The sequence below is a fragment of the Sodalis sp. RH16 genome, assembly GCF_047324245.1.
Lineage (GTDB): Bacteria > Pseudomonadota > Gammaproteobacteria > Enterobacterales > Enterobacteriaceae > Acerihabitans > Acerihabitans ligni.
In genome coordinates this window covers 1779702-1895044 of the sequence record NZ_CP178737.1, presented here as the reverse complement: position 1 = coordinate 1895044, position 115343 = coordinate 1779702, and the positions used below count along the sequence as shown (strand labels likewise).

General features: G+C 54.8%; 100 protein-coding genes and 1 tRNA gene (1 of these 101 only partly in view). 46 read left to right on the top strand and 55 right to left on the bottom strand.

What is annotated here, in order from left to right:
- The 3 genes in view from ACL2XJ_RS08620 to ACL2XJ_RS08610 are tightly spaced (at most 14 nt apart) and all read left to right on the top strand, a layout consistent with a single transcriptional unit that may run on beyond the window.
- Positions 1–600: the final stretch of a cellulose synthase subunit BcsC-related outer membrane protein gene (locus ACL2XJ_RS08620; protein ID WP_413726237.1), read on the top strand. It extends 3339 nt beyond the left edge of the window; 600 of the gene's 3939 nt are visible here — the last part of the coding sequence; its start codon lies beyond the left edge, outside the window; its stop codon occupies positions 598–600.
- Positions 601–611: 11 nt separating this feature from the next.
- Positions 612–1082 (top strand): cellulose biosynthesis protein BcsD, encoded by a 471-nt coding sequence (bcsD, locus tag ACL2XJ_RS08615; RefSeq protein WP_413726236.1) that lies wholly within the window; start codon positions 612–614, stop codon positions 1080–1082.
- A 14-nt stretch (positions 1083–1096) separates the two neighbouring features.
- Positions 1097–2098, top strand: a complete 1002-nt coding sequence (locus tag ACL2XJ_RS08610) for a glycosyl hydrolase family 8 (RefSeq protein WP_132923982.1) — start codon at positions 1097–1099, stop codon at positions 2096–2098.
- 64 nt (positions 2099–2162) lie between these two features.
- Here the strand turns inward: ACL2XJ_RS08610 and dppF are convergent, their stop codons facing one another.
- The 5 genes from dppF to dppA form a co-directional block, all read right to left on the bottom strand.
- Positions 2163–3173 carry a dipeptide ABC transporter ATP-binding subunit DppF gene (gene dppF / locus ACL2XJ_RS08605; protein ID WP_132923983.1) on the bottom strand — a complete coding sequence of 337 codons (1011 nt, stop codon included), beginning with the start codon at positions 3171–3173 and terminating at the stop codon, positions 2163–2165.
- The gene (dppD, locus tag ACL2XJ_RS08600; protein ID WP_413726235.1) at positions 3170–4150 is read right to left on the bottom strand and encodes a dipeptide ABC transporter ATP-binding protein; all 981 of its coding nucleotides are present in this window, start codon (positions 4148–4150) and stop codon (positions 3170–3172) included. The genes dppF and dppD overlap by 4 nt, the downstream gene beginning before the upstream one ends.
- 10 nt (positions 4151–4160) lie before the next feature.
- Entirely contained in the window at positions 4161–5063 is a 903-nt protein-coding gene (dppC, locus tag ACL2XJ_RS08595; RefSeq protein ID WP_132923985.1) for a dipeptide ABC transporter permease DppC, read from the bottom strand.
- Between the two features lie 11 nt (positions 5064–5074).
- Positions 5075–6094 (bottom strand): dipeptide ABC transporter permease DppB, encoded by a 1020-nt coding sequence (gene dppB, locus ACL2XJ_RS08590; RefSeq protein WP_132923986.1) that lies wholly within the window; start codon positions 6092–6094, stop codon positions 5075–5077.
- Positions 6095–6290: 196 nt separating this feature from the next.
- Entirely contained in the window at positions 6291–7898 is a 1608-nt protein-coding gene (gene dppA / locus ACL2XJ_RS08585; RefSeq protein ID WP_132927921.1) for a dipeptide ABC transporter periplasmic-binding protein DppA, read from the bottom strand.
- Positions 7899–8736: 838 nt separating this feature from the next.
- Between dppA and ACL2XJ_RS08580 the strand changes: the two genes are divergently transcribed.
- Entirely contained in the window at positions 8737–9447 is a 711-nt protein-coding gene (locus tag ACL2XJ_RS08580; protein ID WP_413726234.1) for a glutamine amidotransferase, read from the top strand.
- Between the two features lie 289 nt (positions 9448–9736).
- Here the strand turns inward: ACL2XJ_RS08580 and ACL2XJ_RS08575 are convergent, their stop codons facing one another.
- From ACL2XJ_RS08575 to ACL2XJ_RS08530, 10 genes are all read right to left on the bottom strand, one after another.
- Positions 9737–10909, bottom strand: coding sequence for a sigma 54-interacting transcriptional regulator (locus ACL2XJ_RS08575; RefSeq protein WP_413726233.1), 1173 nt, complete (start codon positions 10907–10909; stop codon positions 9737–9739).
- A gap of 1 nt (position 10910) precedes the next feature.
- Positions 10911–12530, bottom strand: coding sequence for a sigma 54-interacting transcriptional regulator (locus ACL2XJ_RS08570; RefSeq protein WP_413726232.1), 1620 nt, complete (start codon positions 12528–12530; stop codon positions 10911–10913).
- A 363-nt stretch (positions 12531–12893) separates the two neighbouring features.
- A complete protein-coding gene (gene anfO / locus ACL2XJ_RS08565; RefSeq protein WP_413726231.1) occupies positions 12894–13511 on the bottom strand; it encodes a Fe-only nitrogenase accessory protein AnfO in 618 nt (205 codons plus the stop codon).
- Positions 13512–13523: 12 nt separating this feature from the next.
- Positions 13524–14030, bottom strand: coding sequence for a pyridoxamine 5'-phosphate oxidase family protein (locus ACL2XJ_RS08560; protein ID WP_243701486.1), 507 nt, complete (start codon positions 14028–14030; stop codon positions 13524–13526).
- 15 nt (positions 14031–14045) lie between these two features.
- Positions 14046–14462 (bottom strand): hypothetical protein, encoded by a 417-nt coding sequence (locus ACL2XJ_RS08555; RefSeq protein WP_203524516.1) that lies wholly within the window; start codon positions 14460–14462, stop codon positions 14046–14048.
- A gap of 108 nt (positions 14463–14570) precedes the next feature.
- Entirely contained in the window at positions 14571–15959 is a 1389-nt protein-coding gene (anfK, locus tag ACL2XJ_RS08550) for a Fe-only nitrogenase subunit beta (protein ID WP_413726230.1), read from the bottom strand.
- A 15-nt stretch (positions 15960–15974) separates the two neighbouring features.
- Positions 15975–16325 (bottom strand): Fe-only nitrogenase subunit delta, encoded by a 351-nt coding sequence (gene anfG, locus ACL2XJ_RS08545; protein WP_413726229.1) that lies wholly within the window; start codon positions 16323–16325, stop codon positions 15975–15977.
- A gap of 10 nt (positions 16326–16335) precedes the next feature.
- Positions 16336–17901 carry a nitrogenase iron-iron protein, alpha chain gene (gene anfD, locus ACL2XJ_RS08540; RefSeq protein WP_132923994.1) on the bottom strand — a complete coding sequence of 522 codons (1566 nt, stop codon included), beginning with the start codon at positions 17899–17901 and terminating at the stop codon, positions 16336–16338.
- Between the two features lie 81 nt (positions 17902–17982).
- The gene (gene nifH, locus ACL2XJ_RS08535) at positions 17983–18810 is read right to left on the bottom strand and encodes a nitrogenase iron protein (protein WP_132927923.1); all 828 of its coding nucleotides are present in this window, start codon (positions 18808–18810) and stop codon (positions 17983–17985) included.
- 404 nt (positions 18811–19214) lie between these two features.
- Positions 19215–19643, bottom strand: a complete 429-nt coding sequence (locus ACL2XJ_RS08530; protein ID WP_132923995.1) for a TOBE domain-containing protein — start codon at positions 19641–19643, stop codon at positions 19215–19217.
- A 305-nt stretch (positions 19644–19948) separates the two neighbouring features.
- On the opposite strand from ACL2XJ_RS08530, the gene ACL2XJ_RS08525 reads away from it, so the two are divergent.
- From ACL2XJ_RS08525 to malZ, 12 genes are all read left to right on the top strand, one after another.
- Positions 19949–20884 (top strand): extracellular solute-binding protein, encoded by a 936-nt coding sequence (locus ACL2XJ_RS08525; protein ID WP_413726228.1) that lies wholly within the window; start codon positions 19949–19951, stop codon positions 20882–20884.
- A 20-nt stretch (positions 20885–20904) separates the two neighbouring features.
- Complete coding sequence (locus ACL2XJ_RS08520; protein WP_203524519.1) at positions 20905–21657, top strand: ABC transporter permease subunit; 753 nt, start codon at positions 20905–20907, stop codon at positions 21655–21657.
- 267 nt (positions 21658–21924) lie between these two features.
- Positions 21925–23148: an aminotransferase class I/II-fold pyridoxal phosphate-dependent enzyme gene (locus ACL2XJ_RS08515; RefSeq protein WP_413726227.1), complete on the top strand. Its 1224-nt coding sequence runs from the start codon at positions 21925–21927 to the stop codon at positions 23146–23148.
- A complete protein-coding gene (locus tag ACL2XJ_RS08510) occupies positions 23088–23606 on the top strand; it encodes a GNAT family N-acetyltransferase (protein WP_413726226.1) in 519 nt (172 codons plus the stop codon). Before ACL2XJ_RS08515 ends, ACL2XJ_RS08510 begins: the two co-directional genes overlap by 61 nt.
- A 12-nt stretch (positions 23607–23618) precedes the next feature.
- A complete protein-coding gene (locus tag ACL2XJ_RS08505; RefSeq protein ID WP_413726225.1) occupies positions 23619–24206 on the top strand; it encodes a hypothetical protein in 588 nt (195 codons plus the stop codon).
- Between the two features lie 102 nt (positions 24207–24308).
- Positions 24309–26042: an amino acid adenylation domain-containing protein gene (locus ACL2XJ_RS08500; RefSeq protein WP_413726224.1), complete on the top strand. Its 1734-nt coding sequence runs from the start codon at positions 24309–24311 to the stop codon at positions 26040–26042.
- A gap of 377 nt (positions 26043–26419) precedes the next feature.
- A complete protein-coding gene (locus ACL2XJ_RS08495; protein WP_132924002.1) occupies positions 26420–26986 on the top strand; it encodes a spore coat U domain-containing protein in 567 nt (188 codons plus the stop codon).
- A 27-nt stretch (positions 26987–27013) separates the two neighbouring features.
- The gene (locus tag ACL2XJ_RS08490) at positions 27014–27538 is read left to right on the top strand and encodes a spore coat U domain-containing protein (RefSeq protein ID WP_413726223.1); all 525 of its coding nucleotides are present in this window, start codon (positions 27014–27016) and stop codon (positions 27536–27538) included.
- Positions 27539–27558: 20 nt separating this feature from the next.
- The gene (locus tag ACL2XJ_RS08485) at positions 27559–28287 is read left to right on the top strand and encodes a molecular chaperone (RefSeq protein WP_413726222.1); all 729 of its coding nucleotides are present in this window, start codon (positions 27559–27561) and stop codon (positions 28285–28287) included.
- A gap of 4 nt (positions 28288–28291) precedes the next feature.
- On the top strand, positions 28292–30697 hold the full coding sequence (locus ACL2XJ_RS08480; protein WP_413726221.1) for a fimbria/pilus outer membrane usher protein: 2406 nt from the start codon (positions 28292–28294) through the stop codon (positions 30695–30697).
- A complete protein-coding gene (locus ACL2XJ_RS08475; protein WP_413726220.1) occupies positions 30697–31680 on the top strand; it encodes a spore coat protein U domain-containing protein in 984 nt (327 codons plus the stop codon). Before ACL2XJ_RS08480 ends, ACL2XJ_RS08475 begins: the two co-directional genes overlap by 1 nt.
- 310 nt (positions 31681–31990) lie before the next feature.
- Positions 31991–34027, top strand: coding sequence for a maltodextrin glucosidase (gene malZ, locus ACL2XJ_RS08470; RefSeq protein WP_413726219.1), 2037 nt, complete (start codon positions 31991–31993; stop codon positions 34025–34027).
- 101 nt (positions 34028–34128) lie between these two features.
- On the opposite strand, the gene kdpD is transcribed toward malZ, so the two are convergent.
- The 5 genes from kdpD to ACL2XJ_RS08445 form a co-directional block, all read right to left on the bottom strand.
- Positions 34129–36819: a two-component system sensor histidine kinase KdpD gene (gene kdpD, locus ACL2XJ_RS08465; protein ID WP_413726218.1), complete on the bottom strand. Its 2691-nt coding sequence runs from the start codon at positions 36817–36819 to the stop codon at positions 34129–34131.
- A 103-nt stretch (positions 36820–36922) separates the two neighbouring features.
- Complete coding sequence (gene kdpC, locus ACL2XJ_RS08460) at positions 36923–37498, bottom strand: potassium-transporting ATPase subunit KdpC (protein ID WP_203524552.1); 576 nt, start codon at positions 37496–37498, stop codon at positions 36923–36925.
- 16 nt (positions 37499–37514) lie between these two features.
- Entirely contained in the window at positions 37515–39563 is a 2049-nt protein-coding gene (gene kdpB / locus ACL2XJ_RS08455; RefSeq protein WP_132924007.1) for a potassium-transporting ATPase subunit KdpB, read from the bottom strand.
- An 18-nt stretch (positions 39564–39581) separates the two neighbouring features.
- The gene (gene kdpA / locus ACL2XJ_RS08450; protein ID WP_413726217.1) at positions 39582–41267 is read right to left on the bottom strand and encodes a potassium-transporting ATPase subunit KdpA; all 1686 of its coding nucleotides are present in this window, start codon (positions 41265–41267) and stop codon (positions 39582–39584) included.
- On the bottom strand, positions 41267–41356 hold the full coding sequence (locus ACL2XJ_RS08445; protein WP_132924009.1) for a potassium-transporting ATPase subunit F: 90 nt from the start codon (positions 41354–41356) through the stop codon (positions 41267–41269). Before ACL2XJ_RS08445 ends, kdpA begins: the two co-directional genes overlap by 1 nt.
- Positions 41357–41757: 401 nt before the next feature.
- Here ACL2XJ_RS08445 and ACL2XJ_RS08440 point away from each other — a divergent pair, with 401 nt between their 5' ends.
- The gene (locus ACL2XJ_RS08440) at positions 41758–41985 is read left to right on the top strand and encodes a hypothetical protein (RefSeq protein ID WP_413726216.1); all 228 of its coding nucleotides are present in this window, start codon (positions 41758–41760) and stop codon (positions 41983–41985) included.
- Between the two features lie 57 nt (positions 41986–42042).
- On the opposite strand, the gene ACL2XJ_RS08435 is transcribed toward ACL2XJ_RS08440, so the two are convergent.
- Positions 42043–43701, bottom strand: a complete 1659-nt coding sequence (locus tag ACL2XJ_RS08435; protein ID WP_413726215.1) for a cyclic peptide export ABC transporter — start codon at positions 43699–43701, stop codon at positions 42043–42045.
- A gap of 552 nt (positions 43702–44253) precedes the next feature.
- On the opposite strand from ACL2XJ_RS08435, the gene ACL2XJ_RS08430 reads away from it, so the two are divergent.
- Entirely contained in the window at positions 44254–44736 is a 483-nt protein-coding gene (locus ACL2XJ_RS08430; RefSeq protein ID WP_413726869.1) for an Hcp family type VI secretion system effector, read from the top strand.
- A 131-nt stretch (positions 44737–44867) separates the two neighbouring features.
- On the opposite strand, the gene ACL2XJ_RS08425 is transcribed toward ACL2XJ_RS08430, so the two are convergent.
- From ACL2XJ_RS08425 to ACL2XJ_RS08415, 3 genes are all read right to left on the bottom strand, one after another.
- Positions 44868–45011 (bottom strand): hypothetical protein, encoded by a 144-nt coding sequence (locus tag ACL2XJ_RS08425; protein ID WP_243701489.1) that lies wholly within the window; start codon positions 45009–45011, stop codon positions 44868–44870.
- Positions 45012–45105: 94 nt separating this feature from the next.
- On the bottom strand, positions 45106–45633 hold the full coding sequence (locus ACL2XJ_RS08420) for a DUF2778 domain-containing protein (RefSeq protein WP_413726214.1): 528 nt from the start codon (positions 45631–45633) through the stop codon (positions 45106–45108).
- A gap of 239 nt (positions 45634–45872) precedes the next feature.
- Positions 45873–48056 carry a TonB-dependent siderophore receptor gene (locus ACL2XJ_RS08415; protein ID WP_413726213.1) on the bottom strand — a complete coding sequence of 728 codons (2184 nt, stop codon included), beginning with the start codon at positions 48054–48056 and terminating at the stop codon, positions 45873–45875.
- A 197-nt stretch (positions 48057–48253) separates the two neighbouring features.
- Between ACL2XJ_RS08415 and ACL2XJ_RS08410 the strand changes: the two genes are divergently transcribed.
- Positions 48254–48997, top strand: coding sequence for an AraC family transcriptional regulator (locus ACL2XJ_RS08410; RefSeq protein ID WP_413726212.1), 744 nt, complete (start codon positions 48254–48256; stop codon positions 48995–48997).
- A 39-nt stretch (positions 48998–49036) separates the two neighbouring features.
- Here the strand turns inward: ACL2XJ_RS08410 and ACL2XJ_RS08405 are convergent, their stop codons facing one another.
- The 4 genes from ACL2XJ_RS08405 to ACL2XJ_RS08390 are packed head-to-tail and all read right to left on the bottom strand — an operon-like array spanning position 49037 to position 54843.
- A complete protein-coding gene (locus ACL2XJ_RS08405; protein WP_413726211.1) occupies positions 49037–49822 on the bottom strand; it encodes an energy transducer TonB in 786 nt (261 codons plus the stop codon).
- 11 nt (positions 49823–49833) lie between these two features.
- A complete protein-coding gene (gene fhuB, locus ACL2XJ_RS08400) occupies positions 49834–51810 on the bottom strand; it encodes a Fe(3+)-hydroxamate ABC transporter permease FhuB (RefSeq protein ID WP_413726210.1) in 1977 nt (658 codons plus the stop codon).
- Positions 51803–52732, bottom strand: a complete 930-nt coding sequence (locus tag ACL2XJ_RS08395) for an ABC transporter substrate-binding protein (protein ID WP_413726209.1) — start codon at positions 52730–52732, stop codon at positions 51803–51805. Before ACL2XJ_RS08395 ends, fhuB begins: the two co-directional genes overlap by 8 nt.
- 8 nt (positions 52733–52740) lie before the next feature.
- Positions 52741–54843: a TonB-dependent siderophore receptor gene (locus ACL2XJ_RS08390; RefSeq protein WP_413726208.1), complete on the bottom strand. Its 2103-nt coding sequence runs from the start codon at positions 54841–54843 to the stop codon at positions 52741–52743.
- Positions 54844–55101: 258 nt separating this feature from the next.
- On the opposite strand from ACL2XJ_RS08390, the gene ACL2XJ_RS08385 reads away from it, so the two are divergent.
- The 3 genes from ACL2XJ_RS08385 (at position 55102) to ACL2XJ_RS08375 (ending at position 59002) form a co-directional block, all read left to right on the top strand.
- Positions 55102–55881, top strand: coding sequence for an AraC family transcriptional regulator (locus tag ACL2XJ_RS08385; protein ID WP_413726207.1), 780 nt, complete (start codon positions 55102–55104; stop codon positions 55879–55881).
- 632 nt (positions 55882–56513) lie between these two features.
- Positions 56514–58223, top strand: a complete 1710-nt coding sequence (treF, locus tag ACL2XJ_RS08380) for an alpha,alpha-trehalase TreF (protein WP_413726206.1) — start codon at positions 56514–56516, stop codon at positions 58221–58223.
- A complete protein-coding gene (locus ACL2XJ_RS08375) occupies positions 58220–59002 on the top strand; it encodes an SDR family NAD(P)-dependent oxidoreductase (protein ID WP_413726205.1) in 783 nt (260 codons plus the stop codon). Before treF ends, ACL2XJ_RS08375 begins: the two co-directional genes overlap by 4 nt.
- Positions 59003–59111: 109 nt before the next feature.
- Here ACL2XJ_RS08375 and ACL2XJ_RS08370 read toward each other — a convergent pair whose 3' ends face one another.
- Both ACL2XJ_RS08370 and ACL2XJ_RS08365 read right to left on the bottom strand, forming a co-directional pair.
- Entirely contained in the window at positions 59112–59258 is a 147-nt protein-coding gene (locus ACL2XJ_RS08370) for a hypothetical protein (RefSeq protein ID WP_165934190.1), read from the bottom strand.
- 243 nt (positions 59259–59501) lie between these two features.
- Positions 59502–60068 carry a helix-turn-helix domain-containing protein gene (locus ACL2XJ_RS08365; protein ID WP_413726204.1) on the bottom strand — a complete coding sequence of 189 codons (567 nt, stop codon included), beginning with the start codon at positions 60066–60068 and terminating at the stop codon, positions 59502–59504.
- Between the two features lie 125 nt (positions 60069–60193).
- On the opposite strand from ACL2XJ_RS08365, the gene ACL2XJ_RS08360 reads away from it, so the two are divergent.
- Complete coding sequence (locus ACL2XJ_RS08360; protein ID WP_413726203.1) at positions 60194–61378, top strand: benzoate/H(+) symporter BenE family transporter; 1185 nt, start codon at positions 60194–60196, stop codon at positions 61376–61378.
- 133 nt (positions 61379–61511) lie between these two features.
- Here the strand turns inward: ACL2XJ_RS08360 and ACL2XJ_RS08355 are convergent.
- From ACL2XJ_RS08355 to ACL2XJ_RS08340, 4 genes are all read right to left on the bottom strand, one after another.
- Positions 61512–61588 (bottom strand) — tRNA-Pro (locus tag ACL2XJ_RS08355).
- Between the two features lie 136 nt (positions 61589–61724).
- Entirely contained in the window at positions 61725–63410 is a 1686-nt protein-coding gene (eptB, locus tag ACL2XJ_RS08350) for a kdo(2)-lipid A phosphoethanolamine 7''-transferase (protein ID WP_413726202.1), read from the bottom strand.
- A gap of 288 nt (positions 63411–63698) precedes the next feature.
- Positions 63699–64127 carry an organic hydroperoxide resistance protein gene (locus ACL2XJ_RS08345; RefSeq protein WP_132924025.1) on the bottom strand — a complete coding sequence of 143 codons (429 nt, stop codon included), beginning with the start codon at positions 64125–64127 and terminating at the stop codon, positions 63699–63701.
- Positions 64128–64284: 157 nt separating this feature from the next.
- Positions 64285–64710, bottom strand: coding sequence for a MarR family winged helix-turn-helix transcriptional regulator (locus tag ACL2XJ_RS08340; RefSeq protein ID WP_243701599.1), 426 nt, complete (start codon positions 64708–64710; stop codon positions 64285–64287).
- 248 nt (positions 64711–64958) lie between these two features.
- On the opposite strand from ACL2XJ_RS08340, the gene ACL2XJ_RS08335 reads away from it, so the two are divergent.
- A complete protein-coding gene (locus ACL2XJ_RS08335; protein ID WP_132924027.1) occupies positions 64959–66158 on the top strand; it encodes a multidrug efflux MFS transporter in 1200 nt (399 codons plus the stop codon).
- A gap of 439 nt (positions 66159–66597) precedes the next feature.
- Here ACL2XJ_RS08335 and ACL2XJ_RS08330 read toward each other — a convergent pair whose 3' ends face one another.
- Complete coding sequence (locus tag ACL2XJ_RS08330) at positions 66598–67200, bottom strand: nitroreductase family protein (protein WP_413726201.1); 603 nt, start codon at positions 67198–67200, stop codon at positions 66598–66600.
- Positions 67201–67354: 154 nt separating this feature from the next.
- Here ACL2XJ_RS08330 and ACL2XJ_RS08325 point away from each other — a divergent pair, with 154 nt between their 5' ends.
- Both ACL2XJ_RS08325 and ACL2XJ_RS08320 read left to right on the top strand, forming a co-directional pair.
- Positions 67355–67873: a cupin gene (locus tag ACL2XJ_RS08325; protein WP_203524294.1), complete on the top strand. Its 519-nt coding sequence runs from the start codon at positions 67355–67357 to the stop codon at positions 67871–67873.
- A 162-nt stretch (positions 67874–68035) separates the two neighbouring features.
- Positions 68036–68431, top strand: a complete 396-nt coding sequence (locus ACL2XJ_RS08320) for a VOC family protein (RefSeq protein WP_413726200.1) — start codon at positions 68036–68038, stop codon at positions 68429–68431.
- A gap of 535 nt (positions 68432–68966) precedes the next feature.
- On the opposite strand, the gene ACL2XJ_RS08315 is transcribed toward ACL2XJ_RS08320, so the two are convergent.
- Complete coding sequence (locus ACL2XJ_RS08315; RefSeq protein ID WP_413726199.1) at positions 68967–69818, bottom strand: hypothetical protein; 852 nt, start codon at positions 69816–69818, stop codon at positions 68967–68969.
- 1199 nt (positions 69819–71017) lie between these two features.
- On the opposite strand from ACL2XJ_RS08315, the gene ACL2XJ_RS08310 reads away from it, so the two are divergent.
- The 3 genes from ACL2XJ_RS08310 (at position 71018) to ACL2XJ_RS08300 (ending at position 73133) form a co-directional block, all read left to right on the top strand.
- On the top strand, positions 71018–71374 hold the full coding sequence (locus ACL2XJ_RS08310; RefSeq protein ID WP_203524291.1) for a VOC family protein: 357 nt from the start codon (positions 71018–71020) through the stop codon (positions 71372–71374).
- 269 nt (positions 71375–71643) lie between these two features.
- The gene (locus ACL2XJ_RS08305; RefSeq protein WP_413726198.1) at positions 71644–72195 is read left to right on the top strand and encodes an isochorismatase family protein; all 552 of its coding nucleotides are present in this window, start codon (positions 71644–71646) and stop codon (positions 72193–72195) included.
- A gap of 23 nt (positions 72196–72218) precedes the next feature.
- Positions 72219–73133, top strand: coding sequence for a GlxA family transcriptional regulator (locus ACL2XJ_RS08300; RefSeq protein ID WP_132924035.1), 915 nt, complete (start codon positions 72219–72221; stop codon positions 73131–73133).
- A 10-nt stretch (positions 73134–73143) separates the two neighbouring features.
- On the opposite strand, the gene ACL2XJ_RS08295 is transcribed toward ACL2XJ_RS08300, so the two are convergent.
- Positions 73144–74154 (bottom strand): acyltransferase, encoded by a 1011-nt coding sequence (locus ACL2XJ_RS08295; protein ID WP_413726197.1) that lies wholly within the window; start codon positions 74152–74154, stop codon positions 73144–73146.
- Between the two features lie 257 nt (positions 74155–74411).
- On the opposite strand from ACL2XJ_RS08295, the gene ACL2XJ_RS08290 reads away from it, so the two are divergent.
- Positions 74412–75656, top strand: a complete 1245-nt coding sequence (locus ACL2XJ_RS08290; RefSeq protein WP_132924036.1) for an MFS transporter — start codon at positions 74412–74414, stop codon at positions 75654–75656.
- A gap of 38 nt (positions 75657–75694) precedes the next feature.
- Here ACL2XJ_RS08290 and ACL2XJ_RS08285 read toward each other — a convergent pair whose 3' ends face one another.
- The 4 genes from ACL2XJ_RS08285 to ACL2XJ_RS08270 form a co-directional block, all read right to left on the bottom strand.
- Entirely contained in the window at positions 75695–77233 is a 1539-nt protein-coding gene (locus ACL2XJ_RS08285; RefSeq protein ID WP_132924037.1) for an aldehyde dehydrogenase family protein, read from the bottom strand.
- A gap of 190 nt (positions 77234–77423) precedes the next feature.
- Positions 77424–78062, bottom strand: a complete 639-nt coding sequence (locus ACL2XJ_RS08280) for a glutathione S-transferase (RefSeq protein ID WP_413726196.1) — start codon at positions 78060–78062, stop codon at positions 77424–77426.
- A 94-nt stretch (positions 78063–78156) separates the two neighbouring features.
- Entirely contained in the window at positions 78157–78765 is a 609-nt protein-coding gene (locus tag ACL2XJ_RS08275) for a hypothetical protein (protein ID WP_413726195.1), read from the bottom strand.
- A gap of 280 nt (positions 78766–79045) precedes the next feature.
- Positions 79046–79897, bottom strand: coding sequence for an SDR family oxidoreductase (locus ACL2XJ_RS08270; RefSeq protein WP_413726194.1), 852 nt, complete (start codon positions 79895–79897; stop codon positions 79046–79048).
- 189 nt (positions 79898–80086) lie between these two features.
- Between ACL2XJ_RS08270 and ACL2XJ_RS08265 the strand changes: the two genes are divergently transcribed.
- The 3 genes from ACL2XJ_RS08265 (at position 80087) to sodA (ending at position 82682) form a co-directional block, all read left to right on the top strand.
- Entirely contained in the window at positions 80087–81016 is a 930-nt protein-coding gene (locus ACL2XJ_RS08265; RefSeq protein ID WP_203524285.1) for a LysR family transcriptional regulator, read from the top strand.
- A 125-nt stretch (positions 81017–81141) separates the two neighbouring features.
- Positions 81142–81936, top strand: a complete 795-nt coding sequence (gene fdhD / locus ACL2XJ_RS08260) for a formate dehydrogenase accessory sulfurtransferase FdhD (RefSeq protein ID WP_413726868.1) — start codon at positions 81142–81144, stop codon at positions 81934–81936.
- 125 nt (positions 81937–82061) lie between these two features.
- On the top strand, positions 82062–82682 hold the full coding sequence (gene sodA, locus ACL2XJ_RS08255) for a superoxide dismutase [Mn] (RefSeq protein ID WP_132924043.1): 621 nt from the start codon (positions 82062–82064) through the stop codon (positions 82680–82682).
- 50 nt (positions 82683–82732) lie between these two features.
- Here sodA and ACL2XJ_RS08250 read toward each other — a convergent pair whose 3' ends face one another.
- The 6 genes from ACL2XJ_RS08250 to glyQ form a co-directional block, all read right to left on the bottom strand.
- Positions 82733–83281, bottom strand: a complete 549-nt coding sequence (locus tag ACL2XJ_RS08250; RefSeq protein WP_132924044.1) for an MltR family transcriptional regulator — start codon at positions 83279–83281, stop codon at positions 82733–82735.
- Positions 83282–83339: 58 nt separating this feature from the next.
- On the bottom strand, positions 83340–84488 hold the full coding sequence (locus ACL2XJ_RS08245) for a mannitol-1-phosphate 5-dehydrogenase (protein WP_413726193.1): 1149 nt from the start codon (positions 84486–84488) through the stop codon (positions 83340–83342).
- A 74-nt stretch (positions 84489–84562) separates the two neighbouring features.
- On the bottom strand, positions 84563–86497 hold the full coding sequence (locus tag ACL2XJ_RS08240; protein ID WP_413726192.1) for a PTS mannitol transporter subunit IICBA: 1935 nt from the start codon (positions 86495–86497) through the stop codon (positions 84563–84565).
- Positions 86498–87034: 537 nt separating this feature from the next.
- Complete coding sequence (locus ACL2XJ_RS08235) at positions 87035–87751, bottom strand: DUF3053 domain-containing protein (RefSeq protein ID WP_203524312.1); 717 nt, start codon at positions 87749–87751, stop codon at positions 87035–87037.
- Positions 87752–88322: 571 nt separating this feature from the next.
- Entirely contained in the window at positions 88323–90392 is a 2070-nt protein-coding gene (gene glyS / locus ACL2XJ_RS08230; RefSeq protein WP_413726191.1) for a glycine--tRNA ligase subunit beta, read from the bottom strand.
- 9 nt (positions 90393–90401) lie between these two features.
- On the bottom strand, positions 90402–91316 hold the full coding sequence (gene glyQ / locus ACL2XJ_RS08225; protein WP_132924048.1) for a glycine--tRNA ligase subunit alpha: 915 nt from the start codon (positions 91314–91316) through the stop codon (positions 90402–90404).
- A 258-nt stretch (positions 91317–91574) separates the two neighbouring features.
- Here glyQ and ACL2XJ_RS08220 point away from each other — a divergent pair, with 258 nt between their 5' ends.
- The 7 genes from ACL2XJ_RS08220 (at position 91575) to ACL2XJ_RS08190 (ending at position 99264) form a co-directional block, all read left to right on the top strand.
- Positions 91575–92006 (top strand): N-acetyltransferase, encoded by a 432-nt coding sequence (locus tag ACL2XJ_RS08220; protein ID WP_203524279.1) that lies wholly within the window; start codon positions 91575–91577, stop codon positions 92004–92006.
- 150 nt (positions 92007–92156) lie between these two features.
- On the top strand, positions 92157–93191 hold the full coding sequence (locus ACL2XJ_RS08215; RefSeq protein WP_413726190.1) for a LacI family DNA-binding transcriptional regulator: 1035 nt from the start codon (positions 92157–92159) through the stop codon (positions 93189–93191).
- Between the two features lie 123 nt (positions 93192–93314).
- Positions 93315–94058: a sugar phosphate isomerase/epimerase family protein gene (locus tag ACL2XJ_RS08210; protein WP_413726189.1), complete on the top strand. Its 744-nt coding sequence runs from the start codon at positions 93315–93317 to the stop codon at positions 94056–94058.
- 150 nt (positions 94059–94208) lie between these two features.
- Positions 94209–95474, top strand: a complete 1266-nt coding sequence (locus tag ACL2XJ_RS08205) for an MFS transporter (protein WP_413726867.1) — start codon at positions 94209–94211, stop codon at positions 95472–95474.
- A gap of 94 nt (positions 95475–95568) precedes the next feature.
- The gene (gene ghrB, locus ACL2XJ_RS08200; protein WP_203524275.1) at positions 95569–96543 is read left to right on the top strand and encodes a glyoxylate/hydroxypyruvate reductase GhrB; all 975 of its coding nucleotides are present in this window, start codon (positions 95569–95571) and stop codon (positions 96541–96543) included.
- 367 nt (positions 96544–96910) lie between these two features.
- Positions 96911–97912 carry an AI-2E family transporter gene (locus ACL2XJ_RS08195; RefSeq protein WP_132927929.1) on the top strand — a complete coding sequence of 334 codons (1002 nt, stop codon included), beginning with the start codon at positions 96911–96913 and terminating at the stop codon, positions 97910–97912.
- Between the two features lie 92 nt (positions 97913–98004).
- Complete coding sequence (locus ACL2XJ_RS08190) at positions 98005–99264, top strand: valine--pyruvate transaminase (RefSeq protein WP_132924054.1); 1260 nt, start codon at positions 98005–98007, stop codon at positions 99262–99264.
- Between the two features lie 157 nt (positions 99265–99421).
- Here ACL2XJ_RS08190 and ibpB read toward each other — a convergent pair whose 3' ends face one another.
- Complete coding sequence (ibpB, locus tag ACL2XJ_RS08185) at positions 99422–99874, bottom strand: small heat shock chaperone IbpB (protein ID WP_203524311.1); 453 nt, start codon at positions 99872–99874, stop codon at positions 99422–99424.
- Between the two features lie 134 nt (positions 99875–100008).
- Complete coding sequence (gene ibpA, locus ACL2XJ_RS08180; RefSeq protein WP_413726188.1) at positions 100009–100422, bottom strand: small heat shock chaperone IbpA; 414 nt, start codon at positions 100420–100422, stop codon at positions 100009–100011.
- Positions 100423–100708: 286 nt separating this feature from the next.
- On the opposite strand from ibpA, the gene ACL2XJ_RS08175 reads away from it, so the two are divergent.
- The gene (locus ACL2XJ_RS08175) at positions 100709–101038 is read left to right on the top strand and encodes a YceK/YidQ family lipoprotein (RefSeq protein WP_132924056.1); all 330 of its coding nucleotides are present in this window, start codon (positions 100709–100711) and stop codon (positions 101036–101038) included.
- Positions 101039–101111: 73 nt separating this feature from the next.
- Here ACL2XJ_RS08175 and ACL2XJ_RS08170 read toward each other — a convergent pair whose 3' ends face one another.
- Positions 101112–102701, bottom strand: a complete 1590-nt coding sequence (locus ACL2XJ_RS08170) for an FGGY-family carbohydrate kinase (RefSeq protein ID WP_413726187.1) — start codon at positions 102699–102701, stop codon at positions 101112–101114.
- A 277-nt stretch (positions 102702–102978) separates the two neighbouring features.
- On the opposite strand from ACL2XJ_RS08170, the gene ACL2XJ_RS08165 reads away from it, so the two are divergent.
- Positions 102979–103821: a transposase gene (locus tag ACL2XJ_RS08165; protein ID WP_413726186.1), complete on the top strand. Its 843-nt coding sequence runs from the start codon at positions 102979–102981 to the stop codon at positions 103819–103821.
- 558 nt (positions 103822–104379) lie between these two features.
- Here the strand turns inward: ACL2XJ_RS08165 and yidA are convergent.
- From yidA to dnaA, 5 genes are all read right to left on the bottom strand, one after another.
- Positions 104380–105198, bottom strand: coding sequence for a sugar-phosphatase (gene yidA / locus ACL2XJ_RS08160; protein ID WP_413726185.1), 819 nt, complete (start codon positions 105196–105198; stop codon positions 104380–104382).
- A gap of 874 nt (positions 105199–106072) precedes the next feature.
- The gene (gene gyrB, locus ACL2XJ_RS08155) at positions 106073–108487 is read right to left on the bottom strand and encodes a DNA topoisomerase (ATP-hydrolyzing) subunit B (protein ID WP_132924060.1); all 2415 of its coding nucleotides are present in this window, start codon (positions 108485–108487) and stop codon (positions 106073–106075) included.
- 18 nt (positions 108488–108505) lie between these two features.
- Positions 108506–109600, bottom strand: a complete 1095-nt coding sequence (recF, locus tag ACL2XJ_RS08150; RefSeq protein WP_413726184.1) for a DNA replication/repair protein RecF — start codon at positions 109598–109600, stop codon at positions 108506–108508.
- 25 nt (positions 109601–109625) lie between these two features.
- The gene (gene dnaN / locus ACL2XJ_RS08145) at positions 109626–110726 is read right to left on the bottom strand and encodes a DNA polymerase III subunit beta (protein WP_132924062.1); all 1101 of its coding nucleotides are present in this window, start codon (positions 110724–110726) and stop codon (positions 109626–109628) included.
- 2 nt (positions 110727–110728) lie between these two features.
- A complete protein-coding gene (gene dnaA / locus ACL2XJ_RS08140) occupies positions 110729–112120 on the bottom strand; it encodes a chromosomal replication initiator protein DnaA (RefSeq protein WP_132924063.1) in 1392 nt (463 codons plus the stop codon).
- A gap of 631 nt (positions 112121–112751) precedes the next feature.
- On the opposite strand from dnaA, the gene rpmH reads away from it, so the two are divergent.
- From rpmH to yidC, 4 genes are read left to right on the top strand one after another with little or no spacing between them, the layout of a single operon-like run.
- The gene (gene rpmH / locus ACL2XJ_RS08135) at positions 112752–112895 is read left to right on the top strand and encodes a 50S ribosomal protein L34 (protein WP_132924064.1); all 144 of its coding nucleotides are present in this window, start codon (positions 112752–112754) and stop codon (positions 112893–112895) included.
- A gap of 17 nt (positions 112896–112912) precedes the next feature.
- Positions 112913–113272, top strand: coding sequence for a ribonuclease P protein component (gene rnpA, locus ACL2XJ_RS08130; protein ID WP_132924065.1), 360 nt, complete (start codon positions 112913–112915; stop codon positions 113270–113272).
- On the top strand, positions 113236–113493 hold the full coding sequence (gene yidD, locus ACL2XJ_RS08125; protein WP_132924066.1) for a membrane protein insertion efficiency factor YidD: 258 nt from the start codon (positions 113236–113238) through the stop codon (positions 113491–113493). The genes rnpA and yidD overlap by 37 nt, the downstream gene beginning before the upstream one ends.
- A gap of 2 nt (positions 113494–113495) precedes the next feature.
- Positions 113496–115142 (top strand): membrane protein insertase YidC, encoded by a 1647-nt coding sequence (gene yidC, locus ACL2XJ_RS08120; protein WP_132924067.1) that lies wholly within the window; start codon positions 113496–113498, stop codon positions 115140–115142.
- The last annotated feature ends 201 nt before the right edge of the window (positions 115143–115343 follow it).

The window sequence follows — 115343 nt, the reverse complement described above, 5'->3', positions numbered from 1 at the left end:
GGCGGTTATATCCAGTACTCCTATGATGACGGCGACGCCGGATTATATGCCGGGGTGGGCGGCTACAGCTACGTGGGGGAAAACGTTCCCCGCAATACCGGTATCACCTCCTCAGAGGGCGTCTATATGCGCCCTTATCGCGACGACAACAGCGAGCTGCGAACCGGCGTCAATATTACCTTTATGGATTATGATAAAAACCTGAGCTATTACAGCTTCGGCCAGGGGGGGTATTTCAGCCCGCAAAACTATATCAGCGTGTCGCTGCCGGTGAATTACAACCAAACCTACGACGACTGGAATCTGAACCTGGGGGGCTCGGTGGGCTATCAATCCTACACCCAGGATAAGACCGCTTATTTCCCCGGCAATTCCACCCTGCAATCCGAATTGGAAGCCCTGGTGGCGGCGGGTTACGGCACCGCGGCCTATTACGACGCCCAAAGCAAAAACGGCGTAAGTTATAATGTGCATGCCAACGGCAGCTATAAAATCAATCCTCATGTAACGGTGGGCGGACAGGTGGGTTACGATACATTCGGCGATTATTCCGAAAGCACAGCCTTGTTATATTTCAAATATTTATTGGGTGGTAATTAAGAATGCAGGATATGCTTAACGCTTCTCCCGAGCTGGGCTATTATCGCCGGCGGCAATATCAGTCCGGCTGGCAGGATATACTGGATATTATGATCTCCGGCATCGCCGAGAACGCCGGCGATGAAGACCGGCGGCAGTTTCTCAACCTGATGGGCAGCCGTCTTGCCCAGCGTTTTCCCATGGCGCAGGCGCAAACCGTCGGCGATCTCGAGGACGAGCTTAACCGCCTGTGGGCCGGTTTTCACTGGGGTTATGTGCGTCTGCAGCCGGCGGAGGCCTCGCTGACGCTTAAGCATTATGCCTTCCCGGCGGCGGCGGCCGGAGCGGATGAGTTGCAATGGATTGCCGGGCTGGCGGCAATACTGGAAGGCGCCTACGCCGCATGGCTGGTGGCGCAAGGGGGTCAATCACATGTTGCGCTGCGTTGGCAGCAAGACAGCGCCGAAGGCGTGATGACGTTCAGTTACCGTAACGGCTTATAAGGGACGGTCGTTTTATGAAATTCGCTCGCCATTTCGCACTGCTGATAGGTTTGGTTTTTGCCTTGATCTCCGGCTCCACCCAGGGGGAAACCATGGGCTGGCATAATTATAAAAGCCGCTTTCTGCTGCCGGAAGGCCGGATCATCGATACCGGCAACCACAATATCAGCCACAGCGAAGGACAGGGTTTCGGCATGCTGCTGGCGGTGTTCAATAACGATCGCGCCACTTTTGATCAGTTGCTGAAATGGAGCGATGCCCACCTGTATCGCAAAGATATCGGCCTCTATTCCTGGCGCTACGACCCCGCCAGCACCCCGCCGGTGGCGGATCTCAATACCGCATCCGACGGCGATACCCTTATCGCCTGGGCACTGCTGCTGGCGGGCCAAAAATGGCAGCAGCCGGCCTATATCGCCGCCTCCGGCAAGCTTCAGGAGGCGCTGATCAAACACAACGTGATCCGGTACGCCGGCTATACCGTCTTGCTGCCCGGTGTGACGGGGTTCAATCAAACCAGCGCGATAACGCTCAATCCCTCCTATTTCATCTTCCCGGCCTGGCAGGCGTTTTATCAGCAGGGCCACCTGAAAACCTGGAATGATTTATCCACCGACGGCCTGAAGCTGCTGGCGCAGATGCGTTTTGGCGACCCGCAGCTGCCCACCGACTGGGTCACCCTAAGATCGGATAAAACCCTGTCTCCGGCGGATAACAAGCCCGCCCGCTTCAGCTTCGATGCCGTTCGCATTCCCCTCTACATCAATTGGGCGCAGCCCAGGAGCCTGGCCCTGGGGCCCTATGTCGGCTATTGGCGGCAGTTCGACCGTCTGAGCACCCCGGCCTGGGTGGATGTGCTCACCGGCGAAAAGCCCAATTACATGCTGACGCCGGGCATGCTGGCCATCCGGGACGCTATTATGGGAAATCAGGCCCAGGTCACCGACAACATCCTGTCGCAAGAGGATTATTACTCCGCCAGCCTGCACCAGCTGACGTACTGGTCCCTTAAGTAACCTAGGGGGCAAAAAAAAGCGGACAGAGATTGGCCTCTGCCCGCTTTATTATTTATTGCCGAAATCAGCGAATGCCCTGCGCCTCGTCCTGATCGACGGCGAAACAGGCCACCAGCTGTTCACCGTATTTTTTCAGCTGCGGCTGCAACTCGGTACAGGTACCGAAGCGGCGGCGGCAGCGGGCGCTGAAGGCGCAGCCCGGCGGCGGGCTCAGCGGGCTTGGCAGTTCACCGGTCAGCTTGATGCGTTCGCGGCGCAAATCGGGGTTCAGTCGCGGCGTGGCGGACAGCAGCGCCTGGGTATAGGGATGGCGCGGATTGTCGAATATCGCCGCCTTGCTGCCCTTCTCCACGCAGCGTCCCAGGTACATCACCATCACTTCATCGGCGATATGCTCCACCACCGACAGATCGTGGGAGATGAATACATAGGACAGCCCCATTTCCTGTTGCAGGTCCATCATCAGGTTCAAGACCTGGGCGCGAACCGACACATCCAGGGCGGAAACCGGCTCATCGGCAATCACCACATCCGGGTCCAGCATCAAACCGCGGGCAATGGCGATACGCTGGCGCTGGCCGCCGGAAAACATATGCGGATAGCGCTCGTAGTACTCCGTGCGCAACCCCACCTTTGCCATCATCGCCAACGCTTTTTCACGGCGCTGCTCCCGGTTCAGGGAGGTATTGATAATCAAAGGCTCCTCCAGTATCTGCCCCACTTTCTTACGGGGATTCAGCGAGCCGTAAGGGTTTTGGAACACAATCTGGATTTTCTGCCGGCGCAAGTGCTCCGCGGTCTGGTCCGGTTTCAGCAAATCCTGGCCCAGATAATGGAGTTCGCCGCCGGTGGGCATTTCAATCATGGTCAGCAGCCGGCCCAGGGTGGATTTGCCGCAGCCGGATTCGCCCACCACCGCCAGTGTCTTACCCCGCTCCAGGGTAAACGAGACGCCATCCAGGGCCTTAACCAGGGTTTCCTTGGCGAAAATGCCCTTTTTCACCGGATAGTATTTCTTTAAATCAACCGCATGCAGCAGCGCCGTTGACGCGGGATCGTAAATAGGTTCGCTCATCGGGTGGGTCTCCCCTCGTCATCCAGCGGATAGTGGCATTTCGACTGCCGATCCGGCAGCGTCATCAGCTCCGGTTCCACCTGACGGCATTTCTCGTCGGCATAGGGGCAGCGGGGATTAAGCAAGCATCCCAGCGGGCGGTCGTATTTACCCGGCACCATGCCCGGCAACGAGGCCAGCCGCGATTTATCGGCGGCAAACTCCGGCAGGGCGCGCAGCAGCGCCTGGGTATAGGGATGGCGCGGCGCGCGGAAGATTTCCGTCGCCTTGCCGGTTTCCACCACCTGCCCGGCATACATCACGATAATATAATGAGCCGATTCCGCCACCAGGGCCAGATCGTGGGTAATAAGCACCAGGGCCATATTTTCCCGCTGCTGCAAATCCAGCAGCAGTTCGATAATCTGCGCCTGGATAGTCACATCCAGCGCGGTGGTGGGCTCGTCGGCAATCAATAACTTCGGCCGGCAGGCAATGGCCATGGCTATCATCACCCGCTGGCTCATGCCGCCGGACAGCTGATGGGGATAGACATCCAGACGGGAAGCCGGGGCGGGAATCCCCACCAGGGTCAGCAGATCAATAGCCCGCTGGCGCCGGGTTCTGCGGTTGCCTCCCTGGTGCACCTTGATGGCTTCCATAATCTGGTAACCCACGGTGTAGCAAGGATTCAGGCTGGTCATCGGATCCTGGAAAATCATCGCAATATCGGCGCCGATCAGCTGGCGGCGCTCGTTATTGGAGATCTTTTGCAAATCCCGCCCGTTGAATACCAGGTTTTCCGCCATCACCCGGCCGGGAAAATCTATCAGGCCCATAATGGCCAGCGAACTTACCGACTTACCGGAGCCGGATTCGCCCACGATACCCACCACCTGGCCTTGCTCCACCTGGTAGCTGATACGATCGACGGCGCGAAACGGTGTCCCTTCATCACCGAAATGCACCGACAGTTTATCTATGGTTAATAACGCCATTGCTTCCTCGTTACTGCTTGAGTTTGGGGTCGAGCGCATCACGCAGCCCGTCGCCCATCAAATTAAAGGCTAAAACGGTGAGCAGGATAATGACCCCGGGGAAGGTCACTACCCACCAGGCAGTTTGCGCAAACTGCAACACGTCGGCGAGCATGGTGCCCCACTCCGGTGTCGGCGGCTGCGCGCCCATGCCCAGAAAGCCCAGCGCCGCCATATCAAGGATGGCGTTGGAGAAACCCAGCGACGCCTGCACGATTAACGGCGCCAGGCAGTTGGGAAGAATATTGATAAACATCTGCCGCATGGCGCCGGCGCCGGCAACGCCGGAGGCGGTCACGTAGTCGCGGTTCACTTCCCCCAGCACCGCCGCGCGCGTTAAACGGATATAGTGTGGCAATGCCACGAACGTCAGCGCCAGGGAGGCATTCACAATGGAGGGGCCGAATATCGCCACCAGCACCAGAGCCAGCAGCAGGCTGGGCAGCGCCAGCATGATATCCACGACACGCATGATGATAACGTCCACCAGTCCCCCGATATAACCGGACAACAGGCCGAATATCACCCCGAAAATCAGTGACAGCACCACCACCAGGCAGCCCACCAGCAGCGACAGCCGGGCGCCGTACATCAACCGGGTCATGATATCGCGGCCGACGTCATCGGTACCCAGGATGAACTGCCAGCTGCCGCCCTCCATCCAGACCGGCGGCCGCAGCAGGGCTTCGCGGAACTGCTCGGCCGGGCCGTGTGGCGCTATTACCCCGGCGCCGATGGCAATCACGAACATCAGTACGATGTAACCCAGCCCGATTACCGCGCCTTTATTGCGGTGAAAATAGTGCCAGAACTCCTGCAACGGGGTCATGGGCTTAGGTGCGCCGGCTACCACCGGCTCAGAAATTTCAGTCATTTTCCATTCCCCTATTTCTTGTGGCGAATACGCGGGTTAACCACGCCGTACAGCACGTCCACCAGCAGGTTCACCACAATAATCAGGATCGCTACCAATAACACACCGCCCTGCACCACCGGATAATCCCGGCGCTGCAAGGCTTCAATCAACCACCGCCCCAATCCCGGCCAGGAAAAAATGGTCTCGGTGAGAATTGCCCCCGCCAGCAGGGTACCCACCTGCAAACCGATGACCGTGACCACCGGCAGCAGGGCATTGCGCAGCGCATGGACGATAATGACCCGCATACGGCTTAGGCCCTTGGCCCGGGCGGTACGGATATAATCTTCGCTCAGCACTTCCAGCATCGCCGAGCGGGTCATGCGCACGATCACCGCCAGTGGAATGGTGCCGAGCACGATGGCCGGCAGAATCATATGCTTAAGGGCGTCGATAAAATCACCGGGCTGCCCCCAGATCAGGGTATCAATCAGCATAAATCCGGTGAGGGGCAGCGAATCGTCCAGGAACACCGTATCCCCGACCCGCCCGGAGACCGGCGTGAGATTCCAGTGCACCGACACCAGCATGATAAGCATCATGCCCCACCAGAAGATGGGCATCGAATAGCCGGCCAGGGAGATACTGACCGCGGTATGATCAAACAGCGAGCCGCGTTTTACCGCAGCCAGCACGCCGGCCGGAATACCCAGCGCCACGGCGAAAATCATTGCGCAAACACCCAGTTCGAGGGTTGCCTTGAAACGCGGCACAAACTCTTGCCAGACGGGTATGCGGCTTTTAAGGGATATACCCAGATCGCCGTGCAGAATGCCGACGACATAACGGATATATTGCTCATAGAGCGGTTTGTCCAGGCCCAATTGCGCCATCGCCTGGGCGTGCTGCGCCGGCGACATGCCCCGTTCGCCTGCCATGATCAACACCGGATCGCCCGGGATCAGATGGACAAACGCAAACGTCAGCAAGGTAATACCAATAAACGTCGGGATCACAAGTCCCAAACGTCGGAGTATGAACTGCAACATATTCCGAACTCTCTGTTTCTGTATATAGTTTACCCGGTCGCTTGCGGCGACCGGGTTATCAAAGCTCACATCTTCAGGATTCCCCCCCGTGGCCTCGCTGGCGCGATACCTTCCCCTGTGCGGCACAGGGGATGTTCCCGCCCCCTCGCATGAACGGAGGGGGCTCCCTATAGGGTTAAGGAGGGTTTATTGACCTTTACTCTAAAGATACGTTCTCGAAATGATGTTTACCTAACGGATCAACCACGTACCCTTTGACTTCTTTACGCACCGGTTCGTACACCGTTGAGTGGGCAATGATTAACGCAGGGGCCTGATCGTGCATCACCACCTGAGCCTGCTTGTACAGCTCGATACGTTTTGCCTGATCGGAAGTGCTGCGGGCCGGCTGGATCACGTCCTCAAACGGTTTGTAACACCATCTTGAATAGTTGGAGCCGTCTTTAGCCGCATCGCAGCTGAACAGGGTGGCGAAGAAGTTGTCCGGATCCCCATTGTCGCCGGTCCAGCCCATCATAACGGTCTGATGCTCGCCGGCTTTGGCGCGTTTAAGATACTCGCCCCATTCATAGCTGACAATCTTGGCTTTCACGCCGATTTTCGCCCAGTCGGACTGAATCAGCTCCGCCATGCGACGGGCATTCGGGTTGTAGGGACGCTGTACCGGCATCGCCCATAAATCGATGGAGAAGCCATCGGGGAAACCGGCATCTTTCAGCAGCGCTTTAGCCTTGACCGGATCGTAAGGATAATCCTGCACCGCGTCGTTATAGCTCCACATGGTCGGCGGGATCAGGTTCTTGGCCGCTTGGCCGGCGCCCTGGTAAACGGCGTCGATGATGGCGGATTTATTCACCGCCATGGTCAGCGCCTGGCGGACCTTCAGGTTGTCCAACGGTTTCTTTTGTACGTTGAACGACAGATAACCGACGTTCAGACCCGGCTGGGACAGCATGGTGATATCTTTGTCCTGCTTCATGCGGGCGATATCGGCCGGATTTGGGTACGGCATAACCTGGCATTCGTTTTTCTGCAGTTTGGCGTAACGTACCGACGCGTCGGGGGTAATGGAGAATACCAGGCGATCGATTTTCGGTTTGGTGCCCCAGTAGTTTTCAAACGCTTTATACAGAATGCGTGAATCCTTCTGGTACTGCAGCAGTTGGAACGGACCGGTGCCGATTGGGTTCAGGTCGATTTTTTCCGGCGTGCCGGCTTTCATCATCACATCCCCATATTCGGCGGACATAATGGAAGCGAAGTCCATGCCTAAATCGGCCAGGAAAGGCGCCTCTGCACGGGTCAGGTTAAAGCGGACGGTATAATCGTCGACCTTTTCCACGCTGCTTATCAAATCGCCCATGCCCATGCCGTCAAAGTATTCATAGCTGCCGCCGGAAACTTTATGGTAGGGGGCATTGGCATCTTTCATGCGCGTAAAGGAGAAGACGACGTCGTCGGCGTTAAGTTCGCGCGTCGGTTTGAAATCCTTGCTTTCCTGCCACTTGACGCCGTGACGCAAATGGAAAGTATAGGTTTTACCGTCGGCGCTGATGTCCCATTTTTCCGCCAGACTCGGAATCACTTCCGTAGTGCCGAGTTTAAAATCCACCAGGCGGTTATAGATAGGAACGGAACTGGCGTCAAAGGTGGTGCCGGAGGTGAACAGCTGCGGATTGAACCCTTCAGGGGAACCCTCTGAGCAATACACCAGGGTTTTGGCCTGAACGCTGGCAGCCACAGCTAAAGCAGCCAGGCTAATGCCGACCTTCAGTATCCCTGATTTGGTCAAGGAAATTGTCATCATTATGCTCCATTACGTGATGTGATGTTGTGTGTTGTGTATACGGCCAGACGCTGTTTTTTTTAGGCTGCGGTCTGTGCTGTGCGCCTTGCGGCAACCGAACGAAAGAGGGGAAAGAAGAGTGCGGACTGCCCGATGAAAAGCGTCGACCGACATGCTGAATGCAGGACACATTCAAACAATCCTTTGCCCCCCTGACTTCCGAGGCTCCCAATTTGGCAACAGTTTGCCATGACGTCAATATAACCAATAGGGATTTACACATTTTGCGGGGCAGGCCAAACGAACATAAACACCAGGTATTTGATCATAAAACCAGCACGAACATTAGGCTTATAGTTAATAAACCAAAGTATTGCACTCTATTATCAAGGATTACTGGTCATAGATTCTAATTAAAAACTAAAAAACTTTCTTTCCGAATGGCTAATATATGAACGGTTGTTTCAAGAATGTGGGTTAAAAGCAGGTTAAAATGCTGTCATTAATTAGGTTATTTGGCGATTCGACAACTCTGCCGCTCACATCGCCATACTATCCGCCTACTATATTAAAACAATATGACTAGCCATAAGAATAACAGAGGATCACCAGCGTCGGCGCGTCCTTGACACGCTATATTCCCCTGAATAATTCGCGGCGCCAAGGGGGTGTTGTCTGATATTTTGGTTGTGGTTCCTGCCGTCTTTTACCGCTCTTAAACAGCGGGGTAGACATTTTTAAGCAATTGGCAATGCCGAGATCAATTAAATAAAAGATTTTTATTTCGCGAAAGATTTAACCTGATAAAAATATCTATTCCCGTTTTCATTAATAACTCTTTTACTGGAAGAATATAATGCGTAATGCATTGGCCATTTACCACGTCGCTTTTGAGGACTTGGGATCCCTTGGGGGGATATTAACCCGGAGCGGGTTTAACATCACCATGGCCGACGCCTGCGCGCTGGACTGGTCCGAGGTGGACCCGCTGGCCTACGATCTGGTGATTGTCTTGGGCGGCCCTATCGGGGTGTATGAACAGGAGGCCTATCCTTTCCTGGTGCCTGAAATCGAACTGATACGCGCCAGGCTGGCGCGGCAGCGGCCGACGCTTGGGATATGCCTGGGAGGGCAGCTTATGGCGGCGGCGGCGGGCGCCAGGGTTTATCCCGGTACGGCGGGTAAGGAAATCGGCTGGGGGGCGCTGCATGCCGGTGGGGACATCTCGCGGCTGCCGGCGCTGTCCGGGCTGTTGAACCGGCAGGTGAAGGTGTTGCATTGGCATGGGGATACCTTTGATCTGCCGGCCGGGGCATGGCATTTGGCGGGCTCAGACAGGTATGCCAATCAGGCCTTTGCATTGGGTGACTATGCGTTGGGATTCCAGTGTCATTTGGAGGTGACCGCGGCGGGTTTGGAGTCGTGGTATGTGGGCCATGCCGCCGAGCTGGCCGGGGCGGGGGTGAGCGTGCCGCAATTGCGGGAGCAGAGCCGCCGCTATGCGCCGTTGCTGGCGCAGGCTGCGGGGGATTTTTGGCGGGACTGGCTGGCTGGGGTCTTTGCTTGATGATTGCGCGCAGGGCGCGCTAAAAACCGGCAACGGTTTGGGCGCCCTTTAACAGGCTCGTTGCACGAATGGTGATGGCGGGCCTCGCGGGCCGTGGGGAACTTGCAAACGTTCTCAGAGTTTATGAGGCGGGGCAGGATGCTAGGAGAGTAAACCGTCCGCGCCAGGACGGCGCGGATCGAGCCTCCAGGGATGGATTTACGGCGTGTTTACGATCTAGCATCCTGCTCCGACCGGGCACGGTTTAAAGTGCGGTACTCGCGGACAGGGTATTAGCCCGACGCAGTCGCTAGAATTTCTTGACTTCTATTTGCAGTTTTTTGAGGGCGTAATAGAGCTGGCGGGGTGTGATGTTAAGCAACCGGGCCGCTTTGGCTTTGACGCCGCCGCTTTTTTCCAGCGCGCTGATTAACCGGTTACGGGGGTCGTCCTCGTCCACTAAGGCGGCGTCGTGGGCCGGGGGGGATAGGGTGCCTTGGCCTGCGGGGGTTACGGGCCGCCAGGCCACCGCCGGTGCAAGAACGCCGTCGTTGCTTTCATGGGCCGGCGGTACCTCTTCCTGCCGGCTGATTTTCTGGTTCAGCCGCTGGCGAAAGCACCGTCCCGCCAGGCAGGGCAGTTGGCGGATTACATCGTCTGCGGCCAACAGGGCGGCATGTTCCAGGCAATTCTCCAGATCCCGGACATTACCGGGCCAGTGGCATACATACAGCGGCGCCAACGCCGCCTCGGTGATGGAGAGCCGCAGGCCGTTAACCCGGTTGTAGCGTTCAAAAAAATAGGCCGCCAGGGCGGGGATGTCTTCTTTCCTGTCCCGCAGCGGCGGCAGGTTAACGGTGGCGATATGGATCCGGTAATAGAGCTCCGGCAAAAATTCCCCCCGCACCATCATTGCTTCCAGGTTTTTTTCCGTGGCGCAGATAATCCGCACGTCGCTTGGCAAGGTTTCGGTGCTCCCCAAGGGCCGATAGAGCCGGTCCTGCAACATTCGCAGCAGCCTTTTTTGCAGCGCCAAGGAAAAATGGCCGATTTCGCTGATAAACAGCGTGCCGCCCGCCGCCAGGGAGATATCGCCGGGGTAGCGGGCGGCGCCGGGGGAAAAGCCGGAATCGCAGCCGAACAGCTCCAGCAGGGTCTGTTCATTATTAAGGTAGTCGCAGCAGACTTTGATAAAAGGCCCTTCGCGGTTCGGCGACAGATTATGTATCGCCCGGGCAATGACGTCCTTGCCGGTGCCGGGCTCGCCGCGCAGCAGCACCGCCGTGCGGGTCGGCGCTATGCGCGCGAGGATCGCCATGATATTTTTCATGGCGGGGGAGCGGGCGATGATGTGGTCCACCTCGTGCCTGGAGTGGGGCTTGCGGGACCGGCCGTGGACCGGCCGGCCCGGGGCGGGATTGAATCGCGGGACGGATATCCGGTCCTGCTCGCCGGTTTTAACGAGATCGGTCTGTGTGCTCATTTTAACCTCCGCACCGGTAATCTTTATAATTGAGCCGGTACTTTGCCATGCGCAAACCGAGCATGCGCCGGGTCAGGCCCAATTGCGCCGCTGCCTTGGACATGTTCCCTTGATGGCGCGACAGGGACTCGACGATTATCTCGTATTCCATCAGGGATAACCGCGCTTCCAGGCCGGACTGGCCGCCGAGTTCACCCAGCACGGCGGGCTGCAGGCCGTTAGGCAGGTTATAGCTGTGGATCACGCCGCCCTCCGCCAGCAGTACCGCCCGCTCCATCAGGTTTTCCAATTCCCGCACATTGCCCGGCCAATCGTAGCTCAGCAGCAAATTCAGCGCCGGCGTGGCGATGGTGGGGACGTCCACCTGCTGCTCCTTGGCGAAATAGGCATTGAAATGCTCGGCGAGCAGCAGAATATCGTTACCCCGTTCCCGCAGCGGCGGGATGGTAATCGGAAACACGTTCAGTCGATAAAACAGATCTTCGCGGAAGGTGCCTTTTTCCACCATTTCGGTCAAATCGCAATGGGTGGCCGCCAGAATACGTACATTCACCTTGATGGATTCATTACTGCCGAGCCGTTCGAAACAGCGTTCCTGGATGACCCGCAACAGTTTCGCCTGTACCGCCGGAGAGAGCTCACCCACTTCGTCCAGGAACAGGGTGCCGCCATGGGCCTCTTCGAAGCGGCCGGCCCGGCGCGCCACCGCGCCGGTGAAGGCGCCTTTTTCATGGCCGAACAGCTCGCTTTCAATCACGCTTTCCGGCAGCGAGGCGCAGTTGAATTTGATAAAGGGCCCGTGGGCGCAGCTGCTGTTGTAGTGAATGGCGCTGGCCACCCGCTCTTTACCCACGCCGCTTTCACCCAGAATCAGCACCGTGGTGCGGGCATGGCTGACCTTATCAATCATCATGTAAACAGACTGCATGGCTTTGGAATTGCCGATAATATTCGAGGGCTTGAACTTTTCCTTTAATTCGCTGTTCAGCCGGGCGCTTTGCGCCTGCAACACCTGTTTGTGGGCCCGCTCCAGCAGATGAAGCTCCACCGCCTGGGCGATGGTGGTGGCGATAATCCCCAGCACTTCGAGATCAAGGTGCAGCAGTTGCCGGTTATTGTATAAGCGCTCTACCCCGATGGTGCCCATGACTTTCATGCCGCGCATGATGGGCACGCAGATAAAGGAAAGACGGCTATCCAGGTTTCTATCCCAGCTGCCGGTACGATTGAGAAATAACGGCTCGTCGGCGATAACCGGCACGATAATCGGCTGTCTGGTTTCCACCACTTTGCCGGTAATGCCTTCGCCGGGGTAATAGACCCCTTTTTCGCTCTCTTCTCGGGACAGTCCGAAGCTTTCATGGATAAAAATCTGATCGCAGCTGGCGTCGTATAGGGAAATCATCGCGCGGGTGACCTGGAGGTGTTTTTGCATCAATTCCAGCACCAGCTTTAATGTCTTGGATAACGATCCCTCGCGGCTGACCACTTTGCTCACTTCCGACAGCAAGGGCAGCAGTTCGGAACGGCACTCACCCAAGTGGCAGGAAAAGGACAATGACTCCGTCAATAAAGAGTGGGTGGCGACGTGATTTGTCAGTGGGTTAACGACGTGATTCATGACCCTCTCCTCAGCGGTGTCTGCCGGAAAATAGCTGGCTTGAGCAGAGGATATTGCAAGACGGACGCCAAAAGTCGCTATGTAATAAAATATATAACGATATGATTTGGCATCATATTGCCGCCGGGGCCACTACGCCGTTGGCTGTATTTTGTACCATAAACGACAATCCTTCGGCGGCATTGTACGTTTTAGCACGGTGGGTGGACCATCCTTGATTGAAAGCAGCCGGGCAGGGCCGCCGACTTCCTTCAAGCGCGGATCATTGCCTGATACATGCCGACCGGGACCCGGTCATCAAGCAGCGCGACGGAGGGAATACCGTTTGGCCTGAACTAAAAGCAGCGTGGCGAAGCGTTGCCCTCAGGGACGGCTGATCACGGCATAACAACGGCCGTCCGGCTTTTTCTCCGCCGCCAGGGTCAATGCCAGCGCCGGTAATTCCCTGTCGAACCATTTGGGTAAATGATCGCAAACGATCTCAAGCCGGGTAAAATCCGACCGGCGCAAAAAAGGCTGCAAAACCTGTTTGGAGGTTAATGCGCTATCGCTCTTCAAGGCGTCGATAAGGTTGAGCCGATATTCCCCCGCCGCGTCGCCGGGTTTGATAAACGTGGCGGCGGTGGCCCCCTGCGCAGTCTGCTCCTGACGGGCTTTGTCCAGGGCGATATGCTGTATCCGCGGTAAAAAAGCCACCGGGTCCCCCGCCAGCTTCCACATTACCATGCCCATACCGTCAAAATAGGACAGCATCGCGCCGTTAATGGCGCGGGCGACAAAATGACGGCAGCCGTCCAGGTCGGCGAGCATTGCCAGGATATGGGCACGGATTTCCGCCAGTCCCATCTCTTCCCTCAGGCCAAAGGGGATTTCCCGCACCGGTTGCCAGCCTGACGGCAAGGATTCGTACACCCGAATCGTACCCTGCTGATACAAAGACGCCGTTTTGCCTTCGGTATCGACAAATACCGCTATTTTCATTTTGTCCTCCGGTTAAAAACCGTGTTTTTTACCTTTTATGGACACCACATCAATGCGCAATACCAAGGTGGAACGCAAATTGGCCTGGGGAAAGCTCCAGGCTTTATCGCTGAACCGGGCGACGATGCGGTTCAGGGCGGCGATTTTTTCCTGTTCATCCTCAATAAATACCGCGTTACCCAAGCCAATCACCGTGCGATGTTTGGCCTCGAAATTACAAATAACCTCGTCTTCCACCACCCCTTGCTCGATGGAAACGGCAAAACAGATAGCGTTGTTTCTTTTCAGGATATCTATCTTGCTGCCGGAGCGGGCCGAGTGAAAATATAAGGACATCCCGTCCCAGGCGTAAAACACCGGCACCATAAAAGGAATGTTGTTATCCGCCAGGGAGATATACATCACTTTGGCGGCATTCAGGATTTCATTGATCTCCGCCGCATCGGTTATCTCCCTATCATCCCGACGCATTTCGCCATGAGGGTGCCCATGGGGCGCAACGCCTGTCATCCACTGCATAATGTCCTCGTTTAATTAATAAGGAAGCTTATTCACCGCTAGGGCGTCCAGCATCGCCGACAGCGCCAGGCAAATTTCGACGATCCCGGCGGCGTCCGCCTCGGTGGGAGTGCCGTGGTGATAGTTATCTAGGGAACAGATACCGAATATTTCATCCAGCGCCCGGATTTTCAGGCTTAATTCCGGCGGAAAGTTGATGACCTCTTCCGCGGTATCCATCAGGCTGGAATAGTTATGATTAAACGCCATGCTGCCGTAATAGGCGCATAAGGCGATGAGATAGCATTCAACGGCAATGGACCCCACGTTGAAAATCAGCCCCGGCGATTGCGCCTGTTCGGCAAACAGCACCGCGCGGCGGTGATAGCCACGGGCATCGGCGGAAAGGCGGGTAAACTTTTTCTGTTCGGTTTCGAAAATCAATTTGGACATCGGGTTTATCCTCGAAAGGCGTGACCGGACCGCGATTCGCCATCCGGTAAGAAGCCAATGGACGCAGCGCCCCGGATGCCGCCGGACAGCGGCATCACGAGGGGCGCCTTACCAAACGTTCAGCAGCCATTCCTTGTTTTTCTTGTATTCCATATCGGTAAACAGCGCGTTGGCGATTTGCTCCGCCAGCCAGATGGCGCCGGCATAGCCCACCACCGGATGACGGTAGGATCCGGCCCGATCATAGGTAGGGAAACCCACCCGCACCATGGGGATCTGGTTGTCGATGGCGGTGAAACGTCCCTTGGAATGTCCGAGGATAAGATCCAGTTTCAGGCCGTCTTGCGTGATGCGCTTTTCCAGATCCCAGAGATCCGCATTGGTCACTATTTCCATATCGAAATCGACCTTTTCCCGCAGTGCCGTGACGCGGGGATCGGTGTCGTAATGGGCGTTATCGTCCCCAAGCAGGACCAACACCGGCTTCATTTCCAGATCCAGGCAAAACTCCGTCAGGCCTATCACCAAATCCGGATTACCGTAAATCGCGACGCGCTTATCCGCCAGGAACATATGCACCAGATCCGTCAGCGCGTCGATGGCGATGCCGCGTTCCCGTACCAGCGATTCCGGAATCGGTTTGCCGGTAAGCTTTCTCAGGTTCTGCAAAAAGGTATCCGTATTGCGGATGCCGATGGGCGTGGGCCCGATAATGGTCGGGATATCGAATTTTTCCGCCAGCCAATCGGCGGCCTTGCGTCCTTCGTAACGATTGAGGGCGATGGTTCCCAGCGCGTTGGCGGTTCCACGTAAATCCTCAATGGTGGTATTGCCGTGGGAAACGGTATTTCCGCTGGGCATGACCGGCGAATCGAAATCTTCGATTTCAAACAGCACGGTGGCGTCGATCTGCATTTCCGCCAGCAGATGTTTCAGCGCCGTGACATCCCCTGGGTTTACCCAGCCGGTCACCACGTTCAGCTTGCCGTTGGGTTCGGTTTTCTTGGCGAAGTATTTCACAAAATCCCGCACCGCCACATCGTAGCCGCTCACCATGCTGCCGACGAAACTCGGCGTATGGATCGGAATCAGGTAAACCTCACGTCCGGGGAATTTTTCCTGCAATAACTCCTCGTTCAGTTTTCTCACCACCCCGTCCACATCATCGCCGATCACTTCGGTGGAGCAGGTGGTGATGATGGGGATGACCTTCACATGGGGATAACGCATCAGCAGGACATCTACGGCCTGTTCAACGCGATCCAGGGCGCCGAATACCGCGCCGTCCTCATGCACCGAAGAGGAGGCGATTTCAAAACTCTCCTTTAAATGCTGGGAAATCAGCAGGCGCACAAACATCACGCACCCCTGGCCGCCGTGGACGATACCGATACAATCCTTGATACCGATGCTGACATACTGCGCTCCCGCCGGTTGACAGGTGAATATCGGGTTGATCACACCGGCACGGTCTTTGGCTTTTAATTCACACGACATGATATTGCCCTCTATCTAATAGCGCTGATCGGTGAGTTCTTTATTCAACGATCCGGTAATCGTCAGGTAGTTCAAACGCTCATGCAGTGCCGCGATGAGCTGCTTGATCTCCGCCGTTGACATGGCGGCCAGCCAGGAAAAATGGCTCTTATAGGCATCCACCAGCACCACGGCATCCGCCCAGTAGCACCGTGCGGCCGGGGTACTCAAATCCACCGGTTCGCCGCACAGCAACTGTTCGGCGATGGATAAAATGCCCTCGTTCTGCTTTTCCCGATCCCAGGCGCGGGAATGGAACTGCCACAGGCAATTTTTCATGATGTAATCCACCAGCTGTTCAATCTGGTTGTCGAGCGGACTTGCCATGGTGTCCTCCTTATTCCTCGGTATTCACAGTCTGTCTGGCGAAAGCGGGATAAACACGTTCACGTAATTTCGTCACGCTGTCGAACCCGCCGGTATATTGACGCAAAGTGGTGGATGAACTGACCTCTTCGCTCACCATGGAGCTGGAAAGCATCTTCTGGGTCACAAAGCCATTGTCGGTGGGGATCTCGTCTTTGCTGATATCCAGCAGGGCGAGCTGATGGATCGGCGAATAAATGGCGTTGTAGATATCCCGGGCAAACCGCACCCAGCCTTCATAACCTTTATAAGGCCCGTTGTGGTACGCATGGGCGTTGAGGTAAGGCACCCGGATTTTCTTGGCCACTTCACCAGGCCGCTTGCCGGTAAAAATCACATCCGGCTTGAGCTGGTACATGGCTTCCAGGGTTTCCAGTTCGTTGGGATCGTCAATGGCCATCGCGCCGGATTCACAGCGGGCGATACCCTTTTCCATATCCCCTTGGTGGCCGAATTTGGTATACACCGACACCACTTCCACGCCCATCTCTTCATGGATAACGTGCGCCCAGTGCCACAGCTTGGAGCCGCCGGGCCATAAGCAGACTTTTTTGCCTTTCAAGCGGGCCAGATACCAGTCAAGTTCCGGTTTCCAGCGTGCGGTTTCTTCATCGATAATGGCCTGGGCGCGATCTTCGATGCCGAAAAACAGCCCGATCTTACGCAGGGAATCCGACAGCGGTCCAAAACCGAAACCGTCGATATCCAAACGCGGGATGCCGTAACGTACCCGTAATTCGTTGCAGATATATTCCGCCGAGCGGGCGCACTCCAGCACATTCAGATGCGCGCCCTGCATGGAGCGCAAATCGTCATAGGAACCGTTGCCGGTAAAGGTGGACAGCACCTGGATACCCATGCGCTTGAAATAGTCCACCATCACTTCCTGATCGCCCTGGATGTTGTATTCACCCACATAGTTGATCACATGATCGCTGGTAATCTTCGGTTCCACCGTGCCGACTTTTTGGTTGATCCAGGCGATATTGATTTTGTGATGCCCGCCGGACTGGCTTGGGCCGGCGAAGCCCGGCGAGTTGCAGACAAAAATATCCACATCCGGCATTTCATCCATCACTTCCTGGGCCACCGCGGCGATGTCGTCGCCGATCAGCGCCGAGGCGCAGGTTTGGTAAATGGTCATGCGCTTAATCGTGGGCTGTGCCTTGAACGCTTCCAGGATATTCTGCTTGAGCACTTTTTCGGCGCCGAACACGATATGTTTTTCTTTCATATCGGTGGCAAAGGTATATTTAAGCTGGAAATTATCGTTATCGCTGATGTAGCGTTTGGTCTGCCAGGTATCGTAAGTACAGCCCACCGGCCCGTGACTGATATGGATAACATCCTTCATCGGGGTGCCAATCACATGCTTGGCACCGCAATAGGCGCAGCCGCGTTCAGACAGTGTTCCCGGAATGGTATTCAGATAGCCCAACGGGAGCACCGACGATAAATCTTCTTCAGCTCCTTTAACGACAGCATGCAGCTTCCGCTCAGGAATACATTTGCTAACGTCAAACTCATGATGTGGCATAATTCAATCCCCGACTTCATCGGTAATACACTAAGCGGCCAGCATGACTCCGGCCCTTAACTTTTTAGGGCAAGGCCGGAATCAATCCGCCAAACCATATTTAACCACCATGGCTTCCAAGGCATCCATCGACAAGGGCTTAGGAATAACCAGGTTTTTATTTTCAATAATCTTACGACCAAGCTCACTGTATTCATGGGCCTGGTTAGATTCAGGATCATATTCAGTCACGGTCTTTTTATTGAACTCGGCTTTTTGCACGATATTGTCACGGGGCACAAAATGAATCATTTGCGTACCAATGGCCGCGGTGAACTCTTCAACGAATTCTTTTTCACCATCTACCTTACGGCTGTTACAAATAATTCCGCCGAGGCGAACGCCGCTCTGCTTGGCATATTTCACCAAACCTTTACAGATATTATTCGCGGCGTAAATTGCCATCATTTCTCCGGAAGCGACGATATAGACTTCTTGGGCTTTACCTTCGCGGATGGGCATGGCGAAACCGCCGCAAACCACATCGCCCAATACATCGAAGAAAATGAAATCAAGATCTTCGGAATAGGCTTTGTTGTTTTCCATCAGGTCGATAGCGGTGATGACGCCGCGTCCCGCGCAGCCTACGCCCGGCTCCGGGCCGCCTGACTCAACGCAGCTGATGCCGAATACGCCGGTTTTCACCACCATATCATTAGTGATTTTTTCCGCCCCTTGATCCCGCAATACATCCATCAATGTTTCCTGATGCATGCCGCCGAGAATAAGCCGGGTTGAGTCGGCTTTCGGATCACAACCATGGATAAAAATCTTTTGGTGATGGAAGTGGGCTAATGCGGCCGCGGTATTTTGCGTGGTGGTTGATTTACCGATGCCACCCTTACCATAAATTGCCAGTTTGCGAGTCACAATGAATAACTCCTCTGATGAATAAAAACTGCTGATAATATTGCTTGCCATAGACATAGAGCAAACCCCATGCCAATAACCCGCCATGGGGTTTTAAATCAGGGTTAAATTGCCGTTTAATTTTATCTGAGAGACTTTAGCGCCTGTATTAACAGGGTTTATTCCTTATTGTTATTCTTGCCAGGATGACGGCCGCTAAACGCAAAACTGTGAACTCGATAGGGGATTTTCGCTCATTAGTACATTCAGGTACTTTTTTTCAAAGAAAAGTTCTCTGATGTTTATTTAATTAAAAACCTCATTTCCGGACAAAATACATTCGGGTATATATATTCCTCACAATGTACATTTATGTACAGATGCAGCGAAGAGGGCCACTACACCCTCTCCTCTTATGGCCGCCCTCAGGCGCGGGTGGCGATAACGATACTGGAGGCCTTAACCAACGCGGTTACCGCATCCCCTTCCTTAAGCTTCAACCCGTTGACGCTTTCGTTGGTGATCACCGAGACCAGTGACATGGTGGCATCGATCTCCACCGTCACTTCGCTGTTGACCGCGCCTTTGACCACCGCCTTCACGTTACCGGCGAATTGATTGCGCGCCGAAAAACGCAGACCGGTATCGGCGGCGGTCAGGATCACCCAGGGCGCTTTGATAAAAGCGATGGCTTCTCCGCCCCGCTTGAGATCGAGGTATTGCACGCTGCTATGGGTAATGGTGGCAATCAACGCCTTGCCGTTAGGCAGGGTAATCTCAATTTCATCATTAACCGCGCCGGCTGTGATGGCGGATACGGTTCCCGTAAGCTGATTTCTGGCTGATGTAATCATTTGGTACCCCTATCAGATTAAAGAAAGTTCACGGCACTTCGCTGTGGTCGGTTCATCCTGGGACGGCAATTAAATAAACTTCGCTTCAATGCGCGCGGCTCTTCCTGGCGGCTCTTATATTCCCCACTTTAGGAAAAAACAGGCAATATAAAGGTAAGAGTCCCTTTTACAGCGGCAGGCAGCGTAAATCATATCCTCTCATATAATCCTAAAGCGTCATTAATAATTTGACAGTTTTTTTAGCTTGCATTTTGACTTAAGCAGTCGATATTGTTATGTAATTTTTTATATAACGGTAACCCAAAATGATAAAGAAAAAATATTTGCCGGCCATGATACTGTGCGCGCTGGGAGCTATATCCAGCCTGTCGGTCCAGGCGGCGCAAGATATACGAGTGACTTATGCCGGTTCAATGGGCGTGGTGATGGATAAATATCTCGGCCCGACCTTTGCCAAAAATGAGCATGCCGCTTATCAAGGCCAGGGGCAGGGCGCCTATGGCATGGCGCACCTGCTGGAATCGAAGAAAGTCGTGGCAGACGTCTTTGTTTCCATCACCCCCGGACCCATGGATATCCTCAAGCAGGCTGGCCTGGTTGATGAAGCCGTGCCGGTTGCCAGTACCAGCATGGTGATTACCTATAATCCCAAAAGCACCTTCGCCCCCGCCTTTGAAGCCATTAAAAACGCCAAACCGGGCGCCGCGCCCTGGTGGAAAGTCCTGGAATCCCCGGGGTTGAAGTTCGGCCGCACGGATCCCATCAATGACCCGCAGGGACAAAATATTATTTTCACCATGCTGCTGGCGGAAAAATATTATCAACAGCCCGGCTTAACCCACAAGGTATTGGGCGATGTGCAAAATCCGCAACAGGTGTTCGCCGAAGGCGGATTACTGACCCGAATGGAAGCCGGGCAGGTGGACGCGGCTTCAGGTTATGAAAGCGCGACCATTTCGTCAAAGCTGCCCTACATCACCTTGCCCGATGAAATCAATCTCAGCAACCCCGCCATGACCAAGGACTGGTATAGCAAAGTAAGCTTCAAGGTGACTGATTCCAAGGGGCAGGAAAAAACCCTGCAAACCCAGCCGCTGGTGTTTTATGCCGCGGTGTTGAAAAACGCCCCCGATGCCGCTCTGGGCCGTAAATTTATCGCTTTTCTGCAAAGCCCGGCCGGCCAGGCGGAGCTTAAGAAAAACGGTTACGGCCAGCCTAAGGGCGGGGTGCTTTATCAATAAGCGCGCAACGGCCTAAGCGGGTGTCCCGCTGGCTGGCGGCGCCGGCATTGCTGTTGCTGGCGCTGCCCTTTATCACGCTCATCGGCGTCACGCCCTGGCACGGGTTCCATCTCGCCTATGGCGATTGGAATTCCGTCGCCACGTCGCTGGGATTAAGCTGCATTTCCATTCCCTGTATTGTCCTGTTGGGCACGCCGCTGGCGCTTTGGCTGGCACGCACCACATCATTTATGCGTCACTGGGTGGAAATCATGGTGTTGATACCTCTGCTGACGCCGCCCCTGGCATTGGGAATATTGCTGATATCGGTTTACGGCCCCTACGGTGCGGTGGGGGGGATTATCGCCCGTCTGGGCCTCTCGCTGACCAACAATGCCGGCGCTTTTGTGCTGGCGCAGATCTACGGCGCGCTGCCCTATTATGTCATGTCGGCCCGAGTGGCTTTTGAAGGCGTGCCGCCGACGGTGGAAGAAGCGGCGAAAGTCCTCGGCGCGCCGCCGTGGCAGATCCTGATACGCTTAACGTTGCCCCTGGCCCGCCAGGGATTGGCCACCGGCCTGGCCATCGCCTGGGTCAGGGTGGTGGGTGAATTCGGTATTGTGCTGGTGTTCTCTTATTTCCCGCAGGGCATTCCGGTAAAGCTCTATATCAATTTGCAAAACGACGGTATCGATGCGGTATATTCATTACTGTGGCTGCTGCTGGTCGTGACGCTGCCGTTCCCGCTCTGGTGCCTGGCCAGTTCCCGCCGCAGGCTCAAACAGCTACATTAAAACCTTATCATTTATAATACCATCGATGATGTCTATATCATTAGCGAAACATTAACACTTGAATTTTGTATTTCATTTAAAAAAAATAAAAAATAATACTCCCATAACTATAAATTTATATTAAACGGAAACATTCTGTTATTAAAATAAAAAAAATTTGATTTTTATCCCCTCATCCGATAAAAGTAATCAATCAGGGGAATCGTTAACTGAAATATCGTTAAATCGTGGTTAGGGCGTTAATATATGTATGAACTATTAAATAAGATGAGTGATAACATCAAATCAGGCAGCAGAAAAGATTTGTTCAAATTATTGAATGAAAGCTCCCAGTATGATGTGACTATTTCAAAATCTCGAAACCGGGTTTTTATTGACAAAAACGGCAAGGAAATCATTGATTTTGCTTCAGGCAACTATCTCGGCTTCGATAAAAGGCAAGAAGAACTGCTGCCATCGGCCATACAGGCGGTAAAAGACTACGGCCTGCACACCGGCAGAGCAAGACTGACGGGGCATTACGGACTATGCCTGGAGCTTGAAGCGCGTTTAGCCCGCTTTATCCGGGCCGAAGATGCATTGATAGTCACCAACACTTTTCTCGGCAGCATAGGCATTATTCCGGCGCTTCTGGAGGAAAATGATCTGGTGGTCATGGACAAAGCCGCCCATGCCATCATGTTCCACGGTGCGCAGCTGGCAAGGGATAAAGGCGCAATATTAAAAAGCTATCCCCACGACGACCTGGACCAACTCGAAACGCTGTTGAAATCCCATCAACATGCCCGGCATAAGTTGATTTGCCTGGATGGCGTCTACAGCATCACCGGTAATTATGTTCGCTTGGCGGAAATACAGGCAATTGCCCATAAATATAATGCAATATTATTCGTTGATGACGCCCATGGCTTCGGTATGCTGGGCAATACCGATAAAAGCCAGAATCCTTATGGCGATGGTTCGGGTATCGTTAATTACCTCGATCTTTCCTATGATAATATACTTTACATCGCCGGCACCGCCAAAAATATGGGTTGCGCCATGGCGTTTGCCGGCGTATCGAAAAAATTGAAAAACACCCTGCTCGCGTTCTCAAAGCCATTGGACTATTCTCAGCAACCCATTCCCTTTGCCTTCGGTTTGCTTAATGCTGGTCTGGATTTGCTGGCGCAGGAAGGCGACGTTCTGAAAATAAAAATACACGGCATGGTGCAAGAATTATTGGCCGGATTGGCCCAGCTTGGGTTTGAGACTTTTTGCCAAAATGGTTTCCCCATTGTATCGGTCAAAATACCCAACACCGAAATGCTGACTACCTTTTCAAAAATACTTTATTCGGACTATGGTCTCTTTGTGACTTCATGCCCTTACCCCACCATGCCGAAAGGCAGTGAATGTATCCGTATGACCATCACCGCCATGAATGAGCCTTGGCAATTGAAAAAAATTATTCAGGCATTTTCGGATTACAAAGAAGAAATACTTCTCTAATATACACATCAGGCTTAAAATACATAATGGCAATAATATATACTGATGAAATTATCACGGCCACAGAATACAATGAATTAAGAAATAGCGTTGGCTGGTCTGTGCCAACTAACCAATGCGCTGAACAAGCTCTTGCCCATTCGTTATATATCTGCTCCGCCTATCAGGGGCAACAAATTGTAGGTAGCGGGCGTGTGGTGGGGGATGGTTCCCTGATCTTTTGCATAATGGATCTCATGGTCCATCCTGATTTCCAGCATCGTTACGGTATAGGTGTACGTATTCTGCACAATATATTCCATTATCTAAAAGTACATGCCTGCCCTGAGGCTGATATATTGGGTATGGCCGCATTAGGGCGCGAGCGCTTTTATGAAAAAATGGGCTTTGTCATAAGGCCCACAGATTCATTGGGGGCCGGTATGGTTATGCCCTACGCCGAATTACTGAAATATTGATTAGATGATAAAATGAAATTTATTCATAATACCTATAAAAAAATGCTGGATGAAGACAGTTTGAACATAGCAAGGGATTTTTTGGATACCGAAAAAGAATTTCTAAGTTACAAGCTCAATCTCTTCAAGCACTACAAACAGGCGGTGGTAGTCGGCTGCGGCGATTACAACTACTATGAATTAATAAAGGCCACAAACCTAAGTTACTTAGGCATAGACCCTTTAGCCACCAGAGGTGAATGTCCCCAACTGATCAAAACCACCTTTGAGGAGTACCTCACCCAAAGGGACGGCGATGACAATAAAATATTTATATTTTGGTTTAATGTCATAAGCCATTTAAATATGGATTTAATAGAGAAATCCCAAGGAATACGAAAAGGCGATCTGATAATTAATTCAACATGGCGTACAAAAAATACATCGAGGAATTTGCTCGAACAATATTACTCAAGTATTTTACCACATCATCAAAAAAATATTTTTAACGCCGATGTTATATTATCAAGGAAAAGGTCGATCAAAGGAATGTTACAATCAGATAGCGGCTTTATCACTCAAACAAAAAATAATAATTTATTCGAAGTGGCAATAATTTAGCTTATATTCAGACAGTATTTAGCCTCGGCTGTATGCCGCGTTAGCGGTAAATTATCAAAACTGACCCTAAATAATATAAGCTGCAGGAAGACGGCGAGGTTCATGAATGAACATAGCAACGAAGCCACCGCGCACGGAGCTTTATGTATGACGGGTATAGCAAAAGGAATCAGTATGACGACTCTGTTACATGATGGATTTCACCGATCCGTTGATCAATACGCTAACGCAACGGCCATTGTTGATGAATATCAAAACCGGACGACCTATCGACAGCTAAATAGGAAAGCCAATTTAATTAGTTTAATAATAAATGAAATTAGTAATTCTTGTGTTAAAAATAATAATTTTGTCGGCATACTATCCCATGTAAATGTTAATGGGATCGCCAGTATTCTCGGTATTCTCAAAGCTAAAAAAACCTATGTGCCGATAGATCCCTATTACCCTGCACAATTACTCATCAGCGTCATAGCGAATTTGAGCCTTGATATCCTGCTCATCGACCGTCCCTTGTTTGATCAATTTCAACAACAATTCCTCCATTGCAATTTAAAATATGCGATAGTTATCGAAACCGACGCCTTCCCCTGCCTCTTTACCTTCAAAGATGGAGTAATGGTTGATTTGCCGGTGGAAGCAATGACAGCTTATGCCTGTTTTAAATCTATCGGGCTTACGCAGACGATGAAGCCAGGAGAGCTGATGGAATCGCTTGATACAACAGACACCTTAAGTCAAGTTTCGGATGATCTGGCGTATATCCTTCATACATCAGGGTCAACCGGCACACCAAAAGGCATTATGTTAAGCCATAGGAATGCGATGACCTTTGTGGATTGGATGCAAAAAGAATTCAGGCTCACCCATAACGACCGGATTATCTCACGGGCGCCGCTTAAATTCGATTTATCGGTATTTGATATTTTCAATACCTTGAGTGTGGGTGCGACATTGATTTGTTACGATTGGAATAAACGGCGTGACATTAGCATTAAACACCGGGATTATGTCGCCCTTCTGGAAAATGAAAAAGCCACCATGCTTTATACCACGCCGTCAACCCTATTGACATTAATGGAAAAAGGGCAGTTTTTAAAAAACAAAAACCATCTACATACCATCATGTATGCCGGCGAGCCCTTCCCGGTGGCTAAGCTTGAAAAGCTGAAAGGACTTGCGCCTTATATTGCCATCGCCAATATCTATGGTCCGACTGAAACCAACATTATCACCTATCACTGGGTACAGGATGAAGATCTGCTGCGTGATAGCATTCCGTTGGGAAACGTCGTTGATGATACAGAGATTATCGTGGTCAATGATGACGCAAACAAAATTTGTGATGTTAACGAAATCGGCGAATTATGGTGCAGGGGAGGAACCGTAACCCATGGTTATATCAATCAGCCCGAGTTAACGGCGCGGCATCATATTCTCAGCCCGTTCCATCCCTATCCTGTTAGATATTGGAGGACAGGCGATTATGGTTATCTGGATGATGATGGCAAACTGCATTATAAAGGCAGAAGAGACCATATGTATAAAATCAATGGCTACCGAATTGAAATTGGCGGTATAGAGGCTGCGGTTGCCAGCTTGGAGGAAATTCATGAATTATGCATTACAATTTCCAAATCAAGCGATAAAAGCAATATAATATGCCATTATTCTTTAGTGGAAAATGCCCGTTTAGAAGAGAGTAGTGCCCTGATTCGTCTGCGAGACCTGATTCCTTCCTATATGCTGCCGAATCTCTTCCTCGAATACAAAGAATTGCCTAAAACCTCATCCGGCAAAGTTGATCGGACGTTGCTGAATCAATTTAGTACATAGACATCCTATAAATACGCCATTGCGGGGCTAAACGGGAAAATTGAATCTTGCCTTGCCAAAGCGCCGGCTGCGTTCAAAATCTGTCCTGGCGCAAGGCCGCATCATGCGGCCTTGCCTGCCGCTTTACCGCCCAACGGAAAGAAATCTTCCCGGCGCCAATTTCCTATGGTGAGACATGCCGATCCCCCGTGCTGACGGAAACCTGCCCGGATTTTTATTTATTGAAATTTTATACTAATAATTTAATCGTCTATATTCTATAAATCCATAACACGAAGATTCTTTACTGTCATATAATTAGCTAAGTCTCATTAACCCATTAACCTATTTTCAGCATCAGGCGAAGAGCGCGTTCATTATTTTGAAAAGGAAATAAGATGAATATAAAGCTTTTAGCCATGGGTTGCGCCCTGGGAATCTGGCTTGTCATTCCGGTCCGGGCGGTCACCACCAACGGTACGATAAACGCAACCCTGACCCTCACCAACGGGTGTTTGATAAACGGTAATCCCGCCTCCAGCAATGCCAATTTCGGCACGCTGGATTTCGGCGTTTCTCCCGCGACATTTGATACCCTGAATGCCACCCTGACCGGCGCCACCGGCAACGGTATTCGTATCCGCTGCAGTAACGGCGCCACCTATACGGTACAAATTACCGGCAGCAATTCCGCCCCCGGCACGGTTTACGGCGCCCAAAGCACCAGCCCGCGCTATATGGTATTGAACAACGACACCACCCAGGGCATTGCCTATACCCTGTATAACGACGCGGCGTACAACAATCCCATCACCAACAATGCCAACCTCATCCCCTCCGGCACGTCCGATCCCATTAACGGCACCATATTCCCGGTGTATGGAAGAATTACCCAGGGCGGCAATAATACCGCCATCCCGGCAGGCACCTATACCGATGTCATTAACGTACAAGTAGTTTATTAATCGCGGTCAGCACACCAGATGCCGGTCATGGAAAAGCGGTTTCATCCCGCCTTGCTTCTTCCCCTGTGCGCCGCCCTGCTTGCGCCGTATGCCGGGCCGGCGCGGGCATTGCCCAGCCAATCCTTCCAGGTATCGGCTTCCGTGGTGGCCGGTTGCCAGATCGAGGGCGGCGGCGGGGTATGGGGTGCCTTGGATTTCGGCACGTACTCGGCCCTCGATATCCGGCCGGTGGGTACAGCTTTCCTGCAAAACTCCGCCCTAACCATCGCCTGTACGCCGGGTACGACATTGAGCATCAGCATCGACGGCGGCCGCCATTATACCGCCACCCGCAACCTCATGCGGCTAAACGGCAATGACCGGGTAGCTTACCGGCTCTACTCCAGCGCCGGCTTTACTCCCGGCAGCGAAATCCCGGTTAATCAGTCTATGACTGTCGATTTTGCCAATGCCGCTAATATCACGTTACCGATTTACGGCCAACTGCAACTGGACGGCACCCACCAGGGGGGGACTTATACCGATATCTTGTCGGTCGTACTGTCCTGGTGATTTTTCAAAGGGAACTGCGGATGAAAATCTTGCCAGCCGGCGGATGGATGCCGGCTATTGCGTTATGCCTCTTGTGGGCGGTCCGGGCCGGGGCCGGCCATTCAGTACTTATCTGGCCGGTGGATCCGGTCATCACCGAAAATAGCCAAGGCGCCGAACTTTGGGTGCAGAACCGCGGCGACGCCACGACCCTGCTGCAGGTAAGGGTCTACGCCTGGCGCCAGACGGCGGGCCGGGAACAGTATGCCACCCAGCAAGATATCCAGCCCCTGCCCACCATGATCCGGCTCGAATCAGGGCAAAAACGGCTGATACGGCTGATAAAGCGCCTGCCGCCCCCCGCGAACCGGGAACGGGCCTACCGGGTGCTGCTGGATGAGATTCCGACCCCTTACGGCCATCCGGATGAAAAATCCCATGCGCTTAATTTCCAGATGCGTTACTCCATTCCCCTGTTTGCCTATGGCCGGCAAAGTTCTCCTGATAGCGGGATGCCGATACTGAGCTGGCGGATGGTCATGGAGTCAGGCAATCCCTACCTGGAAATTACCAACGGCGGCCCCGTACATGCCCGGCTTAGCAAAACACGCCTGGGTAATGACACCCTTACCGACGGGCTGCTGGGCTATGTGCTGGCTGGCTCCAGCCTTCGCTGGCCGCTGAAAAACAAGGTCTCCCCGCAGGCGTGGCTGGAAACCAGCCTGGATAACCGCAATACCGTCTGGCGCAGTATGGCCGACGTCCATTGATTTTATGGACCGGCCCCCTCGCCCTGCTCTGCGCCGTTTCTCTTTGGCCCTTACCGGCTATTGCGGCTTGCTCGCGCCCCTGGCCGGCGGCGCGGAAACCTTCGATACCCTCCCGCCGCCGCCGGCGTTGGCTCCGGGGCAGACGCGCCAGCGCCATATGCTGGAACTGGTGGTCAACGATTTCGACAGCGGAAGGATTGTGCCGGTGGCGTTCGACAACGGACATTATCTGCTGCGTTCGGCGGATTTGGCCCAGGCCGGGCTGCCCACCGATCAGCTGGCGGCGGTGGAAACCGACGTCACCGCCATGGCGCAGGTGAACGTCATTTATGACCGGCAACGGCGGCTATTGAAATTAACCGTGCCGCCGGAATGGCTGCCGCAGCAAACCTTTACCGGCGCGCCGGGAAGCCCGCGACATGAAGGGCTGACCAGCACCGGCGCCCTGCTCAATTATGATATCTACGGCAGCCGCATCAATCGCGGCGCTACGCGCGTTGCCGTCTGGAATGAATGGCGCGCTTTCGGCCGGTTTGGGCATTTTTCCACCGATGGCGTAATTGAACAGCCGTTATCCGGTACGGGCAGCGCCGCCAAGGGTTATATCCGTTATGACACCTACTGGGCCGATCAGGATGAGGATAGCGCCTTAAGCTGGAAAGCCGGGGATGTCATCACCAATGCCCTGTCATGGAGCGGCAGCGTGCGTATCGGCGGGATACAAATCGCCAGGGACTTTGCGCTGCGCCCGGACCTCGTGACTTACCCTTTGCCCTCGTTTGCCGGACGGGCGGCGGTTCCCGCCACGGTTGATCTGTTCGTCGACGGCTATCGGGCCGGCAGCAACGAGGTACGGCCCGGTCCGTACGCCTTCAATAACCTGCCTTTCATTAACGGGGCGGGGGAAGCGGTGGTGGTGACCACCGACGCCTTGGGCCGCCGGGTCACCACCACGCAGCCCTTTTATATTTCCAGCAGTCTATTAAAGCCGGGCCTGCCGGACTATTCCCTTGCCGCCGGCGCGCTGCGCCGGGCTTACGGATTGCGCAACGCCGACTACGCTATCCCGGTGGCCAGCGGATCCTACCGGCAGGGTATTAACGATGGATGGACGCTGGAAAGCCATGCGGAAGGGGCGCAATCCCTGGCGTTGGCGGGCGCGGGCAGTCTGTATAAGCTGGGTCGGTGGGGAGTGGCGAACGGCGCGGTCACCCACAGCAGAACGTACGGCGACCATGGCGGCCAATATGACTGGGGTTATGACTATAACAATCGCTACTTCAGCTTGGGTATGCGGCATACGGTGCGCAGCGGCCGTTTCGGCAATCTGACGATACTGGACAGCGGGGCGCACCATATGTCCGATGCCCTTTGGACCCTCAATCGCCGCAGCGGGCAATATTATGCCAGCCTGTCGCTGGAGCCCTACGGCAGCGTCGGCGCGACCTATATCGATATCCGCACCGCGGCGGGAGAAACTATCCGCCTGTGGAATGCTTCCTGGAGCAGATCCCTGTGGCGTGAATCCAGCCTGTTTATCACCGCCACATACGACCCCGGGCAGCGTGACTGCTCCGGCGCCGTCTCGCTGGTGATCCCCTTCGGCGGGCGGGCCAGCGCCAGCGCCGGCCTGGAGCGCGATCGCCCCGGCGGCACGGCCCAGCGCGTATCGGTAACCCACGCCATGCCCAGCGACGGCGGTTTTAGCTGGGATCTGTCCTATGCCCGCCGACAGCGTGAGAGCGATTATCGTCAGGCCACTCTTAACTGGCGCAATGCTCACCTCAAAACCTCGGCGGGATTGTACGGCTATGGTGGCAGCGGCACCCTTTGGGGCGATATGAACGGCGCATTGGTATTGATGGACGGCCATTTGCTGGCGGCGGATCAATTAAGCAATGCCTTTGCCCTGGTGAAAACCGATTATCCCGATATTCCGGTGCGTTATGAAAATCAATTGGTGGGAAGCACCGACGAACAGGGTTATCTGCTGGTGCCGGGAATCAGCGCCTATTATCCGGCGAAATACGATATCGATACCCGGGCGCTGCCCCTCGACCTGTCGGTGGAAAACGTTGAGCAGCGGGTGGCGGTGCGCCGCAGAAGCGGCTATTTGCTGCATTTTCCCATTGAACCGCTGCGCGCCGCCGCGATCGTTCTCCACGACCAACAGGGCCAGCCTCTGCCGGCCGGCAGCCGAATATTGCGCGATGGTCAGTCCATAGAGTACGTGGGCTGGGACGGAACCGCCTGGGTGGATAATCTCGGCGCTGAGAATAGCCTGCGGGCCGTCACGCCGGACGGTCGCCGTTGTACCGCGTTTCTGGCCTTGCCCGGCGGCAAACCCCGGCCATTGCAAACCTACGGGCCGCTGACCTGCCCCCTTTCCCCTTTTGAGGAATCCCCGTGATGACCCGCTTAATGCTATCCGCCCTGATGATGTTATCCATCGCCCTGTGCTGGCGCGCCCAGGGCGCCTGCCAGTTGCCTCCGTCATCCGCCGGCCTGGGTACGGTGACATCCTTTACCGTTAACAGCAGCGTTTCCTCCGCCAGCGGCAATATCAATCTCAACTGCGGTTCGGGCAGTACCCTGTCGCTGCTGGGTGACAACTACATCCGTTTGCAGCTCACCGGCGCAACCCATATCAGCGGCGGCCGTGCGGTATTGAAACATGACAACGGCGGCGACCAGATCCCGATTCAGCTGTGCTCCACCGCCAACTGCTCGACGGAACTGACGGTAAACGGTCCGCCGGCCAGCTATGACTCCGGCCAGTTGGTTAACCTGATCGGGCTGATGGGGGGATTGAATTTTTCCATTCCGCTTTTTATCCGCACTCTTACCGGCCAGAACGTGGCCGCCGGCAGCTATAGCGGCACCCTGAATGTGCTTACCAGCTATGCGATTTGTACCGGCATCGGCGCCGTGGGCCAGTGCATGCCCGGCGGCCTCCAGTCGGGTTCCGCGGTGGTGCCCATGACCGTCAGTCTTGCCATTACCAACGATTGCACCACGATTACCGCCCCTAATATCAGCTTCGGCAATGCGCCGCTGCTTACCGCGTTCAGTCCCGTGTCCCAGTCCATTACGGTGATTTGTACCAAAGGCAGCACCTATACGGTGGGAGTGAATTACGGCAACAATGCGGTGAACAATGTCCGGAACATGGCCAATGGCGGTTCCTTTATCAGCTATGATATTTTTAAAGGGAGCGGGGGCGGCCGCTGGGGCGACACCGGCGGCGATCGCTGGTCCAGCAGCCTGGCCAGCGGCGTCAGCACCGACGGCACTCTGCGTTCCTATAACTATGTGGCCCAAATTTTATCAGGCCAGGCCACGCCGCCCGCCGGCACCTATAGCGATAATCTGGTGGTGGATCTCTCTTTTTAAGCCGGCATCCGCCGCGTTGCCCTGTGCCGGAAGTCTGGCGGCGGACCTCCGTTTAACACGCCGCTACAGGCTCCGGTGTTGGCGGGCCTAGCGCGCTGTGGGGCGCTCTGGCGGGCAGGAAAACCATGCCCGCTTCGACTCCATCAGCACGCTCTCCCTTTAACACGCCCACTTCAGCATCGGTGATCGCGGGCTTGCCATGCCGCCTCCTCCCCCCGGCTCCCCCCTGTTTGCGTTCGGGGGAGAGGAGGGCGGGCCGGTGGATATATGGCAAAGTAGGTTGTTTTAGGCATCAGAAAGAGGGTTATGTATGTTGCAGGCCTGGCATCTTCCGGTGGCGCCCTTTATGCAAAAGCGTAACCGGCATCTCATCCTCTCTTTGTGGCTGGCGGGAGATGAACTGCCGGATGCCGCGCTGCTGCGTTATGAGCAGGACAATGAAGAGTGGCTGCTCCCTATGCAGCTTCTGCCGGAGCAGTCCGGCCTGGGGTGCCGGCGGTACCGTACCGAGATTCCACTGGACACCGGGCAGCCGCGCCGGCGTTACTGTTTTAAATTGCTCTGGCAAGAGAGCCAGCGCTGGTTCACGCCGTTGGGCTGGAGCGCCGCGCCGCCCGGACAGATGGCGCAATTTGCCGTTGATCTGCCCGATAACGGTCCGCAATGGGTGGCGGATCAGGTGTTCTACCAGATTTTCACCGACCGCTTCGCCGCCGGCGCCGATCTCAATGGCGCCTATGGGCGGGGTATATCGTCCGACAGCCGCCATCCTCTGCCGGCCGAGCCGGGAGCGGCCCGCCAAGCCGCGGCGGCAGCCGATAACCATGGCCACATCCTGCCGGTAACGGCAGCGTCAAATCGCGATCCCCACCAGGCCGCAGCGGCAGCAGGTAATCGCGGCCCCGGCCAGGCAACAGCGGAGATGGATAACGATTTTCTGCCGGGTGAACCGTCGGCGGGGTGCGCTCAGGGCTGGGGGCAAAACTTTGAAGAAGATGGCAGCGCCGGCACCTTTTTCGGCGGCGATCTGCACGGCGTGGTGGCAAAGCTGCCTTGGCTGACTCGGCTGGGCGTGACCGCCCTGTATTTTAACCCGATATTTTCCGCCCCCAGCGTGCATAAGTACGATACCAAGGATTACCGCCATGTGGATGAACGGTTTGGCGGCGATCAGGCGCTGCTGCGGCTGCGCAAGGCCACTCAACGGCTTAGGATGCGCCTGATCCTGGACGGCGTATTCAACCATACCGGCGAGACCCATCCGTGGTTTGATCGTGACGACGCGGGAGGAAACGGCGCCTGTCATCACCCCGATTCACTCCACCGGCAATGGTACAGCTTCACTCCTGAAGGCGAGGCGCTGGACTGGAAAGGCCATGCCAGCCTGCCGAAGCTCGATTATGCCTCTTCCGCGCTGGTGCATGAAATCTACAGCGGCAAGGACAGCGTGGTGCGCCACTGGCTGCGCCCTCCGTGGCAAATAGACGGCTGGCGGCTGGACGTGGCGCATATGTTGGGAGAATCCGGCGGCGCGAAAAACAATTTGCATCACATCAACGGCATCACCCGGGCGGCAAAATCGGTGAACCCTCAGTCCTTTATAGTGGGAGAGCATTTTGGCGACGCCCGCCCCTGGCTTCAGGCGGATGCGGAAGACGCGGCGATGAACTATCGCGGATTCACCCTGCCGGTATGGGCCTTTCTGGCCGGGAAAGATATCGCCGGCCATCCTATCTCGCTGACGGCGCAGGAGTGCGCCCGGTGGCTGGAGGAGTACCGCGCCGGATTGTCCCATCAGCAGCAGCTGCGCATGTTCAATCAGTTGGACAGTCACGATACCCCGCGCTTTATCACGGTGCTCGGCAGCCATGGCCGCCGTCTGGCGCTTGGGGTGGTCTGGCTGTTCTGCTGGCCGGGGGCGCCCTGTATCTATTACGGCGATGAGGTGGGATTGGACGGCGGCAACGATCCGTTTTGCCGTAAACCCTTCCCCTGGCATGAGGCGGATCAGGACCAGGCGCTGCTGGGACTGTACCGCCGCCTGGCCTGGTTACGGCACGACAGCCCGGCGCTGCGTTACGGCGGCTGCCAGGTAGTGATTGCCCGGGAAGGCCTGCTGGTGTTCGTGCGGGTCTATCAGCAGGAACGGATCCTGGTGGCATTGCAGCGCGGCGAGGGGGGGCAGGCGACGCTGCCCTGGTCTCCGCTGCTGTCCGGCGTGGCGTGGCAACGGCTTGAGGGGGAGGGGATCCAGACCAGCGACGGGCTGGTGCTGCCGGAAGACAGCGTCACCCTGTGGCGGGGCAAGGCGGGGCAAAGGCTCCGCCTGGCCGCAGACCTTGCTTAGCCGCACGTAAGCCGTATGGCAGTGGCGCTCCCGCTGCGCGTTACTCGCACAACGAAGGCAGGCGTCGCGGAAAGGATAACGGCGGCCTGCCGGCGGACACATCACTCCGGCGGGAGCGTTTCCTCCTGCTCTTCCGGCAGCGCGGGCGGCTGCCCCATGGGCAGTTGAATATAAAAGCAGGCGCCCCCTTCCGGCCGGTTGCCGGCGCGAATATGTCCGCCGTGCATTTCAACGATGGCTTTGCAGATGGCCAGGCCCAATCCCACGCCGGGCACCGCAGATTCCTTGGTGCCGCGGGCGAATTTTTCGAAAATGGCGGTTTCCTGCCCTTCCGGAATACCGCGGCCGCTGTCCCAGACTTCGATTTCCAGCCGATCCTGGCGCTGTTCGGCCCGGATACCCAGTTGGGCGTGCTCGCCGGCGTATTTTAGGGCATTCTCCAGCAGGTTGTTGAATACCCGTTCCAGCAATGGGCCGTCGGCGTTAATCAACAGCAGATGGTCCGGCAGATCGAGCTGGACCTGGCGGCCGTTCAGCAACGGCTCCATGATTTTCAGCGTGCCGCCCACCACCTCTTCCAGCGCCACCCACTCCGCCCGCAGATTGATACCCCCCGACTGAATTCGCGCCATATCCAGCAGATTGTTCACCAGACGAATGGTGCTGAGGGTCTGCTGGCGAATCTGGCTGGCCTGCGGCGCGTACTTCGAGCCTTCCGCCGCCAAATCCAGCGTCAGGATTTCCGACTGGCCGAACAGCACCGTCAGCGGCGTGCGCAAATCATGGGACAGGGCCGCCAGCAGGGAATTGCGCAGCTCTTCCCGTTCGGCGGACAGCCGGGCGCGCTCTTCGCGCCGGGTGAGTTCCATGCGCTCCAGCGCCCCGGCCAGCAGTACGGTGAAGGTTTCCAGCATGCGCTGCTGCTCGGGGATCATCAGCTGGCGCAGATTCGCCGGCTCAATCACCAACAGGCCGAGAACGTTGCCGGTGGTCTTGAGCGGCAACATCTGCCAGGGAACCCCCGGCAGCGTATCCGTACCGGCGCCGGCGGGCAGGCCCCGGTCAAAACTCCAGCGGGCGATGGCGCGGTCGGGAATCGAGGTAAGGTTGGTTTCACCCACCCGGCCGAGATCGCCGTTTTCCCGAGGCAATAACAGCTCGCTGCGCGCCTGCAGGGTGATATTGATAATGCGCTGGCAGGTGGCGACGATATCGTTCACGTCCCGGGCGCTGCTCAACGCGCGGGACATTTCATAAAGATGCCGGGCCCGCTGTTCACGGTAGCGCGCCACCCGTGCCTGATAACGGACCCCCGCCGTCAGATTGCCGATGATGATGCCCACCGCCAGCATCACGCCGAACGTCACCAGATACTGCACGTCCGACACCGCCATGGTGCCGGTAGGCGCGACAAACACCATGTCGAAAACCACGATGTTCAGCACCGTCGCCACCACCGAAGGCCAGCGGCCGTAACGCAGGGCGACGATCACCACCCCCAGCAGATAAATCATTACCAGGTTAACGGCATCCACGCCGGGCAACAGCCATTTGCCGCCGAGGGTAATCAGCGCGCAGAGCAGCATCGCCGCGACGCAGCCCCGCAGCTGCACCCGCCATTTATCGATAAACGACCGGTTATCCTGCAGCGGGCCGGGAGCGGCTTCCACCCGCTCATCCAGGGCCACGATCACCAGATCAAGGTCCAGGCCGAGCCGCCCCAGCCGATCGGCAAAACTGTCCCGCCGCCAGCGCCGCGCCGGACGCCGGCCGATGATGATTTTACCGAGATTGTGCTCCCGGGCGTAGCGCAGCACCGCCCTGACTTCATCAGGGTCCGACAGGGTGGACGTTTCCGCCCCCAGGTCCTGGGCCAGCCGCAGGGTACGCAAAATAGCGCGGCGGCGCGGTTCGGCCAGGCGGTGCGATACCGGCGTTTCCACATACACGGCATGCCAGACGCTGCCGAGCTTGGCCGCCAGCCGGGCGGCGGTGCGCACCAGTTTCTCGCTGCCGGCGTTATTGCCGATGCACAGCAGAATGGCATCCCGGGTATGCCAGACTTTTTCCCGGCCCTGGACGTCCCGCCAGGCGCGCATTTGTAAGTCCACCCGATCGGCGGTGCGGCGCAACGCCAGTTCCCGCAAAGCGAACAGATTGCCTTTACGGAAAAAGTTCTCAATGGCCCGTTCGGCGCGATCGCCGATATACACTTTGCCCTCTTTCAGCCGTTGCAGCAGATCATCGGGGGGCAGATCCACCAGCACCACTTCATCGGCGGAGTCGAAAAAGGGATCCGGCACGGTTTCGCGCACCCGGATGCCGGTCACGCCGCTGACGATATCGTTCAGGCTCTCCAGATGCTGGACATTCACCGTGGTGATGACATCGATACCGGCATTAAGCAGTTCGTCAACGTCCTGCCAGCGCTTCGGATGGCGGGAGCCGCGGGCATTGGTGTGCGCCAGCTCATCCATCAGGATGACCGCCGGCCTGCGGGCCAGCGCCGCATCCAGATCGAACTCCTGATGCCGGTGCCGGCCTGCGGCCCGTCTGGGCAGGACCGCAAGTCCTTCCAGCTGCGCCGCGGTTTCCGCCCGGCCGTGGGTTTCCACCACCCCCACCAGCACATCCAGCCCCTGAGCGCGCAGACGGCGCGCCTCCTGCAGCATCGCCCAGGTTTTGCCCACCCCGGCGCAGGCGCCGAAATAGACTTTGAGCTTGCCGCGGCGCGGATTCCCGGCTTGCACTAACAGCGCATCGGGATCGGGACGCTGTTGCTCCTCGTTCATACAGGCTCCTTGCCGGCTGGTGGAAACAGGACGGCGCAGCGTTTACCAACAAGACCGCCCACGCACCCGCGCGGACGGTCGGCTTTTCTCTCGCTCCGCCTTATTAAGGCCGCGGCACGGAATCCAAGGCGATATTCAGCTCCAGCACATTCACCGCCGGGTCGCCGAGAAAATAAAGCGGCGGACGAGAGGTGTTTTCCTCAATCAGCCGCTGCACCGTTTCCAGGGGCAGCCGGCGCGCCGCCGCTACCCGCTGCGCCTGCCATTGGGCGGCGGCGGGGGAAATTTCCGGGTCCAGCCCGCTGCCGGAAGCGGCAACCAGATCCACCGGTACCGCCGGGGCGGCCAGAGGGTTGGCGGCGCGCAGATCGGCTATACGCTGTTTAAACGCCTTGTCCAGATCCGGATTGCCCGCCGCCAGATTACTGCCGGAGGACGCCAATGCATTATAGGGGGAATCCGACGTGGCGGACGGACGGCCCTGAAAATATTCCGGACGGACAAAGGACTGTCCGATCAGGGTGGAACCGCGTATTTCACCGCCGATATCCAACAGCGAACCCTGGGCTTGGCCGGGGAACCACCACTGCCCCAGCGCGCCGGTGAGCAGCGGATACACGGCGCCGGTCATCAGCGTCAGCAATATCATTAACAGCACGGCCGGACGTAATTGACTCATCATAATTCCTCTTTTTTTAGGCCAGGCCCGCGACGGTCAGCACAATATCGATAAGCTTGATGCCGACGAAAGGCACCAGCAGGCCGCCCAGACCGTAAATCAGCAGATTACGGCGCAGCAGCGCGGCGGCGCTCATGGGGTGGTAACTGATTCCCTTCAGCGCCAGGGGGATCAGGAACACAATCACCAGCGCGTTAAAGATCACCGCCGACAATATTGCCGAACCGGGGGAGTGCAAATGCATCACATTCAGCCGGTTCAGCTCCGGATAGGTCACGGCAAAGGCCGCCGGAATAATGGCGAAATACTTGGCAACGTCGTTGGCGATACTAAAGGTGGTCAGGGAGCCGCGGGTCATCAGCATCTGTTTACCGATATGCACCACTTCCAGCAGTTTGGTGGGATTGGAATCCAGATCCACCATATTGCCCGCCTCCTTGGCCGCCTGGGTGCCGGAGTTCATGGCCACCGCCACATCCGCCTGGGCCAGGGCCGGGGCGTCGTTGGTGCCGTCGCCGGTCATTGCCACCAGCCGCCCTTCGGCCTGGTATTGACGGATGAGCGCCAGCTTGGCTTCCGGCGTGGCTTCCGACAGAAAATCATCCACTCCCGCCTCGGCGGCGATTGCCGCCGCGGTCAGCGGATTGTCGCCGGTAATCATCACGGTCTTGATACCCATGCGGCGCAGTTCGGCGAAACGCTCTTTGATGCCGCCCTTAACGATATCCTTCAGCGCCACCACCCCCATCACCCGGGCATCTTCCGATACCACCAGGGGCGTGCCGCCGCCGCGCGCCACCTCTTCCACCATACGGGTCACTTCAACGGGAAAACGGCCCCCGTTGGATTCGATATGCCGGCGAATGGAATCCACCGCCCCCTTGCGAATCATGCGCTGCTGTAAATTCACCCCGCTCATGCGGGTCTGGGCCGAGAAAGGAATAAAGGTGGCATCCAGACTCTGTATATCGAGCTCCCGAAGATTGTATTTCTGCTTTGCCAGCACCACGATGCTGCGGCCTTCCGGCGTTTCATCCGCCAGGGAGGCCAGCTGCGCGGCGGCGGCCATTTGCTGCTCGCTGACGCCCGCCGCCGGGACGAACCGGGTGGCCTGCCGGTTTCCAAGCGTAATGGTGCCGGTTTTATCCAGCAGCAAAACGTCAATATCCCCCGCCGCTTCGACGGCGCGGCCGCTGGTGGCGATCACATTGGCCCCCAGCATCCGGCTCATGCCTGCCACGCCGATGGCGGACAGCAAACCGCCGATGGTAGTGGGGATCAGGCACACCAATAAGGCCACCAGCACCGTGACGCTCACCGGCTCGCCGCCCCAGGCGGAAAATGGCCACAGCGTGACGGTGGCTAAATATAAAACAATTGTCAGCGATACCAGCAGGATGGTGAGGGCTATCTCATTAGGGGTCTTGCGGCGCTTGGCCCCCTCCACCATGGCAATCATGCGGTCGAGGAAAGTTTCGCCGGGGTTGACGCTGCAGCGAATCACCAGCCAGTCGGATAAAATCCTCGTCCCGCCGGTGACGGAGGCAAAATCACCTCCCGCCTCGCGGATGACCGGCGCGGATTCACCGGTGATGGCGCTTTCGTCCACCGAGGCCCCCCCTTCCAGCACCTCGCCGTCGCAGGGGATAATGTCCCCCGCTTCCGCCAGCACCACGTCCCCTTTGCGCAATGAATCCGCCGCGACTTTGTGTTGTTCGGCGTCATGATGAGGCTGGGAGAGCTTCTTGGCCCAATTGCTTTTTCGCACCCCGCGCAGGCTTTCCGCCTGGGCCTTGCTGCGGCCTTCCGCCAGCGCTTCGGCAAAGTTGGCGAACAGCACGGTAAACCACAGCCAAACGGAGATAGCCGCCGAAAAACCGGCGGACCCGGCCACCAGCCTCGCCGCCATCCCCACGGACAGCAGCGCGGTTAAAATACTGCCTAAATAAACGACAAACATCACCGGATTGCGGAACTGTACCCGCGGGTCCAGCTTTTTAACGGCATCCACCATGGCGACACGCACTAACGCCGCGTCAAACAATGACTTTTGATTACGACTCATGGAAAATTTCTCCGGCGATTAATGACCTAACAATTGCAGATGTTCCGCGATCGGGCCGAGCGCCAGGGCGGGGATAAATGTCAGCGCGCCCACCAGCATCACTGTGCCTACCAGCAGCGAAATAAACAGCACACCGTGCGTCGGCAAGGTTCCGTTGCCCACCGGCTGCACTTTTTTTACCGCCAGCGAACCGGCAATGGCCATCACCGGCACAATGGGCCCATAGCGGCCCAGCAGCATGCACACCGCCAGCAATATGTTCCAGAACGGCGTATTGGTGCTTAGGCCGGCGAAGGCGCTGCCGTTATTATTGGCGGCGGAAGAGACGGCATAGAGCACCTCGCTGAAACCATGGGTACCTGGGTTCGACATTCCGCCGCGGCCGGCGGCGGTCATCATGGCCAAGGCCGTGCCCAACAGGACCAGCGACGGGGTGATAAGGATAGCCAGGGCGGTCATTTTCATTTCCCATACATCGATTTTTTTACCCAGATATTCCGGCGTACGGCCAATCATCAGCCCGGCGATAAACACCGCCAGCAGCACGAACAGCAGCATGCCGTACAGGCCGGAGCCCACGCCGCCGAAAATCACTTCCCCTAGCTGAATCAGCCACATCGGCACCATGCCGCCCAGCGCGGTGAACGAATCGTGCATGGCATTCACCGCCCCGCAGGACGCGGCCGTGGTAATGGTGGCAAACAGGCTGGAATTGAGGATACCGAAGCGGGTTTCTTTGCCCTCCATATTGATGGCGCTGTCGGCGCCGAGGGCCAGCAAATGCGGATTACCGTTCAGTTCGGCCCACATCACCGCCACCGCCGCCACGATAAACATCACCGACATGGCCCACAGCAAGGCGTTTCCCTGGCGCCGGTCGCGAACGGCATCGCCAAAAGCGAAACACAGCGCGGCGGGAATCAGGAAAATGGCGAGCATTTGAATAAAATTGGTCAAGGCATCGGGATTTTCGAACGGGTGAGCGGAGTTCACGTTAAAAAAGCCGCCGCCGTTGGTTCCCAGCATTTTGATGGCTTCCTGCGAAGCCACCGGCCCCATGGGCAGAATTTGCTTCGCGCCTTCAAGGGTGTGTATCGGCAGGTAATCCGCCCAATTCTGCGGTGTGCCCTGGCTGATGAAAATCAGGGCGATAATCAGCGAAATCGGCAACAGTACATAGAGGGTGATACGGTAGATATCCCGCCAGGCGTTGCCCAGCGTCGCCACCGAACGATTGGCGAACCCCCGGATCAGCGCGAAGGCCACGGCGATACCGGTGGCCGCCGACAAAAAGTTCTGTACCGTCAGTCCGGCCATCTGGCTGAAATAACTCATGGTGCTTTCGCCGCCATAGGATTGCCAGTCGGTATTACTGGCAAAACTGATGGCGGTATTGAGCGCCAAATGCCAGGACAGGCCGGGCAGGTGCTGCGGATTCAGCGGCAGTACCCCCTGTAACAGCAACAGAACGAACAGAATCAGGATACCCAAGGCATTAAATAACAGGACGGCCCATAAATAACCGCTCCACCGCATACTGTCGGTGCCGATGCCGCATACGCGCCATATCAGCCGCTCGACCCCGGCGAAACCCGGCGCCGGCCGGTCATTAATCAGTCCCGTCAGTCCCCGGCCCAAAGGACGGGCCAAAATCATCAACACCACCATATACCCGGCGAGCAATAAAAATGCGCTGGCAGCCATCAGAACTCCTCCGCCTTAACCAGGGCGTAAATCAAATAGCCCAGCAATAAAAACACCAGCACAATGCCGGCGAGCAGTGAAAAATTCACAATGCGTCTCCACAGGGGAATTGAGGTAGGATTGAGTGTAATGTTTTGAATGAAAAGGCCGCGTAAAAATAATGGCGCGGCGTGTAAAAATAATATAAAAATGGTCCCTCTTCCCAACACTCTCAATTAATATATCTTTTAATTCAGCCCGCACCGATTTATACAAAAATTTTATACTCTCAAGAGCGATTTTTACGGCTTTTTTATTTCACACCGATTAAATTAAGTATGATGCGTTAATAGGGGGTATTTCTTTACCGGAAATATCTATTTCATCGCCATTGAATATCAGTGGAATGAAAGCGACGGACCCGCTCCCGGTCTACGACGACGTCAGGTCCTTGAGGACGACGACAATGAAAACTCTGCTGATTAATATTCTTATATTAATACCGTGCTTAATGGCAGCCGAGGCCGCACTGGCTATATCGCCGGTGCCGGCACCGGAATTTCCCGATGACACGACTGAACTTTCACCGGAACAACAGGCGCAAATAGGCAAAATCGCCGCCGAATATCTATTGGCGCATCCGGAAATCCTGCTGCAGATAAACAGCAAATTGCAGGCCGGTAAAGCCTTGAGTCAACCGCCCCATTGCGCGCCGGTAAAAAACACCGGCACCCGATAAAATAAACCGGCACGGCCAACCGTTCGCGGCGCCGGCAAAGAACCCGGCATGCGCCGCCTAGCCTCCCGATTGCCCGGCGTGGAGCCGGCTGTTATCCCATACCGGCCCCTCCTGTCTGATATCCGAGACTATCTGACCGGCGTCCAGCTTGATAAGCCGGTCCGCCGAGGGGAAATAGGCATCGTCATGGGTTATCACCAGTACGGTTTTCCCCCGAGCTTTCAGATCGGGCAAAATTTGCCGGTAAAACACCGCCTTAAAGGCGGGGTCCTGATCGGCTGCCCATTCATCGAACAGATAGAAAGGGCGATCTTCGGTCCAGGCCAGCAACAGCGCCAAACGCTTGCGCTGGCCTTGGGACAGGGCGGTGGTCGAAAACCGCCCCTGCCGGATGCTGACCTTGTGCTCCAGCTGCAGCGCCGCCAGCAGCGTTGATATTTGTCCGTCATCGGCGGGACGTTCGCTGCTGACATCATCGAAAAGATAAAAATCGCTGAACACCACCGAGAAACACTGGCGGTAGCGTTCCCAGTCCGCTTCGCCCACAGGCTCGCCATTAAGCAGGATAACGCCCTCCTCCGGGGGATAAAGTCCCACCAGCAGTTTGGCCAAGGTGGTTTTGCCGCTGCCGTTGCCGCCGATGACAAACGTCAGTTCGCCGGGCCGTAAGGTCAGGGTTATGGGGCCGAGCAGGAAAGAGGCGTTATCCAGTTCACGCCGGTAATGGTGGGTAACGCCGCAAAGGGAAAGGCTTTTCAACGCCGGCATCGGCGCGGCGCGCTGGAGGGGCTCTGCCGGCAATTGCCGCCGCACGTCCTGGATACGCGCCAGCGCCACTCGCGCGGTGGCGATGTTCGGCAGGGCGGACAGCAGCCCTTCGATGGGGATAATCATATACAGAAAAACCATCGCATAGCCGGTTATAACCGGATGGCTAAGGGGGAGCCAGCGTCCGAGCAAGAACAGCACGCCGCCGATAAAGGCAAAAAACAGGAAGCTGCCCCAGCTGGTGGCCATGCCATACAGCACATAACCGCGGGTGCGTTCTGCGCGCACCGCTTCGATATTTGTCGCCACTTCGTTATTGATAAACCGCCGGCGGCGGACGGGGTTGAGCTTGAGCTCTTTCACGCCATCAAACAGCGCGCGAAACAGATGCAGCAGCGTATCCTCGCGCCGCCGGGAACTGCGTAGCAGCGTCAGCGCCCGGCCATGAATCAGCCAGAAGCCCAGCGAACCCAACGTGATGGTCACCAGGGCGCACAGCAATACCGGCCAGGAGAGCAGACCGAGGTAGCACAGGCAGCCGGCGATCACCGCCCCATACATCACCAGGTTGGGCAGGCCGACAAAAAACACCACGATAGTATCCAAATCCTGCGTCAGCACCGCCATCGCCCGCGACATGCCCAGGCTCTCGACGCTTTGCAGGCCGGCGTCGCCGATACAGGCCACCACCTCGTTGCGCAGCCGGGCTTTGGCGCGCTGGCCAAGATACATAAATACCGTTTCGGACAGCACGCGGGTGATAAGCATCAGCAGGGTCAGCGCGATAAAGGTCCGTCCCAGCAACGCCAATCCAGCCGCCTCGACGGTGAGGGTTTTGTTGATCAGGGCTATGAGCGACGCATTGCTGAATCCACTCACCACGCTGGCAATCAATGCCAGCAATAATAATCCTCCGGCATCACGGGCCAACTGTAACAAGGTACGCATAACCACACTCCAGACAGCGGCCGGCTTGCATAACAGCGGCTGAATATTAGCTTATAATCCATGTCGGCCATTGTAATTGCCTTGATGGCCGCGTCACCCATTCCCCTGTCCGCTCGGCGGGATTCCCCCAAAAAATACGCCGGAAAGACAGCAACTGTCCGTCCGGCGATGTTCCGGCCAGCAATGCCCCAACCGACAAAACCCTCAATAATCGACGCTCACTGCCAGCATGACATTGCGCGGCTCGCCACGTTCGCTGAAAGATGGCTATGCAAGCCGAATCCGTCATTGACGATAGGTTGCCAGCGCGTCTGTATAATACGAGGCATGAGCCATTGGATTTACCCTCCGTGGGCATGTCTTAGCCGGACGTCGGCAGAATATGACGGTAAACCCGAAAAGTTTCCAAATGGTTGGGCCGTAGACCCTGAGTACATCGTAATGGAGCAGTTTGAGCTGCTTAAAAAAGGACTGGCGTCAGATAATCTCCTATCTCCAAGTCAATCTCTTACCTTAACCGTGATTAAACATGGAACCTTAAAAGGAACGAACATGCCAATTCCTGTGTATTTATGGCTTAAAGATGATGGCGGCGCCGATATTAAAGGAACCGTAGACGTCGATGGACGGCAAGGAAGTATTGAGGTTATCGGCTTTGCACACGGAGTTAATCTCCCTGTTGACCCCGCCACGGGTAAAATCACCGGCAAACGCTACCATGCTCCGATTGCCTTTGAAAAAGAGTTCGATTCATCGAGTCCTTATCTCTATAAAGCCGTATCGAAGGGGCAGACGCTCAAATCTGCTGAATTCCGGTGGTACCGCATAAACGATGCCGGCCAGGAAGAAGAATATTTTAATATGAAACTTGAGGGGGTGAAGGTCGTCTCTGTGAATCCGGGAATGCCGAATGCAAAGATGGCCGGATTGTCAGCAGTAAACCATATGGAGTCTGTGGCTCTGATGTATGAAAAGATTACTTGGAAATACTGTGAAGGAAACATCCAGTTTACTGATAGCTGGGAAGACCGTTAATAAAGTAGACCGGGCAACCTCTGGATCTTTTTAGTATGTCTGACACGGCGTGTTAGCTCCTTATGGGGGACTGCCCTTTGATTTTAAGGGTCAAGAAGCGACGTGGAGGAAGGAGGAATTAACTTCGCCTTCTAATCGATAACCGACATCTTAATAAGTTTTTCTGCCAGCCGGATGACCATCTGGTAGACAATAATGGTAAAGATGGGGCAGGTAATCAGTAATGCCAGTCCCACAAAGCCTTCTACATCCAGTTCACCAAAGTAATCGGCCATCTTATTCCAAAAAGAGTACTCTGCGTCGGTCACTGGCGTGGAGGGCCGCAGCAATAGGAAAGTCAGCAAAAAAATGAATATAAATATCATTAATCTAAAGCCCGTTGGAACACGTCGCGCTTCCATTCAGTATTACCTCAATCATCCCATAAGACCTTAAACCGTTAGATAACTTAACCTGCTGAGTCGAAAGCAAAGCCTGGCGAATCGCGAGGAAATCTGAGCGATGCAGCAAGGTAATGCAGCCCAGCGATATTCCCATCGGACCCGGGGGATGTAACCGGAAGTTTCCGCGTTTAACGCCATTTATCCATGTATGATCATTTATGCTTCCTTCATCCCGATATAGAGCAAACCACTCTGCTTTGATAACGGGTGTTGGCGTAACCCATGAATAGGCATCATGCAGGTCAGTACGGAGTACACCTTTCCAGCCGCCGGTGGGACGGTCAACAATATGATAGCGTCCCTGTGGTATTGGACCTAGGCCAGGAATCCCGACGCAACCTGCACGGTTGCGGTACTGATCTTTCCCGGAGTAGGCCAGAAAGGTACCTATGCCAGGGATAATGAATGGGCAAAAATATGCATCGTTTATTATGAATTTCCCGTGCAAAGGCATAATTTAGCGGCTCATCTCCATAAAAATATTAAATATCAATATATTACTAATAATTTTCTATTGGGATTTTCGCGGTGACAACGTTATTTAGGCATGTCACCCTTCAAACAGCCTTACATAGTATATTTACCGTTTACCCAACGGAGCTCAAACAGGTGTTCGTCTCAATGGGTCATCGAATGCTCAGGGGAAAGCCAAGTTTTGCTTTATCAACGGAACTGGCCGTCAAGGCGAAACCCTCAATAATCGACGCTCACTGTCAGCATGACATTGCGCGGCTCGCCACGTTCGCTGAAGTAGCTGGACGGTACGCGGGCGTAATAGTCGCGATCAAATACATTATTCAACGTCAGGCTGGCATCTAAATGTTTGTTGAAGCGGTACCCGGCCTGAAGATCAACCAAAGCATATCCCCCTTGCTGCCATGCATCGCGATCGGTCTCGCTTTGCGCCCGTACGCCGCCGCCGACGCGAAAACCATCCAGAGCGCCTCCGCGGAAATGCCAAAGGGTCCAGAGCTTGGCCTGCTGGCGCGGCTCTTCATCATCAAAACGCGCATTTCCGTAGGTGGGGTCGTTGACATAATTGGCGGTCAGCAGCGTATAGCTGGCGTAGATATCCCACTGCGGCAGGATATTACCGTTAAGTTCCAGTTCCAGGCCATCGCTGCGGGCCCGGCCGCCGGCCACGGAGCCCGTGGGATGATCCGGATCGTCAATGGCGCGGTGTTCGTCATTGATGCGGAACAACGCCAGCGAACTTTGCAAACGGTGATCCATGAAATCACCTTTGATGCCGGTTTCGTACTGTTCGCCGGCACGGGGCGGCAATCCTTGTCCGTCCCACGTGGTGGCGGACTGCGGCGAGAAGATCTTGGTATAACTCACATAGGTGGCAATCTGCGGCGTCAAATCCAGCACCAGTCCGGTGTAGGGGACAAATTTGTGGCGCTCGTTATAGCTGGTGGTCCAATCGCCGCTGTCCGGCAGGAAAGGCTGGCTCTTTTGGCTGAACGCCGCCAGACGACCGCCGAGGATCAGATGCAGCGGGTCGGCCAGCTCGATGTTGCCCTGTCCGTAGACTCCCGCCTGCTGAATACGCTGGCGGGTGCCGCTGGTGAAATCAATGTCCGGCCGGGGAATATCATTGGGGGAGAAAATATCGTAATTACCGAGATCGGCAAATCCGCTGCGGCTGCTCTGCTTGTTAAGCTGGTAATTGGCCCCCAGCGTCAGCGTGTGCCGGCGCCCGAAGGCCGACACCGGCCCGGAGAGATTGCTGTCGAGGCCGAACCAGTCGTTGACGATGCGTTGCCGCTGTCCGGTATAATCCGATTCATTGGTCTGCGGGTCCACCCCGCCGCCGGAATAGGCGTAGTCGGATTTGGACAGGATATGCCGGTAAAAGAGCGTAGTCCGGGATTTCCAGTCATTGCTGAAAGTATGTGACAGAACGGCGTTCGCTTCCTGCATGTTGATATCGCTGTAGTTCCAGTCCGGACTATAGTTTCTGGTGGTGCGGCCATGAACCGGGCTGCCATCGGTATACAGGGACGGTCCGTAGTCAAAGCCTCGCAGGGGATTGCTTTGTATTCCACCGGAAAAAGACAGCATCGTCGCGGGGGAGACGTCATATTCCAATGCGCCGTAAGCCATGACGTGCTTGTTCACTTCATTTTCCAGGAAAGTATGCTGATCCTGGCCTACCACCACCGCCCGTCCGCGCAGCGTCCCTTCGTCGTTCATCGGCCCGGTGACATCCAGCTGCTGGCGATAGTCGCCATAGCTGCCGATGCTGGTTTGAGAGCCAAAATGAAAGGTGTCGGCAGGCATTTTACGCACCAGGTTAACGGTGCCGCCGGGCTCGCCGGCGCCATCCATCAGTCCGGACGGACCACGGAACACTTCCACGCGATCGTACATCGCCAGGTCAAACTGCGGCTCATACTGAATGCCGCTGGCCAGGGGTACGCCGTCAAACTCGATGCCGACGTCATATCCCCGCGACTTGAAATACGTGGTGCCGTCGCCGTAGTCCACGGCGGTAATACCGGTACTGTAATTCAGCGCATCGCTTACCGTGGTCATATTCTGGTCGTCCATGCGCTGGCGGGTCACCACCGATACCGAGCTGGGGATATCCTTAGTCGCCACGGGCTGCTTGCCGAATAGCGTAACCGCCCCGGCGGCATAGCTTTGCGTGCCTTCGCTGACGGCGTCCAGCTCATTGCCGGCGGTCACCCGCACCGCCGGCAACGTGACTGAATCGGCCGGCGCCTCTGGAACGCCCTTCGCCGATAGGGTAGCGGCGGGGGCTGTGCCGGCAGCGTCCGCGCTGGCGACGGCGGCGCTGGCAGTCATGGCATGGGTAAAGGTAAGAGCCAAAACCGGCGCCCAGCGGCGAACGGACAGGAGCAAATTCATTGATGAATCCCCTCGGAATCAATAAGTTAAATGATTATGGTTATTTATTAGATCGCCTAATGAACGAAATGATAATCATTTACTTTTAAAAAAACAGCGGTCATAGTGTTCGCTTCGGGACATATCCCGCCGGAAGTCAGCAAGAGTGACAATCATTGTCGCTTTTTACCGCAATCACCCGCCCTGGAGGACCGGTCATGTCGCTCAGCATTATTTCCCCCAAGGTCAGCGGCTGGATACATACCTATGCCGCCGGGCAAGGCCAGGGCTGGCACTCTCATGAAGAGGGCCAGCTGATCTACGCCTGCCGGGGGGGCCTGCAGGTCTTTACGCGGGGGGAGTGCTGGATATCTCCGGCCCTGACGGCCGTCTGGCTGCCGGGCGGGCAGCCTCATAGCTGGTTATCCCTCACCGATGCGCCGGTGCTAAGCCTGTACATGTCGGGAGACAATCCGGCGTGGGAAAAACACGCGGCCGCGCGGCACATTTCGCCATTGCTGCATGCGTTGCTGATGCGGGTCATTGATGAGGGTAACGGTGATGTCCCGCCTCCGACGCTGCCGCTGATACGCAGCGAACTGGACCGCAGCCGGACCGGTGCCGCCGTCTGGCTGGCGCAGCCCGCCGACCACCGGCTGGCGGCTGTTTGCCGGTATCTGGACGAGCGTCCCGACGATGACCGTCCGTTGGCCTGGTGGAGTGAACATACCGGTATCGAGCCGCGCACGCTGGCCCGTCGTTTTGTGCGCCAAACCGGCCTGACCTTCGGCGACTGGCGGCGGCGGAATCGTCTACAGCAGGCCATACTGCGATTGGCGCAAGGCCTGCCGGTTAAACAGGCGGCCGCCGAGACGGGCTATATGAACGCCCGCAGTTTTAATACCATGTTCAAAAAAAACCTGGGTATTACTCCCGCCCGGTTTCTCTCCCGCCGGGACTAACCGACAACGGGAAAGCCTCTTTTTGCTTTCTCAACGGGGCTAACCGTCAAGCCGGAACACCACCGGTACGCGCACCCAGCCGGCAACCGGCTCACCGCCGCGTTTCGCCGGGATAAAGCGCCAGCGCTTCACCGCCTGCCGCGCCGCGTCGTCCAATGCATCGCTGCCGCTGCTTTGCGCGATGTTCACCTCGCCGGCGCCGCCGCCTACGGTCACCAGCACGTTAAGCATTACCGTGCCCTGCTGATGCGCCCGCCGCGCCAGGCGCGGATAGTCCGGCGGCGGATTATTGAGATAAGCCGCGTCGAATACCGGCTGAGTGACTGCCTGCGCCCTTGGGGTTTGATCCGGCACACGGCTTGCCGCCGCGGTTGCAGACTCTTTTACCGGCGCCGGGGGCGCCGGGGGTGCCGGAGCGGTTTTTTGCGGCGCCGGTTTGTGAAGCCGTTTTACGGGTTTGGCGGCAGTTTTACCCACCTCCACCGGCTTAGGCTGCGCAACCTGTTGCACAGGCGACGGCGGCTCCGGTTCAGTCGCCGGCGGCGCCTTCGGTTCCGCAGGCAACGGCGCGGGCTCTTTCACCGGCGGCGGCGGCGCCGGCATATCCCGGGCAAGGACAGGCGGCGGTACTTTTATCGGCGGGGCGGGTATCGGCGGGGCGGGCGCAACCGGTTCCGGCGCCAGGCTTATTTCCATCACCGGCTGCAAAGCCGGCGTCAGCAGCCGTGGCGGCGAGCTTCGCTGTCCCGCCACCGCCCATAACAACAGGCCGTGGGCCAATATCGCCAGCAGGACGTACCGGGGTTTACAAGGAAAACTCGCCATCCTCTTTCCTCCTAACCCCGCCCGCGGCGAAACAGTAACCATGCCAGCCACGGACCGCCCAACAGGGTAGCCATAAGCCCGGCGGGCAGCTGGCGCGGATAAAGCAGATTGCGCCCCATCCAGTCCGCCGTCGCCATGATAAGCCCGGCAATCATCGCCGCCGTCAGCAGCTGCGCCACCGGCCCCCTCGCGCCGAGCCGGCGGGCGATATGGGGCCCCAGCAGGCCGACGAAGGAAAGCGGTCCAACGATAAGCGTGGCGATACCGGTCATCAGCGCCGCCATCCCCAGCACCGACATCCGCGCCGCCGGCACGTTAACGCCCAGGGACGGCGCCGTTTCCCGCAGCGGCAGCAGGATAAGCCAGCGATAGAACAGAGGCGCAAGCAGCAGCAGCAGCACCGCGCTCGCCGCCGCGATAGCGGCCATCAACGGCGATACATAGTAGGTACTGCCGCTCATCAGCTGCATCAGCATATTGGCGGCGCGGCTGTTATTGACCATCACCACCGTGGCGACGGACTGGAAAAACGCGCTGATGGCCAGTCCGGTAAGCAGTACCCGCTCCGGATTGAACGCGCTGCGGCGATTTTGCAGCAGCGTCACCAGCAGCGTAACAAAGGCCCCCAGCGCGCTGCTCAGTATCAACAAAGGCAAACTGCCGCCCCCCGACAGCAGTAAAAATAGCGTGATACCTAACGACGCGCCGGCGCCGATACCCAGGATTTCCGGGCTGGCCAGCGGATTGCCGCTAAGGCGTTGAATCAGCACTCCCGCTCCCGCCAGCAGCACGCCGGCGCTCATCGCCGCCGCCAGGCGCGGCACTCGCCAGCGCCACAGGGCGGTGAACTCCTGCCAGCCGCTGAGATGCCAGCCGTGCAGGGCGTGGCCGAAGGATAAAGAAAGCGCGATGCCCGGCAACAGCAGCGCGCCGGCAATGACTATCGGCCGCCAGGATCCGGCCGGGGCGGCCGTCGCGGGCGGCGAGGAAGAAACCAATCCGGAGCGGACCTGGCTGACGCGGGGTAAAAACAGCAGCAGCAAGGGACCGCCGGCCAATGCCACCATCATGCCGGTGGGCAGCAGCATGCCGTTGAGCGCCGTCATATTGCCCACCGCCAGATCCGCCAGCCACAACAGGCCGGCGCCCATAAGCGGCGACCAGAAAAATTGCCGGTACAGCGTACGCGCGCCGCAGGCCGCCGCCAGATGGGGCGCCGCCAGCCCGATAAAGCCGAACACGCCCACGGCGCTTATCACCAGGCTGGACATCATCAGCGCACACAGCAGAGCCAGCCCGCGCACCAGGCCGGGAGAGCTGCCGAGCCCCCTGCCGATATCCTCGCGCAGGCTGAGCAGCATCAGCGGACGCAACAGCATCAGCAGCGGCAGCAGACACAGGAGCAGGCGCGGCAGCAGCCAGTCAAAGGTTGACCAATCCTGCTGGGCAAGCGTTCCGCCGCCCCAAATCATTACCGACAGCAGCGAACGGTCGTTAATGATGGTGAACAGCAGCGTCACGGCTCCGCCATATAAATTCACAATCAGCCCCGCCAGAATCAGCGCCATCGGCGACAGCCATTGTCGCGCTGACAGCATGAATACAGCCGCCAGCGCCAGCAGGGATCCCCCCAGCGCCGGCCACTCCCGGCCATAAAGCAGCCAGCCCGGCGCCAGCAGCGTGGTAAGGGTCAGGGCCAGCGATGCCCCGGACGCCACGCCCAGCGTCAGGGGTTCCGCCAGCGGGTTGCGTAGCGCCCGCTGCATCACCAGCCCGCAAAGCGCCAGCGTGGCGCCGCACAGCAGCGCCATGGCCTGGCGCGGCAGCCACATATCCCGCAGGATAATAGCGTGGGAATCGCTGCCCCGCAGCAATGCCGCAAAAGACGGCCACGGGAAGGGACACTGCCGGCAGGCCAGGATGATGGCGGCCAGAAACAGCGCCCCGCCCAGCCAGCGGGGCGAGCGCCGCCAGAAGAAATCATGCATGGCGCGCGCCCTCCGCCTGCAACAATCCCGCCGCCAGCGCTTCGGCGAAGCGAACGGCGCTTAACATCGCCCCCGTCGAAGAAAGGCCGGGTGGCAACGGCACGATATTGCCGGCCTGCGTCAGGGGCAGACTGCGCCATAACGGCGTATCCGCCGCCGGGGGTACGCCGGCGCTGTTTCCCAGCGAAACCAGCCGCGCATCCGCCGTAGCGGCAATCTGCTGGAGTTCCACCAGCGCCTCCCCCTGGCCGTTGCCGCCGCCGCGCCAGGCGTTCCGAAGTCCCAAACGGCGCGCAACCTCGTCGAACAAGCCGCCGGTGGTCTGGAGCTTCAAATGCAGTACGTCCACCACCGTGGCGATAAACACCGCCGTTCCCCGCAATGGCTCCAGCTGCGTTTGCGCCCGGGCCAGCCGCTGCGCCGCCTGCTCCAGCAACCGGTCCGCCGCCCCGTCCCGGCCGAATGCCCCGGCCATAAGCCTTGTGTCCCGTTCAATATTCGCCATCGGCCGGCTGCCCCAATTGCCTAAGGTCAGCAGCGGCGCGATACCGGTGAGCCCGTCCCGCAGCAGTGCGTGCGCGGGCGTGATAATGATGGCATCGAGGTTCAGCGCCTTGAGAGTCTCGAAGTTGGGCTGGAACAGCAGCCCGACATCCTGCACCTGCGGCGGCAGCACCGGTAAGGCGAACAGCCGGCGATACCAGTCCGGCGCCGACACGCCTACCGGGACAATCCCCAGCGACAGCGCCATTTCAGTCAGTCCCCAATCCAGTATCGCCACCCGCGGCGGCGAAACCCCGGGCGACGAATTCGGCAGAGCCATCTTATCCATGTCCGCATCCGGCCGCGGCCCCTCCGCCAGCGCGCGGGCGCTGAGAGGGGCCAGCATGGCCAATTGCAGAAAAGCGCGGCGGGACAGCATGCTTTGGCCTACCACTGATAGCTGAGGGTGGCTACATATTGACGCTTCAAACCGTAATAGCAGCCATTATCCTGACAGCTGGCCAGATAGGTTTTATTGGTCAGATTCTGCACGTTGAGCGCCAGTTGCCACTGCTGAAGGCGATAGCGCGCCATGGCGTCATACACCGTGGCGGCGGGCACCTTCATGGTATTGTCGGTGTTGGCGTAGCTGGTGCCGACATAACGCACGCCGCCCCCCACGGTAAAGCCATCGAATTTACCGGGCAGGTTGTACTCGCTCCAGAGCGTGGCGCTTTGACGGGCGATGCCCACCGGCGAATTGCCCTCAACGCCGTTGTTGGATTTGGTGACTTCCGGATCGGTCAGCGCATAGGACGCGGTAACCAGCCAGGACGGCGTCACGTTAACCTTACCCTCCAGCTCAATACCTTTAGAGCGGATTTCACCGGTCTGTACGCTAAAATTCGCATGATCGGGGTCCGCCGTGGCGACATTGGTCTGGCGCAGGTTATATACCGCGGCGGTAAACAATGCGTCCAAACCGTTCGGCTGGTATTTCAGGCCGGCTTCCGCCTGTTTGCCCTTGGTGGGTTTAAACGCGTTGCCATTGTAATCGGTGCCGCTGGTGGGCACAAACGAGGTGGAGTAGCTGACATAGGGGGCAAATCCGCTGTCGAAGTGATACAGCAGACCGGCCCTGCCGGTGGTGGCGTAGTCATTCTCCTCGCTGCGGCTCGCGGCCACCAGATTATGCGTTACGGTGTTTGCTTTATCATAACGTCCTCCCAGATTCAGCACCCACCGCTGCCATTTCGCCTGATCCTGCAGATAAAAACCGGTCTGGGACTGTGTTTGCTGGTTACGGTTGGTCACATCAGGCAGGTCTACCGGCGCGCTATAATCCGGATTGAGATAGTTAAGGTCCGAGGTGCTGCCGTAGCCGGAGTTCTGATGCAGGGAATCGTGCAGATAATCAACCCCCATCAATATCTTGTGTCCCACCGCGCCTGTGGAGACATTCGCCTCTGCCTGGTTATCCACGGTAAAGCTGTTCAGCGTCTCGTTGATATTCATGGTGGAGCGGTGCACCGCCGGCGCATCGGTGGCCGTACCGAAGGGATACACCATCTGATAATCGCTGGTACTGCTCACATAACGCAGGTTCTGCCGGAACGTCCAGACATCGTTGAACTCGTGTGAAAACTGATACCCCACGCTGGCCTGCTTGCGTTCGTAGCTGTCGGTCCCCGGCTGGCCGCCGTAGAAATGGTCGGAGATTTTACCGTTGGGGTTGCTCACCAGTGTGCCGTTAACCGGCAGCATGTTGAAAAAGCCGGAATCGGGATCGCGCCGCAGCTGCGCCAGCAGCGTCAGGCTGGTACGGTCGTTCGGTTGCCAGGTCAGGGACGGCGCAATGTCGTAGTGCTTATAGCGGGTGTGATCCACCTGGGTATCGGTCTGGAACAGCGTACCGGCGACCCGTCCCAGCCACTGTTTTTGGTCGTCCAGGGGACCGGACAGATCAAAACCGGTGCCGAACTGGTTATGATTGCCGCCGGTAAGATAGACCTCGTGCACCGGTTCTTCCGTGGGTTTTTTACTGGTGAGGTTAATCAAACCCCCCGGATTTACCTGGCCGTAAAGCACCGACGAAGGGCCTTTCACTACCTCGATGCGTTCCAACAGGTAGGGGTCCCATTGGGGCCGCGACCAATAGGACACCTGGGGCAGGCGCAAACCGTCCAGGTACTCGTCCGCCGCGAACCCCCGCAGCATAATGGTATCGAAACGGTAATCCGCCCCGCTGACCTCCGACTCGGCCCCCGCCAGGTAGCGCAGCGCCTGCGGAACGTTTCTCGCTCCCTGCGAGGCCATTTGCGCCTGGGTAATGACCGAAACGCTCTGGGCGGTTTCAATCAGAGGCGTGTTGGTTTTCGTCGCGCCGACGGCCTTATGGGCGACCACGTTATCCTCATCGCCGCCGCTGTCAGCCCCGGATACCGTCACCGCCGGCAGCGTTTGGGGCGTTTCCTGGGCGCCCATGGCGTGGCCTGCCATCCCGGCCCACAGCAGCAGCGCACCCTTTGCGGCCGTTTTTCTCTTGTTCATACCTTATCCCCGGAATCAAAAATCGCACTAAACGCCGTTTCCACAAAAATGTTTCAACCGCAAAGGGCCAATAGATAACGTTTCAGCCATCAACGCGGATAAAAATGATAATCATTTGCTTTTCAAAAAGCAGCAATGCTGCCAGTATAGGAAAGATATAAAGTGGAGAAATAGCGCAAATCAGACAGTAGTTGACGGTTATTTCCGTTATTGGCGGCGATTGCTGAAAAAGACAGTAGCGATAAATGAGAGGACCCGATGGAACCCACCTGGCGAAAGAAGTATGACACGGCGCAGCCCGAACGGTTAGAGAAAATGCGGTATGTTGAACTCGCCTATCGCCAGGGTGAACGCCAACACTGGCACGCACACGAACAGGGGCAACTGATATTTACCCTGAAGGGGGTGGTGCGCGTCCTTACCGAGCGCCATATCTGGACGCTGGCTCCCAGGCGCGCGCTCTGGCTGCCGGGGGGCATGCCCCATGAACTGCACGCCATCAACGACGTCACTACGCACAATATCTATCTGTTTCCGCCGCTGACGCGTGATTTCTGGTATGACGACGTTGCCCTGCAGGTCACGCCGCTGCTGTATGAACTGATTAAATCCTGGCATCAGGCCCAGCAGGCGGCGGAGCTCAATCGCGTAGAGATGAGCACCACCCTGCTGCTGGATGAGCTGCGCCGCTGCCCGCGCGCCACCGTCTGCATGGTGCCGCTGCCTAGGGATCGGCGGGTGCTCAGCGTGTGCGATACCCTGCTGGGGGAACCGGAAAACAACGACACGCTGGAAAACTGGGGCAACCGCGTCGGCGCCAGCGCCCGCACCCTGGCCCGGCTGTTCCGCGACGAAACCGGTATGGGCTTTTCCCAATGGCGCCAGCAGCTGCGCCTGGCGGAAGCCGTGACTCATCTGGCCCAGGGCCGTCCGATTAACCTGCTGGCCAATTCGCTGGGTTATCAGAGCCCCAGCGCGTTTATCGCCATGTTCAAAAAGACCCTGGGAGAAACTCCCCGGCGTTATTTGTCCTGTTGAAACATCCACCGGCCTTAACCAGGGGCCCAGCCGTTAGCATTGCGCCGGCGGCCCCTGGGCGTGAGGCTTAATCGTTTAAGAGATCTCGCCCTTATCCGTTGCCCTTTTTACATTTATTCTTTTAATTTCGATAATTCAAATAACCATGAAATCTACAAGTGATTAATGCCTTTCAGTAACACTCAGATACGTTATGAATAAAAATAACATGGGAATTACCGGCGAATTTTACCAAAGGTAAAAGAGCTAAGGTTTTTTACTCCACCTGCTAATAATTCACCTAAGAAGCGGATAAAATCGCGGCTTTTACTATACTGATAAAGTCCAGATCATTCTGGAAATAATATATTCTTGAGGAAAGATTTATTTGCCCAATTCAGATAATGAGATTGAGCTTACCAGACTATTCTTAAGAGATATTTTTATAAAGCTGAGCTAATTTAAATTATTCGACATTGACCAGCGATATTAACCTCGGCATCGCCTTACGATAATACGCACCATACCCTAAATAATTCGAGGTGCAGGGAGGCGACGACGCAGCGACCCCGAAGGGGCGAGGCTCATGGATGAGCCGAGTATTGCCAACGAACCTGCAACTTAAAGTATGACGGGTATATGTCAAGTCTCAGTTGCCAGAGAGGGGATTCATTATCAATAAATCAGCCTATCAAGCCGGAGTCCAAGACGCCGCGGCCCACGCCGCGCCGGCCCATGCCGTTTCAGCCCGGCCCGTCCATAGGGAGCCGAAGCCGGTTCATATCGACGGATTGCCGAAATCCGATGAATTAAGCCCGGCGGATCGCTACGGAGCACTGTTTGAGGCGGTGCAACTGTCACGCATTTTCCCGGACAGCAAGACGTTCGTTGACTGTGCGCCTAAAATCGACCCCGAGGAAATACTGGCGCGCTATCAACAGCGCTCTTCCGGTCCCGATTTCAGCCTCGCCGATTTTATCAATGAGTATTTTGCCCCGCCGCAAGCTCCGGTCAGTCATTATATTGCCGACCCGAAACAAAATATTCTCGAGCATATCGACGGCTTATGGGAAGTGCTAATCCGCCGGCCGGAAGACCATCCGGCCCAATCTTCGCTACTGCCGCTGCCGGAACCTTATGTGGTGCCGGGAGGACGTTTCGGCGAAATGTATTATTGGGACTCCTATTTTACCATGCTCGGTCTGTGCGCCAGCGGACGGGCGGATTTGCTGCGCAATATGGCGAATAATTTCGCGTACCTCATCGATCATTACGGCCATATTCCCAACGGAAACCGTACCTATTATCTCAGTCGATCCCAGCCGCCGGTATTCGCCTTGATGGTGGAGCTGTTCGAAAAAGAGGAATTACACTTCGCCGAACATTATCTGCCGCAGCTGCTGAAGGAGTATCACTATTGGATGGGGGAAGCCGATGCGCTTACCCCCGGAGAAGCCAAACGGCACGTGGTGAAATTGCCCGACGGCGCCGTGCTGAACCGCTACTGGGACGATCGCGATACGCCGCGGGACGAATCCTATCTCGAAGATGTGGAAACCGCGCGCAAATCTTCGCGTCCGGCCAATGAAATCTACCGGGAGCTGCGCGCCGGCGCCGCCTCCGGCTGGGACTACTCATCACGCTGGTTCGGCAATGCCGATGATATCAGCAGCATTCGCACGACGTCGATTCTGCCCATCGACCTCAATGCCTTTATGTTCAAGCTTGAAACGACCATCGCCGATCTGGCGAAAAACACCGGCGACCCGGCCACGGCGCGGCTGTTCAGCGACCGGGCAGCGCGCCGGCGCGATGCCGTCGACAGGCTGCTATGGGATAGCGAAAGCGGGACCTATCGCGATTACGACTGGGTTTTATCACGGCCTTGCGCCCTTTGCGCCGCCTGTGCCGTCCCCTTATTCGCCGGTATGGCCAGCCCGCGGCAGGCCAAGGCGGTGGCCAAGGCGCTGGCGGATCGGCTGCTGTTCGCCGGCGGCATCATGACCACCCTGTCGGCAAACGGCCAGCAGTGGGACAAACCCAACGGCTGGCCGCCGTTGCAATGGATGGCCATTCAAGGACTGCGCCGATATGGCGAAAACATCCTGGCGGACCAAATAGCCACCCGCTGGCTCAACACCGTAGGCGATCATTACCGGCAGCACTGCAAGCTGGTGGAAAAATACGATATTTCCGGCGCGGCGGGCTCGCGGGGCGGCGGCGGCGGTGAATATCCGCTCCAGGACGGCTTCGGCTGGACCAACGGCGTCGTCCGCATGCTATTGACGCTTTATGGAGATCATGAAACCAACCAGGCGCGGGCAAACGCCGCCCCATCCAATCAACGCGGGAGATTACTATGAGTCTTCAAGAATCGAGTCTTCAAGGACAAGTCGCCCTGGTGACCGGCAGCGCCCAGGGCATCGGTAAAGCCATCGCCGTGCGGCTGGCGCAAGAAGGCGCCGATATCATTATTGTCGACCGCGCCGATGATAATCGCGCTGAAGAGGTTCTGTCCGAAATCAAGGCATTGGGCCGCCGGGTGATTATCGACGCGGGAAATATTGCCGACGTGGCGGACAATAAACGCATCATCAGCGATAGCGTCGCGCAAATGGGACGGATCGATATTCTGGTGAACAATGCGGGCATAGAGCGCAGGGCGCCGTTTTTAGACATCACCGAAGAGGATTACAACGCGGTGCTCAACGTCGATCTCAAGGGAACCTTTTTTATTACCCAGGCGATGGTACAGCACCTGCGGGACACCAATCGTCCGGGGAGAATCATCAATATCAGCTCCGTGCATGAGGAGCTGCCGTTTCCCCACTTCAGCACCTACTGCGCCAGCAAAGGGGGACTCAAAATGCTGATGCGCAACCTGGCCATTGAATTGGCGCCCCACGGCATTACGGTAAACAATATCGCTCCCGGCGCCGTTGAAACCCCTATCAATACCAAGCTGCTCAACAGCCCCGAACTGCTCGCCGCGCTTATCGGCAATATCCCGCTGGGCCGTCTCGGCAAACCGGCAGATGTGGCCGGTATGGTGGCCTACCTTGCCGGGCCCGATTCCGCCTATGTCACCGGCGCGACCATGGTAATCGACGGCGGACTGCTGTGGAACTATTCGGAGCAATGATAAAAAATCATTTGTAGGGATAAATGAGGCCAAAAACAACAATCCCGCGGCGTTAGACGCCACGGGATTGAGAATATAGTGAAATTATTTGTATCAGTTTGACACGTTTTTACTCAGCGGTATTAACGTGATTTGCGTTACCCTGACTTACCGGATAAGTATGGGCATAGTCCTGGTAGTCACTCTGTGCGGCCATAGAAACTGCCGGTGCGACCATAGCTGCGATGAGTGCAAGTGCTGCGATTGTCTTTTTCATGATGTAAGTCCTGTGTTAATCGTTATGAGTGTGAAAGCTCTTCGCTTTCGATGAAGTAATATTAACGCTCATTAATAAAATAGTCCAGAAAATATTTTTGTTTAATACATTCAAAATAACTGAATGATAAGATCCGAGGTACTTTTCCCCAGCAATATCAATAAAAAAGCTAAAAGGAGACGAGAGAGCGACGGTAAAAATGAGGCAACATTAGGATTATTCTTGGCTCGGGAAATGAGTCCGTTACGGGCGGCCGTGGGGATAATGTATGAGGTCGTGGAAACGCACGGTATAACCGCTTTCGTTGCGGTAAGCATGCGGGCAATCCGCCACGAAGCGCAGTGCCTCACCGGCTATCAGCGTGCGGGTCACTCCGTCTACCGTCAGCGTCAGCTCGCCCTCAATCACGATCACATGCTCGATAACGCCCGCTTCATGCGGCGTAGATTCACTGTGTCCGCCCGGTTTTAGATCGATAACAAACATATCCATGCGAAGCGTGGCGTCGTAAGGAAACAGCGGCACGACGCGCATCCCGGACGTCTCGCTATTGAACGTGGTCAATACACCGTAGCGATGCAGCGCCGCGGATTGTGCGGGTGGCGTTTCAAGAAATTCCGAGAAAGAAACATTCAGGCCGCTGGCGATTTTCCACAGTGTCGCTACCGTCGGGCTGGATTCGCCGCGCTCAATTTGCCCCAGCATCGCTTTGCTGACACCGGTTTTTTCCGCCGTCTGGCTGAGGCTCCAGCCGCGTTCGCTGCGCACGGCCTTTAACTGGCTGCCAATGTGGCGGGTGATTTCCTGCATCCTGGCTCCTTTGACGATCGCGATTGTGCGCTATAACGCACGGTGCTATATTTGGCGCATCCTCTGTGCGCTATAACGCACTACAGCATACCGCTAGCGTCCGCTAACCAGAAGGATTTTCACGCATGTCACCGCGTTTCAATTTTCAGGATTTGACATTTTCGGCGTTGATCGCCGGATTTGTCGCCGTTTTAGTCGGTTATACCAGCTCTGCGGCGATCATCTTTCAAGCGGCTCAAGCGGCTGGTGCCAGCATGGCGCAGATTGGCGGCTGGCTGAGTATGCTTGGCCTGGGGATGGGCGTCACCAGCATCGGCTTATCGCTGTATTACCGCGCACCGGTGGTCACGGCATGGTCAACGCCCGGCGCGGCGCTACTGGTTACCAGCCTTCCCGGCACGTCGATCAACGAAGCCATTGGCGTCTTTGTGTTTGCCACCGGGCTGATTCTGCTGTGCGGAGTCACCGGCTTATTCGCCAAACTAATGCATTACATACCGCAGGCACTTTCGGCAGCCATGCTGGGCGGGATTTTGCTGCGTTTCGGGTTGGACGCCTTTACCTCACTGCAAAGTAATTTCGCGCTGGCGGGTTCGATGTGCCTGGTGTATCTGCTGGCGAAACGCGTCCTGCCTCGCTATGCGATTGTTCTCGCGCTGGCCGCCGGGCTGATTGTGGCCGGACTGCAGGGAGGTATCGCACCGCACGGCCAGACGCTAACGTTCGCCATTCCGGCGTTTGAGATGCCGCATTTCACTCTGTCCTCGATTCTTGGTATCGGTATTCCTTTCTTCGTGGTAACGATGGCATCGCAAAATGCGCCGGGTATCGCCGTGCTGAAAGCGCACGGCTATCAGCTGCCGGTTTCTCCCTTGATCACATGGACGGCGCTGACGGCGCTGATTCTTGCCCCGTTCGGCGGATTTACCGTCTGTATCGCTGCCATTACCGCCGCAATTTGTATGGGGGAGGACGTTCATCCCGATCCGCAAAAACGCTATATAGCTGCCGTCGCAGCCGGCGCTTTTTATCTGATTGCCGGTGTGTTTGGCGGTTCTATCGGCATGGTCCTTACCGCGCTGCCTGCCGCGCTGATCCATACCATCGCCGGGCTGGCGTTGCTCGGCACGATTGCCGGGAGTTTGTATCGTGCGCTGGAAAATGAGCGCCAGCGCGACTCGGCGATCATCACGTTTCTGATCACGGCTTCCGGTGTCACATTGTTGGGCGTAGGTTCGGCGTTTTGGGGGCTAATCGGCGGCGGCGTCACACATCTCATCCTCAGCCGGCAGGCGTGGAACAGGACATGACTCCCGGGCGGTGAAAGCTATATCAAAGGAGAACCCGACCGACAAAAAAAAACAGCGCGTCATGATAACGTGCTGTTTTCTTTTATCTTACCGGCCATGCCCGGGAAACAATCGGCATGGCCTTGGAGAAAATTGGTCGGTGAGAGAGGATTTGAACCTCCGACCCATACGTCCCGAACGTATTGCGCTACCAGGCTGCGCCACTCACCGAATGCGGGCGCATCTTACTGCGGCCGCCTTTTTGCGTCAATCCCTTTTTTATCAATCAACGACAACTGTCTACAAAGCATTCAGTCAGCTGACCAAGGCTAAGCTCGGCTGAAATCTCATCAACAAGACTGAGTCCTTATAGCGCCGATTCATGCTGGGGTTTCTGGCACCAGTTATTTTGCGCCTTGATACCGCCGTCAGGGGATGTGTAGCCCAGACAACCGAGGATCGTGTCGAAAAGCTCCACATGGCGATGGGTGATGCCGATGCGCTGCTGCGCCTGTAACCGTTCAAACCCATCGCGATGGGCGGGATCCGCCAAGAACGAGTCTGAGGCCCACACCATCATCGGCACGCGGAATTGCTCCGGCGGAGCCATATCCCGCGGCGTACCGTGAAAATGATAGTTTTCATCAATGGATTCGCCGTGATCGGAGGCATAAAATACCAGGGCTTTCTTGCCTCGCACCTGGTCGATAACCTTATCGATAAAGCTGTCGGTATATAGCACGCTATTATCATAGGCATTAACCAGCTGCGCTTTACTGCAGGCCTGATCTACGCCGATGCACTCCGGCTGATAACGGGCATAGCTGCGGGGATAGCGTTGTGAGTAGAGGTAATGGGAGCCTTTGGTGTGCAAAATGATCAGATGCTTGCCCTTGGGATACCGGTTCATTGACTCCCGCATCTCGTTCACCAGCAGCATATCATCCACATTTTTGCCGTCATTGCGTTTTTCCGCGCCAATCATTTCGCGGAAAGAGAAGTTATTGGCATCGGTATTATTATAAAACCAAACCTCGCTTTGCATGGCGAACAGCTCGGAAGTAAACCCCAGTGAATGCAAAACGGCAAAAATATTTTGTTCTTTCAGGGTACGCTGCTGATTTTCCGACGTCCCCCCCTCCCGAACAAACATGCAGCGCAGCGAGAGTTTAGTGGAGGTATCACAGGAAAGGCCGCGAAAGGCCACCAGGTTTTTTTCATTGGACAGCATGGGGGTCGTGTCCCGGGTGTAACCGAGTATGCCCATATGATCCCAGCGGGTGGTTTCACCAATGATGAATACCACGTAGGTGTCATCGATACCGGCCGGGGGGATATAGGTAAAGTGTTTGGCGGGATCGAAAAGCGAGGCGTTATCCTGGCGCTCGTCCAGCTGGGTATAAGTGAACAGCCCCAGCGCCGCCATCCAGTTGATGGGCAGGTAGGAGTGCGCAATCACTCCGCCGTAGCTGGGCAAATCGGTGTTGGTCAATTTTTCATGCAGATTCTGCAAATTTTCCTGGTAGCGAACCGGCAGCCAGATCAAGGCAAAAACCACCAGCAGGCCCGCCAAGGCTTTGATACGTTGTCCCGGCATTTTCAGCTGTTGGATAAGCGTACCGCTAACGGAGTTTTTCCAGATAATAAACAGCGGGATGGCGCTGACCGACACCATCCAGATGATAAAGTGGAAGCCAACCATTTCTTTGGATAAATCAATGTCGGTGGTCATTACCGACGCGATAATGCCATAACCGATGACCACATTGAAATAAGTCATGTAATAACTGGCGGCAACCGAGATCAGCAGCAATAATGAAGCCACGGTCCGGTAAAAATAGCGGCCGCCCAATGAGATAAGCCGCATAAGGAAAAAGGTGGACAGTACCGCGGCGGTGATCTCCGTTAAGGCCACCAGCATGTTGGCAGGGGTAGCGCTTGGGTGCAGCAAATCAAAACGGCGTATGAAAACCGACAGATTAAGAAAAAACCCAATATAAACAGCAAGAAATATCGAGAATTTATGCTGTGAAAAAAGTTTTGCAAAAGTCATCAATGAAAAAGTCCTGGCACTTTTGTGATAATTTTTTTAGTCGCTGTTATTACAGTGTTTTTTGCAGGACATGCAACGATTAAGGTCTAACCAGCGCTAACAAAATCTTAAAAAAAAACAACAATAGATACTTTTTGACACGCATAACATTAAAAAGTTTTATGCACAGCTTAGCCAGGCCAGTATTAAACATATAAAAAAATAACCGCCCGAGGCGTGCAGCCCGGAGCGGTTTTTTTTGTCTGTCGCCGGCGGCCTCGTCTTGCGCCTGTCCGGTCTTATGCAAAACTAGTTAATGACGTTGAGCTTAACATCAATGTTATTGCGAGTCGCGTTGGAATAGGGACAGACCACATGGGCCTTCTTGACCAGCTCTTCCGCCACGTTACGATCCATGCCCGCCAAATGGATATCCAATTGGGCTTCAATGGCAAAGCCGGTGGGAACGGGACCAATGCCCACGGTGCCTTCGATATACGCATCCGCCGGTAATTTAACTTTTTCCTGGGAGGCAACATGCTTGAGCGCGCCAAGGAAACAGGCCGAGTAGCCGGCGGCAAATAATTGTTCAGGGTTGGTGAAAGCCCCGCCGGGTCCGCCCATTTCTTTGGGTATGCCTAATTTCACATCCAGTACGCCGTCGGATGAGGTTGCCCGTCCGTCACGTCCGCCGGTAGCCTTGGCTTTGGCACGATAAAGAACTTTTTCAATAGACATCGTTTTTTCCTCTTACGTTATGGGATGTTATCTCCGCTTGCCGGAGCGTATTCATTCACGATTAAATCGCTTGCAATATAAATGGACCACATCAATTAATTATAGCCGATCCGTTCTGATCATAATGCGTTCCGCTAAAGGGTCGCCTTGGGCGGTTTTACCATTGCGCCAGCTGGGCGCGCAAGGATTCAAGCTGTTTTTTCAAGCCGGTTAATTTTTCTTCGCTACAGGCGGTGGCGCACAGCACATCGTCCGGAACCGATTTGGCAACATCTTTCAATGCCCGGCCCTGATCGGTCAAACGGATGATCACCTGGCGCTCATCCTCGGCGGAACGGGACCGCAGCAATAAACCGGCAGCTTCCAGACGCTTAAGCAGCGGGGTGAGGGTGGCGGAATCCAAAAACAGTTGCTCGCCGATTTCCGATACCATGATTTCATCCCGTTCCCATAACACCAGCATGACCAGGTATTGGGGATAGGTGAGATTCAGCTTCGCCAGTAATTTGCGATACACCTTATTCAGCGCCAGGTTGGCGGAGTACAGGGCAAAGCAGAACTGTTGGTCTAGCGACATTGACATAGCCATCGGTGTGTTGCCGTTAAGTGGTGACTTCATGGTTTTATTTTATATAGCACACTATAGAATAGCAAATTATTTTTTTAATTTTCCCTCGATGCCCGCTAACCGGGCTTTCCCCAGGGCCGGATAATGATGTCAATACTCCATAATTTTGCTACATATTATAAACGACATAGAGTCTTGCCGCGCCAAGCTGTTAATATTGCCCGACAAGCAACTCATTATTTCTTTAACGTAAGCGTGTAAACATGGAAGCCTGGAAGGTCAATATTATCTCCGTCTGGTTAGGTTGCTTCTTTACCGGACTGGCCATGAGCCAAATACTCCCGTTTTTACCGCTGTATGTTGAACAGTTGGGCGTGCATTCCCATGAGGCCCTCAGTATCTGGTCAGGTCTGGTCTTCAGCGCCACGTTTCTTATCTCCTCGGTAGTATCCCCTCTCTGGGGCAGCCTGGCGGATCGTAAAGGACGTAAACTGATGCTGCTGCGGGCATCATTGGGTATGGCGGTGGTCATCGCGTTACAAGGGTTCGCCCAGAATGTCTACCAGCTCTTCCTGCTGCGCGCCCTGATGGGGCTAACCTCCGGCTATATTCCCAATGCCATGGCGCTGGTGGCCTCACAGGTGCCGCGCGATAAAAGCGGCTGGGCGCTGGGTACTCTTTCCACCGGGCAGGTGGCCGGCGTTATCGTCGGCCCGCTGCTGGGGGGATTTATGGCGGACCATCTGGGGCTGCGGACGGTGTTTCTGGTTACCGCGCTGCTGATGTTTGTCAGCTTCCTGATTACGCTGTTTTTGATTAAAGAAAAAGTTGTCACGGTCACCAAGGCGAATATGCTCAAAGGGCGAGCGGTTTTCGAAACCCTGCCCTATCCCACCCTGATTTTCAGCCTGTTCATCACCACGATGATGATCCAGCTGACCAACAGCTCCATCAGCCCTATCCTGACTCTGTTTATCAAGGATCTTGCCGGCAACAACGGCAACCTGGCCTTTATCAGCGGCGCCATCGCCGCCGTGCCCGGGGTGTCGGCGCTTATTGCCGCCCCGCGACTGGGCCAGTTGGGGGATCGCATCGGCACCGGCCGTATCCTGATGACCGCCATGATTGGCAGCATTCTGCTGTTTTGCATTATGGCGTTTGTGCAGACTCCCCTGCAGTTGGGGATATTGCGCTTTCTGCTGGGTTTCGCCGACGGTGCCCTTATGCCCGCCGTCCAGACCCTGCTGGTCAAATATTCCAGCGAACGGGTGACAGGAAGGATTTTTGGTTATAATCAATCCTTTATGTATATGGGCAACGTGGTGGGCCCCCTCATTGGCTCCAGCGTATCGGCGGTACTGGGGTTTCGCTGGGTTTTTGTCTTCACCGCGCTAATGGTCTTTATCAACACCATGCAGCTTTGGTCGGGCTTGCATAAAGTCAGCCCGCCGGACAAATCATAACTAACACACTGCCCTCAGCCGGACCAAACGGACAACAGCCTTTCCCGGCCAAACTCACAGGAAACGGCCGTATCAATCAACCAGGCACAAGGGAGGCAAGACTTACCGCGGGCAGATCAAATCCAAGGGTAGCGGCCGCCCATCTGTACCACCATGATTCCGGCGCAAATCGCTACAAAAAACAGAAATACTATCAAAATCCTGGTCATCGCCATTCTCCTGTGACTCACCACGTTTATCTTCCGGCCCCGGCCATTGCGTTAGCCGATGCCGACCCCGCTGCTTATTTTTTGACCGCTCAGCTCATTAACTATAGCCGCTTCTGATTTTTTTGAGGAAGGCGGCCTCTTTTATCTGTCAGGCCGTCAATCAATATTGAAAGACCGATACCCGCGGCAGCGTATCGGTCCGGACGTAAAGAGCGGTTCACACTCTTTGCTTATTTAATAAAAATACGAAAGCGCTCTTCGTCGGAGATGAACGTTTTCTCTCCCGCCGGCTGCTCGATGGAGCCAAACGGCATTTGCGCCCGCAGCTTCCAGCTGTCCGGCAAATGCCAGGTGCTTTTCACCTCGTCGTCTATCAGCGGATTATAATGCTGAACAGTGGCGCCGATATGCTCCTGGGCCAAGGTCGACCAAACGGCGAACTGAGCAATACCGGTAGAATGTTCCGACCAAATGGGAAAGTTGTCGGCATACGCAGCGAACTGTTTTTGCAGCGTATCGATGACCTGGGTATCTTCAAAAAACAGCACCGTACCCTTGCCCGCGGCAAAGGAGGCGAGTTTGGTTTCAGTAGTGGAGAAAGCCTCGGCGGGAACGATTTTTCGCAAGGTCTCTTTAATGATATTCCATAATTTTTCATGCTGGGCGCCAAAAAGCACCACCACGCGCGAGCTTTGAGAATTAAAGGACGAGGGACTGTGTTTCACCGCTTGTTTGATCAGCGAAGTGATTTGGTCCTCCGACAGGCTGACATTTTTGCCAATGGCATAGATTGAACGTCGAGCCGTAATCGCGTCTAAAAAAGCGTTGCTCATGAGATGACTCCCGTTAAAAACGAATTAGAGAACAATGATATCCGTACCTTACAATTCGTCAGATAGCTTATTCCTTGGGGTAGGGTCTGTAAATCTCTCGCGACATTCTAATGATTAACTATGCTGATAAAACATGTTTTCAGAGGAATTCCAGATGACGATAGAAACCCTGGACCTGAACGAGGCGGTGGGCGGGGTGCCCAACAGTCCGCTGCCGCTGGTCATTTACCGCAATATCATTCCGGTTGAAACAAAAGATCCGGCGTCATGGCTTGAACAGTGTTTCACCGCACATCAATGGCCGCCCCAATGGCGTTATATTATCTACCCCTTTACCCATTTCCACGCCGAGACCCATGAGCTGCTGGGAGTGTATGCCGGACAGGCCCAGGTTCAGTTCGGCGGGGAAACCGGGCCGGTATTGCCATTGACCGTAGGGGATGTGGTACTTATTCCGGCCGGGGTCGGCCATAAGGCCGTCAAATCCGAGGAAGGTTTTATGGTGGTGGGGGCTTATCCGCCCGGAATGAGCGCCGACTTATGCCGCGATGATCCCGCCAAACTGGCGGCGGTCCGTCAACGTATCGCCAAGGTCCCCCTGCCCGCCACCGACCCGATTACCGGCGATCGGGGAGGCATTACCACTCTGTGGCATAACCCCGAACAAGCCTGAAGCTATACTTAGGCACAGGGTGATGGGAAACTTTCCCGACTTGCACTTTGTGTGCAAGCGCGCATTAACCCTAAGCGCCAATCTGTTTTTTTGCCCAGCCGGCACGACATGTGAGGCAGCGCCCACTCAATGCCGCCCGGCTTTCAAGCTGGAGGAAAGGCTATGTCCCGTGTACAGGCAGTGGATCATTTAGTGGTCAGCGTGAGTGACTTTGCGGTTTCCAGGAAGTTCTACAGCGGCTTGTTCGATTTCCTGGGTTTTGAAATTATGGACGAAATGCCCGAGGCCATGGGCTGGAGCAACGGCAATACCCGCTTCTGGATATATCAGGCAGACCAGGAGGGCAAGAAGCATCCCTATCGCAAGGGCGATATAGGCTTTCATCATTACGCCTGGTCTCTTAACAGCCGTAAGGATGTGGATGAGCTGCAGGCCTGGCTGGAACGAAGCGGCGCCAAAATCGCCGACCCCGCCGGTGAATATTATGATGATTATTATGCGGTATTCTTCCTAGACCCTGACGGCATGAAGCTGGAAGGCATGCATTACGGCAAATAAAGGCATGCTGTTCTATAGATGATTCAGCGAAATCGGCACGGTATCCATTTCGGGGGCCGTGATAAGCGGGTTTGGCGTTGATGTCGGCTGTCGCGTTATGGTGGGTGCCGGGCTGAGGGTGCCGCAAATCTGCGACGGCCCCCTATTATTGCATATCACGAATACGCTTGGAGGGGGCGTGAAGCCTTCCAGGGGCCCGACAAAGCTCGGGAAAGAGTATATACATAGACCAGACACCTTATAGCGCGAATCGGTTGAGATGAGCGCCCGCCTATCCTTGAAACCGGGAAGAACAGGTCTATTGGCAGCCGCAGAGGCTGCCGCGATTCTCGATTCCCCTGCTGAAAGATTCCCGCTTTTGTTTGCCCCGGTCTGTGGTGATAAATAACAGCAAGGGAACACGATATCTAAACATGCTGCGGCTCCGTCCATTATGGCATCTCCTGATAATCTGCTTAAAGAGGATAACGAAGGACACTCTTGTTGGATACAAGCGCTTGTTGGATACAAGCGTTATACCTTTGCATAGATGAAATCATTGACTATTATTTCCTTTTATATTCAAACATTGATACTTGGTCCGGGTACCGATTACGCGAATTAATTGTTCTTCAGTATATGATGTGCTGGATGAACTTCGCTGCCGGGTTTTACCTCTTTCATTGTCTATGTGCTGTAAATGCTTTATATCGCCATCCCACGAATGATTTACCACTATTACCTTGTCCTTGCCTTTGACATTTAGAATACTGTGGTTGAGCAATATGAGATTAATGATATCATCACTTGGGCCATGACAATTATCAAATATTTTGACAATATCGCCGCCTATTTTATTTAAAAGCGTGCTCAATGGCGGATGATTTTTGTGGCTCCCGTCAATGTCTACTATAAATTTTGATGATCTATCGAAACTGTCACCTACCATAAGATTGCTCAATGCCTTTATATGCTTATGAAATTTTTTAACATTGGATTGCTTTTGCATTGAACAAGTTTCAATATAGTATTTTACAATATAATTTGAGCATGCATAGAGAGTGATGCTTTCTCGCACCCAAATTTCTTCGGCATCGGTATTGATAAAATTATCATAAGTTTTATCAGCATTTCCTTGGCACAAGGAAAAGAAATCCCTTAAGCAATGATCTACAAACAGCTGCTTGAATGTTACCGGCAGCGATTCTCCTGTTGCGAACATCAATGCTGATGGATACAAATCAACCAGGTGGTCACAATTCTTTTCGGCCTTGTTCGTATAGGGTTTATCATCGCGGTTAGAGACCTGGCGTAAATTTGGGAGATAATTATTATCCTTGCTGGCTACCGGCGGCATAATCAACGAAAGCCGATTATTATAAATGGCATGATCAAAAAATGTTAGCATACCTCAATCTCCTATTATTATAGATATTAGTAAAATTTAGAATTAATTTTATATTTTCAAAAGCAATGATTAGTTTTTTGTTTCTGATAGTGGCATTTGTTTTTAAGGTATTTATTATCCTTATAATTTTTAGAGTATTGCAACAGCCTTGGTATTAGGCATATTCAATCATTTTAGGCATTTATCGCTGCCTTTCGCGTTCTGAAAAAGGACGGTAAAATTAGCCATGGCTTTTGTTAATTAAATGTTACCAGCCGGAGACATACTAACATCGGAAAATGGGGTTAGCAATAGCTGTCGCCGACCGGGGGATTATATATATAGTTATAAATAAAATTTTTTATGCATATAAAAAATTTATATATTGTTTCGGACAGCAGCTCTCTGTGCTGTCGCCATCATTTTACTTATATTATCGATTATTCACTAAGCGACAATGTATTCTGCCTTTCCGGCAAGGGCGTTTGGGGTCTTGCTACTTCTCGATTAACGACATGAGTAACTTTTTTAAGCTGTGGCCGTGTAAGTCGTAGGGGTCGATCGACCACCACCTCGTCGGAAAAACGAACAGAATGTTGTCGCGCCCCTTGGTGGCATTGGGATGTGATTTCGGTACAATCGGAATCTGCCGCGGCATCATGCTGGGAAGGCAAGGTGGGTGCGGATAAGGAGGGAGAAGAGGGCGTATAAGTGATATTCACAATCTTATTAACATTACCCGGTTTGGCCCTTTGTCCCTCATCCGTAGCCGGATTGTTATCCGACGGACATTTGAAACAAGCGGACAAACGATCCACGACCTCAGTGATTCCCAGCATAATAACTCCTATCAAATTTTCCAGTGAATACCATGAACATTTTTTTCACTAGGCGAAAAGCAGCTTAAAGAAACGCCGTCGGCTAAGAGTATAGGCCATCCGCGACAGCCGGATAACGCTTTATAATAATGTATTTTAAAATTAATTAGCAATTGGCATTAAGTATTTATATTTTTAATCAACTAACCCATTGCGAATGACTTTTATTTTAAATAATTAAATTATTAGTTTAATAACAATTTGCCACATCATGATCATTTAAATGCATCGGATTTAAGCGCCCGGCCGGCAAGGCCGGGAACGTTTTTTGTTTTGATGATCGGCTAACCGTCAACCGATAGGCCATACTTATGGTATGTCAACGCAACAGAGGATATGATCATGAAAGAGATCGGCGCCAATGGGCAGGTAGACTATGTCGAATTCAATGTCAGCGACATACCACGCGCTAAAAAATTCTATGGCGAGGTGTTTGACTGGCTCTTTACCGATTACGGCCCAACCTATACCGAATTTTCCGACGGCCGCATTACCGGCGGATTTACCACCACTGAGGCCATAACCACGGCAGGAGGCCCTCTGGTGATTTTCTATGCCAAGGATCTCGTTGAAACCCAGAAAAAGCTGCAGGCCGCGGGAGCTGAGATCGTGAAACCCATCTTCGCCTTTCCGGGCGGAGAGCGGTTGCATTTCAAAGATCCCGAGGGATATATTCTGGGTGTCTGGACCGAAACCTAACCCGGCCGGAAGATTACGTCCCCGACGGCCGGCACCGTCCGGCCGTCATACCCAGGCCGGATTTTAATCTGTCTGACCGCTACCCCGCCGCCAGACTTGCCCCGGCCTTTTTCATAACCCCCTACCGGCTTTCCCCTATCGTTCTCATCTCGCCCTGGACGACTTTGCCGAAGCTGTCCCGTATCACCATAATGATGTCCGGTTTTGACCTGTCTATTCCCCAGTCCCTGGGGCACTATGATTCCACAGTCAACCTGAGGAGTCCGAAAATGGCACAGAGCGCGTTATTGATCATCGATGTCCAGACATCTTTTCTGCACCGTCCCTATTGGTCCGAGGCGGATTTGCCCCCGTTTAAACAGGCGCTGACGGCGTTGATAGAGGGTTGCCGTCAACGGGGAGCGTTGTTGGTGGATATTTTCCACGACGACGGCGAATGGCCTTTTGCTCTGGATTCAGGATTAGTGACTCGGCTCCCTTTTTTGACCCATACCGCCGATGTCACAGTCTATAAACACGTGCATAATGCCCTTACCGAGTCCGGATTACATGCCTGGCTGCAGGAGCGGCGGATAAAACATCTCATTATCGCCGGGCTGCGTACCGAGCAGTGCTGTGAGACCACCGCGCGGGTCGCTTCCGATCTGGGGTACCGGGTGACCTTTGTTACCGAGGCGACGCTGACGTTTCCCATGACCCACGCCGGCCGGGCCGTCAGCACCGCCGAGCTGAAATTTCATACCGAAACCGTACTGATAGATCGCTTCGCCGCTATCAGGGATGTATCCGGATGCCTGGCTGAATTAACCGCGGCAGAATGACGCCGGCCACCGAGGGCACACATATGCGCGACGTCTATTTTCTGGTATTGCCGCAAACGATGGCGCTGGATCTGACCGGGCCGGCGGAGGTATTGGCCTTATCCGGCGCCTTCCGCTTGCATTATATCGGCCCACGGGAAGAGGCGATGACGTCGGTGGGCCTGACGGTGGGGCACATCGCTCCTCTCCCGGCGGATTTGCCCGACGACAGCCTGTTGCTGATACCCGGCGTGGCGGATTCCCGGCACCAGTTGGACAGCGCTCCCGCCAGGGAAGCACAGCTTTGGCTGCAGGCAAACCGGCAGCATGTTCTGTCCCGCCGCTGGTCGCTGGTTTGCGTCTGCTCCGGCGCATTGCTGGCCGGACGGGCCGGACTGTTGGACGGCTATCGCTGCACCACCCACCATGATGTACTGGAGCGGCTGCGCCAGCAGGCGCCCGCCGCGCTGGTGAAAGACAACCGGATTTATGTGGAGGATCGCGGCATCTTTACCAGCGCCGGCATTACCGCCGGCATTGATTTGGCCCTTTATCTGGTGAGCAAGTATGTCGATGCCCGGCAGGCGATGGCCGTTGCCCGCGAAATGGTGGTTTTTTTCCGCCGCGGCGGGGACGATCCGCAGCTGTCGCCCTGGCTGCGCTATCGCAATCATCTTCATCCGGCGGTGCATCGGGCGCAGGATATTCTGGCCCATGAGCCGGAAGCCGAATGGCAGTTGGAAGATCTGGCCCGGCAGGTGTTTATGAGCAGCCGCCACCTGACCCGCTTATTCCGCGAGCATTTGGGGCTTAGCGTCCGGGAATATCATGAGCAGTTGAAACTCGCGGTGGCGCAGCAGCGATTGCAACAGGGCATGGGAATAGAGAAATCGGCTCTGGCGGCCGGGTTCTCATCCAGCCGCCAGCTGCGGCGGGCGCAATTGCGCTGGAATAGCTGAACAGCCGACCTCAGCTTACCCAATGGCGTCTGTCGATTTTTCCCAGCCCCACCGCCAGTAATAAACTGCATATCAGGGTAACCGCAAACAGCACCGGAATGTCGAGCATCGGATAGGCTTTGTTATCCCAATTATGGGTGCGGGCAAAGTTAATGAAAAAAGCATGGAAACCATAAATGCCCAGCGAGTAGTGTGAAATCAACCGTAACGGCATGGCCGGCGGATGGGTTAACGCCTGCTTGAACACGATAAACAGGCTGATGGCGGCAATAAACACCAGGGGACCGCAATAGATATAATAGGTTTCAGCGTACTCTCCGTTTATGATCAATTGCCTTTTCGTACCCAGCGCTATTAAGGCTACCGCCAGCAAAAAAATCCCCCCCATGGCGTAGGGGATGAATTTACCCTGTATGTCCATTACGCCTATAGCGCGCCCGAGCATGGCATATAACACATAATAAAATGCATCGCCGCTGATATAGAAATTGAGGGGTAGAACGGACACTTTGCCTATATTTACCACATTGGTATTGGGATTAGCCAGGACGCCCAACAACAGGACAATCCAGATCAAACCTTTCGCCGATACGGGTTTTATCCGAACAAGGGGCGATAGCAGATAGATGATGATCAAGGCATAAAAAAACCAGAGATGAAAAAATATCGGCTTTTGAAACACATCCTTCAACGCCTCCACGGTATTGATGGAGGTTAAATAATTCATATAAATCAAAGAGATTATACTATAAAATAGTATACAGCATGCTATGCGGCAAAAATGTTTTTTACCGGCTTGCCTCTCGCCAAAAAAAAGAAAACCGGAAATCATGAAAAAAAGCGGAACCGACACCCGCGAAGCGGAATTGAGTACATTAGCCATTAACCAATTATATTCGCCCACCCCCAGGCCATGAGTGACATAAAAAGAGGTGGTATGAATCATTATCACCATTAGACAGGCCGTGGCGCGGAGGTTATCTATCCAGTACAATCTATTGTCGTTGTTCTCGGTTATCATCCTTTTCCCCGCTCGGTACTCATTGACGTAGATCTGGCTATATTAAAAATAGGCTATATAACTCAGCGGCATTAAACAATATCTACCCAATAGAATTCTCGTTGCGGCCAGGCAAATCTTTAGAACCACGGCCAGAATGTGCTGACAGGCCATCTTGGGGGTTGCTTCTGGCAATATTTGTCTGCAAAATAGCCAGCCAGAAGTGGTTGTACTACTGGGTTGAACTATTTTTCACCCTAAATTCAATTGGTTAGTTTATGCAAAATGCTTTTTCCCCCGCTACCCGCTCCGGACGGCGGGCGTTGCTGTTTCCGTTGTGCCTGGTTTTGTTCGAATTTGCGGTTTATATCGCCAATGACATGATCCAGCCCGGTATGATGGCGGTCATCGAAACCTTTAATGCCGGGCGTGAATGGGTTCCCACTTCAATGACAGCCTATCTGGCCGGCGGCATGGTGCTGCAGTGGTTATTGGGTCCGCTGTCGGATCGCCGCGGGCGCCGTCCGGTCATGCTGGCGGGCGTGCTGTTTTTTATCGCCGCCTGTCTGGGCATCCTGCTGGTGAATACCATTGAACAATTTATCGCGCTGCGTTTTTTGCAGGGGTTTGGCCTGTGTTTCATCGGCGCGGTAGGCTATGCCACGATACAGGAGTCTTACGAGGAGTCGGTGTGCATCAAAATCACCGCCCTAATGGCCAATGTCGCGCTTATCGCGCCGCTGCTGGGCCCGCTGGGGGGATCCCTCATTGTCCGATTCGCCTCCTGGCAGGTAATGTTCATTTTGTTCGCCGCGGTGGCGGCCATTGCCCTGGCGGGGTTGTGGCGCGCAATGCCGGAAACCGCTTCACGCATCGGCGAACCGTTGTCCCCCGCCGGCCTGTGGCAGGACTATAAAAAAGTGCTGACCAACCGCCAATTCATTTATGGCGCCATGGCCATCGGCCTGGCCTGTCTGCCGCTGCTCTCGTGGCTGGCGCAGTCGCCGGTCATTTTGATGGGGGAGGAGGGGCTGACGCCGGTTGAATACGGCATGCTGCAAATGCCGATATTCGGCGCGCTGATTATCGGTAATCTCACCCTGGCCCGTTTAAGCGGCGGGCGTACCGTGGACAGGCTTATCAAGCTCGGCGTCGCGCCCATTATCGGCGGGCTAACGGTTGCCGCCGCGGCAACGCTCTGGTCTCCCCATGCCTATCTTTGGATGACTGCCGGCCTGAGCCTGTATGCATTCGGTATCGGCATCGCCAACGCCGGCCTGTATCGCCTGACGCTGTTCTCCAGCTCCATGAGCAAAGGCACCGTTTCGGCGGCGGTGGGCATGCTGAACATGGTGGTGTATACCTTGGGCATTGAGCTGGCCAAAGTGCTGTATGAACAGGGCGGCAGCGGATTGTTCAATCTGTTTAACCTGCTGAGCGTGCTGGGCTGGTATGCGCTGGTGCGGGTGTTTATCCGCCGCCGCGCCTCGACGCTGACGTCATTGCCCACCGCGGCACATTAGTATTAGTGATGGCCGGCGAGTGCCGGCCATATTCTCATCTAGAACAGTCCCATCGGCTGCTCGGAGTAGCTCACCAGCAGGCATTTGGTCTGCTGATAATGCTCCAGCATCATCTTATGGGTCTCGCGTCCGATGCCGGATTGCTTATAACCGCCGAAGGCGGCGTGGGCGGGATAGGCGTGGTAGCAATTGGTCCATACCCGGCCGGCCTGGATGCCCCGGCCCATCTTATAGGCAATATTGCCGTCGCGGCTCCATACGCCGGCCCCCAGCCCGTAATCGCTATCATTGGCCAGCGCCAGCGCCTCGTCCATATCCTTGAACGTGGTGACCGACAGCACCGGCCCGAAGATTTCCTCCTGGAACACCCGCATGCTGTTTTTACCGAACAAGATGGTGGGTTCCAGGTAATACCCTTCGGCCAGTTCCCCTTCCATGGCTTTACGCCGTCCGCCGGTCAGGACTTCGGCCCCCTCTTTTTTACCGATGGCGATATAATTCAGGATGGTATCCATTTGTCCCAAGGAGACCTGCGCCCCCATCATGGTACCGCTATCAAGCGGATTGCCGCTGCGGATTGCCTCGACCCGTTTCACCGCCCGCTCCATAAAACGCTCGTAAATGGACTCCTGCACCAGCGCCCTGCTGGGGCAGGTACAGACTTCGCCCTGGTTGAAGGCGAACAGGGCGAAACCTTCCAGGGCTTTATCGAAGAAAGCGTCCTCTTTTGCCATTACGTCGGCAAAAAAGATGTTCGGCGATTTGCCGCCCAGCTCCAAGGTCACCGGGATCACATTCTGCGAGGCATAACTCATGATTTGCTGCCCCACTTCGGTGGAGCCGGTAAACGCCACCTTGGCGATGCGTTTGGAGGTGGCCAGGTATTCGCCGATTTCACCGCCGGCGCCGTTCACCACATTGATGACCCCGGCCGGCAGCAAATCCTGGATCAGCTCCATCATCACCAGAACCGACAGAGGGGTCAGCTTAGCCGGTTTCAATACGATGCAGTTGCCCGCCGCCAGGGCCGGCGCCATTTTCCAACAGGCCATGAGCAACGGGAAATTCCACGGAATAATCTGGGCGACGACGCCCAGGGGCTCATGAAAATGATAAGCCACGGTATCGCCGTCGATTTCGCTGATCCCCCCTTCCTGCGCGCGGATACAGGAAGCGAAATAACGGAAATGATCGATAGCCAGCGGCACATCGGCGCCGCTGGTTTCGCGGATGGGCTTGCCGTTATCCCAGGTTTCAACCGCCGCCAGCAGTTCAACATTCTGCTCCAGGCGATCGGCGATGCGAAAAAGAATGGCGGCGCGGTTCTGTATGGACATGCCGCCCCATTCCGCTTTGGCCTTATGGGCCGCATCCAGGGCCAGATCGATATCGCCGGGACCGGAGCTGGCGATTTCGCACAGCGGCTGGCCGGTTACCGGCGTCAGATTGACAAAATATTCACCGTTCACCGGCGCGACCCATTCGCCGCCGATAAAATTGTTGTAGCGTGGTTTCAGTTCAAGCGGGTAACCATATTCGCCGGGTATCAGCCGGCTTGAGGGGGGATTGTGAGCCATGGTTTCTCCTTTACACTCAATAGCCTGATCGATGCCTTACCGGCCTTGGAGGGCCGTTATCAGCGAACAACTTCGACACGCGGCGATAAGCCGGTCTGTACGCTATCCGTTAACGTTAGCTTCAGGGAAGCGGGGGAGATAGGCGGGAGAAGAAGGAATTTGCACTTTACGATAGGTCTCACATTTCCGTTTATAACATTTCACTCGTATACACATCGGCCGCCGCCGGCGGCGCCGTTCGGGCAAAACTGGTTCTGGCCAATATACGTCCGGCCATTGCTACCAGCGCCGGCCTTTCCACACACCAGTTCGGCATCACCCGGCGAAAATTGATAAATCCCAGCGAACAGGCCACGGCGATATCCGCCAGGGACAGGGTGGAAGTATTAAGCCATTTACCCTCACCAGCCGCGAGTTCCAGCGCATTCAAGCCCCGGCGGATCTTCTCCCGATGATAGAGGATAAAACTTTCGTTTTGCCGGTCCGCCTGCCGCCGGCACTCCCTGACAATGGCCATCGCGGCATCCGTCACGCCATCCGCCAGGGCTTCCAGTTGGCGCACCCGCAGGGCCTGCAGACGGTCCGCCGGCAGCAGCGCCGGTTCAGCGCATAAAAGCTCAAGATATTCCGCGATAATCGGTGAATCGAAGATGGGCTCCCCTTGCCCGGTTATCAGTACCGGTACTTTACCTAAAGGGTTAACGGCAATGACCTGGGGGTCTTCTTCCCAGGGCGATGCGTTTATGAGCTGGAAGGGGAGACTCTTTTCCAGCAGGATTACCGAAATTTTCCGCACAAACGGGCTGGTGTAACTGCCAATGAGTTTCATCTTCGCCTCCGGTTACCGTCATCCTGACTTTAGTATGGCGCACGCAAGGAGAAACAGTGGAATTCGCCGCGACTGTTGACGCCTCGCGGCCGACTTAGTGGAACGCGATACTGTCCAAAATATGCTTAACCAACAGATCATGGCCTGAAGCACCTGATTCCGGGGTCAATATCTGCAGGGTCACGACGCGCGCGCTGTAAGGCGTGACCAGTATGGTGCCCATCATGGCTTCGCCTTTCATCTCCTGTTTGCTGTCAATACGCAGAAACTTGTGCCCCCCCGCCACGGGCGTGGTCTGGCCGGTTTTTGTCACATGGTTGAATTGGGTCTTGAGGCCGGAAAACGCACCCTGGGCCATTTTATTAAAGGCATCGTCGCTGGTGTCGTTGGCATCCCCGGCGGCGGTGGGAACCTCACTGATGCCCACCACCTGGGAACGGGATTTGTTAACGTACAGGCTGACCACGACGCCTGAATTTTGTCCGGCGACGTCTTTCCGGCTTTGATCAACAAAATCCCCCGGCAATCGCAGAGTGATTTTGCCGTCGAGCACGGCGACGCTGATATCCTGATTCGCCGCAACGGCCGGCGCGTTTGCAGCCGCATCAGGGGTTGGCGAGGCCGGGGTTTGGGTCGCCCCACCGGCAATCGGCAGCGCTGATGCCGCCAGAATGAGCAACGACGTGATAATGGTATAGCGCATGGGCATGGCCTTATCTGTTTTTCAATGATTCGCTCCGGCCCCACCGGACGGTATACCCGTCATACTTCAAGTTGCAGGTGCGTTGGCTTTCCTGCAACTCGAATTATTTAGGGTATACAATGCACAGTGCAAAAAAGCCGACTTTAAAAGCATTGTCATATTAAAAGGATAGCCACTTTTCAAGCGCAGCGGCATTTTTAACATCATATCAGATTAAAAACCATGGCAAAAATCCGGCCCGGCGGATGTTCGCCGACCCGGCAGGGAAGAACGTCACGGGTTAAAAAGGGTCCGTCCGGGGAACCCGGTCCGTTGATAATGCCATCGCTTTCTGATTGTACAGGTCCGCCAGCCGGCCTACCAACGCCGCGCCAATCATGTCGAAGGCATCACTGCCAAGGGCCAGACGTTTGGGCGCGGGATGGATCGACACGGAATCTATCATGGCCGCCACCATTTTGCCGGCATCGCCGGTAGTGGAAAAGGCGCCCGCAGCAACGCTGCGGCGAAAATCGCCCACCGGCGTCGGTTCATACACCGCCATTACCGGCGTACGGGACAGGTTTTCGCCGCCAAAACCGGTGGGGGCCACACCCGGTTCAATAAGCGTAACCTGGATATTGAAGGGCGCGATTTCCGGAATCACCGCCTCATAAAAACCTTCAATCGCCCACTTGCTCAAATGGTAAAAACTCAGGCCCGGGAAAGAGAGCTGTCCTCCCATGGAGGACAGCTGCAAAATCCGCCCCCCGCCCTGGGCGCGCAAATAGGGTAAGGCGGCCCGGGTGACCTGAACCGACCCGATAACATTGGTATCGATTTGCCGGCGGATTTGCTCGTCGGTGGCCTCTTCGGCGGCGCCGGCCACGCCGAAACCGGCGTTGTTTATCACGACATCAATTTTACCGAACCGCTCGAAGGCTTCTTTCACCACCCGCCGTATGGCGGCGGTATCGGTTACGTCCAACTGCGCCACCGCCAGGGTGTTCTCATAGCGGCTTTTCAAATCATCCAGCGCGGCGGTTTTGCGCAGGGTGGCAAACACCCGATCGCCGCGGGCCAATAATTGTTCGGTCAAAGCACGGCCGAAACCACTGGAGGTTCCGGTGATGAACCAGCTTAAAGTCGACATATTTCTTCTCCGCAAATGTGGGGAACAGGCGTAAACCACCCTTCCTGACGAAAACCATTAATAACGCCGCCGGCCCACGTACGATGGGGGTGTTATCAACCGTCGGGACTTATGCTAGTCCTCTGGATTAATGAGATATAGACGAGTAAGCTACACCTGCTTTGAACCTGAGGTTTATAATCGGCATCTATGCTTAACGATCAACTGGATGGAATCACCCCTTTTATGGCGGTAGCCGAGCTGAAAAGCTTTACCGAGGCGGCGGCGCGCCTGGGAGTTACTCCTACCGCGGTCAGCAAGGCCATCAGGGTTCTCGAGCACCGTTACGGCGTGGTGTTATTCCAGCGAACCACCCGGCGGGTCGCCCTGACCGAAGCCGGCGACAGTCTGTACCGGCAAATGCGTCCCGCGGTGGCCGATATGTTGTCGGCCATAGAGACCCTTGAACATTATCGCCACCGGCCGCAGGGAACCCTGCGGGTGACCGCCCCCCGCAATAACACCGCGGATTATCTGTTCAACGCCATCGTTCCCCGCTTCAGGCAAGCCTATCCGGAGGTCATGCTGGATATCTCCCTGGACGACGGATTGGTGGATATCGTTGCCGAAGGATTTGACGCCGGCATTCGTTTGGGAGAATCGGTTGAGGGCGATATGGTGGCGGTTCGCCTGACCCCTGAAATCTCCTGGTCGGTCGCGGCGACGCCGGAGTATTTCATCCGGGCGGGTCGTCCGGTTATCCCGGAAGACCTGTTGCGCCATGAGGCCATTCGTTATCGGTTCGTCACGTCCCGAATCGTTCACCGATGGGAATTTCGCAGCGGCCGGCGGGATTTTGTGGTGGATGTGAAAGGCGGTATTATCGTAAACGACCGCAATCTGCTGATCGAGTTTGCCCTGCAGGGCCTGGGGCTGGCCTTTGTCAGCGATTACGAAGTGCGCCACCATTACGCCGCCGGACGGCTGGAAAGCGTATTGCGGGAATATATTCCCAGCGACAGCGGGGTGTTCCTCTATTTTCCCCAGCGTTCGCAAACGCAGCCGAAACTGCGGGCGTTTATTGATATGGCAAAGGAGGTTGCGTCCCAGCCCGGCTTCCTGGACCGCTTTCGTGAATAACGCACTAGGGGATATTTTTCATCCGCGCCCTTAGGATACAATAATGCGGCATGCTTTTTCGTCCGCTACCTGGGTAAACCGCCGTGAATAAAATCTCTTCGCCACAGGATACCGACCCCGCCGCCATGGCGGGCCTCAGGCAATGTCCGGTCCGCCAGCGCGGGCAGCTCACCCGGTCCGAACCGGACTGGCTGGCGGAAGAGGTGCCGGTGGCGCTGGTGTATAACGGCATATCCCATGTGGTTATGATGGCGACGCCGAAAGAGCTTGAGCAGTTCGCCCTGGGCTTTTCCCTCTCGGAAGGCATTATCGATCACCCCGCTGAAATCTACGGCATGGATGTGATGCCGGCCTGCAACGGTATGGAAGTGCATATTGAGCTGTCCAGCCGCCGATTCATGGCGTTGAAGGAACATCGCCGCGCCATGGCCGGCCGCACCGGATGCGGCGTGTGCGGCGTCGAGCAACTGGACGAAATCGCCAAGCCCATCAGTCCGCTGCCGTTCACCCAGACCTGGCCGCTGGAAAGACTGGACCAGGCGCTGGCCCAGTTGAAAAGCGTGCAGCCCATCGGGCGGCTCACCGGTTGTACCCACGCGGCGGCCTGGATTACGCCGGCGGGAGAACTGACCTTAGGCTGCGAGGATGTGGGCCGTCACGTGGCGCTGGATAAACTGCTGGGCTATCGCGCGCGGGCCGGGGTCATGCCCGGTGCGGTGCTGGTGTCCAGCCGGGCCAGCTATGAAATGGTGCAGAAATCCGCCATGTGCGGCGTGGAAATCCTGTTCGCCGTCTCGGCCGCCACCGCGCTGGCGGTTGACGTGGCGCAGCGGTGCCGGCTTACTCTGGTGGGCTTCAGCAAGCCGGGCCGGGCGACGATTTATACCCATCCCGAGCGAATCCTGGATAGCAAAAGCTAAACATGTTCTTTAAAAGGGACTGATAAACGTTTTCATAAACGTTTAATTAACTATAATGATCGGATTGCTTACGCGGCACTAACATTTATTCCGGGTGCCGCACCACAAAAATGGAGAAGATAACTATGAGCTATACACTGCCATCCTTGCCGTACGCTTACGACGCCTTAGAACCGCATTTTGACAAACAAACGATGGAAATCCACCACACCAAGCATCATCAGACCTATGTCAATAATGCCAATGCCGCGCTCGAAAGCCTGCCTGAATTTGCCAACCTGCCCGTAGACGAACTGATCACAAAACTGGATCAGCTGCCGGCGGACAAAAAAACCCCGCTGCGCAACAACGGCGGCGGCCATTACAATCACAGCCTGTTCTGGAAAGGCCTGAAATTGGGCACCCAGCTTCAGGGTGAATTGAAAACCGCCATCGAACGCGATTTCGGTTCCGTGGACGCTTTCAAGGAAACCTTTGAGAAAGCCGCCGCCACCCGCTTCGGCTCCGGCTGGGCCTGGCTGGTGAAAAAAGGCGATAAGCTGGCGGTGGTCTCAACCGCCAATCAGGACAGCCCGCTGATGGGCGAAGCGATTTCCGGCGCATCAGGCTATCCGATTATCGGCCTGGATGTATGGGAACACGCTTATTACCTGAAATACCAGAACCGCCGTCCTGATTATATCAAAGCGTTCTGGAGCGTGGTGAACTGGGACGAAGCGGCCAAGCGCTTCTCTGAAGCCAAATAACGCCGCTTTATCGGCTGATTAATGAAAAAACCATCCCGCGGGATGGTTTTTTATTTTAACAGCAGTTTATCCGTGAAGGCCTTTTTCGCGCTGATGCGCACGAGATATTCGGTGGTGGACAACACCATGGTGGAGCGCACAATCTGCTGATAGCGCTGCTGCTGCATTCTTACCAGCGCATCGTCCCCCGGCACACGGGAAAAATCCGGCAATGGCGGAAACGCCGTAACGCAATGCAGTTCGCTGAACGGACCGAGAATTTCATCATCGGTAAAACGGTACTCTTTGGGATCGTCCTGCAAGGCCTCATGCAAAGCCAGCAGCAGCTCAGCATCTTCATATTCCTGCCGGCTGATAACCCCCAGGGCATAAACCAATTTCAAACGCACCGGCAGTTCTCCCAGCGGCCCGGCGCCAACCAATAGCGGTTCCACGGCATACTTCACCGCGTAATCATCCTTGCGAAATATTTGAAGCACCAGGATATTGACCGCTTCAGCCAATAAAGTCACCGCCGCTTCCATCAGATCCCTCACCGTCGTACCGGCGTTCAGCTGTTCCAGAACCTGATTTTCATGCAGTTGCGTATTTTCCGTCATCACCTAACACCATGTAAAATCCGGGGACGAGGCAGACCTTATCCCCGGGTCTCGATCATCATTGCATGGCGTTATAAATAGTCACCACCTGCTCAACCACCTCACTGTCTTTTTCAAGACCGGAAACCTGCGCCAACGCAGCCTCCGGCCCAGATTTTTCCAGTAATGCCGCCCATTCCTGCGCCTGGGGATCCTGCTCGCTATGGTAATGCATCGCAGCGGCGATACCTTTCATCAGGTTGTCGTGACGTAGGCCGTATTCCAGCGTGCCGCGCAACGGTTTGATTAACCGATCGCCGGCACTGAGCTTACGCAGCGGCTGGCGGCCGACGCGTTCCACATCGTCGTGCAGATAGGGATTTTCAAAACGCTGCAGGATTTTATTGATGTAAGCGGCATGTTTTTCCGGATCGAAACCGTAGCGGTTAATCAGCACCGCGCCGCTTTCTTCCATCGCCCCCTTCACCACCTGGCGGATCGCCGGATCGAGAATGGCGTCGCGAATGGTTTTATGTCCCGCCTGCTGTCCCAGATACGCGGTAATGGCATGGCCGGTATTTAATGTGAAGAGTTTGCGTTCCACAAACGCCATCAGATTATCGGTCAGTTCCATACCGGCAATGGCCGGCGGCTCGCCTTTGAACTGGGTCTTATCCACAATCCATTCACTGAAGGTTTCAACCGTGACCGCCAGCGGATCCTGGCTGCCGGCCTGGGCCGGCGGGACGATGCGATCCACCGCCGAATCAACGAAACCCACGTTCTGACCGACCCAGTCATGGTACTGGTCCGGCAGCGCTTTCAGCACATGCTGCTTCAATTGGCTGGTGCCGCGCACCATGTTTTCACAGGCGATGATATTCAGCGGACGGGCGTTACCCGCATCATGGCGCTGTATCAGCCCTTTGGCGACGCCTGCGGCTATACGCTCAAGAATCTGCGGGCCGATGGCAGTGGTCACCAAATCCACGGTAGCGATTAACGCCGTCACATCGGGGCTGCCGCTGTGGACGGCGCTGACATTACGCACTATCTCGACCCGAGACTGTTCACCCACGACATGGACTTCATATTCGTGGCGCGCGTTCAACGCATCCAGCACAACCTGATTAACGTCCGCAAATACCACTTCAATCCCGGCATCGGCCAATAGCTTGCCGATGAATCCACGACCGATATTACCTGCTCCGAAATGTAATGCTTTCATAGATTTAACCTTGGATTCTCTTAGCTAAAAAGGGGCCGTGACGGCCCCCTCTCAAATACAACCGGTTCCATCCGTTACGACGCGCTTCTGACCGGCTTCTGGCCTTTCAGCAACTCCAGCACTTCAGCGACGCTGGTGGTGGTGCTTAACCGCGCAATGACGGTTTCATCATCCAGGGCGTTGGTCAGGCTGGTGATGACCTGGATATGTTCATTGTTTCTGGCCGCGATACCGATGACCAGGCGGGCGACATCGTCTTCTTCGTCACCGAACCGGACACCGTCCGGATATTGGCAGAATACGACGCCGGTGCGTAACACCTTATCTTTGGCTTCGATGGTACCATGGGGAACGGCAATGGATTCACCCAGGTAGGTAGAGGTCAGCTTTTCACGTTCCAGCATGGCATCAACATACTCGGGTTGGACATAGCCGCCTTTCACCAGCTGTTCACCGGCGAAGCGGATGGCCTGCTCTTTCTGATCGGCATGCTGTCCCAGGAAGATATTGGCTTCGGTAAGACGGAACAGATTCTGTTCGCTGCCCTCAAAGCTGTCATCCAGGGTCGACAGGACTTTTTGCTGCTTCGCATCGGTCTTTTGCACCGCTACCAGGCGGGCCGTCAGATCGGTATACAGGCCGCTGTCGAGGAAGTTGGTCAGGGAAATATGCTGGGCCTGCGGAGCATGACGCATAGCGCGCTCGGTCAGATCACGGTGGGTAATCACCAGGTCCACATCTTCAGGCAGGTCGTTGATGGCGGCATTGGTCACGCTGATATTTTTCAGCCCGGCCTCATTCACCTTTTTACGCAGAACACCGGCGCCCATGGCGCTGGAACCCATACCGGCATCGCAGGCAACGATGATTTTACGTACCGAGCTCAGGTCGCCGGTGGCGCCGGCGGTAACCGGAGCGGCCATGCCTTTGGACTGGGCTTTCATGTCTTTCACACGACGGGTCGCTTCATCCAGATCATCCCCTTCTTTCGCTTTGGTGCTCTTGAGCAGAATACACGAAATAACAAAGGAGACGGCAAAGGCGGCGACTACCGCGGAGATGTTGGCAAAGTACGACCCTCTGGGCGTCATGGCCAGCACCGCCAGGATGGAACCCGGAGATGCCGGAGACACCAGGCCGCCGTGCAGCAGGCCCAGGGTGAATACGCCGGTCATACCGCCAAGGATTACCGCCAGCAGCAGGCGCGGGTTCATCAGGACGTAAGGGAAGTAGATTTCGTGGATACCACCCAGGAAATGGATGATGGCCGCACCGCCGGCTGATTGTTTAGCGGTTCCGCGCCCGAATATCATATAGGCGGTCAAAACGCCCATGCCCGGACCGGGATTGGCTTCAATCAGGAAGAATATGGATTTGCCGGTAGCGGTAGCCTGCTGAATACCCAACGGTGAGAAGATACCGTGATTGATGGCGTTATTCAAAAACAGGATCTTGCCCGGTTCCACAAAGATGGACGCCAACGGCAGCAAATCGTGGCGAACCATCAGGTTTACGCCGGCGGACAGGAAATGGGAAATGATTTCAACGAACGGCCCGATCAGCAGGAATGCCAGGATGGCCAATATCATGCCGATGATACCGGCTGAGAAGTTGTTAACCAACATCTCGAAGCCGCTCTTGATTTTGCCGTCCACCGCGCGGTCAAAGCGCTTGATGGCCCAGCCGCCTAAAGGACCGGCAATCATGGAGCCCAGGAACATGGGCATATCGGCGCCGGCAATCACACCCATGGTGGTAATGGCACCCACTACGCCGCCACGTTCGCCGCCCGCCAGCCGTCCACCGGTATAACCGATTAACAGCGGCAGCAGATAGGTGATCATCGGGCCTACCAGCTTGGCCAATGTGGCGTTTGGAGTCCACCCGGTGGGTATAAACAGTGCGGTAATAATCCCCCAGGCAATAAAGGCTGCGATATTCGGCATAACCATATTGCTGAGGAAACGGCCAAAATTTTGTACTTTGACCTTGATATCCGATGAAGACATAAAAACTCACCCCTATTGATACGCGCCAGACAATAAGGGCGCGTGAATATTGTTGCGACAGTGTTGCACAAACTGTCAGTAGTTCTATAAGCAGCGCGACTCTACCACGCTCAGTTAGTTAAGCGTACTACCGGGACTAAAGTGTGAGGAATATCACTGGATACCCCCCCTAAAGCACCCTATATTAGTGATTTACATCACAAATAAGCATTGTAAATAAATCACAATTTAACTTTTAGTAAGCTAACAAGGACAGTAATGTGATACATATCACTATTTTATGGGGAGAGTTTGTTTGATAAATGTGAGTTGAGTCACAAATTATTTGTGAGTAAAAATTTTGTTAACAGGTATCGCGGCATTGATATGCGTAAATTTGCGACAGCCTTGGCAAAACAAAACAAGGTTTTGTAAGAAACTTACCGGTAAATGTCTCGCCCGGCGACGAGAATATCTGCCGGGCAAGTCATGCCGATAGGGAAAGCAATATGATGGATCTGCGGCCGTGTCGGCCAAAACCCAGCCGGCGCTTATGCCTCAGGGCAAGGTGGCGCCGCCATTGTTTTGGGCCTGCACCAGCTGTTGGTACTGACTTTCCAGGCCCTTCATCAGTTCATTATACTGCGTCGCCGGCAACCGGTTGGGAAATGACACCGCATTGGCGCCAAAGGTCACCTGATTACCCTGCGTATTGAGGAAATCACCTACCTGCACCAGCGTGGACGACAGTGTGGACGCCGCGGCAATCACCGGCGCCACTTTTTGCACCGGCTGCGTCACCAATTTGGCGTAGGCCTGATCATAAACCGTTTTCAAATCAGCCGGCTGCTTAAGGCCCGCGCGAGCATCATCGGCCTGTTTTTTCAGCTGCGCGATTTGCGGCGCCAGCGCGTTGAGGGCGGCGGCGGATTGCTGCACATCCTGGCGGCGGGTGAGATAATCCTGCGGAACCCTGATCTGGCTAATAAGATCCAATACCGGCAGCAGGCTGGTATTCACCGACTGGGTATATTGCTGGGTAAAGGTCAACAGCACCTGATAATCATTGGTATAAGGCCCGAACTGCTTTTTTTGATCGTCGCTAAGGGTGGGCAGGCGCTCACCACCCGGCAGCACGGTGGTTTGTAGAAACTGAATGAATGCCTTACGTTGATCGGGCTCTTTATCGCCGCAGGCGGTGATCTGCACCGCCAGCAGCATCAATACTGGAATCATCAGCGCATAGCGCAGCTGCGCCAGTCTATCCCTTAACATCATGACCGAATACTCCTGTAAAATATTTCACTGGTTTACTCTGGTTTGCGAATCGCCGCATCCTCATAGCAGCATAAGGATAGCCCACTTTTAGCGGAATAAATACGCTAAAACTGTCCTTTAGTATTACCTATTGGGCAAAACATCTATTGGATAGCACCGGCTATTAGGATAATGGAGAGTGATATTTCATACTTTTTTTGTTGATTGACTATGCAGACTTGATTGATAAACTCATGGCCGTTCAGCATATTCAGGGAGGTATTATCTTTCAATGATTTCCCTCATCAGCATCAAGCCTTAATTTTCATAATATTGCAGTAAGTAAGTTATACCGCTGACAACCCATACTCAATATAAACAATGGTTTCCAATGAGGAATCGTCAATTAATTCATTATTTTCAGTTTGACTATTCGAATAGATAAAGAATCAACATCATTATTTATAGCCAATGTTTTGATCTTGGCAAAATAGTCGCCCCTAACTAAATAGATTATTTTTAGGCCTATCTTGTCATGAGGCATGATGGTCAGGTACGCGCCCGGCAAACCGCCGGGCGCGCCTAGACGCTATTGCAGCAGCGAGATATCCGCCACCCGCAAAAACAGCTTTTGCAGTTGGTCGAGCAGCGTAAGACGATTGACCCGCACCTCGGCATTTTCATCCATGACCATCACCTTATCGAAAAAGGCGTCTACCGGCTCCCGCAGGGCGGCCAGCTCCACCAGCGCTTCCTGGTAACGGCCCTCGGCAAACAGCGGCTCAAGCTTATCGCGCAGCACCTGGAGGTGCGCTGCCAGCTGGATTTCCGCCGCGTCTTTCAGCACCGCGGCCCGCACGTCGTCGTTCAGGGTGTCGGTGGCTTTGGCCAGGATGTTAGACACGCGTTTATTGGCGGCCGCCAGGGATGCCGCCGCGTCCAGGGTGCGGAAATAGCTTACCCCACGTACGCGGGCGTCGAAATCCGCCGGGCGGGTGGGCCGGCGGGCCAGCACCGCCAGGATGGTATCGACGCTATGGCCCTCTTCCTGATACCAGGCGCGGAAGCGGCCGAGCATAAAGTCCACCACATCCTCTACTACGCGGGGATTAGTGAGCTTTTCACCATACTGGCGAGCCGCTTCCTCCGCCAGGGCCGTCAAGTCCAGGGGCAGGCGCTTTTCGACAATGATACGCAATACTCCCAGCGCCGCGCGGCGCAGGGCGAAGGGGTCCTTATCGCCTTTGGGATGCTGGCCGATGCCGAAAATACCGGCCAGGGTATCCATCTTCTCCGCGATGGCCACCGCGCAGGAGACCGGAGTGGAGGGCAGGGCATCGCCGGAAAAACGCGGCTGGTACTGCTCTTTCAGCGCCAGCGCCACGTCTTCCGGCTCGCCGTCATGGCGGGCATAGTGCATGCCCATCACGCCCTGGGTATCGGTGAACTCAACCACCATATTGGTCACAAGGTCGCATTTGGACAGCAGGCCGGCGCGGGCGGCGTGTTCCGCATCCGCGCCAATCTTTCCGGCAACCCAGCCGGAAAGGGATTCGATACGGTCGCTTTTATCGCGCAGGGTGCCGAGCTGCTGCTGGAACAATACCGTATCCAGACGGGGCAGCCGGTCTTGCAGCCGGATTTTCAGGTCGGTGTTGTAGAAAAATTCCGCATCCGCCAGGCGCGGCCGCACCACTTTCTCATTGCCGGAAATCACCTGCCGGGGATCGATGGATGCGATATTGGAGACAAAGATAAAATTCGGCAGCAGCTTTTCCTGCGCGTCATACACCGGGAAATATTTCTGATCCCCTTTCATGGTGTAGACCAGCGCCTCGGGGGGCACCGCAAGGAATTTTTCTTCAAATTTCGCCGTCAGTACCACCGGCCATTCCACCAAAGAAGTCACCTCTTCCAGCAGACTGTCGGTCAAATCGGCTTTGCCGCCGATGCGCGCGGCGGCCGCTTGTGCGTCCCGTTTGATAATCGCTTTACGCTCTTCGTAGTCGGCTATCACCTTGCCGCGTTCCAGCAATAAGGCGGGGTATTGATCGGCGTTATCGATAGTGAATTCGGCTTCACCCATAAAGCGGTGTCCACGCACGGTGCGCCCTGACTCAATGCCCAGCACGCGCCCCGCGATCAGTTCGCTGTCCAGCAATAGCGTAACGGTATGCACCGGACGGATAAACTGCGTATCGCTGTCGCCCCAGCGCATCATGCGAGGAATAGGCAGTTTGCCAAGGGCGGCGGTCACCATGCCCAGCAGCAGTTCTTGCGCGGGTTTGCCTTTAACGGACGCCCGGTAGAGCAGCCACTCCCCTTTATCGGTTTTCTGGCGTTCGGCCTGTTCAACGGTAATGCCGCAGCCGCGCGCCCAGCCCTCGGCCGCCTTGGTGGCATTGCCCGCGGCGTCGAACGCCTGGGAAACGGCGGGACCGCGCTTTTCAATTTCGCTGTCTGCCTGGGCGGCGCCCAGGTCGCTTATCTTGAGCGCCAGGCGGCGGGGGGAGGCGAACCATTTAACCTCGCCGTGGGGCAGGTTGGCGCCGTCAAGCTCGGCGGTAAACAAAGTGGCAAAAGACTGCGCCAGCTGGCGAAGCGCCTTCGGCGGCAGCTCTTCCGTGCCGATTTCCGCCAAAAAAGTATGTTGCGTCATGGCTGCCTCTTATTTCTCGTTCTTTTTACACATCGGGAAACCCAGCGCTTCACGGGAAGCGTAATACGCTTCGGCGACTGCTTTGGTCAGCGTGCGGATGCGCAGGATATAACGCTGGCGTTCGGTAACCGATATGGCCTTGCGGGCATCCAGCAGGTTAAAGCTGTGCGCCGCCTTTAGAATGCGTTCATAGGCCGGCAGCGGCAGCGGCTGATCCAGGGCCAGCAGCTTCTGCGCTTCTTTTTCGTATTGATCAAAGCAGACGAACAGAAAATCGACATCGGCGTATTCAAAGTTGTAGGTGGACTGTTCCACTTCGTTTTGATGGAATACGTCGCCATAGGTCGTCTTGCCCAGCGGGCCATTGCTCCAGGTCAGATCGTAAACGCTGTCCACCCCTTGCAGATACATGGCAAGGCGCTCCAGGCCGTAGGTGATTTCACCGGTTACCGGACGGCACTCCAGCCCGCCCACCTGCTGAAAGTAGGTGAACTGGGTGACTTCCATGCCGTTGAGCCACACTTCCCAGCCAAGACCCCAGGCGCCCAGCGTCGGATTCTCCCAGTTGTCTTCGACGAAGCGGATATCGTTGATGGTGGGATCCAGCCCGACCTCTTTCAGCGAACCGAGATACAGCTCCTGGATATTATCCGGCGAGGGCTTGATGATGACCTGAAATTGGTAATAGTGCTGTAAACGGTTCGGATTTTCACCGTACCGGCCGTCGGTGGGACGGCGGGAGGGCTGGACGTAAGCGGCGGCGATGGGCTCTGGACCCAGCGCCCGCAGGCAGGTCATGGGGTGGGAAGTACCCGCGCCGACTTCCATATCCAGCGGTTGGACAATGGTACAGCCCTGGCGCGCCCAGTAATCCTGCAATGTCAGGATCAGGCCCTGAAAGGTCTTGGGATCAAACTTTTGCATGTTGAATTCGCACGCGATAAAAGTGGATTTATTAAGAATGCGCCAGTATACCCTCTGGCGGTAAGATATACAGCCCGAATGCGGTAACAAGTGTCAATCTCATGGCCGCATTAGATACCGCTTATTATTGTCTGTGTCGAAATCTATTCCACGACGGGGAGGAGGTTGAAAAGTGGCAAAGGTTATCGAGAGCCGGCCCGGCCCGGCCAAAACGGCTTTTAACGGCCCCGGCGCGGCCTTTTACCGGCAGGCGGCAGGATGATCCGGCCCTTTCAATCCGCGGATATGCCGCCTCTGCTGGACCTCTGGCTGGAGAGCACTACCCGGGCGCATCCCTTTATCCACAGCGATTATTGGGTGGAGAGCCTGCCCTTGGTGCGGGATGAGTATTTGCCGCAATCCGTAAGCTGGGTGGATGAACGCGGCGGCAGACTTACCGGTTTTATCAGCGTGCTGATGGATCAATTCATCGGCGCGATCTTTGTATCCCCGGCTTATTATCGACAGGGTATCGGCAGCGCGCTGATGGAAAAGGCCAAACAGCATTATCCGGTGCTGTCATTGGAAGTATACCGATTGAACCGCCCGGCGCGCGCCTTTTATTACCGGCAGGGCTTTCGGGAAATCGGCAGCGCTTTCAGCGTTGAAACCGGCCATCGCATATTGACGCTGCAATGGCGTGAAGACTGAATGATTGTCCCGCTCATGGATGAGCTGAGTAACAAAACCAACACAGTTGTAATTTGAAAGATGACGGGTATGCTGGCGCGAATCCCGCCGATCCCGCATTATAACGGATCCATTGGATAAGCGTTTTTTTTATACCGGGAGAGTTGAGCATTGAACCGCAAGAAGGGCTCCTTCGCGCCGGCACGCGCCACCATCAGCGATGTTGCCAAGGCCGCGAACAGCGGCAAAACCAGCGTATCCCGTTACCTGAACGGTGAGTATCACCGGCTTTCCGACGATATGAAACAGCGTATCGAAGCGGCCATTATCCAATTGGATTATCGTCCCAGCCAGATGGCCCGCAGTCTTAAAGGCGGCCAGACCGGGCTTGTCGGCCTGATTATCGCCGATATCACCAATCCCTACTCCGTCGAGGTGATGCGCGGCATAGAGGCCGCCTGTCGCCAGCACGGCTTCACCCTGCTGGTATGCAACACCAATAATGAGGTTGATCAGGAACGCCATTATCTGCAGCTGCTCAACGGCTACCAGGTGGAAGGTATCGTGGTGAATGCCGTAGGAATGCATGAAGACGCTCTCGGCATGCTGCAGCAATCTTCCCTGCCGATGGTGCTGATTGATCGTAAAATTCCCGGTTTCTCCTGCGATGTGGTGGGGCTGGACAATCGTGAGGCGGCCATCCTCGCCACCGAGCATCTGATTCAGCAGGGATTTGAAGCCATCCTGTTTCTCAGCGAACCGCTGGGCGCGGTAAATACCCGGATTGAACGTTTACAGGCGTTCCGCGATAGCATGGCGGCGCATCCCGACCTTGTGGCCGAGGAGGCGGAAAGCGCACTGGACGACAATGCCGCATTGGACACCATCCTGCAGAAGTTCAATCATCACCATCGCGGAATGCGCAAGGCCATATTATCGGCCAATGGCGCCTTGACGCTGCAAATCGCCCGCACCTTGCGTCGCCTGGATCTGCGCTGGGGCAGCGATATCGGCCTGCTTGGCTTCGATGAGCTGGCCTGGGCGGAACTGGCGGGGGTCGGCATCACCACGTTCCAACAGCCTACTTATCAAATCGGCTATGCCGCCCTCGAACAGCTGTTGAAACGGATCCAGGGCGCCGACGAGCCTATAAGCGAACAGGCGTTCAGCGGCAAGCTGATCGTACGCGGCTCAACCACTCGCTAGCGGGCAAAAGCGGGCTTTAATTCGTGATTATGATCATAAATTTTGCCTATCAAGCTTCTCAATGGAACCGGTCCCATCTAACGTTGAATCATAGCTGGGAAATGCAACCGCCGAGGAGTTAGGATGAAACACGATATTTTCGTGGTCACCGCCGCATATGGCAATGCTACCGTCTCGGCCCTGGGCGGCCAGCGCCCGCTATTGCCTATCATCGCCCAATCCGGCGCGGCCGGCGTGGAAATACGCCGGGAACTTATGACCCAAACCGATCTGAAGCGCCTGCCGGAATTACGGCAGGCCATCGCCGGCTATGGATTACGCTGTTTTTATTCCGCGCCGGAAGCCCTGTTTACCCCTGACGGTTCGCTCAATACCCAGCTGCCGCGTTTATTTGCCGAAGCGAATCAACTTGGCGCCGAGCGGCTAAAATTATCATTAGGCCATTTTTCCGCCGCTGCCGATCTTACCCCTCTGGCGACATTCCCGGCGGGGCGACAAGTCGCGTTAACGGTGGAAAACGATCAGACCGAATGCGGAACGCTGGCTCCGCTGACGGCATTTTTCCAACGGTCGGCCGGCACAGGGCTTCCCATTAATATGACCTTTGATATGGGCAACTGGCATTGGGTCGGCCAGGGGGCGCTTGAGGCCGCCCGAATCCTGGCGGCCCATGTGGGTTATATACACGTCAAAACGGCGGTTGAAGCAAACGGCGGCTGGCGCGCCGTGCCCCCGGACGCCGGCGCGCAGAACTGGCGGCAGTTACTGGCCGCGCTGCCGGACAGCGTCCCGCGCGGTATTGAATTCCCGTTGCAAGGAGAAGATTTGGTCGCCGTTACCCGCCGTTTCGTCAGCTTGTTGCAATAAGCGCGGCGAATAGGCAATGACCCAAATGGAACCGATACCATACGGTCGTATTTACATTTTTTCGATGAGGGCAGCCGCCCCGCTTGCAATAAACCAGTAAACGATTGTCCGTGAATGGAATTGTCTACCTTACCTTACTAAGGAAACATGATGAGCATAGCGAAAATAGCACCAAAGCGCTGGTGGTATATTATGCCGATTGTCTTTATCAGTTACAGTCTGGCATATCTCGATCGGGCTAATTTCAGTTTCGCCTCCGCGGCAGGCATAAATGACGATCTGGGCATTACCAAAACCATTTCATCCCTTCTGGGGGCGTTGTTCTTCCTGGGTTATTTCTTTTTCCAGATACCGGGAGCCATCTATGCGGAACGACGCAGCGTAAAAAAGCTGATTTTCTGGTGCCTGCTGCTCTGGGGCGGCTGCGCCTCTCTGACCGGCATCGTCAGCAATATCCCGATGTTGATGGTGATTCGATTCGCGCTGGGGGTGGTTGAAGCCGCGGTCATGCCGGCGCTGCTGATTTATATCAGTAACTGGTTCACCAAATCCGAACGCTCACGGGCCAATACCTTCCTTATCCTCGGTAATCCGGTAACGGTACTGTGGATGTCGGTGTTATCCGGCTACCTGATTAACTCCTTCGGCTGGCGCGAAATGTTTATTCTCGAAGGCGCTCCCGCCATTATCTGGGCGTTCTGCTGGTGGTTTATGGTGCAGGATAAACCCGCTCAGGCAAAGTGGCTGTCCGAGAGTGAAAAGCAGGCTTTGCAACAGCAGCTGTTAAAAGAACAAGAGGGTATAAAAGCGGTTCATAATTACGCTGAGGCGTTTCGCTCCCGTAATGTCATTATTCTGAGTATTCAATATTTCGCCTGGAGCATCGGTGTTTACGGCTTCGTATTATGGCTGCCGTCCATTTTGCGCAACGGAATGGAGATGGGTATGGTTCAGGCCGGCTGGCTGTCGGCGGTGCCTTATCTGGCGGCCACTATCGCCATGATTCTCGTGTCATGGGCGTCGGATAAGCTGCAGAAAAGAAAAATCTTTGTTTGGCCGCTGCTTTTGATCGGCGCCTTGGCATTTTTGTCTTCCTATATGCTGGGCGCTCATCATTTCTGGGGCTCATATACATTATTGGTCATTGCGGGCGCCGCTATGTACGCCCCGTATGGTCCATTTTTCGCCATCGTGCCCGAAATGCTGCCGCGCAACGTTTCCGGCGGGGCAATGGCGCTTATCAATAGCATGGGAGCCCTCGGTTCGTTTGTCGGCTCCTGGGTGGTGGGATATCTTAACGGCGCCACCGGTTCTCCATCGGCATCCTATATGTTTATGGCCATAGCCCTGCTGGTTTCGGTATGGTTAACGCTTATAGTCAAACCGGCGCAGAATACGCAGCCGCAAACGGCCTAGCGGGGCGGCGGCTATTTCGTTCACCGGCAAAACTGTTATGCTGCTTTCTGTATACCCGAAGGGTATAAAACATATCGCTGAAAGGGGAAAGAGGATGAAACCTGTTGTTGTTGCCTATAAAACATTACCTGAAGATCTGCGTCAACGCTTGGATACGCATTTTGCGGTGACAGAGTTTGAGGGATTAAGCGAAGAAAATTGCAAAAAATATGCTCAGGTACTGCAGAAAGCGCAAGGAATCATCGGTTCAGGCGGCAAATTCGATAAGCAGCGATTGAACCTGCTGCCCAGCCTTAAGGTCGCCTCCACGATATCGGCGGGCTACGATCAATTCGACGTGGAAGAAATGAGCGCACGCGGTATCGCGCTGATGCATACCCCGGACGCCTTGACTGAAACGGTAGCCGATTTGATGATGGCGCTGGTATTGTCCACCGCACGCCGGGTGGTTGATTTGGCTGAACGCACCAAAGCCGGCAAATGGCGCGACAGCGTGGATCCCAGTTGGTATGGCATCGATGTCCACCACAAGACGCTGGGTATCATCGGCATGGGGCGCATTGGCATGGCCCTGGCGCAACGGGCCCACGGGGGATTTTCCATGCCGGTTTTATACAATGCGCGCCATCGGCATGAGCAGGCGGAGCAGCGATTCAACGCCGGCTATCGTGATGTAGACAGCCTGCTGGCAGAGTCCGATTTTGTTTGCATCACCTTGCCCCTGAACGAACAGACCCACCATTTGATCGGCCGCGACCAGCTGGCGAAGATGAAACCCAGCGCCATTTTGATTAACGCCGGACGCGGCCCGGTGGTGGACGAGGAAGCCCTCATCGACGCCCTGAAAAATCATCGTATCCATGCCGCCGGCCTGGATGTCTTTGAGCACGAACCCTTGCCTGCGGATTCCGCGCTGCTGCGCTTGCCCAATGTCGTGGCATTGCCCCATGTGGGTTCCGCCACCCATGAAACACGCTATGACATGGCGGCTACAGCGGTGGAAAATCTTATTACCGCCCTGACCGGCAAAGTGGAACGAAACTGCGTCAATCCGCAGGTTATCCAGTAACCCTGAACGGTCGGATATCGCAGGAAGACGCTTACCCGACCGCACTCAGACAGGGTTATATCGCGAAGGAGCGCCATCCGGCCGTATTTTGAGTCTGAGTCTGCTTTATCGCTGCGAGGCGCCATCCGGCCGCATCCGCCCACGTTTGTGCCGCAACCAGGCAATAACGGCTAACGAACTTCTCGCGAGAGCGTATGATATGCGCTGCCGCGGCATCCCTATGCCCGTGGGATGCGCAAGACCGGTCGCAGATTTTACCGCCGGCGAAAATTGACCTTTGCCGCTATGCAGGCATGTGCTTTACTTTTAACAGCGATATGAATGGAACCAACGCGTTTTGCAAGGACCTACTGAGCAAGGAACTATGATGACCAGCCGTCACGACTATATAAAAATCAGTACCTATATTTTGATGATTTTTTTTATTGCCATCATCATCCCGCTGCATTTATTTCCCTGCTTTGTCGCCGGTTTCCTGGCCTATGAAATCATTTTCGCCATGACACCCTGGTTTGAACGCCTTATCGGCGGTACCAGGGCGAGATGGCTGGTGGTCAGTATCATTGCCGCCGTCGTGGTAATCGTGTTGACCATCGCCATCGTCAGCCTGGTGAGCTTCCTGACCTCGAACATCCAGCGCGGCATTGATATAACGTCCGAAACGAACCGGATTTTTTCCGGCATCAAAAACCGCATCCCCGCGAGTTTCCCCGCTTTCCTGCCGGAAAGCGCCGAAGAGCTTAAAAACGAAGTGTTCGCGCTGGTGGAAAAAAACCTCATCACTATCAGGAACATGGGGCGCAGCTTTCTGCATGGCTTTATCACCATTCTGATTGGCTTGATTATCGGCGCCATCATTTCGTTGAACAAACCTTCCGGACGCACTACCTACTTTCGGGAACAGCTGCTGCAGCGCATCCAGAATTTATCCAGCTCCTTTCGCAATATCGTGTTTGCGCAAATCAAGGTGTCTTTAGTCAATACTGTCCTCACGTCCATTTTGATCTTTGTTATCTTTCCCCTATTCAAGATTCATTTGCCGCTGTCCAAGACGCTGGTGGTGGCAACGTTTATTTTTGGTTTACTACCGATAATAGGGAACCTGATCTCAAATTTCATGTTTATCATCTCGGCGCTATCAATCTCCTTGCCGGTGGGCGGGGTGATGCTTTTGTACCTGATACTCATCCACAAGCTGGAGTATTTTCTCAACGCGGAGATCGTCGGTAACCGGATCCAGGCTAAATCCTGGGAGCTGCTATTGGCTATGCTGGTATTCGAAGCCGCTTTTGGATTGGAGGGACTGGTGGCTGCGCCTATCTATTACGCCTATCTTAAAACCGAGCTGCGCAGCCTGGACCTGATTTAACTTTTTTCGGCCGTTAAAATAGTGGTTGCCTGGCGCAGCAAGGGCGGTATGGTATCACCACGTCCCTCATCAACCTTTAACATATAAATAACATGGCTTTTTCGCTTTTCGGAACCAAATTCACCCGCCATTCGGGCATTGCCCAGCTCATGGACGATATGAACGACGGGCTGCGCACCCCTGGGGCGATTATGCTCGGAGGGGGCAATCCTGCGGCCATTCCGGCGATGGAAACATATTTTCATGATCTTTGCCGGTCCATGTTGGATGAAGGCACCCTAGGCGAAGCATTATGCAATTACGACGGTCCGCAGGGGAAAAACGTGTTGCTGACCGCGTTGGCGGCCTTGCTGCGCCAGGAGCTCGGCTGGGCGGTCAGCGAAAAAAATATTGCGCTGGCCAATGGCAGCCAGAGCGCTTTTTTCTATTTATTCAATCTTTTCGCGGGACGAGCGCAAGACGGCAGCCTGAAAAAGGTGCTGTTCCCGCTGGCGCCGGAATATCTGGGATATGCCGATGCCGGGTTGGAAGAAGATATGTTCGTTTCAACCAAGCCGAACATTGCCCGCTTGCCGGACGGCCAGTTTAAATACCATGTTGATTTCGAGCATCTGCAGGTGGGTGAGGATATTGGTCTGATTTGCGTTTCTCGCCCCACCAACCCCACCGGCAACGTGATTACAGACCAGGAGCTGCTGCGCCTGGATGAGCTGGCCCGACAGCACAATATTCCTTTATTAATCGACAATGCCTATGGACTGCCGTTCCCGGGTATTATCTTCAGCGAAGCCACGCCGCTGTGGAATTCCAATATCATTCTATGCATGAGTCTGTCTAAGCTGGGATTACCCGGCGTGCGCTGCGGTATTGTGATTGCCGATGAAGAGGTGATTTCCGCTATCAGCAATATGAACGGCATCATCAGCCTGGCCCCCGGCGGCCTTGGGCCGGCACTGGCCGCCGCCATGATCCGCCGTGGCGATCTGATGTCTTTGGCCACCGACGTCATTCGGCCTTTTTACCAGCGGCGCGTGACGCAGACTATCGCCACGCTGCGGCGCTATCTGCCGCCGGAGCGCTGCCTGATCCACAAACCGGAGGGGGCCATTTTTTTATGGCTGTGGTTCCAAAACCTGCCCATTACCACCGAGATGCTATATCAACGGCTGAAAATGCGCGGTGTATTAATGGTGCCGGGCCACTATTTTTTCCCCGGTCTTGAGCCGGACTGGCCCCATGCTCATCAATGCATGCGCATGAATTATGTCCCGGAGGCCGATAAAATCGAAAGGGGCATCGCCATTTTGGCGGAAGAAGTGGAGCGGGCGCACAGGGAAGCGGCCGCTGAATAATGTGTCGGTAATAGCGTCGTAGGATTGTCTTTAACGCAAAAACCGCGCCGCATCCCATCGAATAGCTCTTCGGATAGGATGTGGCGCAGTAGGTAATGTTATGCCCGCGGGCGGTTCAGCCCTTGCACACCTGGGGCGTACAACGCGGTCGAATGTTTTATTGCCCGTCCGCCTGGTGTTCCAGCACCGGGGACCGTTCGCCGCTGCTGATGGCGATACGGCGGGGCTGCAAGGATTCGGGAACATGGCGTTCCAAATCGATATGCAATAAGCCGTTGGTAAATTCGGCGTGGGTTATGGACATATGTTCGGCCAGGGTAAAGCTCAGGGAGAAAGGCTTGCTGACCAGGCCATGGTGGAGATATTCCACCTTCTTCTCCGGCACCAGGGGTTTGCCGGCGATGCTTAAACGCGGGCCTTCAACCTCGATAGTCAGATCTTCCTGCCGGAACCCGGCCAATGCCAGCGAAATGCGATAATGGTTATCGTCGCTTTTTTCGATGTTATAGGGCGGGAAGCTAAAGTCATCCTGATTGCCCTGCATGCTGCTGGCTAATTTATCAAAACCGATCCACTGGCGTAATAGTGGAGAGAGATCATAGTTACGCATCATATTTACTCCTTCTTTGAAGCGAGATAATCTGTAATACCCATTATCTTTAGGGTATATAGATAGGGTTAAGCTTGCCCCCGTTTACGGCAGGCGGATGTTATTACATACTGTGGCTGCGGAGCGCGGCCAGTTTACTTGATTTCAATACGGCGCGGTTTCAACGTTTCCGGAACCACACGCTCTAAATCGATATAGAGCAATCCATTTTCCAAATTTGCGCCTTTAATTTGGATATGTTCAGCTAATTGGAATTTACGTTCGAAATTGCGCTCGGCGATGCCTTGATACAAATAGTTGCGTTCCGTGGGCTCGTCCCCATGGGCGCCTTTTACCGTCAACAGGTTGTCATGGGCGGTAATATCGAGCTCATGTTCGGCAAAACCTGCTACAGCAATGGCGACGCGATATTGGTTTTCATTTACCAATTCCACATTATAGGGAGGATAACCGCCGTTACTTTGGGTCTGCCCGGATTCAAGCAGGTTGACCAGCCGATCAAAACCAATGGCCGAACGGTAGAGAGGTGATAAATCAAAATTACGCATGGTTAAAGCCTCCAGCAATCAGCGAGGTGGTAAACAACCTTCCGGATGGACAGGTCGGTGACCAAATACCCTTACGGCATATTTTTCCCGGCCACAACTATAAAATGGCGCCGGCCGTAATTTTTTCAAGGGGGAATACGAAAAAAATATCGCAGATTGAGGGAAATCAGATTGAGAAGAGTTTATTATAACTTACACTGAATAGGCCGTAGCAGCAGCATATTTACTCATTCCGACTAATGCGTAGCCATCAAATTATTATGACAAAAATGGATGCAGAGAAACTATGTTAAAACAGACATTGCTCTTTCTCACGGCAAGCTGCGCATTAATGGGCAGCACAGGGTGTTCAAGTGTGATGACCCATACCGGCCCCAACCAGGGTTATTATCCCGGAACCCGAGCCAGCATGGCAGTATTGGAAGATGACGATACTAATTGGAGCATGATCCCCTTTGCGGCAATTGATTTACCGTTTTCCGCAGTGCTCGACACCATGCTGCTGCCCTATGATTACCTGCGCCGAAACAGCGATAAACGCCTTGATTCACCCCGAGAACGCATGCTGCATGGCGCCTCCTCAGCCAACGCTGATAATCCCCCCGCCGCCAATTAGCCCGATTAGCCCGATTAGCCCGATTAGCCAGGGTAACGGCGAATTTTTTTATCCGCCGCCATCCCTTTCGCTGTCAGCACCAGGGACGCATTATCTTCACCGCCTGCTGCAAATCCTCATACATGCGCAGATAAACCTGATATTTCGCCTGGTGGAAAGCGGCTTGGCCGGCATCCGCTGCACATATTGATCCGGGCCGCACCAGCGCCTGGGCGGCCTCGGTCAAGGTGGGATAAGTTTGAGCGGCAACCGCCCCCAATAACGCGGCCCCCAGCGTCACCACGTCGTCTTCCGCCGACAACTCTATATCGCAACCGGTGACATTGGCATACTCACGCAGCCACAGGGGATTCTTTGTCGCACCGCCGCATATCATCAACCGGGTAATGTGATGACCGGCCTGATTCATGGCATCGATAATATGGCGGGTACCATAGGCAATGGACTGAAGCGTGGCGAGATAGAGCCGGGCCAGGGCATCCGGTCCCTCTTCAAGGGTAAGGCCGATAACCGCGCCGCGGGCATGGGGGTTGGAGCGGGGGGAACGGTTGCCGTAGTGATCCGCCAACACATGCAGCTGCCGGGTGGGCAGGGGTTCCCGCTGTTCCAGAGCGGCCACCCATCGATTAAGCAGGGTATATTCATTGCAGTGTTCCAGCGCCGCTTGCTGCTGCAGGAGCGGCCAGGCGGCATGTTGCCGCAGCGTCCAGTCCACCAGGGCCCCGGCGGCGCTTTGCCCCCCCTCGCTAAGCCACCAATCCGGCAACATCGCGCCCCAATACGGTCCCCAGACACCGGGGACATGTATCTCTTTTTGATTTACCAGCATATGGCAGTTAGACGTACCGCTGATAATCGCCAGCGTCCCTTCGGGACGTGAGCTCACCAGCGCCAGGCCGCCGGCATGGGCATCTATAATGCCGCCGGCCACGATAACAGCGGTTGTCAGGCCGCATTGGCTTGCCGCCGTTTCGCTCAGGGTGCCTGCCGGTTGGCCCAGTTCAAGGATGGTTGACGGCACTTTTTCCAATAAATCCGTTAATCCGACGGCCTGTAAAAGCGATGTGCTAAAGCGGTGCTCATGGGCCAGATAGTTCCATTTGCAGGTCAGGGTGCATACACTGGCAACATCGGCGCCGGTGGCGCGCCATACCAGGAAATCAGCCAAATCAAACAGGCGCCGGGCGCGCTGGTATCGATCGGGGAAATGCCGCTTAAGCCATAATACTTTCGGCAGCTCCATTTCAACGCTCACCTCTCCGCCCACGTAGGCAAGCGCTTCATCGCCGGTGGCATTAATTGCCTGAGCTTCCTCTACCGCCCGATGATCCATCCACATGACGATATCGCGCTCGGCTTCCCCGCCTTCAGATACGGAAATACCTTGCCCACTGCCATCCACCATCACCAGCGAGCATGTGGCGTCAAAGCCCAGCGAAACCACCGAGTCCGGCGCTACCCCGGCCTCTTTTACCGCCTCTTTGATGGCCTCACAGGCCTGAGACCAGATTTGCCGTGATGATTGCTCCACCACGCCCGGGCGCGGGTGATATTGTTGAATCGGGCGCACAGCAAAAGCCAGCCGCTGACCCTGCCCGTCAAAAATGCCCGCGCGGACGCTGGCGGATCCCACATCCACGCCGATAAAACATGGGTTTTTCATAGATTTCTCCATAACTACCACGAGTTAGCATTCTAACTAAAGAGCATGATGAACAACAAAATATTTAACAAAAAACTGTGAGATGGATCTAGCATACCCGCTATTGATGGAATCTTTATTGAAAAAAAATTTATATATTCTGTGTTATATTTTTTAACCTTAAAAAGGAAGAAATTTGCTGGCAATTAATTCATTAAAAATAGTTATTTTACCTTATTTAAGTTAAGACTTATTATAACAATTAAACAGTATAATAACATTATGGAGATAAATAAAAATGAACACTATAGGTTCCCTTGCCGGTTGGGAAAAAACTCATGGGGAAGGTTACGATGTCAGTTTTAATGGCAATTATGTTAAGCTGAAGATGGGACTCAAAGAAGCTTACAATGTAGATATGAAATCCCATGAAACGCACCAGCATCAAGGTGGGAGCAGCGAAAAACATACAAAAAACATATATATTTTTAGCTTGGTTCAGTCAAACCGTTCTGAACAAGAGTTATCAAAAAAAGAGGATAACCTTCCTCTTGATTTATCCATAGCAAGAAAAAACGACCTTTGTTGTGGTGAAGATAACAAACCTTCCTCATCATTTCAGATTGAAAAAGCAAAAGATTTATTACTTCAAACGCAACATGGCATTAAACTTAAAAAAAATAATAAGCCGCATCACCGCTGTATTGCCAGCCATAAAGCAAGAAGCCGTGATGAACAGTGTTCTATCGTACTTGAGGCTTGCCACCCATATTCTAACTGTAGCAGGGTGGCTAAAATACACGACATTCCGCATCAATATATATTTTCATGGTGTAAAAAGCATTTTTCCATGTCCATCACAGAGTTAAAAAAAATTCTGGAATATATTTATCAAAATCCTTCAGATAATAAAACTCCCTTTTTGGCACTGGATACCATAATTCATTCTTATGAGTTAAAAAAAAAGAGAAAAACTTTTACTACATTAGAAAAAGAAAAGATTGTTCAAGAAGCTTGCGGCATTAAAAAGCCTGTATATGAGGTCGCCAAACATTACAATATTTGTTGTACTAACATTCACCGCTGGTGTAGAGAATTACACAACATGACTTTAGAAAATTATAGAAAAAATAGGTTATAAATCCGAGACTGACAAAGAAAAAAAATACCGAATAATTATGGTTAGGAACCTTTATGGACAAGGCCAAACACATATTAATAATTAGGTGCATATAATGAAGGAGAACAATCAATATGAACAATATTCTTATATCGTCCTCGGCTGAATGCTATCAAATAATAGGTTCGAATTTTAAACTAACTTAAAAGTGTGCGGAGAAAAATTCATTTCAATTAGTGCAACCAATAATAATTTCGCGCCGTATAAAGTGAGTTGCCCGGCAATAAGTTAAAAAAGTACAGCGAAGTATAAAATACCTGTTTACATCATCTATAAATGGTGTCAAATAATATATAAGGTAACGCTAAGTGAACAGAGAATAAGACTGAGTCTGACTTCCCCAAAATGACCATAACCTTTATGTCATAACGGTGGAAGCCTTGGTTATTTGAGATTTACGCGTTAACCGGCACATCCTGAGATTTGTGGCATAGCATTCAGGCACCTCTTCGCCATGTTTCATCCCCCTTTCTCTAGGGGACGCCGCTCTGAGTGTCGTTTTCGCGTCAAGCCCCAATGCTAGCGGGAATTCAGTACAAATTTCTCGATTGCCACCGCAACGCCGTCTTCCAGATTGCTTTTGGTCACGAACTGGCTGGCGGCTTTTACTTCATCAATGCCATTCCCCATCGCCACGCCAATGCCGGCATACTTAATCATTGCTAAATCATTCGCCTGATCTCCGATCGTCATTACCTCATCAGCCGTGATATGCAGATGCTCCGCCAATGCCTTGACTCCCTCGCCTTTATTCGCCTCTTTGCGCAACAATTCCAGGTAATATTCGGCGCTTTTCATAATGGTATATCTGTCAAAGGCTTCCTGCGGGATCTGGCTGATGGCGTGGTCCAAAATAGCCGGCTCATCAACCATCATCACTTTAGGAAACCGGAGACCCCGGTCCATTTCATCTACCCGGCGGAATTTTAACGGCATACCGGTCAGAAAAGCTTCAAAAACGGTATAGCGGCCGATATCCCGATTTGCCGTATAAAGTGTGGAGAAAGTCAGCGCGTGAAAATGCACACCAAGCTGTCGTGATAACGCCTCGAAATAAAGATAATCGTCAAAATCGAGGGTAATTTCCGATACGCGATCGCCGTTAACCGTCCGCTGGACCAGCGCGCCGTTATTGGTAATGCAGTAATGCCCTTCCTGTTGTAAATCCAGCTCAAGCAGGTAGCGCTGTATGCCGATAAAGGGCCGGCCGGTGGCCAAGACAACATAGACACCCTTATCCCGCGCTGCGCTTATGGCGCGTTTAACCGCGGGGGTTATCTCATGTTTATGATTTAACAGGGTCCCGTCCATATCTATTGCTATAAGTTTTATCGTCATTGCACCCTCTTTAGGCGGTGGCGGAAAGCCAGAATCAGTCGCCATTCCGTCATCACTCAATCATCATACTAAACCAACCGATAATAGCGCAAATCCACCGCTTACGGCGAATGTTTCGTGTTGATTCCGGTTTGCAGGCATCCCTGAAGGTAAATATGCTCACAGATTGCGTTGCCGGTAATTAGACTGAAAGATATTTCAATGGGCTCATGATTTTATCCTTGAATATTAAAGATACATCAGACTATTAAATTAATATTGATTTAACCCATTATTATGAAATATTTCTAACCTTCTTTCGTTAGACTTCTTATGCGGATAATTTATTATTGATTGCCGTCATTGAGTGACATAAAAAGTAGCAAACCCAAAGGAAGGGAATATATGAAAACAAAATCACTGGTGAAGATTAAACCGGAAAATGGAAAGCTGCGCGTCGAAGTATGGCTATTCGAGCCAAGGGCTATCACGTGTTATATCATCGAGGGCACTCTTTTTCGAACGATGACGAGATCGCGAGTTGTTCATTGATACTAATTCATTTGATATTTTATTAGTTATAATTAAATTATATTATTATCTAAGGAAACGCCGCGCCAAATAATGGCGCGGCAGTTACCGTTGTCGTTCCATTTAAAGTGACTTGCCCCTAACTCGACAACGTTGACATTATATAAGAAGTTGAGTAGACGTGTAAATATCCGAACTAGCAAAACACAACTATAAAAATAGTAAACAAATAATAGAGATTATATATACTTATATTATATAAATTCAAATGATTCATAACCATAAATTGAAAAGAAAGGCAGCCAACGGCCGCCTTTTTTGTTTTCAGCGCCAATCAAAAGCTGACCGCCGCTATCGATAAACGTTAAATATCGATATTAGCCGCTTTCAACGCATTCTCTTCAATGAAGGCGCGCCGCGGTTCCACCGCATCACCCATCAGGGTGGTAAATAGCTGATCGGCGGCAATAGCGTCTTTGACGGTCACCCGCAGCATGCGGCGGCTTTCCGGATCCATGGTGGTTTCCCACAGCTGCTCCGGATTCATTTCACCCAGCCCTTTATAACGTTGTATGGCCAGACCGCGCCGTGACTCTTTTACCAGCCAGTCCAATGCCTGCTCAAAGGTGGTAACCGGCAGGCGCCGTTCACCCCGCTCCACAAAAGCGTCCGATTCTATCAGGCCGCGCAGTTTTTCACCCAACGAGCAAAGCTTGCGATATTCGCCGCCGTGAACAAACTCGAAATCCATCACATAATCGGTATCCACGCCATGGGTACGAATCTTCAGCACCGCCTCGTACAGCTGGCGTTCACGGTTTTCGCGCACGGTATAGCTATAGCTGCTGCCATGTTTTTCGTTCTGATTGAGATCGTTCACCAAGGCGCCGATCCAACTTGCCACATGCTCTTGGTTCGCCAGATCCGGCTCATGGAGCGTCGGCTGATAGATCAAATGATTCAACAAGGCGCGCGGATAACGACGCTCCATACGGCCAATCATCTTTTGCACCGCATAATGCTCGGCAACCAGTTTTTCCAGCGGCTCGCCGGCCAATGCCGGGGCATGCTCGTTGGGATGAACCGCGGCACCGTCCATCGCCAGCGATATCTGATATTGATCCATGGCATCATCATCCTTGATGTACTGCTCTTGCTTGCCTTTCTTCACCTTGTATAGCGGCGGCTGGGCGATGAAGACATGACCGCGTTCTATCACCTCGGGCATTTGGCGATAAAAGAAGGTCAGCAGCAGGGTGCGGATATGGGAACCATCCACATCGGCATCGGTCATGATGATGATATTGTGATAACGCAGTTTATCGGGATTGTATTCATCCCGGCCGATACCGCAGCCCAGCGCGGTAATCAGCGTCGCCACTTCCTGAGAAGAGAGCATCTTGTCAAAACGCGCTTTCTCCACATTAAGGATTTTCCCTTTCAGCGGCAAAATCGCCTGATTTTTACGGTTCCGGCCCTGTTTGGCCGAACCGCCCGCCGAGTCCCCTTCCACCAGATAAAGTTCTGACAGCGCCGGATCCCGCTCCTGACAGTCCGCCAGCTTGCCCGGCAACCCCGCCAAATCCAATGCCCCTTTACGCCGGGTCATTTCCCGCGCTTTGCGCGCCGCTTCACGGGCGCGGGCGGCATCTATAATCTTGCCCACCACGATCTTGGCATCGGTGGGGTTTTCCAGCAGATAGGCCACCAGCCGCTCATTCATCTGCGTCTCCACCGCGGTTTTCACCTCGGAGGAAACCAGCTTGTCCTTGGTCTGGGAGGAGAATTTCGGGTCCGGCACTTTTACCGACACCACGGCTATCAATCCTTCACGGGCGTCATCGCCGGTGGCGCTGACCTTCGCTTTTTTGCTGTAACCCTCTTTGTCCATATAGGAGTTCAGGGTACGGGTCATTGCGGCACGGAATCCCACCAAATGCGTACCGCCATCGCGCTGGGGAATATTGTTAGTGAAGCAATAAATATTTTCCTGGAAGCCGTCATTCCACTGCAGGGCGACTTCCACGCCGATACCGTCTTTTTCCGTGGAAAAATAGAATACCGTAGGATGAATCGGCGTCTTGTTTTTATTCAGGTATTCAACAAAGGCTTTGATACCGCCTTGATAATGAAAAAGATCTTCTTTATCGGTCCGTTTATCCACCAAACGGATGGCCACGCCGGAATTGAGGAAAGACAATTCCCGCAGGCGCTTGGCCAGTATTTCATACTGGAATTCGGTATTGTTGGTGAACGTCTCCAGGCTCGGCCAGAAACGCACGGTGGTCCCGGTTTGATCGGTTTCGCCGACGATGGCCAGCGGGGCCTGCGGTATGCCGCCTTTATAGGTCTGCTCATGGACTTTGCCTTCGCGGCGAACCACCAGTTCCAGCTTTTCCGACAAGGCATTGACGACCGATACGCCCACGCCGTGCAAACCGCCGGACACCTTATAGGAATTGTCATCGAACTTACCGCCGGCGTGAAGCACGGTCATGATGACTTCAACGGCGGAGATACCTTCTTCCTCATGGATGCCGGTGGGAATACCGCGCCCGTCATCCTGAACCGATACAGAGTTATCTTCATGAATGATAACGACAATTTCTTTACAATAGCCGGCGAGGGCTTCGTCGATAGCGTTGTCCACAACCTCGAATACCATATGGTGCAGACCGGTGCCGTCATCCGTATCACCGATATACATTCCCGGACGTTTACGCACTGCGTCCAGTCCCTTGAGTACTTTGATACTTGAGGAGTCATAAGAATTCGACATCAACGTTTCTCGCTCATTTTAAACTTCGGATTGAATACGTATTTTACCTTGTTCCACCAGGAACATCCTGCCCTTTTCATCCGTAATATCACGGATTTGTTCAGCGCTCAGCGCGCTGACGAAAACCTGGGCCCGGGTGGCTTTCAAGCGCTCCGCCAGCAGCCTGCGGCGGCCGGCGTCCAGCTCTGAGGCAAAGTCATCTATCAAATAGAGGCACTGTCTACCGCTCTGGCGGGTCAGAAACTCGCCTTGCGCCAAGCGCAAGGCGCACATCAATAATTTCAATTGGCCGCGGGACAGCAAATCCTCAACCGGGACTCCCTCGGCGCGGATGCGAAAATCCGCCTTGTGCGGGCCGGAAGCAGTATATGTCAATGCCCGATCGCGCTCAAACTGCCGTTCCAGCAGATCGCCGTAGTCACTTTCGCGATCCCAGCCGCGCTGAAAACTGAAGTCCAGTTTGAACTCCGGTAAAAACAAGGCGCAGGTCGCAGTGATATCTACCGCTATCGCTTCGCTGTACAGGGCCCGCCAGCGGCTTATCAGCGCCGCCAGGGGGATCAATTCCTGATCCCAGGCGCGCAGCTGCGCATAACGGCTTACCTGGCGTAAAGCCGCATTTCGCTGTTTGAGCAAACGCTTCAGGTTACTCCAGGCGGTGAAAAAACCCGGCTCGTTATGAAAACACCCCCAGTCCATAAAGGCACGACGGTATTTCGGACCGCCGTTCAGCAGGGTGAATCCCTCCGGCGTAATGAGCTGCATAGGCAACAGCTGGGCGAGCTCAGCGACTTTATGCCCGTCGCTGCCATCAATGCGTACCCGGTTATCCCCCAGCCGGTTTTTACTCAGACCCACCGACGTTTGCCGCGAGTCCGACCCCATCCCGTCTATCCGGCCATGCAGCATAAACTCCGGCTGCTCGTGACGAATAACGCGCCCCACCTGCAAGCTGCGGAATGCCCGGCCGTGTCCGAGGGTATAAATGGCTTCCAGGACGCTGGTTTTTCCGCTTCCGTTGGCACCGACCAAAAAATTGAAATCAGCGGCCGGGGCCAAATCGGCGGACTCGATATTACGAAAATCACGGATGAGAAGACGCGATAGGGCCATTCAGTCACACTACCTTACCACATCTCTAGAGACGCATCGGCATAACAACATAGGCCGCCGCCTGGCTGGCGCAGTCTTCGATTTGCACGCTCGACACCCCATCGGTCAGCAATAACCGGACCTGTTCACTTTTCAACGCGTTAAGCACATCCAGCACATAACTGACGTTAAAACCAATTTCCATTTCAGTGCCCTGATAGGAGACGTCCAGAATTTCCTCAGCCTCTTCCTGTTCAGGATTATTGGCGGTGATTTTCAGCTGATCGTTGCTCAGATACAGGCGCACGCCGCGGAATTTTTCATTGGACAGAATGGCCGCGCGGGCAAAAGCCTGCTTAAGCACATCACAACCGGCTTCCAGGGTCTTGTCCGGGTTTTTCGGCAGCACCCGGCGATAATCGGGAAAACGGCCGTCAACCAGTTTTGAGGTAAAGATATAATCACCGAGGCTGGCGCGGATATTATTGCTGCCGATTTGCAGCGTTAACGGCGTTTCGCCGCCATCCAGCATCCTCACCAGCTCCATCACCCCTTTACGAGGCACGATCACCGAATGGGTCGGCAGCGCCTGTCCCACCGGCATGGAACATACCGCCAGGCGATGCCCGTCGGTGGCGACGGTACGTAGCTCTTCGCCCTCGGTCTCGAACAGCATGCCGTTCAGATAGTATCGCACGTCCTGATGCGCCATGGAGAACTGGGTGGATTCAATCAACCGTTTCAGCGTGGCTTGGGGCAAGGTGAATTCAACCTCGCTTTGCCAGTCATCAAGATTGGGGAAATCGGTGGCGGGCAGGGTGGACAGGGAAAAACGGCTGCGTCCTGACCGGATCAGCATGCGTTCGTTTTCCTGCGTCACGGTAATTTCCGCCCCATCGGGCAAACCACGGCAAATATCGAAGAATTTGCGCGCGGGCACAGTGGTGGCGCCGGGCTCATGGGGTTGGGACAGGGCGACTTGCGCCACCATTTCCATCTCCAGGTCGGTACCGGTCAGCGATAGCCGATCTTCCGCCACCTGCAACAATAAGTTGCCCAGGATCGGTAGGGTGGGTCGCCCGCCTAACGGGCTGCTAACCTGTTGCAGAGGTTTAAGCAGATGCTCGCGTTCAACGATAAATTTCATAGTTAGGAAGATAATGTTCTGATTAAGTTGGAGAAATCTTCTTTTATATCGTGACTTTCTTCACGCAACTGCTCGATCTTGCGGCAGGCGTGCAACACGGTAGTATGATCGCGCCCGCCGAAAGCGTCGCCGATCTCCGGCAGGCTATGATTGGTCAATTCTTTCGACAGCGCCATAGCCATTTGCCTGGGCCGCGCCACCGAGCGGGATCGCCGTTTCGACAGCAGATCGGCCACTTTGATTTTATAATATTCCGCCACGGTTTTCTGGATATTATCGATGGTGACGAGTTTTTCCTGCAGGGCCAGCAAATCCCGCAGCGCTTCGCGCACAAAATCAATGGTAATGGCCCGGCCGGTGAAATTGGCGTTGGCGATGACCCGATTCAACGCCCCTTCCAGTTCGCGAACATTGGAACGTAAGCGCTTGGCGATAAAAAACGCCACTTCTCCCGGCAGCCGGATGTCGTTTTCATCAGCTTTTTTCATCAGAATGGCCACGCGGGTTTCCAGCTCAGGCGGCTCGATGGCCACCGTCAGGCCCCAGCCGAAACGCGACTTTAAACGATCTTCCACGCCGTTAATCTCTTTGGGATAGCGATCGGACGTCAGAATGATCTGCTGGTTGCCTTCCAGCAAGGCATTGAAGGTGTGGAAAAACTCTTCCTGCGAACGCTCTTTATTGGCAAAAAACTGAATATCATCAATAAGAAGGGCGTCCACGGAGCGATAATACCGTTTAAACTCCTCGATAGCGTTATTCTGCAGCGCTTTCACCATATCCTGCACAAAGCGCTCGGAATGCATATAGACCACCTTGGCATTGGCTTTACGGGCCATTATGCCGTTGCCCACCGCATGCAGCAGATGCGTTTTACCCAGGCCCGTCCCGCCGTACAGAAACAGCGGGTTGTAAGCGCCGCCGGGATTGTCCGCCACCTGCCGCGCCGCCGCGCGCGCCAGTTGGTTGGATTTCCCTTCGACAAAGTTATCGAAATTGTGCTTGGGATTGACATTCGAACGATATGACAGCTCCGGCTGCACCGGCGAACTGTCCCAGCTTGGCCGCATGGGCCTGGGACGGGCCGCCTGCACCGGCGCCTCATTGACATGGTTCACCGGCTGCGGATTGACCACCACCGATAACGGCGGCTTGCTTCCCACTTCAAATCGCAGCAAAGGCGCATCGGTACCGCAAAAATCATTTAACAACCCATTGATGTTATTCAAATACTTATCGCGCACCCAGTCCAGGACAAATCGGTTGGGGGCGTACAATGCCAGAGTGTTGTCACTCAGTTCCGCCTGAAGAGGGCGTATCCACATACTGAATTCTGTGGCAGGTAACTCATCCTGTAGTCGGGCAAGACATTGCTGCCAAAGCGAAAGTGACACGGCGGACTCCAATCGAACAAGATCAACAAAGGAAAAGAACAAAACTGTATGATTCAGGATCATCTTTTTGACACGGGTTACCGCGATGGCAATCCGCGAACCGCCTTAAACGGTTTACCGCAACGAAACCCCTTGAGGATCCCGTCAGGGGACTGCGGATCATAACGCAAAGCGCGCCAGAGATCCTCCTCTTCTACACAGTTTCGATCCTTTTTATCCACAGGCTGAAAAGGGCGGGAATGAGTGTAACCGATTCTCCATCCTTGGGATAAAATGTAAGTCTTATATCAGTGAAATTAAGCATAGTCTGATTTTCAACGGTTGCTCTTCTCTGGCGGGATCCTAAATTTAATGCGGCAGATCCCGCCTGATCCTTGCGCTTTGGCCTGGAACCCGTATAATTCTCACCCCTACGCGTGATGCCTGTTTCCTTTGTTCTGTTTTCAGACGAAGATTCCGGGCAGGCACGAGTATTCAGGTGGGTAAAACGTGATGGGAATTGACTCAGGACTGTACAATTACTACAATCCCGCCTCTTTAATGCGTAATGCGATTGAGGCGTCGGTCTTTTCACGCCGAACAGCCAAACGCGTTTACTGTGAAGTCAAATATTAGTTAGGTAGAAATCGCTATGAAACGCACTTTCCAACCGTCCGTATTGAAACGTAACCGTGATCACGGTTTCCGCTCGCGTATGGCAACGAAGAATGGTCGTCTGGTTTTGGCACGCCGTCGTGCTAAAGGCCGTGCACGTCTGACCGTCTCTTCGAAGTAATAAAGCTAACCCCCCGGGTGGTTAAGCTCGCATTTCCCAGGGAGTTACGGTTGTTAACTCCCAATCATTTTACTTTCGTCTTCCAGCAGCCACAACGGGCCGGCACGCCGCAAATCACCATCCTCGGCCGCCTGAACATGCTGGGGCATCCCCGCGTCGGTTTGACAGTCGCCAAAAAACATGTAAAACGGGCTCATGAACGAAACCGCATCAAGCGTCTTACGCGAGAAAGCTTTCGGACGCACCAGCACGCCCTGCCCGCAATGGATTTTGTCGTTATCGCCAAAAAAGGGGTGGCGGATTTAGATAATCACGCTTTGACGGAAGCGTTGGAAAAGTTATGGCGCCGCCATTGTCGCCAGTCTCCGGGCTGCTGATCGGGCTGATACGCTTGTATCAACTCTATATCAGCCCGCTGCTGGGGCCTCATTGCCGGTTCCAGCCCACATGCTCGCAGTATGGTATCGAGGCAATACGCAGGTTCGGTATGTTAAAAGGCAGTTGGTTGACATTAAAACGCGTATTAAAATGCCACCCTTTGAACCCAGGTGGCGATGACCCCGTGCCGCCGAAAACCAACGATAACAGAGAACATTAACGATGGATTCGCAACGCAATCTTCTTTTCATCGCTCTGCTGTTCGTGTCTTTCATGATCTGGCAAGCCTGGCAAACGGACCACAATCCGCAGCCTGCGACGGTTCAGACTACGCAACAGACAGCGAACACAGCTACCGGTGACGCAGCAAATCAGGGTTTACCCGCCAGTGGGCAAGGGCAATTGATCAAAGTGAAAACCGACGTTCTGTCGCTTTCCATCAATACCCGTGGCGGCGATATCGAGCAGGCTCACTTGCTGACTTATCCTGATAAATTGGGTTCAGATCAACCTTTCCATTTGCTTGAAACCTCCCCCGAATTTGTTTATCAGGCGCAAAGCGGCCTGACCGGCAAAAATGGTCCGGATAATCCGGCCAACGGCGAACGTCCTCTGTACAATATCAATCAGGACACCTATGTCCTGGCGGATAACCAGGGCGAGCTACGCGTTCCCCTGACCTATACCGCGCCGGACGGCGTCGCCTATACCAAGACTTTCATCCTCAAACGCGGCGACTATGCGGTGAATGTGGAATACAGCGTCAACAACACCAGCGACAAACCCCTTGAACTGGTGATGTTCGGCCAATTGAAGCAGTCCGTGGATCTGCCGAAGCACCGCGATACCAGCAGCAGTAATTTTGCGCTGCACACCTACCGCGGCGCGGCTTACTCGTCAAGCGATACCAAATACAAGAAATACAGCTTCAGCAATATCAAAGACGATAACCTGAACATCAATACCCAGGGCGGCTGGGTCGCCATGCTGCAGCAATATTTCGCCACCGCCTGGATTCCGCAAACCCCCGGCAACCATAATTTCTTCACCAGCAATCTGGACAACGGCCAGGCGGCAGTAGGTTTCAAATCCACCCCGGTTACCGTGGCCCCCGGCGCGCAGAACACCTTGGACGCGACGTTATGGGTTGGTCCGGAAATCCAGGACAAAATGGCCGCCATCGCGCCGCACCTGGATTTAACCGTGGATTACGGCTGGCTGTGGTTTATCAGTCAACCGCTGTTCAAGCTGCTGAAGTTTATTCATAGCTACGTCGGTAACTGGGGCTTCTCGATTATCGTCATCACCTTTATCGTCCGTGGCATCATGTATCCGCTGACCAAAGCGCAATACACCTCCATGGCGAAGATGCGCATGCTGCAGCCCAAACTGGCGGCCATGCGCGAGCGTATCGGCGACGACAAGCAGCGCATGAGCCAGGAAATGATGGCGCTGTATAAGACCGAGAAGGTCAACCCGCTGGGGGGTTGCCTGCCGCTGGTGGTGCAGATGCCTATCTTCCTGGCGCTGTATTATATGCTGATGGGCTCCATCGAGCTGCGCGGCGCTCCGTTTATCCTGTGGATACAAGATCTTTCCGCTCAGGACCCCTATTACATCCTGCCGATCCTGATGGGCATTACGATGTTCTTCATTCAGAAGATGTCGCCCACCACCGTTGCCGACCCGATGCAGCAGAAGGTCATGACCTTTATGCCGGTGATCTTTACCGTATTCTTCCTGTGGTTCCCGTCGGGCCTGGTGCTGTACTATATCATCAGCAACATGGTGACCATTATCCAGCAGCAGCTGATTTATCGCGGCCTGGAAAAACGCGGTTTGCACAGCCGGGATAAAAAGAAAACCTAGCAGTTATGCAAATTTTCTCGGAGTCAACGAGGCGGGACAGGATGATAGAAGAGTAAACCGTCCGCGCCATGGACGGCGCGGATCGAGCCCCCAGGGATGGGTTTACGGCGTGTTTACGATCTAGCATCCTGTTCCGACTGGAAACTTCGTCAGCAAATGCAAGGGCGGTCATATGGCCGCCTTTTTTTATTATGCGCGCCG

Excerpts from the sequence above, each read along its gene's own strand:
- bcsD (WP_413726236.1), top strand. The coding sequence starts at position 612 with ATGCTTAACGCTTCTCCCGAGCTGGGCTATTATCGCCGGCGGCAATAT.
- ACL2XJ_RS08610 (WP_132923982.1), top strand. The coding sequence starts at position 1,097 with ATGAAATTCGCTCGCCATTTCGCACTGCTGATAGGTTTGGTTTTTGCC.
- dppF (WP_132923983.1), bottom strand. The coding sequence starts at position 3,173 with ATGAGCGAACCTATTTACGATCCCGCGTCAACGGCGCTGCTGCATGCG.
- dppD (WP_413726235.1), bottom strand. The coding sequence starts at position 4,150 with ATGGCGTTATTAACCATAGATAAACTGTCGGTGCATTTCGGTGATGAA.
- dppC (WP_132923985.1), bottom strand. The coding sequence starts at position 5,063 with ATGACTGAAATTTCTGAGCCGGTGGTAGCCGGCGCACCTAAGCCCATG.
- dppB (WP_132923986.1), bottom strand. The coding sequence starts at position 6,094 with ATGTTGCAGTTCATACTCCGACGTTTGGGACTTGTGATCCCGACGTTT.
- dppA (WP_132927921.1), bottom strand. The coding sequence starts at position 7,898 with ATGACAATTTCCTTGACCAAATCAGGGATACTGAAGGTCGGCATTAGC.
- ACL2XJ_RS08580 (WP_413726234.1), top strand. The coding sequence starts at position 8,737 with ATGCGTAATGCATTGGCCATTTACCACGTCGCTTTTGAGGACTTGGGA.
- ACL2XJ_RS08575 (WP_413726233.1), bottom strand. The coding sequence starts at position 10,909 with ATGAGCACACAGACCGATCTCGTTAAAACCGGCGAGCAGGACCGGATA.
- ACL2XJ_RS08570 (WP_413726232.1), bottom strand. The coding sequence starts at position 12,530 with ATGAATCACGTCGTTAACCCACTGACAAATCACGTCGCCACCCACTCT.
- anfO (WP_413726231.1), bottom strand. The coding sequence starts at position 13,511 with ATGAAAATAGCGGTATTTGTCGATACCGAAGGCAAAACGGCGTCTTTG.
- ACL2XJ_RS08560 (WP_243701486.1), bottom strand. The coding sequence starts at position 14,030 with ATGCAGTGGATGACAGGCGTTGCGCCCCATGGGCACCCTCATGGCGAA.
- ACL2XJ_RS08555 (WP_203524516.1), bottom strand. The coding sequence starts at position 14,462 with ATGTCCAAATTGATTTTCGAAACCGAACAGAAAAAGTTTACCCGCCTT.
- anfK (WP_413726230.1), bottom strand. The coding sequence starts at position 15,959 with ATGTCGTGTGAATTAAAAGCCAAAGACCGTGCCGGTGTGATCAACCCG.
- anfG (WP_413726229.1), bottom strand. The coding sequence starts at position 16,325 with ATGGCAAGTCCGCTCGACAACCAGATTGAACAGCTGGTGGATTACATC.
- anfD (WP_132923994.1), bottom strand. The coding sequence starts at position 17,901 with ATGCCACATCATGAGTTTGACGTTAGCAAATGTATTCCTGAGCGGAAG.
- ACL2XJ_RS08530 (WP_132923995.1), bottom strand. The coding sequence starts at position 19,643 with ATGATTACATCAGCCAGAAATCAGCTTACGGGAACCGTATCCGCCATC.
- ACL2XJ_RS08525 (WP_413726228.1), top strand. The coding sequence starts at position 19,949 with ATGATAAAGAAAAAATATTTGCCGGCCATGATACTGTGCGCGCTGGGA.
- ACL2XJ_RS08515 (WP_413726227.1), top strand. The coding sequence starts at position 21,925 with ATGAGTGATAACATCAAATCAGGCAGCAGAAAAGATTTGTTCAAATTA.
- ACL2XJ_RS08505 (WP_413726225.1), top strand. The coding sequence starts at position 23,619 with ATGAAATTTATTCATAATACCTATAAAAAAATGCTGGATGAAGACAGT.
- ACL2XJ_RS08500 (WP_413726224.1), top strand. The coding sequence starts at position 24,309 with ATGAATGAACATAGCAACGAAGCCACCGCGCACGGAGCTTTATGTATG.
- ACL2XJ_RS08495 (WP_132924002.1), top strand. The coding sequence starts at position 26,420 with ATGAATATAAAGCTTTTAGCCATGGGTTGCGCCCTGGGAATCTGGCTT.
- ACL2XJ_RS08490 (WP_413726223.1), top strand. The coding sequence starts at position 27,014 with ATGGAAAAGCGGTTTCATCCCGCCTTGCTTCTTCCCCTGTGCGCCGCC.
- ACL2XJ_RS08485 (WP_413726222.1), top strand. The coding sequence starts at position 27,559 with ATGAAAATCTTGCCAGCCGGCGGATGGATGCCGGCTATTGCGTTATGC.
- ACL2XJ_RS08480 (WP_413726221.1), top strand. The coding sequence starts at position 28,292 with ATGGACCGGCCCCCTCGCCCTGCTCTGCGCCGTTTCTCTTTGGCCCTT.
- ACL2XJ_RS08475 (WP_413726220.1), top strand. The coding sequence starts at position 30,697 with ATGACCCGCTTAATGCTATCCGCCCTGATGATGTTATCCATCGCCCTG.
- malZ (WP_413726219.1), top strand. The coding sequence starts at position 31,991 with ATGTTGCAGGCCTGGCATCTTCCGGTGGCGCCCTTTATGCAAAAGCGT.
- kdpD (WP_413726218.1), bottom strand. The coding sequence starts at position 36,819 with ATGAACGAGGAGCAACAGCGTCCCGATCCCGATGCGCTGTTAGTGCAA.
- kdpC (WP_203524552.1), bottom strand. The coding sequence starts at position 37,498 with ATGAGTCAATTACGTCCGGCCGTGCTGTTAATGATATTGCTGACGCTG.
- kdpB (WP_132924007.1), bottom strand. The coding sequence starts at position 39,563 with ATGAGTCGTAATCAAAAGTCATTGTTTGACGCGGCGTTAGTGCGTGTC.
- kdpA (WP_413726217.1), bottom strand. The coding sequence starts at position 41,267 with ATGGCTGCCAGCGCATTTTTATTGCTCGCCGGGTATATGGTGGTGTTG.
- ACL2XJ_RS08440 (WP_413726216.1), top strand. The coding sequence starts at position 41,758 with ATGGCAGCCGAGGCCGCACTGGCTATATCGCCGGTGCCGGCACCGGAA.
- ACL2XJ_RS08435 (WP_413726215.1), bottom strand. The coding sequence starts at position 43,701 with ATGCGTACCTTGTTACAGTTGGCCCGTGATGCCGGAGGATTATTATTG.
- ACL2XJ_RS08430 (WP_413726869.1), top strand. The coding sequence starts at position 44,254 with ATGCCAATTCCTGTGTATTTATGGCTTAAAGATGATGGCGGCGCCGAT.
- ACL2XJ_RS08425 (WP_243701489.1), bottom strand. The coding sequence starts at position 45,011 with ATGGCCGATTACTTTGGTGAACTGGATGTAGAAGGCTTTGTGGGACTG.
- ACL2XJ_RS08420 (WP_413726214.1), bottom strand. The coding sequence starts at position 45,633 with ATGCCTTTGCACGGGAAATTCATAATAAACGATGCATATTTTTGCCCA.
- ACL2XJ_RS08415 (WP_413726213.1), bottom strand. The coding sequence starts at position 48,056 with ATGAATTTGCTCCTGTCCGTTCGCCGCTGGGCGCCGGTTTTGGCTCTT.
- ACL2XJ_RS08410 (WP_413726212.1), top strand. The coding sequence starts at position 48,254 with ATGTCGCTCAGCATTATTTCCCCCAAGGTCAGCGGCTGGATACATACC.
- ACL2XJ_RS08405 (WP_413726211.1), bottom strand. The coding sequence starts at position 49,822 with ATGGCGAGTTTTCCTTGTAAACCCCGGTACGTCCTGCTGGCGATATTG.
- fhuB (WP_413726210.1), bottom strand. The coding sequence starts at position 51,810 with ATGCATGATTTCTTCTGGCGGCGCTCGCCCCGCTGGCTGGGCGGGGCG.
- ACL2XJ_RS08395 (WP_413726209.1), bottom strand. The coding sequence starts at position 52,732 with ATGCTGTCCCGCCGCGCTTTTCTGCAATTGGCCATGCTGGCCCCTCTC.
- ACL2XJ_RS08390 (WP_413726208.1), bottom strand. The coding sequence starts at position 54,843 with ATGAACAAGAGAAAAACGGCCGCAAAGGGTGCGCTGCTGCTGTGGGCC.
- ACL2XJ_RS08385 (WP_413726207.1), top strand. The coding sequence starts at position 55,102 with ATGGAACCCACCTGGCGAAAGAAGTATGACACGGCGCAGCCCGAACGG.
- ACL2XJ_RS08375 (WP_413726205.1), top strand. The coding sequence starts at position 58,220 with ATGAGTCTTCAAGAATCGAGTCTTCAAGGACAAGTCGCCCTGGTGACC.
- ACL2XJ_RS08370 (WP_165934190.1), bottom strand. The coding sequence starts at position 59,258 with ATGAAAAAGACAATCGCAGCACTTGCACTCATCGCAGCTATGGTCGCA.
- ACL2XJ_RS08365 (WP_413726204.1), bottom strand. The coding sequence starts at position 60,068 with ATGCAGGAAATCACCCGCCACATTGGCAGCCAGTTAAAGGCCGTGCGC.
- ACL2XJ_RS08360 (WP_413726203.1), top strand. The coding sequence starts at position 60,194 with ATGTCACCGCGTTTCAATTTTCAGGATTTGACATTTTCGGCGTTGATC.
- eptB (WP_413726202.1), bottom strand. The coding sequence starts at position 63,410 with ATGACTTTTGCAAAACTTTTTTCACAGCATAAATTCTCGATATTTCTT.
- ACL2XJ_RS08345 (WP_132924025.1), bottom strand. The coding sequence starts at position 64,127 with ATGTCTATTGAAAAAGTTCTTTATCGTGCCAAAGCCAAGGCTACCGGC.
- ACL2XJ_RS08340 (WP_243701599.1), bottom strand. The coding sequence starts at position 64,710 with ATGTCAATGTCGCTAGACCAACAGTTCTGCTTTGCCCTGTACTCCGCC.
- ACL2XJ_RS08335 (WP_132924027.1), top strand. The coding sequence starts at position 64,959 with ATGGAAGCCTGGAAGGTCAATATTATCTCCGTCTGGTTAGGTTGCTTC.
- ACL2XJ_RS08330 (WP_413726201.1), bottom strand. The coding sequence starts at position 67,200 with ATGAGCAACGCTTTTTTAGACGCGATTACGGCTCGACGTTCAATCTAT.
- ACL2XJ_RS08325 (WP_203524294.1), top strand. The coding sequence starts at position 67,355 with ATGACGATAGAAACCCTGGACCTGAACGAGGCGGTGGGCGGGGTGCCC.
- ACL2XJ_RS08320 (WP_413726200.1), top strand. The coding sequence starts at position 68,036 with ATGTCCCGTGTACAGGCAGTGGATCATTTAGTGGTCAGCGTGAGTGAC.
- ACL2XJ_RS08315 (WP_413726199.1), bottom strand. The coding sequence starts at position 69,818 with ATGCTAACATTTTTTGATCATGCCATTTATAATAATCGGCTTTCGTTG.
- ACL2XJ_RS08310 (WP_203524291.1), top strand. The coding sequence starts at position 71,018 with ATGAAAGAGATCGGCGCCAATGGGCAGGTAGACTATGTCGAATTCAAT.
- ACL2XJ_RS08305 (WP_413726198.1), top strand. The coding sequence starts at position 71,644 with ATGGCACAGAGCGCGTTATTGATCATCGATGTCCAGACATCTTTTCTG.
- ACL2XJ_RS08300 (WP_132924035.1), top strand. The coding sequence starts at position 72,219 with ATGCGCGACGTCTATTTTCTGGTATTGCCGCAAACGATGGCGCTGGAT.
- ACL2XJ_RS08295 (WP_413726197.1), bottom strand. The coding sequence starts at position 74,154 with ATGATAACCGAGAACAACGACAATAGATTGTACTGGATAGATAACCTC.
- ACL2XJ_RS08290 (WP_132924036.1), top strand. The coding sequence starts at position 74,412 with ATGCAAAATGCTTTTTCCCCCGCTACCCGCTCCGGACGGCGGGCGTTG.
- ACL2XJ_RS08285 (WP_132924037.1), bottom strand. The coding sequence starts at position 77,233 with ATGGCTCACAATCCCCCCTCAAGCCGGCTGATACCCGGCGAATATGGT.
- ACL2XJ_RS08280 (WP_413726196.1), bottom strand. The coding sequence starts at position 78,062 with ATGAAACTCATTGGCAGTTACACCAGCCCGTTTGTGCGGAAAATTTCG.
- ACL2XJ_RS08275 (WP_413726195.1), bottom strand. The coding sequence starts at position 78,765 with ATGCGCTATACCATTATCACGTCGTTGCTCATTCTGGCGGCATCAGCG.
- ACL2XJ_RS08270 (WP_413726194.1), bottom strand. The coding sequence starts at position 79,897 with ATGTCGACTTTAAGCTGGTTCATCACCGGAACCTCCAGTGGTTTCGGC.
- ACL2XJ_RS08265 (WP_203524285.1), top strand. The coding sequence starts at position 80,087 with ATGCTTAACGATCAACTGGATGGAATCACCCCTTTTATGGCGGTAGCC.
- fdhD (WP_413726868.1), top strand. The coding sequence starts at position 81,142 with ATGGCGGGCCTCAGGCAATGTCCGGTCCGCCAGCGCGGGCAGCTCACC.
- sodA (WP_132924043.1), top strand. The coding sequence starts at position 82,062 with ATGAGCTATACACTGCCATCCTTGCCGTACGCTTACGACGCCTTAGAA.
- ACL2XJ_RS08250 (WP_132924044.1), bottom strand. The coding sequence starts at position 83,281 with ATGACGGAAAATACGCAACTGCATGAAAATCAGGTTCTGGAACAGCTG.
- ACL2XJ_RS08245 (WP_413726193.1), bottom strand. The coding sequence starts at position 84,488 with ATGAAAGCATTACATTTCGGAGCAGGTAATATCGGTCGTGGATTCATC.
- ACL2XJ_RS08240 (WP_413726192.1), bottom strand. The coding sequence starts at position 86,497 with ATGTCTTCATCGGATATCAAGGTCAAAGTACAAAATTTTGGCCGTTTC.
- ACL2XJ_RS08235 (WP_203524312.1), bottom strand. The coding sequence starts at position 87,751 with ATGTTAAGGGATAGACTGGCGCAGCTGCGCTATGCGCTGATGATTCCA.
- glyS (WP_413726191.1), bottom strand. The coding sequence starts at position 90,392 with ATGACGCAACATACTTTTTTGGCGGAAATCGGCACGGAAGAGCTGCCG.
- glyQ (WP_132924048.1), bottom strand. The coding sequence starts at position 91,316 with ATGCAAAAGTTTGATCCCAAGACCTTTCAGGGCCTGATCCTGACATTG.
- ACL2XJ_RS08220 (WP_203524279.1), top strand. The coding sequence starts at position 91,575 with ATGATCCGGCCCTTTCAATCCGCGGATATGCCGCCTCTGCTGGACCTC.
- ACL2XJ_RS08210 (WP_413726189.1), top strand. The coding sequence starts at position 93,315 with ATGAAACACGATATTTTCGTGGTCACCGCCGCATATGGCAATGCTACC.
- ACL2XJ_RS08205 (WP_413726867.1), top strand. The coding sequence starts at position 94,209 with ATGAGCATAGCGAAAATAGCACCAAAGCGCTGGTGGTATATTATGCCG.
- ghrB (WP_203524275.1), top strand. The coding sequence starts at position 95,569 with ATGAAACCTGTTGTTGTTGCCTATAAAACATTACCTGAAGATCTGCGT.
- ACL2XJ_RS08195 (WP_132927929.1), top strand. The coding sequence starts at position 96,911 with ATGACCAGCCGTCACGACTATATAAAAATCAGTACCTATATTTTGATG.
- ACL2XJ_RS08190 (WP_132924054.1), top strand. The coding sequence starts at position 98,005 with ATGGCTTTTTCGCTTTTCGGAACCAAATTCACCCGCCATTCGGGCATT.
- ibpB (WP_203524311.1), bottom strand. The coding sequence starts at position 99,874 with ATGCGTAACTATGATCTCTCTCCACTATTACGCCAGTGGATCGGTTTT.
- ibpA (WP_413726188.1), bottom strand. The coding sequence starts at position 100,422 with ATGCGTAATTTTGATTTATCACCTCTCTACCGTTCGGCCATTGGTTTT.
- ACL2XJ_RS08175 (WP_132924056.1), top strand. The coding sequence starts at position 100,709 with ATGTTAAAACAGACATTGCTCTTTCTCACGGCAAGCTGCGCATTAATG.
- ACL2XJ_RS08170 (WP_413726187.1), bottom strand. The coding sequence starts at position 102,701 with ATGAAAAACCCATGTTTTATCGGCGTGGATGTGGGATCCGCCAGCGTC.
- ACL2XJ_RS08165 (WP_413726186.1), top strand. The coding sequence starts at position 102,979 with ATGAACACTATAGGTTCCCTTGCCGGTTGGGAAAAAACTCATGGGGAA.
- yidA (WP_413726185.1), bottom strand. The coding sequence starts at position 105,198 with ATGACGATAAAACTTATAGCAATAGATATGGACGGGACCCTGTTAAAT.
- gyrB (WP_132924060.1), bottom strand. The coding sequence starts at position 108,487 with ATGTCGAATTCTTATGACTCCTCAAGTATCAAAGTACTCAAGGGACTG.
- recF (WP_413726184.1), bottom strand. The coding sequence starts at position 109,600 with ATGGCCCTATCGCGTCTTCTCATCCGTGATTTTCGTAATATCGAGTCC.
- dnaN (WP_132924062.1), bottom strand. The coding sequence starts at position 110,726 with ATGAAATTTATCGTTGAACGCGAGCATCTGCTTAAACCTCTGCAACAG.
- rpmH (WP_132924064.1), top strand. The coding sequence starts at position 112,752 with ATGAAACGCACTTTCCAACCGTCCGTATTGAAACGTAACCGTGATCAC.
- yidD (WP_132924066.1), top strand. The coding sequence starts at position 113,236 with ATGGCGCCGCCATTGTCGCCAGTCTCCGGGCTGCTGATCGGGCTGATA.
- yidC (WP_132924067.1), top strand. The coding sequence starts at position 113,496 with ATGGATTCGCAACGCAATCTTCTTTTCATCGCTCTGCTGTTCGTGTCT.